The following is a 111,390-nucleotide window of genomic DNA, read 5'->3' as shown; positions in this document are numbered from 1 at the left end:
ATCGCGCGGTGGCGGGAATCCGGGCTGATCGATCCCGCCACGGCGGAGGCATTGACAAGCGACATCGCCGCCAACGAGCGGGCGTCACTGAGTTTCGGCTCCATCCTGGCTATGATGGCGGCGCTTTTGTTCGGCGCGGCGATCCTGATTTTCGTCGCCGCCAACTGGGAGGCCATCCCGCGCCTCGTTCGCGTGGCGGCCCTGTTTGCGGTCATCCTCGCAGGCTATGTCGGCGGAGCGGTGCTGAAGGCGCGCGACCATGCCGCGATCGGCGAGGCGCTGTGGATCGTCGCCGTCGCCGCCTTCGGCGGCTCGATCGCACTCGTTGGCCAGATGTATCACCTCTCGGGCGACGAGGCCTCGGCGCTGTTGACATGGTGCGCCGGCACGGCGCTGGCGGCGGTGGCGCTGCGTTCCAACCCGCTGACCGTGGCGGCGGTCGGCATCGCCGACGCCTGGCTGGTCCTCAAGGGGTTCGGCTTCTACTGGCGCGCGGAGATCCCACATCTCTTCATCGTCATGGCGGTCGTGCTGTTCGCCATTTCGTTCTGGACGCGCAGCCAGGCCGCGCGCCACCTCATCATTCTGTCTGTCATTCTCTATCTGGTTCTGTTGGCGACCGATCGCGACACGCTGCCGGTGGCGGTTTCGCTCGCCGTCGTATCGGCGCTGCTGTTTGCCGCTTCGGTCTTTACCGGCGATCCGATCGACAGGATCCTTCAGCTCGGCGGCCGGCTGCCCTTGCACGCCTTGTTCGGCTTCCTCACCGGCATGGCGATCGTCCAGTTCGAGCTGGCGGATGAAAGCACCTACAACGGCGGTTTCGCCATCGCCTCGATCATGGCGCTTGCCGGCATCGTGGCGGCGATCATGCTGGCCGGCCGCGAGAGCAGGGGGCTGCGCTGGCTGGCCTATGCCGGCTTCGCCTTCGAACTCGCCATCATCTATGGCGTCACTTTGCGGTCGATGCTCGATACGGCCGGATTCTTCCTGGCCGCGGCCGTGCTGCTCGGCATCCTGGCGCTGATCATCATCCGCATCGAGAAGCGCATGAGGGCGCCCGCCAAGGCAGGAGCAACGGCATGACCGGCAAGAAACTGATCATCGCGGCGTTGGTGCTGGCGCTTGTCCAGATCGGCTTTCTCAGTTGGATCATCGCCGACCGCGCCGCGATCCTGCGCAACGGCAAGGAAGTGCTTCTGAAAGTCGAGCCCGTCGATCCGCGCGATCTCATGCGCGGCGACTACCTCTCGCTCAACAACAACATTTCGCGAATCCCGGTGAAGCTGATCGCCGACATTCCGCAAGGCGCGTTTTCCAGCGACGACGGTTCGATCGCGGTGCGATTGAAGAAGGGCGCGGATGGTTACTGGCAGCCGACGGCGGCCTGGTTCGGCACAGCGCCGGCCCCGGCGGGCGCGGACGAGGCGGATATCGTCGGACATGTCGCCGCGGGCTGGGATCTTCGCAGCCCCGACATGACGATCGCGCCGGACTATGGGATCGATCGCTTCTATGTGCCGGAAGGCGAAGGCATGGCGATCCAGAACGACATGCGCGTGCGGCCGTTCGGCATCAAGCTCGCGCTCGCGGCCGACGGCACGGCGCAGATCAAGGCGCTGATGGATGGCGACAAGACGCTGTTCGAGGAGCCGCTTTATTAGCGCCTTGGGTTGGCACTGACAGCGCCGGTCCTCCTTCGCCAAGGCTTCGGAGGACACCTTCGGCTCTTCGAGCCCCAGGTGGCGGCCTGCCATCCGAAGCTCGAAGAGCGAAGGATGGTGCGGATGAAGGGACTCGAACCCCCACGCCTTTCGGCACTGGAACCTAAATCCAGGGCGTCTACCAATTCCGCCACATCCGCTTTCCCCGGCAATCCCATGTAGCCATCATTCTGTCAATGTCGGCGCCCAAGTCATGCTATCCGTTGAAGCGCGCCGCATCGAAATGGATTCAGGTGACGCGCTTAAGTCTTTTGATGCATGCCGTTCGCCCAAAACCGCCGCACACTTTTGGGCGGCGTGCATTGAAGCGAAGATGGTTGAAAATTAGCCTAGCCTGTGACAAAAGGCGTGTCGAATGTGACGGAATGTGAATTTCCGCCTCTGCAAGATGCGAAAAGTTATAGGAAAAACAAGAACTTATTCGCATTTGGCAAGGCGCAGTTCAGGAAGATTTGAACCGCATTAGCGGTCAAATCGCCAGGTTCCGTCCCAAAAGCCATTTCCGGCAAGATCATACCGGCAGGCTGTAAACGGCTAAGAACCGTTTGGCAGTCTCATTGTTGAAAACAAAGGTTCTAGGATGCAGGTCACCGAAACGCTTAACTCCGGTCTCAAGCGCGAGATCAAGATCACCGTGCCGGCCGGTGACATGGAAGCCAAGCTGATGGCGCGGCTGACCGACGCCCGCGACAAGGTGCGCATCAACGGCTTCCGCCCGGGCAAGGTGCCGGTTCAGCACTTGCGCAAGATGTACGGCAAGTCGTTCATGGCCGAGGTCGTCAACGAGATCCTCAACGACTCAACCCGTTCGATCATCTCGGGGCGCGGTGAAAAGGCCGCCATGCAGCCCGAAGTGATCATGACCGAGGACGAGAAGGAGGCCGAGAAGATCCTGGCTGGCGGCACCGATTTCGAATTCAGCCTCAACTATGAAGTCATCCCGCCGATCGAGATCAAGGATTTCTCCGACATCAAGGTGACGCGTCAGGTCTATGACGTGCCGGAATCGGAAGTCGACGACCAGGTCAAGCGCGTTGCGGAATCGGCGCGCAGCTACGAACCGAAGACCGGCAAGGCCGCCGAGGGCGACCGGGTCAGCATCGATTATGTCGGCAAGATCGGAGGCGAGGCTTTCGCCGGCGGCGCCGGCACCGACCAGCCGCTGGTGCTCGGCTCCAAGGAGTTCATCCCGGGTTTCGAGGACCAGCTGATCGGCGCGAAGGCCGGCGACGAGAAACAGGTCACCGTCACGTTCCCGGAAAACTACCAGGCGGCGCATCTGGCCGGCAAGGAAGCCACCTTCGACGTCACCGTCAAGGAAGTGTCGGCGCCCGGCGCGCTTGAGGTCAATGACGAGACGGCCAAGAATCTCGGCCTGGAATCGCTCGAGCGCCTGCGCGAGATCGTGCGCGGCCAGATCGAGAACCAGTTCGGCTCGATGACCCGCCAGAAGGTGAAGCGCCAGCTGCTCGACCAGCTCGACGCGTCCTATTCGTTCGAAGCGCCCTCCAAGCTCGTCGAGGCCGAGTTCAACAACATCTGGGCCCAGGTCAACCGCGACCTCGAAGCCGCCGGCCGGACCTTCGCCGACGAGGAGACGACGGAAGAAGAGGCGCGCGCCGAATATATGCGCCTTGCCGAACGCCGCGTGCGCCTTGGCCTCGTGCTCGCCGAGATCGGCGAGAAGGCCGGCGTCACCGTGTCGGACGAGGAACTGCAGCGCGGCCTGTTCGAGCAGGTGCGCCGCTTCCCGGCCAACCAGCAGCAGGAAGCCTTCGAGTATTATCGCAGCAACCCGGAAGCCATCAACGCGCTGCGCGCGCCGATGTTCGAGGAGAAGGTGGTCGACTATCTGCTCGGCCAGATTTCGGTCGACGACGTCAAGGTGGGCAAGGACGAGCTGATGGCCGACGACGAGGAGGCCGAGACCGCGACCAAGGCGAAGCCGGCCAAGAAGGCCTCTTCGAAGAAGGCCGAGGCAAAGGCGGGCGAAGCCGCCGACGAGGCGGACGAGCCGAAGAAGAAGGCCGCGCCGAAGAAGAAAGCCGCCAAGGAAGCCGAGTAACAGGTTTCAATGCCGAGATTTCGAAAGGCCGCCTCCGGGCGGCCTTTTTCATTGTGATGTGTTCCATTGTGGCGGCGCGGCAACACAGACAACTTGTCTTGATAGTCTGCCGCTGGCGATACGGACCGTTGAACATTATCTGCGCTTCGTCGCATTCGCGGGTGTTTGGAGGCATTGGTGAGGCTGGGGTTCATGATGAGAGACGTGGTCGTCGCCGCGGCGCTCTTGTTTGCCGCGTCCGCCGGTATCGCCCGAGCCGAGCCGGATCTCGGCAACTGGAGCGTTGGCGCCGGCGACGACGGCCAGATCACGGCATCGCTGCATGCCAGCAACAAGCTGATCACCGGCGGCGGGGCCTTGGGTTACAGCCCGGTGCTGATTTTGGCTTGCCGGTCCGATGGCGAACCACGCTGGAGCGAGCGGCTCCAGCTCAACGATGCCGTCTCCGCCAGCCGCAAGATCACCATCTCCGTCGTGGTCGACGGCGGCGGCAAAACCGATGAAAGCTGGTCGGTCGGCGCGCGCGGCAGAACGCTGGTCAGGGACGGGGACGACGGCATCAGGCGTCTGGCTTCAGCGAACCGGCTGACGCTGTCGTGGCGCTTCGGTCTCCTGTCGGGACGCGGCGAGGCCGATTTCGAACTCGCGGGCCTCTCCGAAGCGATCGGACAGATCGCGGCAAGCTGCAAAACCGATCCGCCCTGATCCCACCGCTTAGAACAGGCTTTCCAGTTCTGCGGCCGTCACCACCCGCCCGAACACCTTGCCGATGATGGCGAGCGTGGCGTTGTGGGAGGCCTCGTCCAGCCCGCCATTGGCATCGCTGACGAAAGCCACCTTGTAGTCGCGCATGAAGGCGCTGCGGGCCGTCGATTCGCAGCAGATGCTGGTCACCGTGCCGATGATGATGACGGTATCGACCTGGCCGGCGCCGCGGATGTTGCGCAGCACCGTTTCCAATTGGGTGTTGTGGAACGCGTCATAGCGGTGCTTCTTGATGATCACCTCGCCCGGCAAGGGAGCGAGTTCCGCCACGATCCCGGTGCCGGCGCTGCCTTCCCGCATGCCTTTGGCCTTCAGCCTTGGCTGGTAGGCGGTCTCGAGCGGGGAGATGTTGAAATGGTCGCTGAGCACATGCTGCGTGTAGACCACCGGGACACCAGTCGCGCGGCACAGTTCGACCACCTGCCGCATAATGGGAATGCGATGCCGCGCCATCGCGACTTCCATCACCGCGCCTTCATCGACGAAGTCGCCCTGCATGTCGATGACCAGCAGGGCGGCGCGTTCTTTGTCGAACGGCCAAGGTTCACTGCCGTGCTGAGACATGTCGGTCCTTCCTATTTTTCTTCAGATCAGCAGCAGGCCCTTCATCGAGGCGTTGCCCTTGCGGCCGATGATGATGTGATCGTGCACGGCGATGCCGAGCGGCTTGGCCGTATCGATGATCTGCTTGGTCATCTCGATGTCCGCGCGCGACGGCGTCGGGTCGCCGGAAGGGTGATTGTGGACCAGGATGACGGCGCTGGCGGAGAGTTCGAGCGCCCGCTTCACCACCTCGCGCGGATAGACCGGCGTATGGTCGACGGTTCCGGTCTGCTGCACCTCGTCGGCGATCAGCCCGTTCTTCTTGTCGAGGAACAGGATGCGGAACTGTTCGCGGGGCTCGAAGGCCATGGCCGAACGGCAATAGTCGAGCAATTGCGTCCAGTTGGACAGGACTTCGCGGCCGCGCACCTCGCCGCGCGCCATGCGCTGGGCGGTGGCGGCGATGACTTTTAGATCGGTCGCGACGGTCGGCCCGATGCCCTTGACTTCTTCAAGCAAGGGCGCCGGCGCGCCGAGCACTTCTGCCAGCGAGCCGAAGCGGGCGATCAGCGCCTTGGCGATAGGCTTGGTGTCGACGCGCGGGATCAGCCGGAAGAGCAGCAGTTCGAGCAGTTCATAGTCGGGCAGGGCGTCCGGACCGCCGGCGACGAAGCGATCGCGCAGACGGTCGCGATGGCCGTGATAATGGGGCTTTTCTGCTGCCGTGGCCTTTTTCGGCGCCGTCTTGGGCGGCTCGATCCAGCCTTCGGAAAAGAATGCCCGCTCGTCCTCGACTTTCCCCATGCTCGCCCGCTCCCCCTCGGGCTTCGGCTGAAACCTAAAGCAATTCCAGGAAAAGTGTGAAGCGGTTTTCCGTTCGGAATTGCGTGAAACAAGAGGATAGAGCGGTTCCATCGTTTCCATGAAACGATGGAACCGCTCTAACCCGGCAGGCCGGGGCGGTCGAGCTTTTTCGGCGACAGCGTGAAGATCTCGCAGCCGGTGTCGGTGACGCCGATCGTGTGCTCGTATTGCGCCGACAGCGAGCGGTCGCGCGTGACCGCCGTCCAGCCGTCCGACAGCACCTTCACATGCGGGCGGCCGAGATTGATCATCGGCTCGACCGTAAAAATCATGCCCGGCCGCATTTCGACGCCTTCATTGACGGTGCCGTAATGCAGGATGTTCGGCGCGTCGTGGAAAAGCCGGCCGACGCCATGGCCGCAGAAATCGCGCACCACCGAGCAGCGCTCGGCCTCGGCATAGGTCTGGATCGCGGCGCCGATGGCGCCGGTGCGGGCGCCGGGCTTGATCGCGGTTATGCCGCGCATCAGGCACTCATAAGTCACCTCGAGCAGGCGCTCGGCGGCGCGCTTGATCGTGCCCACCGGATACATGCGCGAGGAATCGCCGTGCCAGCCGTCAAGGATATAGGTGACGTCGATGTTGACGATGTCGCCTTCCTTCAGCGGCTTGTTGTCGGGAATGCCATGGCAGACGACATGGTTGATCGAGGTGCAGGACGACTTGGTGTAGCCGCGATAATTGAGCGTCGCCGGCAGCGCGCCATGGTCCATGCCGAATTCGAAGACGAAGCGGTCGACCGCTTCCGTCGTCACGCCAGGCTTCACCATCAGTACAAGCTCGTCAAGGCAGCGCGCGGTGAGGTCGCAGGCCTTGCGCATACCGGCAAAACCTTCCTCGCCATAGAGGCGAATCTGGCCGGTATTTCGAAGGGGGGCCGTGGAGGCGTCGAGATAGGTAACCATTTTTGTCCGTTTGCCGGCGTTGGCTCCAAAGGAGCCGAACGCGAAATCTGCTCCAGATTTGGCACCGGAAGCCGCAAGGTTCAAGGACGAAGTGCGGTTGCGGCGTCCATCGCCAAGGAAAACGCGGCCTTCGCTCGGCGCCTAGAAGCCGGCGATCAACCGCAGCATCGTCGTCTTGCCGCAGCCGGAAGGGCCGAGCAGCGCCGTGAAAGATCCCCGCGGAAAGGCCAGCGAAACGCCGTCCAGCGCGGTGGCATCGCCATAGCGCTTGACCAGAGACTCGACCCGGATTTCGCTCATATTTTCGCCCGCGGCAGCTGTGATGGCCGGCAATACGGTGGAAGTCCGGCATTGGCAATGCAGGAGCCGGTATCGATCCGGACTGACGCCGGTCCGCCGCACCGGCGAACCGATTCTTCACCGCACTGAGGTCACATTTGCGAGTCAGAAGGCCGCAAAAGCAACTTTTCACATCGAGCGGCGTTGCTCAGGGCGGCGCCAGTTCGGGAGACAGGGAATGGACAGATTGCAATTCGAGGTGCCGGTGCGCATCACGCCCGCGCCCGGCCTGCCGGTCGAGGAAATCTACAGCGTCGAGCAGGCGCTCGACTTCCTGCAGGATTGGCCAAAGCGCCGGCAGGGCAAGGTCTTCGAAGCCGCGTTCAACGCCTGTTTCGGCGCGACGGTCGACGTGGCCAGCGCCGAGGAAGCCTGCCGCGCATTCGCTGCTTTCTGCCGCGTCAGCGGATTGCTGGCGAGGGACGCGATGTTTCCCGGCAGGCGGGGCAGCGGGACAGGGACGTATCGCGAGACGCGCGCTTAAAGCGCGGCGCGCTTTGAGCCTTGCAACTGGTTCAGCCGCCGAACGACACGCCACGATAGCGCATCCCCACCTGCACGCCGCGCACGATCACGCGCGACAGGATTTCCATGTCCAGCGGCATTTGCGGACGCCACACGTCGAGGAGGAGAGCGACGCGGGGCTGATCCGAGTTGTTCATAACCTCGTGCTCGAACGTATCGTCCCATAGCATGCACTCGCCGTCGGCGATGCGCCGTTCCTCGTGATCGATCATCATGATCGTTGCCGGACGGCCGTCCGGCTGTTTCGGGATGACCAGGCCAAGATGGAACCGCATGATGCCGCGGAAAGGTCCGCGGTGCGCCGGGATGTGCTTGCGCGGGGCCAGGAATGAGACAGCCGCCGATTTGACCTCTGGGCACTCCGCAAGCAGCCGGCTCAGGACCGGCATGCGCGCGAGGTTTTCCGGGACCGTCATGTCATAGGCCTTGAGCACGAACATGCGCCAGTCGAGACCGTCATTGGCCGAGATATCGGCCTGCTCCGGCATGATGTCGTGGAAGCGCGGCGCGTTGTTCAGCTTCGCCGCCAGCGCCTCGTCGCGGATATCCCGCCAGGCGGCGGTGAACTTCGCGGCATTGGGAAAATGCGTGCCGGCCTCAAGAATGGCCGGTGCATCTATGCGCTTCTCATAGATACGGCGGACCAGATTGGTTCCCAGATCGTAGGCGCCTGACATCTCATTACCTCAACGACGCTGTTATATAGTGGGATATTGCTTGCGGGCATGGCTCACGGGAATTTGTTCGGGCCGTTCGTGACGGATAGACAGCGCGGCTCACCGGTCATTGCGTCTTCGATGCCAGCCGCGGACCGGTGCGGACATCGATGATTTCGGGCCTGGCAGTGTCGACCGCGCCGTTCCAGCCGCCGCCGAGCGCCTTGTTGAGGGCGATATAATCGGTGGCGATCGAGACGCGGCTTTGCAGGACGGAGTCGTCGGCGGAATAGGCCGACCGCTGGGCATCGAGCACATCGAGAAGGCTGGTCTCTCCAGCCTTGTACAGCGTTCCTTCAAGCCGCGCGGCATCGCCATAGGACTTCGCGGAGGAGGCGAGCTTGCCATTTCTGATGCGCTCCTGCGACAGCGAAACCGTGGCGTTTTCGACGTCTTCCAGAGCCGTCAGCACGGCGGCCTTGTAGCTGACGAAATACTGATCGCGTTGGGCTTTGGCGACGTCCACGGCCGCCTGCAGCTGGCCGGCGTTGAACAATGGCACGCTGAGCGTGGGGCCAAAGGACCAGCCGATGGTGGAGTTCTTGCCGAGATCGCCGAGCTTGAGGGCCGTGGTGCTGATGTCGCCGGTCAGGCTGACGCTCGGATAACGCGCCGCCTCGGCTTGGCCGATCTTGGCGGTGTACTGCGCATATTGCCGCTCGGCCAAGCGCACGTCCGGACGGGTGAGCAGGATGTCGGCCGGGATACCGGTCGGGATCGGCAGGCGCGGCGCCGGGATCGGTGCTGCGCGCTTCAAACGCTCGGTGAGCGCCGCCGGCGGCCGCCCGGTCAGCACGGAAAGGCGATGCACAGCCTCCGCATAGCTCGCTTCCAGGCTCGGAACGCCGGCTTCCGTGCCGCTGGCCTGTCCATCCGCCTTGGCGACGTCCGCCGCGGTCGCCGAGCCGGCCAGAGCCATCGTGCGGGTGAGCTGGGCGGTTTGCCGCTGCGACGCTGCAGAGCGCCGGGCTAGCGCTATGCGGGCCTGATAGCCGCGTGCCTGGACGTAGTTCGAGGTCACGTCGCCAATCAGCGTGAGAAGGGTTGAACGCAGTTCTTCTTCGGAGGCGTCCAGTCCGTAGCTCGCCGCCTCGACGCCCCTGCGGTTGGCGCCGAAGAGGTCGAGTTCCCAGCTGGAATCGAAGCCTGCCTGGTACTGGCTGTAGGTCTCGCTGGCCGTCGTTCCCGCGCTGGCTGCGGAGACCCGGTTGCGGGTGGCCGAGGCCGAACCGTCGGCGGATGGAAGCAATGTGCCTACCGACTGGCGGTAGCTCGCCCGCGCCTCGCGGATCTTGGCCTTGGCGGTGGCGACATCGAGATTGCCGGCAACCGCTTCGTCGACAAGCGCGTTCAACTCGGGGTCGCGCAGGCGCTGCCACCATTTCGACAATTGCGCTGGCTTGGCCGGGTTCGCCGCTTTCTGCCCGCTCCAGCTCGCCGGCATTGCCAGCAGAGGCTTCTGGTAATCCGGACCGACGACGCATCCCGAGAGCAGGGCAGCGGCAAACGCGGGCAAAAAGAGCCCCTTCGCGGTCGCGAAACCGCGTTCAAAATCAAACATTTGAGAGAAGCCTTTATTCCTGGGTGGCTGTGGCTTGTGTCCCGCCGGTATCCTGCTTGGCCGCCTTGCCTCTGAAGATGCGGCGCACCGTGACGAACAAGAGCGGCACGAGGAAGACGCCGATCACGGTCGCCGCGATCATGCCGCCCATGACGCCGATGCCGACCGAGTTCTGCGCGCCGGAGCCGGCGCCGCTGGCGATCGCAAGCGGCGTGACACCGAGGATGAAGGCCAGCGACGTCATCAGGATCGGCCGCAGGCGTTGTCGCGCCGCCTCGAGCGTCGCCTCGACCAATCCCATTCCGGCCGACTGCCGCTCGATGGCGAACTCGACGATGAGGATGGCGTTCTTGGCGGCAAGGCCGATCGTGGTCAGCAGCCCGACCTTGAAATAGACGTCGTTGGTCTGCCCGAACAGGCTTGCCGCCGCCAGCGCGCCGAAGATACCGATCGGCACCGACAGCATGACGGCGAACGGGATCGACCAGCTCTCGTAAAGCGCGGCAAGGCAGAGGAAGACGACCAGCGCCGAAATCGCGTAGAGCGACATCGCCTGGTTGCCGGAGAGCCTCTCCTGGTGCGACAGCCCGGTCCATTCATGCGAATATCCGGCGGGCAGTTGCGCGACCAGCCTGTCGATCTCGTCCATCGCCGCGCCGGAGCTTTGGCCCGCCGCCGCCGCGCCCTGGATCTCCACCGCCGCCGAGCCGTTGTAGCGTTCGAGGCGGGGCGATCCATAGGTCCAGTGGCTGGAGGCGAAGGCCGAGAACGGCACCATGGCGCCGCCGGAGTTGCGGACCTGCCATTTGTCGAGGTCTTCCGGCTGCATGCGGAAGTCCGGGTCCGATTGCAGATAGACCGGCTTCACCCGGCCGCGATCGATGAAGTCGTTGACGTAGTCGCTGCCCCAGGCGGTCGACAGCGTGTTGTTGATGTCGGCGAGGCTGATGCCCAGCGCGCTCGCTTTTTCCTGGTCGATATCGACCGAGAATTGCGGCTGATCCTCCTGACCGTTGGGGCGGGTGTTGGCGAGCAGCGTGCTCTTCGCGGCCAGGCCCAGCAGCTGGTTGCGCGTCTGGATCAGTGCTTCATGGCCGGCACCGTTGACGTCCTGCAGGTAGAAATCGAAGCCGTTGGTGTTGCCGAAACCCTGGATGGCGGGCGGGGCGAGCGCGAAGACCTGCGCGTCCCTGATCTTGGAGAAGGCGCCCATGGCGCGGCCGGCGACCGCCGATGCGGCGAGAGCCGGCGTCTTGCGCTGGTCGAAGTCCTTCAGCCGCACGAAGGCGATGCCGACATTCTGTCCGGCGCCGCCGAAGCCGAAGCCGGAAGCGGTGAACACGCCTTCGACCGCGTCCTTCTCCTCGTTCAAATAATGGTTGGTCACCTCAGCCAGCACGCGCTCGGTGCGATCCTGCGTCGCGCCGACCGGCAGCGATGCGCTGGTGATCAGGATGCCCTGATCCTCGTCCGGCAGGAACGAGCTCGGCAGCCGGGCGAACATCCAGCCCATGGCGATGACGATGGCCAGGAACACGGCAAGGAAGCGCCATGACCGGTTGATGATGCCGTGCGAGCCGTCGCGGTAGGCGATCGTGCCGCGATCGAAGACGCGGTTGAACCAGCCGAACGGACCTTTCTGCGTCGCGTGGTTCTTGGCCGGGCGCAGGATCGTGGCGCATAGCGCCGGCGTCAGCACCAGCGCGACCAGCACCGAGAGCACCATGGCCGAGACGATGGTGACGGAGAATTGCCGGTAGATGATGCCGGTGGAGCCGCCGAAGAAGGCCATCGGCACGAACACGGCCGACAGCACGGTGGCGATGCCGATCAGCGCGCCGGTGATCTCGTGCATCGATTTGCGCGTCGCCTCTTTCGGCGGCAGGCCTTCCTCTTGCATCACGCGCTCGACATTCTCGACCACGACGATGGCGTCGTCGACGAGCAGGCCGATGGCCAAAACCATGGCGAACATGGTGAGCGTGTTGATCGAATAGCCGAAGAAGGAGAGCACGCCGAATGTGCCGAGCAGCACCACCGGCACGGCGATCGTCGGGATGATGGTGGCACGCAGGTTCTGCAGGAAAAGCAGCATCACCAGGAAAACCAGCACGATCGCTTCGGCGAGTGTCTTCACCACTTCCTCGATCGACAGGCGCACGAAGGGCGAGGTGTCGTACGGGTAGACGACCTCGACGCCTTGCGGGAAGGTCGAGCTCAGGCGATTGATCGTCGCGCGCACCGCCTCGGCGGTGCTGATGGCGTTGGCGCCGGTCGCCAGGTTGACGGCGACGCCGGCGGCAGGCTTGCCGTTGTAATGGGCCTGCGTGGTGTAGCTTTCGGCGCCGATCTCGACCTTGGCGACGTCGTTCAGCCGAACCAGCGAGCCGTCGGTATTGCTCTTGAGGATGATGTTGCGGAACTGTTCGGCGGTTTGCAGCCGGCTCTTGGCCGTCACCGTGGCGTTGAGCTGCTGGCCCTTGCGCGCCGGCAAGCCGCCGAGCTGGCCCGCCGAAACCTGCGTGTTCTGCGCCTCGATGGCGGTGGCGACATCGTTCGGCATCAGCGCATATTGCGCTAATTTGTCGGGGTCGAGCCAGATGCGCATGGCATAGCCGGAGCCGAAGAGCTGCGTCGAGCCGACGCCTTCGACGCGCTTCAGGGTGTCGTTGACAGTGCTGTCGACATAATCGGCAAGGTCGGTCGAGTTCATCTTGCCGTCGCTGGAGACGAAGCCGATGACCATCAGGAAGCCGGTCGAGGATTTGGAGACGGTGATGCCGTTGCTCTGGACGACCTGCGGCAACTGCGACTGCACCAGCTGCAGCTTGTTCTGCGTCTGAACCTGGGCCGTATCCGCGTTGGCGGCGCTGGTGAAGGTCAGCGTGATCGAGGCCTGGCCGGTCGAGGTCGACGTCGCCGTCATGTAATCGAGATTATCGATGCCGGTCATGCCCTGCTCGATGACCTTGGTCACCGAGTTCTCGACGGTCTGGGCATCGGCGCCGGGATAGGTGGCGCTGATATTGACGGTTGTCGGCGCGATCTGCGGATATTGCGAGATCGGCAGCGATTGCAGCGCCAGCAGGCCGCCCAGCATGATCACGATGGCGATCACCCAGGCGAAGATCGGCCGGTTGATGAAGAAACCCGACATCGCTTTAGTTCCCGGTTGCGCCGGAGGCCGGCTTTGCGGCGCCGGCGGCATTGCCGCCGGCGGGTGCGGCTGAGGCGGAGCCCTGCTCGCGGTCCTTGATCTCGCCGGTCGTTTCGTCGATCGTCACTTCGACTGCCGTCGCGTCGCCGCCGGCGCGCACCAGCTGCAGGCCCTCGACAATGACGCGGTCGCCGTCGCCGACGCCGGAATCCACCAGCCAGTTGTTGCCGACGCTGTTGCGCACGCCCAGCGTACGCTGCTCGACCTTGCCCTGGGCATTGACCACCATGGCCGTGGCCTGGCCCTTGGGATCACGGGTCACGCCGCGCTGCGGAACCAGGAAACTGTTTTGGGCGACGCCTTCCTCGACGATGGCGCGCACATACATGCCGGGCAGCAGCAGGCGGTCGGGATTGGGAAACTGGGCCCTGAGCGCGAACGTGCCGGTCGACTGGTCGACATTGGCGCCGGCGAATTCCATCTTGCCATCCTGGGCGTAGATGGTGCCGTTGTCGAGCTTCAGCTTGACGCTGACATTGGCCCCGCTGAACTTCAGCCGGCCTTCGTTGATCGCCTGGCGCAGATTGAGCAGGTTGGTGCTCGACTGCGTGACGTCGACATTGATCGGGTCGAGCGAGCGAATGGTGGTCAGCACCGTTTCCTGGTTGGCCGTGACCAGCGCGCCCGGCGTCAATGACGATTTGTCGATCCGGCCGGCGATTGGCGCGGTGATCGAGGTGCGGTTGAGGCTGATCTTCGCGGTCTCGACGCTGGCCTTGGCCGATGCGACGTCGGCCTGGGCCTGCGCCAGCGTCGCGGCGGCATCGTCGTAATCCTGCTTCGAGACCACATTCTGCTTCAGCAGCCCGGAATAACGGTCGAATTTGGCCTGAGCGGTGGGCACGGCGGCTTCGGCCTTCTGCTGGGTGGCGACGGCGCTGTCATAGGCGGCCTGGTAGCTCGCCGGGTCGATGAGGTAGAGCGGCTGTCCCGCCACCACCTCAGCGCCCTCCTGGAACAGGCGCTGCTGGATGATGCCGTCGACCTGCGGGCGAACCTCGGCGATGAGAGAGGCGGCCGTGCGGCCCGGCAATTCGGCGGTGATCGCCACCGATTGCGGATGCAGCGTGACGACGCCGACCTCGGGTCGCCCGACGCCGCCCATGCCGGCCGGCACCTGGCTCTTTTCCTGCGAGCAGGCCGCCAGAAGAAGCACGGTGCACAGAATTCCCGCCCACAAGCGGCGCGGCCTCGCCAGCAACAGAGGGCGATCAGGCTGGATATGCATTGGCTGGATCTTTCGCTGGAGTTGCGGTTCCCGCTTGGCCGGTCGCGCCGGGCGCTTCGACCAACAGCTTGCCGAGATGGCGGGCGAGGAAGCCCTGGATGTCGTCCATGAAGGTGTAGACTACCAGCAGGTAGACGAGGCTGAGCACGGTCGAGGAGATGAGCCCGCCGATCACGGCGATCGCCATCGGCGCCCGGGTCTCGGCGTCGGCGCCGATGCCAAGCGCGATCGGCAGCATGCCGGCGCCCATGGCGATCGATGTCACGACGATGGGCCGGGCTCGCTTGCGGGCGGCGTCGAGCAGTGCCTCGAAGCGGCTCATGTCATGCTCCTTCTCGGCGACCAGGGCATATTCGACGAGCAGGATCGAGTTCTTGGCCGCGATGCCCATGAGCATCAGTATGCCGATCAACGGCCAGATGCCAAGTGCCTTGCCCGTGACGAGCAGGAAGCCGAATGCGCCGCCGACCGACAGCGGCAGTGCCACCATCGACCAGGAGGAGATGGCGTTCATCGCGTCTGCTCCGCCGCGCTTGCGGCATCGGCAGCCGTTGCTTCGCGGGCGGCGACGCGCACGAGATTGCCGTCATTGAGGAAGCCGGCGCCGGCGACGGTGCCGGTCGCGCTGACCGACGACGTGACCGCCTCGGGATGGACCCGCTCCACCGAAACGGTGAGCGTGGCAGCCTGAGCAGGCGCGGCTTTCCCGACGTCCGGCTCCGGCGCGCCGCGGCCATAGGCCTTCAGCATCGCGGCGGCACCGGCCGCGACCAGCACGGCGACGAGGAGAAGATGGCTTTTACGCAATTTTCTGGTCATGATTTTCGGTGTTCGAAGGCGAGATCGGAAGCGACAGACGGTAAGCGGCGAAGCTCAGCCGGATCGCCTCCTGCAGCGCCCGCTTCGACAGGACCCGCTGCCTGGCGCCGGCGCCGGGACGGATCGTCAGGGGCGAGCCCAGGGAGGCAAGCAGCCGCAGCATCATCAGGGCTTCCCACATCATAATGCGCTCCATGCGAGCTGGCGGTCGCGCGGACGCGTCCGCCAGCTCGCAGAAAGTACCGGCCGGCCCTTGAACGGGTGGTCAGGGGGACCGGCCGGCGCAGCCGGTCAGAGTTGCTCGCCATTCCGGGGTGGGGGTGGAGGGAGCTGTCCGCCGTGATCGGGCAGACTTCCGGGGCCGGCCGCATCCGGCGGATCACCCCATGGACCGGGGGGCGGGCCGTGAGGCCGATCCGCCGAAGCGAGGATTTCAAGCTGTTCGGGTGTCAGCTTGGAGCGGAGCGCGGCGATCGCGTCCTTCAGCTTGGCCGCCGAAGCGGCGCGTGTCGTGACATCGTCGGCCAGCTTTTCCTGGAACGCGAAGGGATCGCGGGCAGCACCTGGCGCAGGTCTGTCGGGACTTGTGCCGCCCAGGCCGAAGTCCGGTCGTGCCGGCGGCGCCAGCACCGCCTGCAGCGCGCTGGTGTAATCGCGCCAGGCGTCGAGCTGCTCGGAGCGGATGCCGATGCGGGTCTCGAGCAACGAAAGGTGCGCCGCGAGCATTTCGGGCGGCGGTCCCATGCGACGAGGGCCGAAATCCTCCGGTCCATGCCGCATCGCCCAGCGCTGTCCGTGCCAGCGCATCGGGCCTGGGCCCGCATCGTCCTGCCGGTCGATGGCCGGCGGCTGGTCGCCCGGCGCGCCGGGCTCGGGCTGGGCGGCCAGCACCGGGTGGATCGCCGCGACCGAGAACAGGCCGAGCGCCAAAAGTCTGCTTCGCATGACGTTATCCTTTTCTGCATGCTTCGGATGCAGGCAGGATAGGAAGCGACTTTTGCCGCTTCGCGTCGGCGTGTTGCCGAAGGTTTCCGCAAAAAGGAGATTTGTTTCCGAACGTTTCCGGCGCCTTGCGGGAAACATTCGGTTGCAATTTTTCGTGCCGTTGGCGCGCGGCACTTCCTATAATCAGGGACAAGCAGTGACAAACGGCGGCGATAAACGGGCAAGGTGAAACGGGCCGGGAATGCAGGTACAACCCCACATCCTTGTCGTCGACGACGACCGCGAGATCCGCACGCTGCTCGGGCGCTATCTGGACGGCCAAGGCTTTCGCGTCTCGGTGGCGGCGGACAGGCGCGAGTGCGAGCAGAAGCTGGGCGCCGGCCAATTCGATCTTGTCGTGCTCGACGTCATGCTGCCCGATGGCTCGGGTCTCGACATCTGCAGGAGCCTGCGTGACCGCAAGCCACACATCCCGGTCATCCTGCTGACGGCGCTGAAAGAGGATGTCGACCGCATCATCGGGCTGGAGCTCGGCGCCGACGACTATCTCGGCAAGCCGTTCAACCCGCGCGAGCTATCGGCCCGCATCCGCGCCGTGCTGAGGCGCGCGGCTCCGGAAGAGGCGGCGCCGCCAAAAGTGCGCATCTATCATTTCGCCGGCTACCGGCTGGAGCCGGACACACGCAAGGTGATCGATGCCGAAGGCGTCGCGGTCGACCTTACCGGCGCCGAGTTCGACCTGCTGCAGGTTTTCCTCGACCGTCCGGGGCGGCTTTTGTCGCGCGACCAGCTCCTCGACCTGACGCAGGGCCGCGAGCGCGATCCGCTGGAGCGCTCCGTCGACGTGCTGGTGAGCCGGCTGCGCAAGAAATTTGCCGAAGCGGGGGAGGGGTCGCTATTCAAGACGGTGCGCAACGGCGGCTATCAGCTGACCGCGCGCGTCGAGACGACGGAGCACCGCGCCCCGACGACGGAGGCGGGCACATGACCTCGCTGCGCCGGCGGCTGATCATCCTTCTCGTCGTTTCGATCCTCGGTGTCGTGGGTCTCGCGACATTCGTCGCCGTCAAGGTGCTCGGCGGTCCGTCGCCCGAGCTGATCATGGGTCCGCTGGCCCACCAGATCCAGTATATGGTTCAATTGGCTCCCGGCCACGCGCAGACCGCGCGCGACGCGCCGATCACCGTCAGCGGCGGTCCGGCCCCCGGTATCGAGGACCGCAAGCACACGCGCGTGCTGAACGAGATCCTGCAGCATGACGGCGTCGATGTTTCGGCTGTCGTCACCCGTAACGTCGGCGGGCCCGGCATGGTCGCCTCTGTCGCTCTGCCTGGCAATCGCTGGATGATCGTCGACGTTCCCGATTTCGGGCCGCCGCGCGATGTCTGGTACGGGCTGGCGGGCTGGATGGCGCTGATCGTGCTCGGCGCCACGCCGGTGTCGATCTACTTTACCGGTGTGCTGGTGCGGCCGCTGGAGATGCTGGAAGCGGCCGTCAGCAAGATCGGATCGGACGGGGTGCTGACGGCTGTGCCGGAGAAAGGACCCGCCGAGGTCAGGGCGACGGCGCGTGCGCTCAACGAACTGTCGGAGAGGCTCAAGACCGCGATGGAAAGCCGCATGCGCCTTGTCGCGGCCGCGGGTCATGACCTGCGCACGCCGATGACCAGGATGCGGCTCAGGGCCGAGTTCCTCGACGAAGACCGCGAAAAATGGCTGAGCGATCTCGAAGAGCTCGACCGCATCGCCGACAGCGCCATCCGCCTGGTGCGCGAGGAGGTGAACCAGGACGCGGTCGAGCCGGTGGAACTGGACAGGCTGGTCCGCGATATCGAGGTCGAGATGGTCTCGCTTGGCCATGCGGTGGCGATCGACCACCTTGATCACGTATCGGTCAAAGCCGGCGCGCTTGGCTTGCGCCGGGCGCTGCGCAACCTGATCGTCAACGCCGCCACGCACGGCAAGAGCTGCAGCATCGCGCTCGCGGGGCGGGGCGGCCAAGCGGCTCTCACCATCGCCGACCGCGGCCCCGGCATTCCGCCGGACCTGTTGAACAAGGCCTTCGAGCCGTTCTTCCGGGTCGATCCGGCGCGCACGCAATTCATTCCGGGCGCGGGGCTGGGGCTTGCGATCGCGAAGGAGATCATCGAACGCTATGGCGGGACGATCCGGCTGGAGAACAGGCCGGGAGGCGGGTTGCTGCAGACGGTGGTGTTCGCGGCGGTCTAGCGTTTCGACAGCCCTTCGTCCCTGCGCTGTTCGACGCGATGTCGGCTTTGCTCGCCGCATCGTGATAGCGCAACCGTTGCGGAACGGCGTCGCCGGATGCGAATTTGGCGATACGATGTTTTGCGAGGATGCTACCATGCCCATACGCAAGATTGCGTTCTGCGCGGCAGCGATGGTCGTTGCGGCTACACATTTCGCCGACGCCCGGCCCGACACACGCAAGATGACCTGCGCGCAGACCCAGGCGCTGATCCAGAGCCAGCATGCGGCGGTGCTGAGCACCGGAGCGAACACCTATGATCGCTACGTCCGCCAGTTCGGCAATGAGTGCGATGCTCCTTACGTGCCGATGGTCGACTATGTCCCGGCGAGCGACGGTCGGTGCATGGTTTATCGGTGCGAAGAGCCGGCGCCCATGGTTCCGGATTGATCGGCGGCCAGCGCCGCTTTCCCGGCTTTGGCCGAATCCCGGACATTGTCCGACGCGGTCTATTTGAGCTTTTGGATTTCCGGTGCCGGCGTCTGGTCGGTCGCCGGAGCCGGCGTGCAATCCGGGCCCTTGCAGTCGAGGACCGGATCCTCGGCCGGGGGCAGGCAATTCTGCCCCTCGCAATGGATTGCCGGCGACGGTTGCGTCGTTACCTTGCTATTCGGCTGGACAGGTTGATCGTCGGCGCGAACAGGCGAAGCGCCTGCCAGGCCAATCATCGCCGCGCACGGCAGCGCTATCCGAAGCAAGTTCATTCTTGCCTCCACGGTTGGGAGCGAGGAGAAGCTACACCTTCGGTTGGGAGCCTACACCCTGTCAGCCGTGAATGGCGTTAACGGCGGGTTTCTGCCCCCGAGAGCCCATTGTCGCGCCCGACTGCCGCAATGAACCAGACCTGGCCGCGCTTCATGACGCCTCCTCTCAGTTGCCAATCCGAAGCGAACAAGACATCCAAGGCCTGTTCCGTCGACAGGGTGTACAATGGGCATCTCTCGGCCATCTGTACGTGCAATTTCACTCTGCAAGCGGAACGAGAGTGCGGGTTAACCAGTTAGCTCGATATGCCTACCAAGGTCAAAGAACCGCAGCCGAAGTCCGACCAGAAAAAGGGCCCTGTTCCCGATCAGGAAGGATCACCAGAGCCTGAACATGTCGATAAGCCACCGCGAGACGTGCGAGAGGCACCGGCACCAAATCCCAACGGCGACAAGAAATCCTGATGAATTGCGCAAGTGAAACGATGGCCCGGCTGCTATGTGGCCAGGCCCTTGCCAACCCAACCACGGATGTAACCCAGAAGCGTTTCGCTGCTTCATCAATTGCATGAAGGTCTGATCCGGAGTGAAATTTCCAGCCGCGCCGCTTCCGGTGAGGCTATCCAAAGGCTCATCGAAGCGATCGCACACAGGAAATGAAACTGCCAATTTGGCTGATGAGCGGATCGGTCGGGAGCTTCTGCCTCAGATAATTCTCAAGCGTCAGGCCCCGATCGCCGCTCGACGGTCCTCATATGTGCTTGAAAGCTGGTACGCCCAAGGGGAATCGAACCCCTGTTACCGCCGTGAAAGGGCGGTGTCCTAACCGCTAGACGATGGGCGCGCTCAGACGAAGCGGCTTATAATTGCGTTGTTGCCAACCGGCAACCCATCCGCAGCCAGATGCGACAACTTTTTTCGAAAGCGGGAAAGGCGCTCTTTCGGCGAGCCAAGGTGCGTTTCGCGGCCTCGCTTGGTGGCGCACCCTTGGAGATTAGCCGGGACATCCCTCGCGGTCGTCATTCTGTGGCGGAGCAAGGGGCGCAGCGAGGACCATGGAATCCCTTCCGTGGTGCATGAGTGCTGCAACGGTGCAAGAACCCTCACTGCTGCATCCCGCGGCCAAGGTGACGGAATGGATCCTCGGGTCTGCGCGTCCGCTTCGCCCGTGGATGACGAAGTTCCGAAGGCTTTGGCCAATCGCGAACGTCCCGACGGATGAAAACAAACGTGGCGCGCTGATCGGCTCTCAACCCGCCAAACCGGCTATGCGAGCCGGACCAAGCCGAAAGTATCAGCCGTCCTCGCCACCGCCGCTGCGGCGACGGCAGCGCCAGTTCCAGTCGCGCTCGGGCCCGACGTCGACATGGACGGATTCGGTGTGGCAGTAGGTGCCGACGCCGCCGCGGCCCGGCATCGTGCGGACGTAGTTCGCCAACTCCCACTTCGAGACGCCCGGCACCTGGATGTCGGCGGCGGCGCAATACATGTGCAGCGAGTTCTTGGCACCGTTGGCGCGGCGGTTGCGCGAGGGATCGCGATAGCCGGAGGTGACGATCATCTTGCGGCCGAAATGGCCCTCGATCGTCTTCAGCACTCGCACCAGCGAAGGCTTGAGGCAGGCGACGTCGACGCTTTCGTTCTGCTTCAAAAGACCGTTGGGCGCGAGTCTCGCCATGCCGGCGGCCGACGCCACTTGGTAGGAACCGCCGCCGCCCTCGTCCTCATTGAGATCGACGTCGCTCTCGTCGTCGATGCCGGACTTGCGCTTGATCTCGAACAGCGCCGTCTGGCGCACGCCGGGGAGAGCGTCGGCGCCGGTGATGTGATTGGCCGGGTCGTCGAGCGAGGCCAGTTGCACCGACTTCTCGGCCGGGGTCGCCGAGGCCAGCGTCACGATCGGCTTGGCCGGCGGCGGCGTGGTCTTGGCCTGCGCCGCCGGCTGGTCGCCGGAGCGCGCGTTGTTGATCAGGGGGGCGGGCGCGGCCGAAGCTGGCGTCGTGCTGAACAGCGAGGCGAACAGGCTCTTCTTCGGCGCGGCGATCGGCGGCTGCGCCGACTCGCCGGCGGTCACATAGACGCCGTTGCTCATGGCTTGCGTGGTCGCCTGCGCCTTCGACGCGACGGCGGCGGCATCGCCGGCGGCGACCTGCTGGGCGACGGCTTGCGTCTGGTCCGCCGTTTGCGCCTGCTGAACCAGCGGTTGCGGCGTGCTTCCGGCAATGGCCTGGGCGCCGGCAGGGATGGCGATGGGGAAGGTGCCGTCCGGCCGCGTCTCCGGCACATAGGCGACCTTCTCGGGCAGGGGCGTATCGTCCTCGCTCATCACGGTCGAGGCCGCCTCGGCGGTCGCCGATGCCGGCAACGACGAATCGGCCGAAGCCGCTGTCTTGGCGCTGGATGACGCGGTCATTTCGGTCGCGGTCGAATTGTAGGCGGGCGAAACGACCGACATCGTCGGGTCGCCGGTCGACGTGCAGGAGGCCAGCAGCACGGAGAAAAGTGCCGCCGCGATGCTGCGACTTTCCCCTCGTGCAAGACGCCAACCTGCTGATTTCAAAATAAATTCCCCCTCGGTATCCGGTCGGTTCGCTATCGCCGCGCTACTCCAGAACCGCGCCGCGATAACCCTCCTGTTCCCAACCGGAAACGGGATGTGTGTCGAATCTGCAAGCCTCGGAATTATTCGGCGTCGAACGCTGATTTGAGGCCGCCGAACGATTGACGCCACCATTTCGCCCTGTTTTGGCGGGGCGTCAACTCACCAGACATTACAGTCTGTTACACGCGCACCTTGACATAGGTGCCCGGCGCATCTCCCAAGGTTTTCATGCGCTTGCCTGGTTTTCGGGCGGGTACGCGGATGTCGTCCTGGTTCTCGATCCAGTGTTGCCAATGCGTCCACCAGGAACCGGGATGCTCGTGCGCCGCGGCGAGCCACGCGTTGAAGTCACCTACCGGCCTGCCGCCGGTCCAGTACTGGTATTTCCTGGCGGCGGGCGGATTGACGACGCCGGCGATGTGGCCGGAACCCGCCATCACATACTCGACGTCGCCGCCGAAAAACTGTGATCCCAGGAACACCGAAAGCGCCGGCGCGATGTGGTCTTCTTTCGTGGCCAGGTTGTAGACGGGAATCGTGATGTCGGCCAGCGAGACCATGCGCCCCGCAAGCTCCATCACGCCGCGCGACAGATTGTTCTCGAGATAGCAATTGCGCAGATAAAACGAGTGGTTGGCCGCCGCCATGCGCGTGGAATCGGAATTCCAGTAGAGCAGGTCGAAGGGCAGGGGCTCCTTGCCGCGCATGTAGTTGTTGACGACGTAGGGCCAGATCAGGTCGCCCGAGCGCAGCATGTTGAAGGCGGTCGCCATCTTGGTGCCTTCCAGATAGCCCTTTTCGCTCATCGAGCGCTCGACGGCTGCGACCTGGTCCTCGTCCACGAACACCTTGAGGTCGCCGGCATGGGTGAAGTCGACCTGCGTGGTGAAGAAGGTGGCCGATTTGATGCGGTGGTCACCCTCTTGCGCCAACAGGGCAAGCGCGGCGCCGAGCAGCGTGCCGCCGACGCAGTAGCCGATCGCGTTGACCTCTTTTTCGCCCGTTGCCTTCTCCACCATGTCGAGGCCGAATTGCAGGCCTTCGCGGATATAGGCCTCCCAGCCCTTGGCGCCGTGGCGTTCGTCGGGATTGATCCAGGAGATGACGAAGACGGTGTGGCCCTGCTCGATCGCCCAGCGTATGAAGGATTTCTGCGGGTTGAGGTCGAGGATATAGAATTTGTTGATCCATGGCGGGCAGATCAGCAGCGGCCGTTTCAGCACGGTCTCCGTCACCGGGTCGTATTGGATGATCTCGGCGACGTCGCTGCGGCCGACGACCTTGCCGGGCGTCGTGGCGATGTTCTTGCCGATTTCGAAGGGCGTGTAATCCGCCTGGCGCAGCCTCAGGTCGCCCCGGCCTGCGGCGATGTCCTCGGCCAGCATCTTCATGCCGCGCACGAGGTTCTCGCCGTTCGAGGCGACGGTCTCGCGGAACAGCTCCGGATTGGTCAAGATGAAGTTCGATGGCGCGATCGCGTTCGACACCTGCTTGACGTAGAAGCTCGCCTTGTGGCGGGTGTGCTCGTCCAGGCCCTCGGCATGCTCGACAAGCTCGTTCGCCCAGTGCGAGGTGACGAGATAGGCCTGCTTGAGGAAATCGAAGAAGGCGTTGCGGCCCCATTCCGGGTCCTGGAAGCGCTTGTCGCCGCGTTCGGGCTGAACCGCGTCCTGCGGCGCCTCGGCGTTGAGGTTGACTTTCTGGATGGCGTTCGCCCAGACGGTCATATAGCCGGCGAAGAGTCGCGTCTGCGCTTCGAGCGCGCGTTGCGGATCGCCCAGCCAGTATTCCGAGAGCTTGGAGAAGGTCTTGACCATGTCGACGACCGGTTCGGCGACATGGTCGCGCACTTGGCCCTTCTCGCGCGGTTCGGCCCAGGCGGAAGCCGCCTTGCCGGCCTGCTCGATCATGCGCGCCATGTTCAGGGCGAAGCGCTCGGGATCCTTCACCAGATATTGCTCGATGGCCGAAGGTCCGCCATTTTCCGCTTTGTCCGAATCGTCAGGTTTGGACATGGTTCGCGGGGTTCCTCCCGGAGCGTTTTCTTGACATAGTACCATGGGACATCTGACTGGGTCCAATTCGCTGTAACCCGGCTGCCAGGAAAACAATATGACGATTAATGTTGGCCGGACTTTTTTTCTCGACGCGGGTTCGATTTGCCGCATGGCGGTCGCGGCAGGGCTGGTCGGCGTGCTGCTGCCCGCCGGCGGCTGCACGAGCACTAGCACGAACAATGCGCCGACGGCCTTGACCGAAGGCCCGAAGGACACCGGCTCCTATCCGAACCTCAATGTCCCGCCGCCGGTCGCCGCCAAGCAACTCACCAAGGAAGAGACCGCCGCGAACCTCGCCCAGCTCAAGGCCAAGGAGCAGGCGCAGATCGCCAAGGGCAGCGGCGTCAAGGCACCGGCGAATGCGGCGGCGCTCAGCACCTTGGCTAAAACGCATGGCGGCGACACGCTGAAGCAGATCGAGGGCAAATGCGACCCTGCTCTCGACCCTAGTTGCAATTAGGTTTATATCGCGCGCCGAAAGCGCCCCTTTGATCGTCTGGAACCGCCATGGAAGAATTTCACAAGGTCCGCCGGCTTCCGCCCTACGTGTTCGAGCAGGTCAATCGGCTGAAGGCCAGCGCCCGTTCGCGCGGCGCCGACATCATCGACCTTGGCATGGGCAATCCGGATCTGCCGACGCCGAAAGCCATCGTCGACAAATTGTGCGAAGTGGTGCGCGATCCGCGCACGCATCGCTATTCGTCGTCGCGCGGCATTCCCGGCCTGCGCCGCGCCCAGGCGAATTATTATCAGCGCCGCTTCGGCGTGAAGCTCAACCCCGACACGCAAGTGGTGGCGACGCTTGGTTCGAAGGAGGGCTTCGCCAACATGGCGCAGGCGATCACTGCGCCCGGCGACGTCATCTTGTGCCCCAATCCGACCTATCCGATCCATGCCTTCGGCTTCATCATGTCGGGCGGCGTCATCCGCTCGCTTCAGGTAGAGCCCGATGACGGCTTCATCCCGGCGGTCGAGCGCGGCATCCGCCATTCGATCCCGAAGCCGCTGGCGCTGATCCTCAACTATCCGTCGAACCCGACGGCGCTGGTCGCGACGCTCGATTTCTACAAGGACGTGGTCGCTTTCGCGAAGAAGAACGACATCATCATCTTGTCGGATCTGGCCTATTCGGAAATCTATTTCGACGGCAATCCGCCGCCGTCGGTGCTGCAGGTGCCGGGCGCGATGGATGTCTGCGTCGAGTTCACCTCGATGTCGAAGACCTTTTCCATGCCTGGGTGGCGCATGGGTTTCGCGGTCGGCAACGAGCGGCTGATTTCGGCGCTGACCCGGGTGAAGTCCTATCTCGACTATGGCGCGTTCACACCGATCCAGGTAGCGGCGGCGCATGCGCTGAACGGCGACGGCGCCGACATCGAGGAGGTGCGCGAGGTCTACCACAAGCGGCGCGACGTGATGGTCGATTCCTTCGGCCGCGCCGGCTGGACCATTCCCGCGCCCGCGGCCTCGATGTTCGCCTGGGCGCCTATCCCGGAGCCGTTCCGCCATCTCGGCTCGCTGGAATTCTCCAAGCTGCTCATCGAGCATGCGGATGTCGCGGTGGCGCCGGGTGTCGGCTTCGGCGAGCATGGCGACGACTATGTGCGCGTGGCGCTGGTCGAGAACGAGCACCGTATCCGCCAGGCAGCGCGCAACATCAAGAAGTTCCTCGCGACCACCGCCAAGCAGCCCAACAATGTGGTGCCTTTAGCCGCTCGTCGTTGAGTTGCCTGACATTTTTTGCACCTGACATTTTTTGCAAGTTGAGGGGCGTCGCCGGACATGGCTGAAGCGTTGCGTGTTGGAATTGCCGGCCTTGGCACGGTGGGCGCCTCGGTGGCGCGCGTACTGCGCGACAAGGCGGCCGAGCTCGCCCGGCAGTGCGGTCGCGACATCGTCGTGACCGCCGTTTCGGCCCGCGACCCGAAACGCGACCGCGGCATCGATCTGAGCGCCGCGAAATGGTTCGACGATCCGGTCAAGATGGCCGAGAGGGCCGATATCGACGTCTTCGTCGAACTGATCGGCGGCGACGAGGGACCGGCGCGGCTGTCGGTGAAGGCAGGGCTCGAGGCCGGGCGCCATGTCGTGACCGCCAACAAGGCGCTGCTTGCCAAGCATGGCGTGGCGCTTGCCGAGATCGCCGAGAAGAAGGGCGTGCTGCTCAACTACGAGGCGGCGGTGGCCGGCGGCATCCCGGTCATCAAGACGATGCGAGAGGCGATGGCGGGCAACGCGGTGACCCGTGTCTTCGGCATCCTCAACGGCACCTGCAACTACATCCTGACCCGCATGGAAGCCGAAGGCATCGCCTTCGACGCCTGCCTGAGGGACGCGCAGCGGCTCGGCTATGCCGAGGCCGATCCGACCTTCGATATCGAAGGCCATGACACGGCGCACAAGCTGTCGATCCTGACCAGCCTTGCCTTCGGCACCAGGATCGCCGCCGCCGACATCTATATGGAAGGCATCTCCAACATCACCCAGGCCGATATCCGCGCGGCGGGCGATCTCGGCTACCGCATCAAGCTGCTCGGCGTCGCGCAGCGCACCGACAGCGGTATAGAGCAGCGCGTGCACCCGACGATGGTGCCGACGGCGTCGGTCATCGCGCAGGTGCATGGCGTCACCAACGCGGTGGCGATCGAAACCGATATCCTGGGCGAGCTCTTGCTCTCGGGTCCGGGCGCGGGCGGCAATGCCACCGCTTCGGCGGTCGTCGGCGACATCGCCGACATCGCCAAGAGCCGGCCGGGCTTCCAGCACGGCCCGGTCTTCGGCTGGCCGGCGAAGGAGCTGAAGCCCTACAAGAAGGCGCGGATGCGCAGCCATGCCGGCGGCTATTTCATCCGGCTGACCGTGCATGACCGCACCGGCGTCTTCGCGGCCATCGCCAAACGCATGGCCGACAACGACATCTCGCTGGAATCGATCGTCCAGCAGGCGGCCGGCCCGGAAACGCAGGCGCAGAAGACCGTCATCCTCGTTACCCACGAGACGACGGAAGCGGCGGTGCGCAAGGCCGTGGAAGGCATCACCAAAGACGGTCATCTGACCGACAAGCCGCAGGTGATCCGCATCGAGCGGGCGGAATAGCCAAGTCCGATTCCGTCTTCAATCGATTGATTTTGCTGTCATTTCAAAAATTGACGGGGCAAGTCTTGCCGTTGTCATGGAGCTTTGCCAGAAGAAGCGCGCCCTTGGCGGGAGGCGGAGCAAGTCCGGTGCTCAACGGCGCTGGAATTGCTCGCAGCAACAATTAGAGCGGTTCAGAATTGTACCGGTCTCATGTCAACGAGGAATGCCCATCCATGAACATGGCCCAGAACATCGTCGCCGGTCTCGATCGGATCCTTACCATGGAAGTCGTGCGCGTCACCGAGCGGGCGGCGGTCGCGGCGGCAAGGCTGCGCGGGCGCGGTGACGAGAAGGCCGCCGACCAGGTGGCGGTCGACGCCATGCGCCAGGAGCTCAACCGGCTGGCCATCAAGGGCACGGTGGTGATCGGCGAAGGCGAGCGCGACGAGGCGCCGATGCTCTATATCGGCGAGGAGGTCGGCACCGGCAAAGGTCCGGCCGTCGATATCGCGCTCGATCCGCTCGAAGGCACGACGATTTGCGCCAAGAACCTGCCCAATGCGCTTGCCGTCATCGCCATCGCGGAAAAGGGCAGCCTGCTGTTCGCACCCGACGTCTACATGGACAAGATCGCCATCGGGCCCGGTTATCCGGACGGCCTCATCGACATCGACGTGCCGCCGGCCGAGAACCTCGCCCGGCTGGCCAAGGCCAAGGGCGTGGCGGTGCCGGACATCACCGCCTGCATCCTCGACCGGCCGCGCCATGCCAGACTGATCGACGCAGTGCGCGCCACGGGCGCGGCGATCCGGCTGATCGGCGACGGCGATGTCGCCGGCGTCATCCACACCACCGATCCAGACGAGACCGGCATCGACATCTATCTCGGCACCGGCGGTGCGCCGGAAGGCGTGCTGGCGGCGGCCGCACTTCGCTGCACCGGCGGACAGATGCAGGGCCGGCTGATCCTCGACACGCCGCAGAAGGTGGCGCGAGCCGAGAAGATGGGCATTTCAGACCCGAAGCGGGTCTATCGCGTCCAGGACATGGCGCGCGGCGATGTGCTCTTCGCCGCGACCGGCGTCACCGACGGCAACCTGCTCGACGGGGTGAAGTTCGGCCGCACCTTCATCACCACGCACACCATCGTGCTGCGCTCGTCCTCGCGCACGGTGCGCGAGATCAAGGCCAGGCATCAGGATCTGGATAAGTTCTGATCTCGCTTAGCCCGAGCGCTTTCCGCAATTCGGGGAAAACGTTCCACACCTTTCCCCGGATTGCCCGCTTCCCCGCAATTGCTCTGGACGTCGCATGTTGATATCTGCGCAGCAATGATGTGCAGACGGCGCGTCGCATGACCGGCGAGAAACGGTTCTTCCTCGATGTCAGGCAATCGGCGACCGGTGTTTCCTGGGAACACCGGCTGACCGAGCGGCAGGACATGGCCGCGCTCGCGATCGCGCAAGGCCATGGCGTGCCGGATATTGTGGCGCGGGTGCTTGCCGGGCGCGGCGTCAGCGTGGAGCAGACCGAGCGTTTCCTCGATCCGACCATTCGCGAGCTTCTGCCGAACCCGGCATCGCTGACCGATATGGAGAAAGCGGCGGCGCGGCTGGCCGATGCGATCGTCGCCCGCGAGAAAGTGGCGATCTTCGGCGACTACGACGTTGACGGCGCCGCGTCGTCGGCGCTCATCAAGCGCTTTCTCACGCATTTTTCGGTGTCGTCGGAAATCTACATCCCGGACCGCATCTTCGAGGGCTACGGACCCAATCCGGAAGCGATGCGGGAGCTGATCTCGCGCGGCGCGAAGCTGATCGTCACCGTCGACTGCGGCACCAACAGCGCGACCTCGATCGACGCGGCCAGCGAGGCCGGCGCCGATGTCGTGGTGCTCGACCATCATCAGGTCGGCGGCCCGCTGCCGGCCGCGGACGCCGTGGTCAACCCTAATCGCGAGGACGACCTGTCGGGGCAGGGACATCTGTGCGCCGCCGGCGTCGTCTTCCTGTGTCTTGTCCAGACGGCGAAGGTGCTGCGCGCGAGGCTACCGGACGCCGCGCCGGTCGATCTGCTCGCAATGCTCGACCTGGTGGCGCTGGCGACGGTCTGCGACGTGGTGCCGCTCACCGGGGTCAACCGCGCCTTCGTGGTCAAGGGGCTGCAGGTGGCGCGCCAGCAGAAGAACGAGGGGCTGGCGGCGCTGGCGCGGGTTTCACGCATCGGCGAGCCGATCAACACTTTCCATCTGTCCTTCCTGATCGGCCCGCGCATCAATGCCGGCGGCCGCATCGGCGATGCCGCGCTCGGCAGCCGGCTTTTGGCCACCGACGATCCCGTCGAGGCGACAGGGATTGCCGAGACGCTGGACCGGCTGAACCAGGAACGGCAGCAAATGGAGCAGGAGATGCTGGCGCAGGCGCGCGCCGAGGCCGATGCAGAGCTTGCCGGCGGCAACGGCCCGGCAGTCATCGTCACCGCCAGCAACACCTGGCATCCGGGCATCGTCGGGCTGATCGCTTCTCGGCTCAAGGATTATGCGCGCCGGCCGGCCTTTGCCATCGCCTTCAATTCGACCGGCATCGGCACGGGCTCCGGCCGTTCGGTGACCGGCTTCGATCTCGGCCGGTTGGTCCGCGAGGCGGCCGAGGCCGGGCTGATCGTCAAGGGCGGCGGCCACGCGATGGCGGCGGGCATCACCGTCGAGCGCGCCAAGCTAGGCGAATTGCGCGCCTTCTTCGAGGAGCGCGCCGCGGCCGACGTGTTCCGGCTGCAGAACGAGGAGAGCCTGGCGATCGACGGCGCCTTGGCCGCCGAGGGCGCCACCATCGCGCTGCTCGACGCGCTGGAGAAAGCCGGGCCGTTTGGCGCCGGACACATCGCGCCGGTGTTCGTGCTGCCGCGCCATCGGCTGGCCGACGCGCGCGCGATCGGCACCAACCACATCCGCGCGGACCTGCAGTCGCAAAGCGGCGGCAAAATCCAGGCCATGGCGTTCCGTGCCGTCGACACCGCGCTCGGCGAATTCCTGTTCAAAAACAGGGGCAGGACCGTGCATATCGCCGGTTCGCTCTCGGGCAATTACTGGAACGGCAACCGCACGGTGCAGTTTCGCATCAGCGATGCGGCGCTGGCTTAACGACGCGATAGGGGGAATTCAGACCAGAACGGTCTGCAGCCGGGTCAGTTCGTTGATCTGGGACTTCGTCGCCTGGTAGCCGAGGCTGATCGCCTCGTCGGCGCGATGGAATTCCGTCAGGCCGATATGGCTGAGCTTGGGCTGCAGCGACATATCCGGCGGATCGCCCGCGAGCCTGGCCCGCGAAATCCGGTCCTGGATGATGTTGAAGGCCTCTACCATGACGCCAGTGATACCAAGGCGGGTCTGGTGTGATTGGGGATTGACCTGGCCGGGGCGCGGCGCGTCGTTCTCGACAAGCAGTTCGCCGGCGCTGTGCTTGATGACGGCGGCGCGGCCGAACAGGTCGTAATGCAGGTTTACGGCCACGACGAGCGGCTGCTCATAGGCGCGGCAGACCGAGACCGGCACCGGATTGACTAGCGCGCCGTCGACCAGCATGCGGCCGTTGCAGGCCACCGGCTCGAAGACGCCCGGCAGCGCATAGGAGGCGCGCATGGCGGTGACGAGCGAACCGCTCGACAGCCAGATCTCATGACCGGTGCGGATTTCAGACGCGACGGCAACGAAAGGTTTCGACAAGTCCTCGAAACGGGCGCCGTCGAGGTGCTCGCGCAGGCGCTGATCGAGCCTCATGCCGCCGAACAGGCCGCTGCCGCGAAGATTGAGATCGAGAAGGCCGAAAATGCGCCGCTTGGTCAGGCTTCTGGCGAATTCTTCCAGTTCGTCGAGCTTGCCGGCAAGGTAGCAGCCGCCTACCAGCGCCCCGATCGAGGTGCCGGCGATCATCGATACTTCGATGCCGGCCTCGTCAAGCGCGCGCAGCACGCCGATATGGGCCCAGCCGCGCGCGCATCCGCCGCCGAGCGCCAGCGAGATACCGGCTTTCCTGCCTGGCTTCGGGTCAGACGCCCCGCCGGACGATGCGGGGCCGTTGGCCTCCCGAACGTCAGGTCTGCTGCGCAATGACGCCCATTCGAGCATCACGATCTCCCTTGTCCCATATTCCTTCTACCGCAAGGATATTTGAGAATAGTGAATATGGGTGGTTTTTGAATATTGAATGGTTCACACCGGCTTCCGATACGTCTGGTCCGCATCGAACAGCGGTCTGCTGCCGTCGTCGACAAGCGTCGCCTTGCCGTCGTTGAGCCCCACCGTCCGATAAAAGCATGAACGCCTTCCGGTGTGACAGGTTGCGTCGTGGCCCAACACTTTGACGCGCAACCATATCGCGTCCTGGTCACAATCCGTGCGCATCTCGACGACGTGCTGGAAATTGCCGGAGGTTTCGCCCTTCTTCCACAGCGCGTTGCGCGAGCGCGACCAGTAATGGGCAATGCCGGTCTCCAGCGTAAGCGCCAGCGCCTCGGCATTCATATGCGCGACCATCAACAGCATGCCGTCGCCGGCGTCGGTGACGACGACGGTGACGAGGCCCGCCGCATCGAAGCGCGGAGAAAGGATAGTGCCTTCCTCCAGCGCTTTCTTGTCTGACGAAGCTTTTGGGAATTCGACTGCCGACATCGCCGGTCCTTGTATGTTCGGGCCGGCAAGGGCCGGCAAATCAGCCGGCGCGCACCATGGTGACGAAGCGGACCTGCTCCTCGGGCGTATCCTTGAAGACGCCGGTGAAGGTCGAGGTCAGCGTGGTCGAGCCCTGCTTGCGGATGCCGCGCATGGCCATGCACATATGCTCGGCTTCGAGCATGACGGCGACGCCGCGCGGGTTGAGAACATCCTGGATGACGCCGGCGATCTGCGCCGTCATCGCTTCCTGGGTCTGCAGGCGATGCGCGAAGATGTCGACGACGCGCGCGATCTTCGACAGGCCCACGACCTTGCCGTCCGGCAGATAGCCGACATGCGCCTTGCCGATGATCGGCACCATGTGGTGCTCGCAATGCGAATGGAACTTTATGTCCCTGACAATGACGAGATCGTCATAGCCGGCGACTTCCTCGAAGGTGCGGCCAAGCTCGTCGGCCGGGCACATGTCATAGCCGTTGAACATTTCGCGGAAGGCTTTGGTGACACGCTTGGGCGTGTCGATCAGGCCTTCGCGGTCCGGATTGTCGCCGGTCCAACGCAAAAGCGTACGCACGGCGGCTTCGACCTCGGCCTCGCTCGGCCTGTCGGTGACCGGCTTGTCCAAATACTCGGAGGGGGGCATGATTTTCTTGATGACGGCATCCATAAAGGCGTCTCCCGTAGTCCCACTCAAAGGTGGGACGAGTTGAACGGACCACGACCTTTTGGGTGAAAATCGCCCATTTCCATCCCGCAAGCGGCGTGAACATATGGACAGGGACAGCGGCTTGTCGTCGCCTTGTCGATGCCCGACTGCGATTATTATATATGGTTCTGGCGGCGCGAAAGGAAGACGCGACAGCGGCAAAGCCTGTTCGCTGGGCGGCGACGGATTGGAAAAATATGATCGACGACGTCTACAATGCGAAAATTCTCGGTTTCGCCGGGAACATAGGGCGGATCGGCCGGCTCGACGATGCCGACGCGACAGCCAGGGCGCATTCCAAATTGTGCGGCTCGACCGTCACCGTCGACCTCAAGATGGACGGCGACGTGGTGACGGATTTCGCCCATGACGTGAAGGCCTGTGCACTCGGCCAGGCCTCATCGTCCATCATGGCTCAGCATGTGGTCGGCGCCCGCGCCGACGAACTGCGCGCAGTGCGCGAAACCATGCTGAAGATGCTCAAGGAGAATGGGGCACCGCCCGATGGCCGTTTCGCCGACCTCAAATATCTGGAGCCGGTGCGCGACTACAAGGCGCGCCATGCCTCGACCATGCTGACCTTCGACGCGGTGGTCGATGCGATCGGCCAGATCGAGAAGAAGCGCGCCGGACAGGCGGCTTGAGGTTGGGAATTCAGCTTTCGCGAGGGGTGGGCGTGCGAGCTTCCGTTTTTGCATTGAGCTTTGCTATTTTACTTGCGTTGAGCGGCGGCGTGAGCCGGGCTGACGTGGCGCTCCAGCGGGATATCGGCGCCTATTTGATGAGAGCTATCCAAGTCTGTTGGATCCCGCCGGCCGGTACCCACGGCGTTGCGCGCGTCAAGATCAGCCTGAACAAGGACGGCTCGCTCGCCGGCCCACCAAGGATACTTAGTCCCGTGACACCATCGCCGGACGAGGTTGCCGAGGCTGCTGTTCGGGCGATCAGGCGTTGCGCGCCATTTCCCGGGCTGACATCCTACGCGGACCACTACGATCTGTGGCGCGATGTCGTTCTCACATTCAACCCGGCAGAGGACACGTCACAGAAGCCCCTGGGCATCGATGCCAAGGATCTCGAAAAACTTCTGGAAAAATATAGCAAGAAGCCGGATTAACCGGAGCAGCGCGCGCGCCTCAGATGTTCGCTTCCTGCGCCTGCCTGCTTTTGGCGAATTCGATTCTCACCCAGTCGGCAAAAGCCTTGGCGGGTTCCGGCAGACTCCGCAAGCTCCTGGCCACCAGCCAGTAGGCGCCGGAAGCGACATCGATATCGAACGGCTTGATCAAAGTGCCTGCCGCGAGTTCCTCGCCGACCAGCAAGAGATCGCCGAGCGCCACGCCATGGCCGAGCAGCGCAGCCTGTTTCGAAAGCGAGATGTCGGCCAGCATCGGGCCACGCGCGGGGACCGCATCGGCGGGCACGCCGGCTGCCTGGAACCAGCGCGCCCAACCTTGGCGGTTTTCCTCGTGCAGCAGCGTGTAGTGGCGAAAGTCGATCGGCTTCTCCAGGGGAGGGCCGGATGCCAACAACCCCGGCGACAGAACCGGTGAATCGACGGTCGAGACCAGGCGCTCGGCCTCGCTGCGCGGCCATGACGTGGCGTGCGCGCTGAAACGCAAGGCGAGTTCGGGCTGATCGCTGCGGAACTCGATCGGCCGTGGGTCGACTTCGAGGGACACATCGATATCGGGCCGCAATTGGCGGAAGCGATTGAGCCGCGGCACCAGCCACACGGCGGCAAGCGACGGTTCGACGCTTACACGGACGACGGCTTGCGCCGGCGAGGCCGTAAGCTCCGAAAGCACCCGGTCGATGTCGTCGAAGCTCCTGACCAATCGGTCGAGCAGCCGTTGCCCCGCATCCGTCAGTTCGACGCGGCGATGGAGGCGCAGAAACAGCGGTCTGCCCAGGAAGGTCTCGAGCTCGCGGATCTGACGGCTGATCGCGGCCTGCGAGACATAAAGCTCTTCGGCCGCCCGGCTGAAGCTCAAATGCCGGCCGGCCGTCTCAAAACTCCTGAGCGCCGTCAGCGGCAGCCGTCCTCGCTTCATTCGCATAACCTCAAGTTATCCGATGAGGAAATTATACTCGTTTGAGAGGGAAGGCCAGCGGCAGTCTAATCGGTGCTCAAAGGAGCGCTGCCATGAACCAGTTCCTGACCATTTTGAACGACGTCATGCGGATCGCCACCTTTCAATGGCACGGCGAAGCCTTGCGAGGAGGCGGCTGCGAGGAACGTCGGAATGCACCCTGCCGCCACGTGCCGCCCGCCAATAGGTATCCCACCCGGCGCTCCCGGCTTTGACGGCAAAGCATTGCGTTTCAGCGCCGAAGGTCACATCTATCGCGCAGTGAAACAGGCCTGCGGAGACAGATGGGCGACCATCACGGATATACGCACGGCGCCCGGCCGATCCGGCGCGGGCGCAACTGGCCGGGGCCTTGGCGCAAAACGCCCGGGCGCATCCTGGGGACGTCGCTCGTGCGCCTCTATCAACTGACGCTCTCGGGCTTTGTCGGCAACAGCTGCCGGCACCTGCCGACCTGCTCCGAATATGCGCATGAGGCGATCGCTCGCCATGGCCTTTGGGCCGGTGGCTGGATGGGCTTGTTCCGCGTCCTGCGCTGCGGTCCGTTCGGAACGCACGGCATCGACCGCGTGCCGGAGACGCTTGCCCGGCGCTATGTCTGGTTCATGCCCTGGCGCTACTGGCGGATCGGCAAGAAACGCGGCGAAACCAACAGCTGAGGCTTGTCCCGAAACGGGTGGCGGCGCCCGCTGGCCGAAGCGACACTGGAGCCCTCCAAGATGCGAGGTTTCCCGATGATGTCTCTGTTCCTGGCCATTCACGCCCATGCCGCCAAGCGGGGCGATGGGCTGCGGCCCGAATTCCTCGGGCTGATGCCGCAGCCACGCGATATGCCGAAAGCCGTGAATGAAAATCCAGTCAGCTCTGCCGATGAGCCAAATGGCGCTTTGAAGGCCGATCCGCAGCCGGGCAAGACAGTTCGTAGGCCTGTCATCGTCTAAGCTTTGTTTACCGTCCGGTAGGGTTAACGCGAAGCTGCACGAACACTGCGAATTTGAGACAAAATCGAGACATGTCGTCTCGCTAAGCCGCTTCCGCAATCTCATTCCGGAGTGACTTCGCCATGCGCCAGATGGACCGCTATCCCTTCATTTTCGCCATCGTCCTCTTCCTTCTGGCATGGATGCTCGGCTTGCCGGTGCGGGCGCAATCGGCGCCGCTCGACGATATCCACTGCACGCTGGTCCAGGATTCGCGGAGCGGCGAAACGCTTTACCAGGACGGCGTCTGCGACAAGCGCGTCAGCCCGGCGTCGACGTTCAAGGTGCCGCTCGCGCTGATCGGCTACGATTCCGGCATCCTGAGCGATCAGCACACGCCGAGCTGGGACTACAAGCCGGAATTCAAGGCGGCGAAGCGTGACCAGAAGACCGTCGATCCGACGATCTGGGAGCGCGACTCCATCGTCTGGTACTCTCGCGAGATCACGCGGCGTCTCGGCGCCGAGAAGTTCTCCTTCTATGTGTCGAAATTCGGCTATGGCAACAAGGACGTCTCGGGCGATGCGGGCAAGGACAATGGGCTGACGCAATCCTGGATAAATTCCTCGCTCGAGATATCGCCGGTCGAACAGACGGCTTTCCTGCGCCAACTGCTCGCAGGCAAGATGCCGGTGTCGGCCAAGGCGCATGAGATGACCAGGGCGATCCTTCCGACCTTCGCAGCAGGGGATTGGACCGTGCAAGGCAAGACCGGCAGCACCAGGCTCGGCCAGGACGGCAAGCGCTCGCTCGGCTGGTTCGTCGGCTGGGCCGAGAAGAATGGCCGCCGCATCGTCTTTGCCCGGCTGGTCGTCGATGCCAAACGGACCGATAAGCCGAAAGGCCTCGCGACGCGGGCGGCGTTCCTGAAGGATTTGCCGCAACTGGTGAAATGAGGCTCGCCCGACGTAAAGTTAAGAGAAGGCGATCCGACAGGCGGACCAGTCGCGGCTGATCGGACGGTGGACCAGGCACGCTCAAGCGATCGCGCTCAGATCAGCGTGCGGACGTGGGCTTCGCGGCCATAAATCGAGACCAATGCGAGAATGACGAGCCCCAGGGCGGCTTGCACCGTGGAAGGCGCGAGGCCGAGGCCGATTAGAAATGTGTTGAGCTCGATCAGGACTGCCGAGCCGGCAATCGTGCCGATCAGGCTGCCGCGCCCGCCGACGAGCGCGGTGCCGCCGATCACCACCGCGGCAATGGTCTGGAACAGGTAAGGTTGGCCGACGTCGCCATAGGCCGAGCCGGTGAAGCCGAGCAGGAGGATGCCCGCGAGCGCGGCGAACAGGGCGCTCAGCGCGTAGCTGACGATAACGATCCGATGCGGGTCGATCAGCGCCAGCGGCGCCGCGGTCGGGTTGCTGCCAAGTGCATAGACCTGCCGGCCGAACGGCGTGCGAACAAGCATCACATGGACAAAGATCGCCAGCACCGCGAAGCACGGCACGACCCATGGCACAGGCAGCCGGCCGATGGTTCCACCGATCGACACGAACTCGCTTAGATAGGCCGGAGCCGAACCGGTGGGCAGCCCACCGGTCCACATCAGCACGATCCCCTGTACCGTGGTGCCGACGCCGAGCGTTACGATCAACGGGTGGATCCTGAGGAAAGAGGAAAGCGTGCCGTTGAGGGCTCCGATCGCCATCGACAGCAGCGCCACGACGAGGCAGACCAGCCAGAACGCCATCCCGTCGCCATAGAGCGAGGCGGCAACGACATTGGCGAAGCCGATGACGAAGGGGATCGACAGGTCGATTCCGCCAAGCAGGACCACCAGTGTCTGGCCGATGGACGCCACGGCTATGAATGTCGCCAGAACGAGCATCGAGCGGATGGCGAACGGTGCGCCGAAGCCCTCGATCGCCAGCGAGCCGAGGACGAGCAGCACCAGAGCCATACCGATGGCGCCCAGGGTGCGGCTTGTGTTGGCGCCGAGGCCGGGAAGGACGTTCATCTCGATCCTCCAGCGATGCGGCCGGTCAGCGCGTTCAGCGACACGGATGCGACCAGGATGACGCCGTAGAGGGTGTGCAGCAGGAAACTCGAGACGTTGAAATAGGTGAGCGTGCTCTGCAGCAGGAAAATCACCGCCGCGCCCAGCGCCGCGGCAGCGAAGCCGCCGCGCCCTCCTGCGAGGCTCACGCCGCCGAGCGCCACCCCGGAGATGGCGACCAGCGTGAAGGTCGGGCCGACATTGGGGTCGGCCGAGCCGAGCAGCGCGCTGAGCAAAAGCCCCCCGGCGCCGGCAAAAAGGCCGCCGAGCGTGTAGGCGAAGACACGCACGCCGGTCACGGGGACGCCGGCGGTGAAGCAGGCACGGTCATCGCTGCCGCACGCCATCAGCCAATCATAGACGGTCAGGCGTTTCGCCAGCAGCCAGATTGCCGCCATGCCGGCGAGCGGAACTATGGAGTAGGGGCCGGCAAGGGCCTTCAGCCAGCCGGGCGCGGTGCCCTCCGGCGCTGGCAGAAAGGTCAGCGTCACGCCGCTGAGCACCAGATAGGTGCCGAGCGTGGCCACGATCGGCTGGATGCGCAGCACCGCGGAGAGCAGCCCGTTGAACAGCCCGACAAGCGCGCCGATCGCAAGGGCGACCGGCACCAGCACCCAGGGTTGGTCGATACCCAGATCGCCCGCCAGTACCTTGACCAGGATGATGTTGATGAACCCCATCAACGGACCGATCGACACGTCGATGCCGCCGCGCCCGGCCATGATCGCCGGCATGGAGGCGATGGCTGCCGCCAGCGTTGGGCCGGCCAGGCCGATGACGGTGCCCCAGGAGCCGGGCAGCATCCAGGCCCGATTCAGCCATAGGTCGACGATGAGCAGCGCGAGAAGGATAACCAAGGCCGGCACCGAGTCGCGGCGACCGGCCAGGAGCGCTCCGATGCCACGGGATCGCGTGGGCGCGTCGCCGGCAATTGGCACGGAGGCTGTCATGCGACGCGCCCGAACATTGCCGCGATCACGGTGCTGCTGTTCATATCTGCCCCCGAGAAGGTAGCGACGAGGCCCTGCTCTCGGAACACAAGAAGCCGATCGCAGAGGCGGAAGATCTCCTCGAGCTCCGAGGACAGCACGACGAGCGCCATGCCCTCCTGTCGCGCGAGATCGCGGAAGGCCTGGTAGAGCGTTTCACGGGTCCGCTGATCGACGCCGCGAGTGGGGTCGTTGAGGAGGAGAATCCTGGGTTCGCGCGCCAGCCAGCGCGCCAGCAGCACCTTTTGCTGGTTGCCGCCCGAAAGAGCGGTGATGGGCTTGTTGCCCCCGGGCGCCACGATCGACAGCCGCTCGCGGTAGCGTTCGAAGCGTTCGCGCCTGGCTCGCGTGCTGATCAATCCGAAGCGGCAATCGCGCCCCAACGTCGCCATGCTGAAATTGTCGAGGATCGACAGCGAGGGGAAGATGCCGTTGGCTCTGCGGTCGCGGGCAAGATAAGCGATGCCTAGCCGCGTCGCGTGGCGGAAATCGTCGATTTCGACATAGTCGGTTCTGCCATGACGGACGAGGACGCGACCGCCGACCGGCGCGCGCAAGCCGGCAAGCGTTTCGAGGAAAGCGTCCTGGCCATGCCCGTCGAGCCCGGCGAGGCCGACGATCTCACCCGCATGGATGAGTTCGTCCAGCCCGGGCGTATTGTGGGCAAGCGACACGCCTTCGACGCGCAGGGCCGGCTCAGAGGGCATGATCGAGCTCCCTGGCGGCGGCGGGCGCCATCAATTGCAGCAGCCGCTCGGCCGAAACCGACGCGGTTTCTAGCGTATCGACCAGTTGCCCATTGCGCAGCACGGTGACCCGATGGGCTAGACGCATCACCTCGTCCATCCGGTGCGAGATGAACAGCACCAGGCCGCCCGCCCGGGCATGGTCCTCGATCATCCCGAACACCGCGTTGCGGTCGCCGAGATCGAGTGCGGCGGTGACCTCGTCAAGCACAAGGACCTTCGGGCGGCGGACCAGAGCCCGCGCCAGCACGACCAATTGGCCCACCGCCAGCGACAGCGACCCGGCGGGCGCATCGAGATCGATCGGCAGGCTGGTGATCCGCGAGAGAGCCGAGGCGGCTATGCCGTGACGCGCTGAGCGGCTGGCGCGCCAGCCGAACGCCGAGCCGGTGCCGAGCACGATGTTGTCGGCGACGGAGCGTTCGGGGGCGAGCAGCACTTCCTGGAAAACGGTCGCCAGGCCGAGTTGCTGGATGCGCGCCGGATTGGAACCGGTGACCGGCCGGCCAAGCATCCGGATGCTCCCGGACGAGGGCGCGACGGTCCCCGAAAGCAATTTGACCAAGGTGCTCTTGCCGGAGCCGTTCTCACCCAGGATGGCGTGGACCGAGCCGGCCTGGAAGGCGAGATCGAGGTTCGACAGCGCCAGGGTCTCGCCATAGCGCTTCGACAGACCGCACGCTTCGAGCATCGGGGTGCGCTCGTCTGTCATCTCATTGGCCATCCGCGCCAATGCCATTGCTGCCGGCGCCGCAGATAAGCGTCGCGACCTTTGCGCGCGGCGGCAAACGAAGCCTGCCCGAGCGCAAGGCTGCGATGCCGGCCGCGCCGCTCAGGTCAGCCGCGATGCCGAATTCGAACCACAGCCAGCGCGCAGCCGCCTGCATATCCTCGTCGTTCACGAGGACGATCTCGTCGACATGATCGCGCACGATGCCGAAGATGCGCTCGTCCGTTCGCCCGCAAGCCATTGTGGCGATGCGGGTGGTGACGGCCGGCAAGGTGACCACATGACCGGCGGCAAGAGAGGCCTTGAGCGTCGGCGAACCGACGGGCTCGATGCCGACGATACGGATCGAAGGTTTCAGCGCCTTGAGCGCGACCGAAATACCGGAGATCAATCCGCCGCCTCCGATGGCGACCAGCACGACGTCGAGTTCCGGCAGCGCTTCGATGAGCTCAAGCCCGATCGTGCCCTGGCCGGCCACGACCTGGGGGTCGGCAAAGGGGTGGAAATAGGCCGCGCTGCGCTCCTTGGCGAACGCCAAGGCCGCGCGGTTGGTGGCATCCCAAATGGCGCCCTCGACGCGGACCTCGGCGCCCCACATACGGAGCTTTTCGATCTTCGCCTGCTCGGCCGTCTCCGGCACGAACACCGTCGCCCGCACTCCGGCGGTCGTTGCCGCCCGCGCGGTCGCAAGGCCATGATTGCCGCCCGAAGCGGTCACGATGCCGGCGGCGAGCGCTTGCCGAGGCGTGGTCAGCAGCCGGTTGGTCGCCCCTCTGGCCTTGAAGGAGCCGGTCGGCTGCAGCGACTCGAGCTTCATCCAGACTTCGGCATCCGCCAATGGCTGCCGAGTGACCGTCGCGTTCACGACCGGCGTGCTTCGGATGTATGGGGCGATGCGTTCGGCGGCCGCCCGCACATCGTCGAGGCCGATCACGGCAATTGCCCGCGATAAGGCGTCGCCACGACCATGCAGACGTTGCCGGGCCGGACCTGGCCCGGCTGGCGACGTACGTAAACGATGCCGTCGGCCCGGTAGCGGAGCGTTTCGGGGGCGCGACCGGGATTGGCAAGGAAATGAATGCGCCCGGCCGGCTCGCCGGCATGCACCTCCACGCCGTTGAGATGCAGGGGTTCGAACACGCCTGTCTCGGTGGCGAGCACATAGGCATCGGGAGTGACCTCATAGATATCAGGCCGCTTCAAGGAAGGCGGCCCATCCTTTCCGGGCGGCAGCACGCCAAAATGCGCCAGCAGGTTGCGCAGGCCTCGCCGGACGACCGCCAGCGCTTCGATGGATACCGCGCCGCCGCCGGCGAGCTCGGTGCCGACCACCGTCAATCCCGCGCGCACCGCCGTGGCCGTCGAGGTTCGTGGATCACCGCGATTGGAGATGACCACGACCATGGGCGCGCCGAACGCCACGACCGCGTCGATGTTGCGCTTGAAATGCGCTGGATCGGCGGCCGGCTCGATGGCGGCGCTTGGCACGTTGACCGATGACGATCCGCCGGAATGGAGGTCGACGAAGACGTCGGCCATCGGGAATAGGACATCGCTGATGAAGGCGGCGATCTGGGCGGTAATGGTGCCGCCGTGATCGCCCGGGAACACGCGATTGAGATTGAGGTCGTCGACCGGCGAGGTTCGGCGACCCGCCACGACCGCGGGCAGGTTGATCGCCGGCACGATGATCAGCCGGCCCGAGATCGAGGCCGGATCGAGATCGCGGATCATCTCGCCGAGCGCGATCGGCCCTTCGTACTCGTCGCCGTGGTTGCCACCCTGCAGCAGGATGGTCGGCCCTTTGCCGTTCTTGATGACGGTGAGCGGGATCGGCACGACGCCCCAGGCATCCTCATGAACGGAAAGCGGGAGGTTGACGAAGCCGATCTGCTTTCCGTCCTTTTCGAAATCGATATCCGTGCTGGCCGTGCTGACGAGCTTCATGATGGTTCTGCCAAAAATGTCTGGAAGTGAGGAAGGGCCCTCCTCGGAGGGCCCTTGTGAGGTCTTGACGGGAGTTATTGGGCGCAGGGATCCGGCGTCTTGGCGTAGTCGAATTCCGGCGTCGGCGCCGGCTTCTTGAAATACCCGTTCATCAGGTCTTCCGGCATCGGATCCTGTGGCGCGACCGGGAAGACCGACACGGCGTCGGCCGTCATGCATGAGCGGTACCATGAACCGAGGTCGCCGACCTTGACGTCGGGGATCGGAATTTCCATCAGGCTCACCTTGGGCTCCTGGCCCAGCAGCATCCGTACGCCGACGCGCACGGCGGTCTGCGCCGTCCATGATGGCAGCAGCGCACCGCCCGTGAACTTGAAGTCCGGATGCGCTTTCCAGTAGCCGAGGGCATCGCCCGAGATGCTGCCGGTGATGACTGGCGCCGGCCTGCCGGCCTGAGCGAAGGCCTCGGCCACCACGCGCGCTTCGCTGCCCGAGGTCCACACCGCGTCGATCGGACCCGGATTGGTTGCAAGCGCCTGCAGCACCACCGTCTTGGTCACCGCCGCGGTCCAGTTGCCGTTGACGTCGCGCACGACCTTCACGTCGGGCGATTCCGCGAACCCCTTGTCGGCTCCGACGCGCTGCTCGGCGACGAGCGGACTGCCGGCAATGCCCTCGACCCTCAGCACATTGCCCTTGCCGTTAAGCGCCGTGGTGATGTCCTTGGCCATGTCATAGCCGAACTTGATGTAGTTGGAATCGACGCTGACCGCGTAGGGCGTGGTGACGAGGCCCACCGAGACCACCGGAATGCCCGCCTTATAGGCCGCCTCGATGGCGTCGTTCAGCGCTGTAGACGATCCGGCCACGACAGTGATGACGCTGCATTTCTTGTCGATGAAGGCACGGAGCTGGGCGATCTGCTGGCTGGTGTCACCGTTCGAGTCCGAAAGCTCGAAGCTGCTGACGCTGCCGTCGGCCTGAAAAGCGCCGACGAGGCTCTTGAAGTGATTGGTCAGCGCCACTCGCCAGGGATTCCCCTGATACGATTCAGAATGGCACCATTTCCACGGCTTGGCCGGCATCGCGAAGCCGTCGAAGGCCGAAGGCTGCACATTCTGTTCAGCCCCGACATAGAGGCCGCGCAGATTGTCCGGCAGCGTGGCGAGCGCCGCCTTGCCGTCGGCAAGAGCGGCTGTCGGATTTGCCAGCCCGGCGAGTAGCAGAGCTGGGAGAAGTATGCGCACGGCATGCGTATCCATGGTTCGAGTTCCCCTGTTTTATTTCATATATGATAGCATATTTTAATAGGTAATAGAAACTTCGGGCGCTTGTCAATTGCCGCCGAGATCAGCAAATTCCTGCCGACCGGAACCAGCGGGACCAGAATCAGATGGGTGGGCCAAGAAAAAGCGACGTCGCCGCGCCGGCGGAAAAAACGCCCAGAGAGGGGCAGGCAGCCTATCTCGCGCCCGCGCTGGAGAAGGGCCTGGACGTGCTCGAGCTGCTTGCCCGGCAATCCGAAGGACTGACCCAGAGTCAGATCGCGCAGCAGCTCAGCCGTTCGCTGCAGGAAGTCTACCGTATGGTCGTCTCGCTGGAGCGCCGGGGCTATATCCGCCGCGGACCGCAGGACGAGGCCTTCAGGCTGTCGATGAAGCTCTACGACCTTGCGCTCGCTTTCCCGCCGATCGAGATGCTCACCACGGCGGCCAACCCGATCCTCTTGCGGCTCGCGGCCGAAACGCAGCAGTCGATCCTGCTGACGGTGCTGGAGGGGGCGTTCATTCGCACCATCGCCTACGCCGACAGTCCGGCACCGCTGGGCTTCCGGGTGCGGCTCGGCACATCGAGTCCGGCAGAGCATACCGCCTCGGGCCGGGTGATCCTCGCTTTCCAGCCGCCAACGATACGCGAGTGGAATTTCGACGCGCTGGCGGCCAACGGCATCGATCGGGCGGAATTGCGACGGGTGCGGCAGCGCATCGAAGCCATCGCCGCGCGGCACTACGAGCTGATCGCGGGTGAAAACATTGCCGGTATCACCGACGTGAGTTTCCCGATCCTCGACGGCCGGGGGCAGGCCTTGGCTGCGCTGACCATGCCATTCCTCCAGTCGGTGCGCGGGCGGGTGCCGATCCAACAGGCTGCCGCTTCGCAATTCAAGGCGGCCTGCGAGCTGTCGAACATCCTGGGCGGCACGCCGCCGGAGCCCGAATTCCCGCTATCGGACCCGTTGACCCGCGCCCCGCACCCCGAATGAGAGCGGCTTTACACGGGGCTCGACCCAGGCAAGGGCTCCGCCATGATAGGCCGCGATATACCCCCCGCTTTCGGTCCTCCTCCTCATAAAAGCGGCGGCAGGCGCAGGCCTTCCGACATTTCCTGACGGCCGCTCTTTACCTCGCGCGACACTGCCTCTAAAACCGCGCCGCTGCCGGACGCCTCCGGCTAACCCTCTGCTTGCCGCAACGCATCCGGCGGCATGCATTTCACCACCCGCGCTCGTTTGCGGGACTGGATAGGAGAACCCTGATGCCGAATTCCGTTTCCCTGACATTTCCCGATGGTTCCGTCCGCGAGTATGACGCGGCGCTGACCGGCGCGGGTCTTGCCGAATCGATCTCCAAGTCGCTGGCCAAGAAGGCTGTCGCCTACAGTCTCGACGGCACCGTTCGCGATCTTTCCGATCCGCTCGGCACGTCCGGCAAGGTCGAGATCATCACCCGCGAGGATCCGCGCGCGCTGGAACTCATCCGCCACGACACGGCCCATGTGCTGGCCGAGGCCGTGCAGGAGCTGTGGCCGGGAACGCAGGTGACCATCGGGCCGGTGATCGAGAACGGATTCTACTACGATTTCGCCCGCAACGAGCCGTTCACGCCCGACGATTTCCCGGCGATCGAAAAGAAGATGCGCGAGATCATCGCGCGCAACAAGCCTTTCACCAAGGAGGTCTGGTCGCGCGAGAAAGCGAAAAAGGTCTTCGCCGACAAGGGCGAGCGCTACAAGCTCGAGCTGATCGACGCCATTCCGGAAGACCAGGACCTCAAGATCTACGCCCAGGGCGACTGGTTCGACTTGTGCCGCGGTCCGCACATGGCCTCGACCGGGCAGATCGGCAATGCCTTCAAGCTGATGAAGGTGGCAGGCGCCTATTGGCGTGGTGACTCGAACAATCCGATGCTGACGCGCATCTACGGCACCGCCTTTGCCGACCAGGCGCAGCTCGAGGCCTACCAGACGCTGCTGGAAGAGGCGGAGAAGCGCGATCATCGCAAGCTCGGCCGCGAGATGGACCTGTTCCATTTCCAGGAAGAGGGGCCGGGCGTCGTCTTCTGGCACGCCAAGGGCTGGAAGATGGTGCAGAACCTGATCAACTACATGCGCCGCCGCCTCGACGAGCACGGCTATCAGGAGGTCAACGCGCCGCAGGTGCTGGACAAGAGCCTGTGGGAGACGTCGGGTCACTGGGGCTGGTATCGCGATGCGATGTTTAAGGTGACTGTCGCCGGCGACGACACCGACGACGACCGCGTCTTCGCGCTGAAGCCGATGAACTGTCCCGGTCACGTGCAGATCTTCAAGCACGGGTTGAAGTCTTACCGCGAACTGCCCGTCAAGCTTGCGGAGTTCGGCAATGTGCATCGCTACGAGCCGTCGGGCGCGCTGCACGGGCTGATGCGCGTACGCGGCTTCACCCAGGACGACGCGCATATCTTCTGCACCGAGGAGCAGCTCGCGGCCGAATGCCTGCGCATCAACGACCTGATCCTGTCGACCTATGCCGATTTCGGCTTCGACGAGGTCAGCGTGAAGTTGTCGACCCGGCCGGACAAGCGCGTCGGCACCGACGAGGCTTGGGACCATGCCGAGGCGATCATGAGCAATGTGCTGGAGACGATCCGCGCGCGCTCCGGCAACCGCATCAAGACCTCGATCAATCCGGGCGAGGGGGCTTTCTACGGGCCGAAGTTCGAGTATGTGCTGAAGGACGCCATAGGCCGCGAATGGCAATGCGGCACCACGCAGGTCGACTTCAACCTGCCGGAGCGCTTCGGCGCCTTCTATATCGGCTCGGACTCGGAGAAGAAGCAGCCGGTGATGGTGCATCGCGCGGTCTGCGGCTCGATGGAGCGGTTCCTCGGCATCCTGATCGAGAACTATTCCGGCCATTTCCCGCTGTGGTTCGCGCCGCTGCAGGTGGTGGTGGCGACGATCACCTCGGATGCGGACCAATACGCCATCAAGGTCGTCGAACGGCTGAAGGCGGCCGGGCTGTTGGCCGAGACCGACCTGCGCAACGAGAAGATCAACTACAAGGTGCGCGAACATTCCCTGGCCAAGGTCCCGGTCATCCTCGTCTGCGGCAAGCGCGAGGCGGAAGAGGAAACCGTCAATGTCCGCCGGCTGGGCTCCCGCGACCAGGAATCGCTGAAGCTCGACGAAGCGGTGAAGCAGCTTTCCGACGAGGCGGTCTCGCCTGACCGCAAGCGTCGCGCAGCCTGACCTACCAGCACTTCCTAGAATGGCGGTGGCGTCTCCACCGCCATTTTCATATGCCTGTCACGCCAGCCTTGTAACGAGCCGCCATGCTCAAGTTGAAACTGCCGGAAAGACGATTTCCCGAGCTTTCCTACGCCAACCCGCATCAACCGGTGCTGACGCGCTGGTTCATCCATTCGGTCGAGGGGCTGTCGGGTCGCGACCGCTTTGCGGCGCTCTACGACTTCTGGCGCCGCCAGGTGGTTCCCACCGGTGATCGGGTGTTCACCCGCATGCTGGAGCTGATCGATGTCAAGGTGCGCAACGCTGTGCAGTGGCCGCCGGCGGCGCTGCCCGATACGCCGCTGGTCATCGTCGCCAACCACCCCTTCGGCATCGGCGACGGCATTGCCGTGCTTTCGCTTGTCGAGCAGTTGGGCCGCCCGTTCCGGGTCATGATCCACAAGGACCTGCTCAGGATCCGCGAGATGGAGCCCTATTCGCTGCCGATCGATTTTTCCGAGACAAAGGAAGCGCTGAAGAACAATATGGCGGTGCGCCATGAGGCCGTGAGGCTGTTGAAGGAAGGTGTCACCATCGTGATCTTCCCCGCTGGCGGTGTCGCCACGGCGCCCAAGGTCTTCGGCCGCGCCATCGACCTGCCATGGAAGATGTTTCCGGCCAAGCTGGTTCAGGAGGCCAAGGCCTCTGTCATCCCGATGCACTTTTCCGGCCAGAACGGGCGTCTGTTCCACCTCGTCAGCGGTCCGATGAACATGGCCGAGCGCGACAACCGCGTGGCCAAGTTCATCGGCAAGGCATCGTTGACGCTGCGTCTTTCCCTGCTCATCCGCGAGTTCGCCCGCCTGTCAGGCAGGACAATCGAGGTGCGCATCGGCGATGTGCTGAGCTGGCGCGACCTCGAGCCGCTGCGCGAGCGCAAGGCGCTGCTCGATCGTCTCTACCGCTCGGTCTTCGACCTGGCGACGCCGGCTGCGCAACGCGGTCGTGTGCCGTTCCTGCCGAGGCGGACGCGCAAGGCCGCCTGAATGACAAGCTGCCGTCTTGGCGACATAGTCACCCTTGATGGCCTTATTTAGCTGTTGCTTGAGTAATTTATAGATACTTATACTGTGGCTCAATAGCCACAGTCACAAGTTGCGCGATTTGCTATCAAAGGCTGGGTGGGGAGCTGAGCCGATGAATATCGCCAACACTATTGTACTGACGGGACTGGTCCTGGGTGCCGCAGGAGTTGGTATCAACTCCGCAATGGCCGGCGATGCGGCCCCCTCCTGGGGTGGCGCCTATATCGGCGCCAATATCGGCTATGGCTGGGATTCGGGCGACTTGGGTTTATTATTGAAACCTGGGCCTGAACACGCACCGCCTGATTTTCCTATTGAAGACATTCAGGCGGTTGTAGACGCTCTAAACGAGGTCGGTGCGTTTCCAACGTCGATGTCGCCCTCCGCACGCGGCGTCGTTGGCGGCGGGCAGGTTGGCTATAACTGGCAGCTGCCTTCCAACTGGGTCGTCGGCATAGAGGCGGATATTCAGGCGTCGGGGATAAAGGGCTCGGAGACGCAACTAAGGAGCCCTCAGTTTTTTGATCAGACAGATACGACCGTCAGCAAGAAAGTTGACTGGTATGGCACCGTGCGCGCCCGCGCCGGCTATCTCGTCGATCCGCAATGGCTGGTCTACGCGACCGGCGGTTTGGCCTACGGCAAGACCAATATTGGCTTCAGCACGGTCAATTTACCTGCCATACCCGTGCAGAATCCCTGCTCCGAAGTTGATATTTGCGCAAACAGTTCGTCCGACAGCACCCGGTTGGGCTGGGCGTTGGGAGCGGGCGTCGAGACGATGCTGACGCCCAACTGGAGCGTCAAAGCCGAGTACCTCTATGTTGATCTCGGGCGTCGGTCTTTTACAGCTCCCGCGACTGCTCCGCTGGATTTCAAAGTGTCGGCTAAGTTCCACGAGCAGACCGTTCGCATCGGCCTGAACTACCACTTCAACTGAGAGCCGGACCCGGTCAGTCGGCGCCTTCCTCCGGATCGATGGCGGACGATTCATTGGCCACAACCTCGATTTCCTGGTTTTGGCCGGCAACCACCGTGAAATCCTTCTGATAGATGCGGTCGCGGTTCTTGGCGATGATGGTGTATTGGCCTTCGGCCAGCACCATCGAGGCGAAGGCGCCGACCGCTTCCTTGATCGGATCGCCGCTCTCGTTGAGCAGCGACCAGGATGTGTCGGCGATGGCTTCGCCGCCGGGCTCGCGCACCAGCTTCATCGTCATTTCGGCGGCTCGGTGCTCGACGGTTGCCTCCGTCAGCTTGCCGGCCTCGACACGGATGTCGGAGCGGATCACCGCGTTGACCGCGCCATAGGTGGAGACGACATGGTAGGTGCCGGCGTTCAGCCGCACCACGGTGTTGGGTGCGACTTCAGGGGCGATCAGCGCGCGGTCGCCATTGGCCGCGGCCTCGCCTTCATAGATCGAGAAGCGCAGTTTCTTCGACGGAATGGGCGCGCCGCCCGACGTCACCGCGTCGAGCTTCAGGCCGCCGGCGTCGAGCACGAGGCTTTCGCGCCTGGCCTCCTTGCCGACGGTGATGCGCTTGGTGGCGCCGGCGCGTCCGTAGGAGGCATGGACGAGATAACTGCCGGGATCGAGCTGGAACACGGCCGCGCCGCCATGCGCGGACGCCACCATCGGCAGCTTGCCGTCGCTGGCGGGTTCCGGCTTGAAGACGCGCCAGACGATGCCGCGGGTGATGTCGGCGCCCTTGTCGGTCAACTGTGCCGACAGCGTGATGGCGCCGCCGCTGCCGAGCGCCAGCGGAGCCTGGCTCTTCGGCGTCGCATAGCTCGAAATGCCTGGAAGTTTGATGTCGCCGACATCATTGGCGTTCTGGGCGAGCGCGAAGGAAACCGGCACCGCGAACAACGCAGCGACCAGTGCGATCACGAAAAGGCGCAGAGTCCCCTCAAACATGCTTGCGTTGAAGCCCAAGGCGGTGGCAATTTCAAGACCTAGAGCCGAATGATTTCAGGTCGAATTGACCTGAAATCTGAATCCGGGTCTAAGTCAAAGAAGTAGAGCATGATGTCGTCCGAAAACCGCTTCACACTTTTCGGCATCATGCTCTAGAAGCGCGTCGCCCGACGCGGCAGCTTCTTATCCGGCGCAAGACGCCATCGCCCGAGCCGCCCGACCTCCCGATGGCGTGCTTCAGCTCAAAATTGAATGCTATTGAATGCTTAGGAGACTTGCGCCCATGGTGTCGCCGATCATCGACTTCCTGCTCACCCGCAATTCCGCGCCGATCCCCGACCTCAAGGAGCCGGCGCCGAGCGACGCCGAGATCGCGACGATGATCGCGGCGGCCTCGCGCGTGCCCGACCATGGCAGGCTCGAGCCCTGGCGTTTCATCCTCTATCGCGGCGAGGCGCGCATCGAGGTCGGCAAGAAGCTGGCGGCGCTCGCCGAACAGCGCGAGGGGCCGTTGCTGGAAGGCCGACGCAACCAGGAACTGGCGCGCTTCTCGCGCGCGCCGCTGGTGATCGGCGTCGTGTCGGTGCCGAAGGAGAACCCGAAGATCCCACAATGGGAGATGTTCCTGTCGGGCGGCATGGCCGCCATGAACCTGATGATCGCGGCCAACGCGCTGGGCTATGGCACCAACATGATCAGCAACTGGTATTCCGACGTGGCCGAGGGCAGGGCGATCCTGGGGCTGTCGCCGCAGGAGCGCGTCATCGGCTTCGTCCATATCGGCTCCCATCAGGGGCCAACGCCGGAGCGACCGCGGCCCGATCCGGCAAAGCTCTACGGCGATTACACGGGACCATGGGCAGGGTGAACCGTCTATGGACGCCGCAAAGGGGCGCGGCCTGGCTCACGATTCTTCGAAGGCGGTGCGTCCGCGCCGACGGAAGGATTGGAGCGGCGCGCTGTCATGACAGCGCGCACGTAGCCGGGCTCTATGACGATTACGCCGCGAGCGTTCGCTACAAACTGATCCCGATGGTCTGGTAGCGGTCAGGCGGAACTGCCTGCCGCCCTGGAGCATTTCACCGTTTCCGTGAAACGGTGAAATGCTCTATCCCCTTGTTTTTACGCAATTCCGGACGGAAAACCGCTCACACTTTTCCTGGAATTGCCCTGGCGCGCGCCAGCAGCCGTTCGGCCAGCCGCAGGTGCGGCCGGTCGTACATCTTGCCGTCGATGCCGACGACGCCCGGATTTCCCGCCGCCGCAAAGGCGTCGACGATCGCCTGCGATCGCCCGACCGCTTCGGCGGACGGCGTGAAGGCGGCGTTGATGACCGGCACCTGCGCCGGATGGATCGCCATCTTGCCGGTGAAGCCGTCGCGCTCGGCCTCGCGGCATTCCTTCTCAAAGGCGGCCATGTCGCGGAAATCCGGAAAGACGGTGTCGATGGCGGCAACTTCGGCCGCGCCGGCCGCCAGAATGGTCATGGTGCGCGCCAGGCGAAACAGGTCGGTGTAACAGCCGTCCTCGTCGCGGGTCGAGCGCGCGCCGATCGCGGCCGACAAGTCCTCGGCGCCCCAGGTCAGCCCGGCGAGCCGCGCGCTCGTTCCGGCATAGCTTGCCGCCGCCAGCACGCCCGCCGCGGTCTCGGTGATGATCGGTACGATTCTTATGGCGCCGTCAGGCAGCCCGTTTTCGGCCTCATGCACCCGGAGCTTCGCCGCCAACTGCTGGACATCCTGCCCGCTGTTCGACTTGGGCAGCATGATGCCGTGGGGCTTCGCGGCGACGAGTGCCGCGAGATCGGCGTCGGCGAGGCCGGTCGACAGGTCATTAACCCGCACATAGATGGCGGAACCCGTCCGGTGTCTTTGACTCGAAATGAACCCGGCCGCGGTCGTGCGTGCCGCCCCCTTGTTCGCGGTGGCGACGGAATCCTCGAGATCGACAATGACCACGTCGGCGCCGGCGCCAAACCCTTTTTCCAGCTTCCGCTCGGAATCGCCGGGTACGAAAAGCAGCGAGCGCATCAGGCCGCCTTCTTCAGCATCATCGCCTGCCTTGTGCATTTGGCGACGAGAACGGCATTTTGATTGTAGGCGCGATGCTCGAACTCGACGATGCCGCGGTCGGGCTTCGACTTGGACTCGCGCACGGAGACGACCGTCGTCTCGACCCGGATGGTGTCGCCGTGAAAGACGGGATGCGGGAACACCGTCTCCTTCATGCCGAGATTGGCGACAGTGGTGCCGACTGTGATGTCGTTCACCGAAATACCGATCATCAGGCCGAGCGTGAACAGCGAATTCACCAGCGGCTTGCCCCATTCGGTCTTTGCGGCGAAGTCGAAATCGATGTGCAGGGGCTGCGGGTTCAGCGTCATCACCGAAAACAGCATGTTGTCGCTCTCGGTCACCGTCTTGCGCAGCGCGTGATGGAAAACGTGGCCGACGACAAACTCTTCCAGATAAAGCCCGGCCATGGTTCGACCTCCTCCAATGCACCTGCTTGATAGGCGTTGGCTGCGCCTCCATCAAGCCGGTTAAGAAACATGGTGAACCGTTCGTAAACCATTTCCAGCCTACCGTTGACAACGGGGCCGGGAACATTCCGGCATGGGCGTAGCTGGTCGGTATGGTTGTTTCGCACTTTCTAAAATGGATTGATACGGCAAGGGTTTCCGAGCGTGCCGCGGCCGCGAGCGCGCTGGCGCGTGCCTATATCAATTCCGATCTGCCATTCGAGGATCGCTGCGCCGCCGAGGCGGCGCTCACGCTGCTTCTGGACGACGCTTCCTCCAAGGTGCGCCAGGCGCTCGCCGAGGCACTGTCGATGAGCCACCACGCGCCGCCGCAGGTGATCAGTGCGTTGGCAGCCGACCAGCCGGAAGTCGCGGCGCTGGTTCTGGCGCGTTCGCCGCTGCTGACCGATGCCGATCTGGTCGAGCGCGTCGCCTGCGGCCAGAAGGCGACGCAGAAGCTGATCGCCAACCGTCCGGTCGTCTCGATGTCGCTGGCGGCGGCAATCGCCGAGATCGGCGAGCCGGAGGCCTGTGCCGCGCTGGTCGGCAACAGCGGCGCCGAGATTGCTTCGCTGAGCTTCCGCCGCATGGCCGAGCGGCACGGCCACCTGCCGCTGGTGCGCGAGGCGCTGATTGCCGATCGACGCTTGCCCGCCGATTGCCGGCACATGCTGCTGGTCAAGCTCGGCGAGACCCTGAAAGGTTCACCCCTGGTGCTGGCGATGATGGGTGCGGCACGCGCCGATCGCGTGATGCGCGACGCCTGCGTGAAAGCCTCGGTGACGCTGATCGAGGGAACGCGCCTGGAAGAACATGCCGCGCTGATCGAGCATCTGAGGCTGCGCGGCGACCTTACGGCAAGCTTCATCATCCGCACCATCGCGCATGGCAAGGTGGACTTCTTCGGCTCGACTCTGGTGGCTTTGGCCCAACAGTCCGAGCAGCGGGTGACAGCGCTTCTAGCCGGCGGGCACGACGTTGCACTGCAGGCGCTGTTCCGCAGCGCCGGACTTGCGCCGGCCACGCATGCCATCATCCTGCGCGCACTCAAGATCTGGCGCGAGGTCGCCAACGGCCGGCGTGTCGCCGGCGTACAGGAAGTGAGCTGGCTGATGCTGAGGGAACTCGGCGGCCAATCCGCCGAGGGCGATCTTGCCGGGCTGGTGAAGTCTATCCACCTCGACGCCTTGCGGGAAAATGCGCGCGGGCACGCGCTGGCCATCGCCGCGGCCTAGGGCATATTCAAGTCTCAGCCGAGTTCCTGGGCGAGGCCGATGAGAAGCCCTTCAGGCCCGCGGACGTAGCAGAGCCGATACGCGTCCCTGTACTGGACCACTTCGCCGACGAGCTCGGCGCCGCGCTTGCGGAGTCTCTCAAGGGTCTCGTCGACGTCGTCCACGGTGAACATGGCGCGGAGATAGCCCAGGGCGTTCACCGGAGCGTTGCGGTGATCCGCGACGACAGGCGGTGTGATGAAGCGGGACAGCTCGAGCCGGCTGTGGCCGTCCGGGGTGCGCATCATGGCAATCTCGACGTGCTGATCGCCCAGTCCGGTGACACGTCCGGCCCACTCTCCCTCGACAGTGGCCCGCCCCTCGAACTCGAGGCCGAGCTCGCGGAAGAATTCAATCGTCTCGTCGAGGTCCTCGACGACGATTCCTATGTTGTCCATCCGTTTGAGCGCCATGTGTCCAACCTAAAATGTCTCGACCAGCCTGACAAGAATCATTCCCGAACCGGTCTGACCTGAAACGCCGCACGCTCCGAATTGTTCAGGCGCGACCCTTCGCAAAGAAATCCGGATAATCTTCCATCGCTGCGGCGATGATGCGTAGCGAGGCGGCGATCTGCAGAATTTCGAGCCGATCGCTGCGTTGGGCGATGCTGGCCGCATATTGCCTCGCCACCGCGACGGTCGCGGTCTGCGGCTCGCCCGGCCGCCTAAACAGCAATTCGCCCGCCAGGCCGCGCAAGAAATTGCCGATGGACTCGACCGTTTCGTGCGGGACGGCGGAGTTCAGTTGCGCGTGGCGCAGCCGCAGCACTTCCAGCCCGACGGTTACGGCCGAAATGCTTCCGCCAAGAATGGGGTCGCCCTTGCGCCTCGTCTGCTGCACCTGTGGCATCAGCTGGTTGATCCGGTCATAGGCGAGGCTTTCGAAGGCCGAGCGCCGGGGAATGCGCTCATGCAGGCAAAGCCGCGCCAAATCCTCGCGCATCGCCTGCGAGATGCGCTCCACGGTGACCCAGGGGTCGGCGGGCAGCACGACGATGAAGACACCGATGGCAATCAGGATGCCGACCAGGATCGACGCCGAGCCGGCGAAGAACGGCCCGGGATCGTAGATCATCTGTTGATGCGGGCTGAGGAAGGCGAGGAAGTTGATGGCGAAGGCGGTGGCGACACCGACATGGCGGGGATTTGCCATGCCGAGCGCCGCGGGCACCAGGATCGGCACCACGAAGAGCGTGAACCAGCCGAAGCCCGGCAGCGCCGGCAGCGCGACCTGGCCGACCAGAAAGGCAAACGGCAGCGCGATCAGCGTTCCGGTGAAGAAACCCCAGGCGGACTGCACCGGATCCGGGCGTGCCGCGAACAGGCTGGAGACGACGGCGACGAGGATGACGGTGCCGGCTGCTTCCGACCATTTGGTCGTCAGCCAGAAGACCGCCACGAGCAACGTCGCGAGCGCCGCGCGCACCGCGTTGCGCCATGCGGCCTGGTAGTCGCGGTGGACGACCAGCGCCGGCTGGCCTCGCTCGCTCGATTTCCGGGAGACGGGCGAGCGGAGCGCGTCAAGACCGCGCATCACCTGCTTCAGCGCCTCGGCGAAATCGCCGGCAATGGTCAGGCGGGTAATGGTGCCGACCTTCTCTTCGGCGGTGTCGTTGGAGCCGTTATCGTTGGGCAGGTCGGGCATCTCCCTGGCCTTGCTTGCGATCGCATCGAGCCGCGCCACCCAGGGGCCGGTGTCGTCGAGCGCGCCGGGTGTCGCCGAAAGTTCTCCGACGAAGGCCTTCAATTCGCTGCGCATGGGAATGAGCGCCGCGTTCTTCGGCCTGCGGTGGCTGTGCAGCGCGCGCGCCGCCGAAAGCGCCCACAGAAGCTGACCGATCGTGCGCCGCACCGGGTGGGCGCGGGTGGCGAAGCTCGGCGCCTCCAGGCGCGCATAGGTGCGCATCTCGGCAAGCGTCTGGGCATCGGTGATCAGCTTGCGCTGGAGTGCGGCGAGGCTTGCCGGATCGCCGTTGGAAAAGGCGCCGCCGGCATATTCGGCGAGGTCGAGGATGCTGCGCTTCAACCTGGAAATGATGGCGTCGGCCGCGAGCTTCGGCAGGATCAGCCGGCTGGTGACGCCGGCGCAGACGATGCCGAGCGCGATCTCCGCGCAGCGGGCGATGGCGAGGTCGACGACAATATGCGGCTGTCCGAGGGCCGGCAGGCTGATGATCATCGCGGTATAGCCGGCAAGCGCGGCGCCATAGGCTTCCGGGTTGCGCAATAGCGACGAGACCAGCGTGCAGACGCCGATCCAGAGCGCCAGCACGCTCACCAACAGCCAGGGATTGGCACCGAACAGCGATGTGATGCCGACGGCCGCCAGGCCGCCGGCCAGCGTGCCAAGCAGCCGGTAGAAGCCCTTTGCCAGCACCATGCCGGCGACCGGCTGCGCGACGATGAACACCGTCATCATCGCCCATTGCGGATGGTCGAGCTTCAGCGCGTAGGCGACAAGCAGCGCGATCAGTCCGGCCGAAACCGTGCGCAGGGCAAAAATCCAGTCCGAACGGGTCGGCTGCGTCAAACCGCTTAAGGGCGTCTCGACAAGCTCTTTCAACCGCGTCCAGGTCACATCGGTTCTCCGCGCCGGAGACTGTTATGGACCGGCGGGCGATCAGATATCCAGCACATCCGCCTCTGCGAATTCGGCGCGCTCCTGGATGAAGCGGAAACGCGCCTCGGGCTTGGTGCCCATCAGCGCGTCGACGGCATCCTTGGTGGCCTGCTCGGCGTCGATCACGTCGACCCTCAAAAGCGTGCGCTTCCTCGGATCCATCGTGGTCTCCTTGAGCTGCGCGGCCATCATCTCGCCCAGGCCCTTGAAGCGGCCGATCTCGACCTTGCCGCGGCCGGTGAATTCGGTGCGCAGCAGTTCGTCCTTGTGCGCGTCGTCGCGGGCGTAGCCGACCTTGCCGCCCTGCCGGATCGAATAGAGCGGCGGCACGGCCATATAGAGATGGCCGCCGCGGATCAGGTTCGGCATCTCCTGATAGAAGAAGGTGATCAACAGCGAAGCGATGTGCGCGCCGTCGACATCGGCGTCGGTCATGATGATCACGCGGTCGTAGCGCAAATCCTCGTCGCGGTATTTCGAGCGCGTGCCGCAGCCGAGCGCCTGGATCAGGTCGGAAATCTGCTGGTTGGCGGCGAGCTTGTCGTTGCCGGCAGAGGCGACGTTGAGGATCTTGCCGCGCAGCGGCAGCACCGCCTGGCTGGCGCGGTCGCGCGCCTGCTTGGCCGAGCCGCCGGCCGAGTCGCCCTCGACGATGAAGATCTCGGCGCCGGCGGCGGCGTTCTGCGTGCAGTCGGCGAGCTTGCCCGGAAGGCGCAGCTTGCGCACCGCGCTCTTGCGCGAGACTTCCTTTTCCTGGCGGCGCCGCACGCGCTCGTCGGCGCGCGCGATCACCCACTCCAGAAGCTTCGAGGCTTCCTGGGGATTGTCTGCCAGCCAGTGGTCGAACGGGTCGCGAAGGGCGTTTTCGACGATGCGCATCGCCTCGATCGTCGCCAGCCTGTCCTTGGTCTGGCCGACGAATTCAGGCTCGCGGATGAACACCGACAGCATGCCGGCGGCCGAGATCATCACGTCGTCGGTGGTGATGATCGAGGCGCGCTTGTTGCCGATGAGGTCGGCGTAAGCGCGCAGTCCGCGCGTCAGCACGTTGCGGAAGCCGGCCTCATGCGTGCCGCCTTCGGGGGTCGGAATGGTGTTGCAATAGGAGTTGAGGAAACCGTCGCCGCCGAACCAGGTCACCGCCCATTCGAGCGAACCGTGGCCGCCCTGCTTGTCGCTCTTGCCGGCGAAGACCTCGCGCGTGACCTGGAATTCGTCGCCGAGCGTCGCCTTGAGATAGTCCTTCAGGCCGCCGGGGAAATGGAACTCGGCCTTGGGCGGCGTCTGGTCCTTTTCCTTGATCAGCGACGGATCGCAGGTCCAGCGGATCTCGACGCCGCCGAACAGATAGGCCTTCGAGCGCGTCATGCGGTAAAGCCGCGCCGGTTCGAAGGCGGCGCCCTTGCCGAAGATCTGCTCGTCGGGATGGAAGCGGGTCCTGGTGCCGCGGCGGTTGTGGACCTCGCCGAGATGCTCAAGACCGCTGACCGGGACGCCGCGCGAAAAACGCTGGCGGTAGAGCTGACGTCCGCGCGCGACCTCGACCTCGAGATGGTCGGACAACGCGTTGACGACCGAGACGCCGACGCCATGCAGGCCGCCGGAGGTCTCGTAGACCTTGGAGTCGAACTTGCCGCCCGAATGCAGCGTGGTCATGATGACTTCGAGCGCCGGCTTCTTGAATTTCGGATGCGGATCGACCGGGATGCCGCGGCCGTTGTCGGTGACGGTCAGGAAGCCGTCGGCGGAAAGCTCGACGTCGATGAAGGTGGCGTGACCGGCGACCGCCTCGTCCATCGAATTGTCGATGACCTCGGCGAACAGGTGATGCATCGCCTTGTCGTCGGTGCCGCCGATATACATGCCCGGACGGCGTCGCACCGGCTCGAGCCCTTCCAGCACCTCGATGTCGGCGGCGCTGTAGCCCTCGCTGCCGTCGCGGACGGCGGTCGAACGCTTCGCGGCCTGCACGAGCGGATCGGCCGGGCGTGACGGCGCGCGCACCGGCTGTGCCGGCTTTTCCATCTTGCCGAAGAGGTCGTTGCTGTCGTCCATGCTGGGCCTAGCGTCCGGTAATGCGAATCACGTCTCGATACTGCCACGCTTTTGGCGGGCGAACGAGTTCCTGTTCCGTTCAGGGATCAAACTGTCTCTTATTCCAAAACCATTCGATAACCAAGCCGGCCGAAATAGGGCGGCCGGCGTGCCCCGGTGTTCCCGATTCTTTAACATTAACGCCTAGCGTGAGGCCTAACCAACAAAAGACCACGGGCGTCAGGGGTTTCGTTGTGAGGGGCAGGGCCATAACCATGATCGGCATCGCCGCCGTGTTCGGCGCGATCTCGATCTTTGCGGCGGATTTCTGGGTCAAGAGCCAGGCGAAGGCGCAGCCCGAGGTCAAGGTCGTCTCCGTCATGGCGCCGCAGCAGCCCAAGGTCGAGTTCAAGACCATCGTGGTCGCAAGCGCGCCGCTGCGCTACGGCATGGAGCTCGGACGGCCGCTGCTCGCCGAGATTCCGTGGCCGCAGGATTCGCTGCCGCAAGGTGCTTTCCCGACGATCGACAAGCTGCTTGCGGACGGCAGCCGGGTCGTGCTGTCGCCGGTCGAGGTCAACGAACCGGTGCTGCTCACCAAGCTGTCGGGGCCGAATGGCCGCGCCACCCTTTCCAACATGCTGTCGCCGGGAATGCGGGCCGTCACCATCCGCACCGATGAGATCGCCGGTGTCGGCGGCTTCATCACGCCGGGAGACCGCGTGGACGTCGTGCTGACGCGCGACGCTGGCGATATCCAGGAAGTGTCCAAGAATGCGCAGGGCGCCGCCGGGTCGACCGTCACGTCCGAGATCGTCGTCTCCGACGCCAAGGTGCTTTCGGTCGGACAGGGCGCCGACGAGCGCAAGACCGAGCCGCAAATCGCCAATTCCGTGACCCTCGAAGTCACCAACGAAGGGGCGCAGAAAGTGGCGCTTGCCCGCACCGTCGGCACGCTGTCGTTGTCGCTGCGGTCGGCCGCCGACGCAACCGCCAGCAATGGCGGGCTTACGACCATCTCGTCCTTCGGCGGCTCGGTTGCCGCAAACGCGCAGGCGAGCACCGCCTCGCTCGTCAATGCGATGACGAAAGACCAGGGCGAGCCGAAACTAAAGACGGTGATCGTGACGCGTGGCGACAAGGTCGAGGAATACAAGGTTCCTTCACGGGAACCGCCGCAGGAACTGCAGCAATAGCCGGTGGGGACCGGCGGGGACGGGGCAAGATGTTCGGGTTTGATGCATTTCGGACGACCGGGGGATGGCGTCTTCTCGGCGCGATAGCGCTGGCGGCGGCAATGCTTGGCGTCGCCGCGCCGGCAAGGGCTGGCAATGACGTCGTCTATGTCTCGGCGAACAAGAACGCCTCGATCAAGGTGGCCAAGGGCAAGCCGAAGACGATCATGACGAGCGCCGCCTTCTACCAGATCGTCATCGGCGATCCGGAGATCGCCAACGTCAATCCGCTGACCGACAAGTCCTTCTACGTGCTCGGCAACAATCTGGGCACCACCGGCATCGCCCTGTTCGACCAGAACAAGCAGCTTGTCGGCACCATCGACATCGAGGTGACGCTGGACACCGACCAACTGGCCAGCACCATCCGCGCCAGCGTGCCCGACGCCAAGATCAAGGTCGGTTCGGCGAACGGCCGCGTCGTGCTGTCGGGCGAGGCCGACGATGCGGTCGCCGCCGACAAGGCCAGCAAGATCGCGTCGCGCTTTTCCGGCAACGAGGAAATCATCAACTCGGTCAACATCTCGTCCTCGCAGCAGGTGCAGCTCAACGTCCGCTTCGTCGAGATCAATCGCCAGGCCGGTCAGGATCTCGGCGCCAAATACGCCGCCAATTTCGCCTATGGCATCGGCAACCGCAAAGTCGTGCTGAACCCGGATGGGGGGAACCTGACGGCTGCCGGAACAGGCGAGATCATCGGCAGCCTGCTTTCGAACGGCGTTTCCATCGACATCGCCATCAAGGCGCTGGAGGAACGCGGCCTGGCGCGGCGGCTGGCGGAGCCGAACCTGATTGCACGTTCGGGCCAGACGGCGAGCTTCCTTGCCGGCGGCGAGTTCCCGATCCCGGTTTCCGAAGACAATGGCAAGATCAGCGTCACCTACAAGAAGTACGGCGTCGGCCTGGATTTCACGCCGACGGTGCTGAAGGACGGGCTGGTAAGCCTCGACATCGCGCCGGAAGTGTCCTCGATCGACCCGTCCGCTTCCATCCAGGTCAGCAGCGGCATTTCCATTCCGGCCTTCATCGTGCGCCGCGCAAGGACATCGGTCGACCTCAAGAACGGCCAGAGCTTCATGATCGCCGGCCTCCTGCAGTCGCAGAACGACATCACGACATCGCGGGTGCCGGGGATCGGCAGGCTGCCGGTGCTCGGTCCGCTGTTTTCCTCGAAATCCTATCAGCGGCGCGAGACCGACCTGGTCATCATCGTCACGCCTTATCTGGTCAAGCCGGTCGATCCCTCGAAGAAGATGGTCGAGCCGATCGACGGCACCCAGCCGGCAAGTCCCGCCGACTATTTCCTGAACAACACCGAGGAAGTGGACGCCTCGGCCTCGAAGCGTCCGGTGACGCTGGCGGACGGCAGCGCCGCCCGCCCGATGGCTGCCGCCACGTCCGGCCACTTCCTCGATCTGCCAAAGGACTAAGGCCATGCGCATCCCCGTTTGCATCGCTCTGCTCCTGGCCGGTTTCGCCGGCGGCTGCACCAGCGACGACTATGTCCGCACCGAAGGGGTGACGCCCGGAGTCGGCAACGCACAGGCGTCCAACACCGCCATGCAGATGGTCGATCCGTGGAAGTACGGCGTGCAGAATACCCGGCTTCTCGTGCCGGCCCGGCGTCCGGGTTCCGAGAGCACCGCCGTCGGTGCGAAGGCCGGCTCGGGGTCGGCGCCGACGACATCATCATCAACGACATCGGACTGACGGGCTGACGACGATGGCATCTGGTAGCAAGACCAAGAAGATCCTGCTCGTTTCGACGGACAGGACGTTCTTGCAAGACACACGGACGGCTTTCGCGGCCTCCGAGGTCATCGAGCTTTTGACGTTGGAAAAGAGCGTCAACGAGCTGCGCGGCGAGATCCTCGAGACGAACTTCGGCACGGTTATCGTCGACATGGATGCAGCCAAGCTCGAGGAAATCGAGTCGCTGCAGCGCGTCATGCGACGGCTGGAAGGCAGCGTTCCGGTGGTCGTCGTGACCCAGGAATTCAACGCGGCGGCGGTGCGTATCCTGGTGCAGCTCAAGGTCGCCGATTTCCTGGTCAAGCCGATCACCACGGCCGACCTGGTGCGTTCCGTCATCCGTGCGCTGCAAGGGCCGGGGCGGGAAGAGAACACCGAATCGCACATCTACACGTTCATGCCGGCCGCCGGCGGCGTCGGCACCACCACGCTCGCCTTGCAGACGGCGTTCCAACTGCATCATTCGGTGACGCGCGGCGCCTCGACATGCGTCGTCGACCTCAATTTCCAGCAAGGCGCCTGCGCCGAATATCTCGATCTCGAACCGCGCTTCGACATCACGGAAATCGAGAACCAGCCGGAGCGCCTCGACCGGCAATTGCTTGACGTGATGCTGTCCAAGCATGCGAGCGGGCTGTGCGTGCTTGCCGCTCCCACGCGCCCGTCGGACATGCGCTCGTTCAAGACCGATGTCGTGGTGCGCATGCTCGACCTCGTGGCGGCCTATTTCGACAATGTCGTCATCGACATGCCGCGCACATGGTTCCCCTGGACAGAGACGGTGCTGCTCGGCTCGAACAAGCTCTATATCGTCGCCGAGATGACGGTACCCTGCCTGCGCCATACGCAGCGTCTCATCCAGGCCGTCTATGAGACCGCCGGCAAGGAAGTGAAGCCCAACGTCATCGTCAACCGCTTCGAGCAGAAGATGTTCGACAGCGGCATCAAGCAGGCTGACGTCCAGGAGATACTCGGCGAGCATTTCGTCGGCGGCATTTCCAACAATTACCGGCTGGTGCGCGAGGCGGTCGACCGCGGCGTGCCGCTGCACGCCATCGATCCCAACGCCAATGTCGTCAACGACCTGAAGAAGATCATCCTGCCGGAGGAGGCCGTGCAGACGATGGCCAAGTCGAAGTCGCTGTTCGGCCTGGGCAAGGGCTTGCTGAAGAGGAAGGCAGGATGAACAGCCGCTTTTCCAACCTGCAGAGCCGCGACGTTCGTCCGCAGCGGGCGCCCGAACCCGCGTCGGTGACGCACAATGCAGTGATCATCCCGACGACCCGCAAGCCGGCGCCGCCGAAGCCTGAAGCAGCGCCTGCCAAGAGCGCCAACAAGGTGCTCGATGCGCGTGTGCGTATCCATCGCATGCTGCTCGAGGAGATCAACCTCGTGGCGCTGGAGCGGCTGCCCCGGGATGAAATGCGCCGGCAGGTGCATGAATTCGTCTCGGAAAAGACGCGCAACGAGCGGATGGCGATCAACAACGCCGAACTCGACGCCCTGGTCGACGACATCGTCGACGAGATGGTGGGCCTCGGCCCGCTGGAGCCGCTGCTCAAGGACCCCGAGATCAACGATATCCTGATCAACGGTCACCAGAACTGCTTTGTCGAAAGGCGCGGCAAGCTGCAGCAGGTCAACATCCCGTTCAAGGATGAGGCACATCTACTTCGAATCATTAATAAAATCGTCGCGGCGGTCGGCCGCCGCGTCGATGAATCGCAGCCGATGGTCGACGCCCGCATGCTCGACGGCTCACGCTTCAACGCGGCGATCCGCCCGGTCGGCGTCGACGGGCCGCTGGTGTCGATCCGCAAATTCTCCAAGAACAAGCTCGGCCTGCACAAGCTGGTCGAATTCGGCGCCATCACCCAGAACATGGCCGAGGTGCTGGCGGCGGCGGTGCATGCCCGCAAGACCACGATCATCTCAGGCGGCACCGGCACGGGCAAGACGACGATGCTCAACGCCTTGTCGGCCTTCATTCCGGAAGACGAGCGCCTGATCACCATCGAGGACGCGGCCGAGTTGCAACTGCAGCAGCCGCATGTCGCGCGCATGGAAACGCGTCCAGCCAATATCGAGGGCCACGGCGAATTGAAGCAGCGCGATCTGGTCAAGAACGCGCTGCGCATGCGCCCCGACCGCGTCATCCTCGGCGAGTGCCGCGGCGAGGAGGCCTTCGACATGCTGCAGGCGATGAACACCGGTCACGAAGGCTCGATGGCCACCATCCATGCCAACACGCCGCGCGATGCCATCTCGCGTCTGGAGCAGATGCTCGGGATGACCGGCATGCCGATGACCGTGCAGTCGATCCGCAGCCAGATCTCCAGCGCCATCGACATCATCGTCCAGCTGACGCGCCTGTCCGACGGCAAGCGCAAGGTGACCAGCGTCGCCGAAGTGACCGGCATGGAAGGCGACGTCATTCAGATGCAGGAGATCTTCCGCTTCGTGCGCACCGGCATGGAGGCGGACGGAAAGATCCTCGGCCACTTCGAAGCGACCGGCATCCGGCCACGCTTCCTCGAGGACTTGCGCAACATGGGCATCGAATTCCCGGGCAAGTATTTCGAACCCGGCCGGCCGCAGGACTAGGCCGGTGTTCGAGGGATTCAGCCCGGTCTATGTCGTCTACGCCGCGGCGGCGCTCACCGGCATCATGATCGCCGAGGGCCTTTATTTGCTCTATGCCGGGCGCAGCGACAAGCGCACGGCCATCAACCGGCGTATGAAGCTCGCGGAGAACAAGATCAGCCAGGAGCAGGTGCTGATCCAGCTGCGCAAGGAACGCGGGATCGACGGCGGCGGCTCCATCTTTTCCCTCGACCGCTTCCGCGCCCTGCGCACGCAGTCCGGCATGACCACGCCGCTGCCGAAATTCCTGACGATCACCTCGGGCGTGGCCGCGGCGCTGGCGCTTGTCGGCATCTGGAAGGGCCTGCCGCTCCTTTTCGGCCTCATCCTGTTTGTCTTGCTGTTGCCGGTGCTGCCGGTAATGGCCATGCGCTTCCTGCGCAAGCGCCGGCACAAGCGGTTCGGCATGCAACTGCCCGAGGCGCTGGAGCTGATCACGCGCGGCCTGAAGGCCGGCCATCCTGTGCCGGTGGCGGTTGCCATGGTGTCGCGCGAAATGGCCGATCCGATCGGCACCGAGTTCGGCGTCGTCGCCGACGAGGTGACCTATGGCTCCGACCTGGTCTCGGCGCTGAACAACCTTTTCGACCGGGTGGGGCATGAGGACCTGCCGCTGTTCGTCACGGCGGTGTCGATCCAGAGCAGTTCAGGCGGCAATCTGCGCGAGATCCTCGACGGCCTGTCGGCGACGATCCGCGACCGCGGCAAGCTGCGCCGCAAGGTGCGCGCCATTTCGACGGAAGGGCGTATGTCGGCTTACATCCTGACCGCGGTCCCCGTGCTTCTGTTTACTGCCATCATGGTGCTGATGCCGCAATTCTACCAGGATGTCTGGGACGTGCCGAAGACCTGGTACATGCTGGGCGGCTCCGTTTTCTGGCTGCTGCTTGGCAACGCCATCATGTTCAAGATGTCGAATTTCAGGTTCTGAGATGGAAGACGTCATCCGCTTCCTCGCTTCGCTCGCGCCGACCTCACCGATGCCGGTCGCCGTGCTGCTCCTCGTGCTGGGCGGCGGCGCCGTCGCCTGGCCGCTGGTGCTCGCCAAGGGCGATCGCGGCGACGTCAAGCGCCGGCTGAAGGTGGAGATTTCGCAGCCGGCCGAGCAGGCGGAGCCCGCGCCTAAGAAGAGCACCAACGCCGTGCGCGAGAAGGCGGTGAAACGGGCGCAGGAGTTCTATGCCAAGAGCGATCCGGAAAATGTCGCGCGGCTGCGCCTGAAGCTCATCCAGGCCGGCTACATGGAGCCGCGCGCCGTCGGCATGTTCTTCCTGATCCGTTTCGCCGCGCTCGTCGGCGCGGCGCTCGGCGCATTCCTGGTCAACCACTGGGCTGCCAGTGCCGAGTCGACCATGACCAGCCGCTGGACCTTCATCATCCTGTCGGGTGCCGGCGGCTATTTCCTGCCTGGTCTGGTGCTGGCGCAGAAGGTTCGGGAAAAGATGCGCGAATACCGCAACGGCTTTCCCGATTTCATGGATTTGATGATCGTCTGCTCCGATGCCGGCATGAGCATGGAGGCCGGCATCGAGCGGGTCTCCAGGGAGCTTGCCAGGACCTACCCGTCGCTCAGCCAGAACCTGATCCTGGTGTCGCTGGAGTTGCGGGCCGGGCGCAGCCTCGACGACGCCCTGAAGGCGCTTGCCGACCGCCTCAGCCTCGACGAGGTTCGCTCCTTCGCGACGCTGCTGCAGCAATCCAAGGAACTCGGCACCAGCCTGTCGGGCTCGCTGCGCGTCTTTTCCGACGAAATGCGGCACAAGCGCATGTCGCTGGCCGAGGAGAAGGCGCATGCCCTGCCGGCCAAGATGTCGGTCCCGGTGACGGTTTGCATCCTTCCGGTGGTGCTGATGATCGCCATCATACCGATCGTCGTGAAGCTGACCGCGCACTAAGGATGCAGGTGAGGCCGGCCTGCAAATGGCGGCCTCCTGCGCTTCCGTACTTCAAGTACGCTCGCTGTGGCCTTCGCTGGCCGAAGCCCTCATAAGTATCTCCGCTCCATGAAGGCCACGGCCGGAGTAGGCCGGTTCTCGGAACCCGTCGCTCTCGGCCCGGCCCGACCTGAATCCGGGCAGCCGTGGTTAACGCATCCTCTGCGGGCAACCAAAATTTAGCTGCATTTCGGCACCGAAGCTTAATCGCTCTTCTGTATGGTTTTTCCTGAAGAACGACCCGGCAAATCGGGCGATGGGGCAGGGGCATGCGTCAGAGACTTCCCAGGGCAGCGGCAGCGTTGGCGGCCGTCTTGATGATTACCGGCTGCACGACGAACAACAATGTCGACACGACCAAGACCACGGCGATCCAGCCGGTGGCCAAGGATGTGAGCGCCAACGACCTCGTTGAAGGCAAGGCTCAGTTCCGCGAGGCGAATTTTGGCCTTGCCGAACAGCATTTCCGCAAGGCGGTCGAACTCAAATCCGACAATGCCGAGGCCTGGATGGGGCTTGCCGCATCCTATGACGAGCTTGGCCGCTTCGACTTCGCCGATCGCGCCTATATGCAGCTGTTGAAGGTCGCCGGGCGCAAGCCGCAGATCGTCAACAATATGGGTTATTCGCAGCTTCTGCGCGGCAACAAGAAGAAGGCGCGCGCGCTGCTGCTCGAAGCCAAGGCCGGCATGGCCGACCAGACGGTGGTCAACGCCAATCTGGCGCTGCTCGACAAGGGCTGATCCGTCTGCGGGTTCCCGTTTCCCGTGTATCCTCACGGGATTTCGCCTCACATGTCGACGCTTTGTAAACCCTGTGTCGAGGTAGCGTTGGGCATCGCCCGAAAACGGTTTGCGCCAGCCGCAGTCAGCCTACATTGGGGGACGGGCACCGGTTAGACGCTAGAGGCAGTTCTTCACGGATGTTGGATTTCAGTTCGCTCCTGCTCGCGGCGGCGCTGTCGGGCACATGCCTCAGCATTACCATGTTTGCCATCTGGCTCACCACGCCGCGGGCGCGCTTCGTGCTCACGGTCGCCTGCGGCACCCTGGTGCTCGTCGCCCATGTCGTCGCGTTCTGGCGCTATGCCAAGGATGCCGATCCCTGGCTGTGCCAGGTCGTGCTGGCGCTGTTGACCCTGGGTTTCCTGATCATCTGCCTGTCGGCCATGCAGTATCTCGGCTTTCGCGACTATCGCCGCGCCATCGTGCCGGCACTGGCCGCGATGGCGGCCTGCGCGCTGGTCACCTATCTCGGCTTCGACGGCATCGGCTTCCAGATCACCTATGCGGCCGTGACGGCGCTGCTCGCGGCGATCGGGGCGATGTTCTGGATGAAGGGGGATCACGACCGGCGAATCCTTCTGGTCGTCTCCTTCCTCAGCGGAGCCTGCGGTCTGTCCTTCGCGCTGTGCGGCCTGGTGTTGCTGGTCCAGGGGCAATGGGTCCTCGGCGCCGCGCCCGACAATTGGGCGGAACGGCTGAATTCCGTCGTCGCGGTCGCCTGCATGACCGGCCTCGGCGCGCTGACGCTTTCGCTGCACCACCTGCAGGCGCAGATCGAGCTCAAGGCCGAAACGATGACCGATCCGTTGACCGGCCTGATGAACCGCAGGGCGCTCAACGAGCTTTACGGCGATCGCAGCTTCGGTCCGTTCATGGCGATCGCGATGTTCGATCTCGACCATTTCAAGATGACCAACGACGTCTTCGGTCATCCCGTCGGCGATCAGGTGCTTTGCCGCTTCGCGGCGGTGATCAAAAAATACGGCAGGGCAGGTGTCGACGCATTCCGGCTGGGCGGCGAGGAATTCGCGCTCGTCATGGCGCGCGTGACACCGGAAAAGGCGCATGACATGGCCAGCCGTATCGGCGTCGCTTTCGGCACCGAGATCGTTGCGACCCATCGCGGCCCGCTGCGCAGCAGCGTCAGCGGCGGCGTGGGATTCGGCTCGACCGCCGGTCGCCCCCTCGACGAGGTGCTGGCGCAAGCGGACGCCGCGCTTTATGCGGCCAAGCGTGCAGGACGCAATCGCGTCATCGCTCAGACCGAATTGGGCCAGCCCGATGTGGGGCCGGCCCTGAAAACCGCCTGAGCAAAACCTGGCTGCTATTCCGCGGCGCCGAGATATTCCGACAGCGGTGGGCACGAGCAGACCAGGTTGCGGTCGCCGGCGACATTGTCGATGCGCGAGACCGGCGGCCAGTATTTCGCCGACAGATCGGCGTCGCCCGCCGGATAGGCCGCCTCCAGCCGCGAATAGGGATGCTTCCACTCACCGGCAAGCGCTTCCGCCGCGGTGTGCGGGGCGTTGACCAGCGGGTTGTCGCTGGACGGCCACTCGCCCTTCGCCACTTTCGCCGCCTCGCCTGCGATGGCGATCATCGCCTCGCAAAAACGGTCGAGCTCACGCTTGGGCTCGGACTCGGTCGGCTCGACCATCAGCGTGCCGGCAACCGGGAACGACATGGTCGGCGCATGGAAGCCGTAGTCGATTAGGCGCTTGGCGATGTCGTCGACGCTGACGCCGGCGCTTTCCTTGAGCACGCGCGTGTCGAGGATGCATTCATGCGCGATGCGATCGCTCCTGCCTTTGTAGAGCAGCGGGTAGTGCGGCGCGAGCCGCGTCGCCACGTAGTTGGCGGAAACGATCGCCGTCTCGGTCGCCTGCTTCAGGCCGGAGCCGCCCATCATACGGATGTACATCCACGTGATCGGTAGGATCGACGCACTGCCGAAGGGCGCGGCGGCAACGGCATGCGCCGAGCCTTCGGTGACATGGCCAGGCAAATAGGGTTTCAGATGCGCCCTGACGCCGATCGGGCCGACGCCCGGGCCGCCGCCGCCATGCGGGATGCAGAAGGTCTTGTGCAGGTTCATGTGGCAGACGTCGGCGCCGATGTCGCCGGGGCGGGCGAGGCCGACCAGGGCGTTGAGGTTGGCGCCGTCGAAATAGACCTGGCCGCCATGCTCGTGGATCAGTGCGCAGAGATGGCGCGCCCCTTCCTCGTAGACGCCATGCGTCGAAGGGTAGGTGAACATCAGCGCCGCGAGGTTCTTGGAATGCTCGTTGGCCTTGGCGCGCAGATCGTCCATGTCGATGTTGCCGTCGTCCAGGCAACGCACGACGACGACGCTCATGCCGGCCATCGCGGCGCTCGCCGGATTGGTGCCGTGCGCGGAGGACGGGATCAGGCAAACGGTGCGGTGGCCGTCGCCGCGCGCGCGGTGATAGGCGCGGATGGCGAGCAGGCCGGCATATTCGCCCTGGCTGCCGGCATTGGGCTGCAGGCTGACGGCGTCGAAACCGGTGATTTCCGACAGCCAGGTCTCCAGATCGCCGACCATCTTGCGATAGCCCTCGGAATGGCCGGCCGGCGCGAAAGGATGCAGATTGGCGACGCTCGGCCAACTCACAGGCATCATCTCGGCGGCGGCGTTGAGCTTCATGGTGCAGGATCCGAGCGGGATCATGGTGCGATCGAGCGCGAGGTCCTTGTCGGCCAGCCTGCGCAGGAAGCGCATCATCTCGGTTTCGGAACGGTTGTCGTGAAAGACCGGCTGGGTGAGGAATTCCTTGCCGCGCGGCTTGCCAGGCATGGAGCTGCCTTCCGTCGCGCCGGGCTTGGCCCCGAACAGGGCGGCGATCGCCTCGAGGTCGGCTTCCGTGGAAGTCTCGTCGAAGGCGACACTGACGCAGTCGGCATCGATGACGCGCAACAGCCGGCCGGTCTTCTCGGCTGCAGCGGCTATTGCCGCGGCCTTGCCCTTCATTTCCGCCGTCACTGTGTCGAAGCGGCTTGTGCCAAGCACAGCAACGCCCGCAGCCTTGAGACCCAAGGCGAGGCGGCCGGCCAACCCGTGGATCTGACCGGCAATCGCCTGCAGGCCGGTAGGACCGTGCCAGATCGCATAGGCCGTCGCCATATTGGCCAACAGCGCCTGCGCGGTGCAGATGTTGGAGGTCGCCTTGTCGCGGCGGATGTGCTGCTCGCGCGTCTGCAGCGCCAACCGGTAGCCCGGGCGGCCCATGGTGTCCGTCGACTGGCCGACGAGGCGGCCGGGCATCAGGCGGGTCAGCTTGTCGGAAACGGCGCAATAGGCGGCATGCGGGCCGCCAAAGCCCATCGGCACGCCGAAACGCTGCATCGGACCGACGGCGATGTCGGCGCCAAGCTTCGCCGGCGCGTCCGTCAGCGTGAGCGCCAGCGGGTCGGCGATGAAGACGACGAGCGCGCCGGCGGCACGGGCTTTCTCGATCACCGCCTTGTGGTCGCCGTAGACGCCGAATGTGTCCGGCCAGGATACGAGCAGGGCGGCGGTGTTGTCGTCGATCGTCTCGCCATCGACCTCGATGCCGAGCGGTTCGGCGCGGGTGCGCACGACGTCCAGCGTCTGCGGATGCGGCGTGCCGGCAAGCGCCACCTTGGTTCGCTTGTCGCGGTGGTGGCGCAGCGCGATGCCGACGGCTTCGGCGACGGCGGTGGCTTCGTCGAGCAGCGAGGCGGACGCCACCGGCAGGCCGGTCAGTTCCGTCACCAATGTCTGGAAGTTGAACAGCATTTCCAGCCGGCCTTGGCTGATCTCGGCCTGGTAGGGGGTGTAGGCCGTGTACCAGGCCGGGTTCTCGAACAGGTTGCGCTGGATGACCGGCGGCACGAAGACGCCATGATAGCCGGCGCCGATGAAGCTTTTCAGCACCGTGTTCTTCGCCATGATCGCAGACAGTTCGGCCAGGGCTTCCGCCTCGCTGGCCGGAGCGGGCAGGTTGAGCGGCTGGTCGAGGCGGATCGATCTCGGCACGGCCTGGCTGATCAACGTTTCGACGGACGGAACGCCGAGCACGGCAAGCATGGCTCTGACATCGTTGACGCCCGGGCCGATATGGCGGGCCGAGAAGGGAGTAAGCGCTGCGGTCATGTCTGTATGTCCTGATATCAGCCGATATGGGCTTTGTAGCCGGCCTCATCCATGAGGCTGTCGAGCTGGCTTTCGTTGGCGAGCTTCATCTTCCAGAGCCAGCCGTCGCCGGTCGCGGCCGAGTTGACCAGCGAGGGATCGGCCGACAGCGAGGCGTTGGCCTCGGTGATCTCGCCGTCGACCGGTGCGTAGACGTCCGACGCCGCCTTGACGGATTCGACGACCACGGCGGTGTCGCCCTTGGCGAGCTTGCGGCCGATTTCCGGCAACTCGACGAAAACGAGATCGCCGAGCTGTTCCTGCGCATAGTCGGTGATGCCGACAGTGGCGACGCCGCTTTCGACGCGCAGCCACTCATGGTCTTCGGTGAAATAGGTCTTTGCCATTGGGTCTTATCCTTTACGGTAGCGATGCGGGGTGAAGGGCAGGGACGCGACGTCGACCGGGATTTTCGTCCCGCGGACGTCGGCGAAAAGTTTCGTGCCGGGCTTGGCCAGCGGGGTGTTGACGTAGCCCATGGCGACGGGGTGCCCGGTCGAAGGGCCGAAGCCGCCCGAGGTGACGTGGCCGGCCGGATTGCCGTCGGCGTCGATGAGCGCCGCGCCGGCGCGCACCGGCTGACGCCCGTCCGGCTTCAGGCCGACGCGCTTCCGCGACGGTCCACGCTCGATGACAGAGCGCAGCGTGTCGGCGCCGATGAAATGACCCGAGGCCCGAACCTCCTTGGGAATCGCCCACATCAGTCCGGCGCTTGCCGGGTCGATCTCCGGCGTCAGGTCCTGGCCGTGCAGGCAAAGCCCGGCCTCGAGCCGCAGGCTGTCGCGGGCGGCAAGGCCGATCCACTGCACGCGCTCGTCTTCCAGGAGTCTGGCGACAAGATCGCGGGCATCCCTCTCCGGCAGGCCGATCTCGAAACCGTCCTCACCGGTGTAGCCGGAACGGCTCATGAACCAGTTTTGCCTGGGCTCGACCCCGTGCATGAAGAGCAGCGAGCCGGTTTCGATGCCGGCCCGCGCGAGGGCTGCCCAGGCGTCCGGTCCCTGGATCGCCAGGAAGACGCGGTCAAGCGGCTCGACCTTGGCGTCGAAATCGGCGGAGAGGTCGCGCAGATGCTTCTCGTCCTCGACGGCGTTGCCGGCGTTGGCCACCACCATGAACCGGTCATCGCCCAAGCGCGTCACGATCAGGTCGTCGATGATGCCTGCCGCCTCGTTGAGGAAGAAAGTGTATTTGGACTGCGAGATGTCCAGCGCGCCGGCATCGAGCGGGCAGGCGCGGTTCAACAATGCGATGGCTCCCGGACCGGCGACCTCGAACAGCTTCATATGCGAGATGTCGAACAGGCCGGCATGGTCGCGTGAGTGAAGATGCTCCTTCATCACGCCGGGCGGGTAGGTGAGCGGCATCGACCAGCCGGCGAAGGCGCCGAAACGCGCGCCAGCGGCCTGATGCAAATCCTCAAGGGGTAGATGTCTGGTGTCGTCGCCTGTCATGTCTTCTCCAGAGTCGCACGCAATCGACCGCCGGTGGCGGCCTAATTCGTGCCCCTCTGTCTGAAGCCTGAGAGACTCGCGCCCCGTAACTCTGTCGGCAGCGCTTACACCTTCGGCGCGGGACGAATCCCGACTTTCCAGAGTTGTCTTTCCCGTCCACGGTTCTTTTGCCTGAGAGATTTCGGGCGATTTCCCCTTCGGCGACAGCTTGCGCTGCTCTCTCCCGCAAACAGGTAGGACTCAGTCGCCTGAGCCCCCGACGCGCCATCCATAGCCCGTCGGCGACACCTTGTCACCTCCCAGCGACATTTAAAGCGCGCTCTGCTCTTCGGCGACATGCATTGGCCGAGAAGGCTTCGCTAACCACGCCGTTTGCCGGTTTCTCAAGACAATGCTGATAAAGCTCGGTGGGGTAATGCACTGAGTTCGCCGGCAACGGGCGACGGGCAGGGACGGCAAATGGGCGAATTGATCATGAGCGCTCCGGTGGCGGGGCTGACCTCGAAGAACAAGATCGCGGCCGAAGACGTGACGATGCTGCGGCGCGAGGTTTTCGCGGATGGCGTGGTGAGTCGCGGCGAGGCGGAGGCGCTGTTCGCGCTCGACCAGACGGCGCGCGACAAATGCCGCGAATGGGCGCCGTTCTTTGTCGAGGCGGTGACCGACTATATCGTCCATCAAGAAAAGCCGGAAGGCTATATCTCCGAGCAGAATGCCGACTGGCTGGTCCGCACGATCTCGCGCGACGGCATGGTCGACGGCCACACCGAGCTGGAGCTGCTGGTGCATGTGCTGGAGGAAGCGAAATCCTCGCCCGGCCAGCTCTCGGCCTATGCGCTGGAACAGGTTGCGCATGCGGTAATCGACGGCAAAGGCCCGTTGATGCTCGGCGGCGATCTCGTGCCCGGGCTGATCGCCAAGGCCGAGGTCGATCTGTTGCGGCGCATCCTCTATGCCTATGGCGGCGACGGCAACATCGCCATCAGCAAGGCCGAGGCGGAGGTCCTGTTCAGGATCAACGACCGGACCGCGGCCGCCGAAAACGATCCGTCCTGGAACGACCTCTTCGTCAAGGCGATCGCCAACTATGTCATGTGCTCGACCGGCTACGAGCCACCGACGCGGGAAGTGGCGCTGCGCCACGAGACCTTCCTCGACGAGGCAGGCCCGACGCTTGGCGGTTTCTTCAGCCGGATGGTCTCGGGTGGATTCGCCGCGATCCTCGAAGCCTACCATTCGCCCGGCGATATCGAGGCGGAATGGGAAGCCAGGAACCGGGCCACAGAAGCGCTTGCCCGCCGCGCCGAGACGATCGATGCGGGCGAGGCCGAATGGCTGGCCGCGCGCGTCGGCGGCGGCCAGCGGCCGCTGCGCGACAACGAGCGCGCGCTGCTGACGCTGATCAGGCATGCTTCGCCGGAAATCCATCCGGCGCTGAAGCCGCTGCTTGAGAAAGTGGCCTGACCTACTGCTTCGGCTTGGTCTGTTCCGGCTTGGCCTGGTCCGCTTTGGCCTTGTCCGGCTTGGCCGAGGTATCGAAGCGTGACAGCCATTTGAAGCCGCCGAACCAGTAGCGGCGGACACCGGCGATGGTGCCGTCGGCTGTGCGCGCGCCGATCCAGTTGTTGACGTACTGGATGAGGCGGATGTCGTCGGGGCGCATCGCGAAGGCTTCCGGCGTGCGCAGAAGCGGGCCGCCGACCAGCCTGAATTTCGCATCGTAGAGCCTCGCCGCCATCTGCGGAGTCGGCGAGGTGGCGACCATCGCCTGCGCGTCGCCGCCGATGATCGCGGCAAAGACATCGGCGGTGTTGTCGAAGGACAGGATGTTCGCCTTCGGAAAGGCTTCCCTAGCGGCTGCCTCGTCCGTGGAGTTGGACAGCACGGCGATCTTATATCCGGGCGCCGCCAGCGCCCTTCCAGGCCTTTTGCCGAGGCTGGCGATCGAGGCCACCATGCGGATGTCGGCGGTGCCGGTCGGATTGGAGAACACAATTTCGCGGGCGCGCTCCGGCGTGCTGGCATAGCCAGCCGCAACCAGATCGAAGTCGCCTTTGAGCAGCCGCGCCTTCAAGTCGTTCCACGGCACTTCGACCAATTTCAGGTCGACGCCGAGATCGGACGCCAGGGCGCTGGTGAGGTCGACATCATAGCCCGCGAATTTGCCGTCCGCGTTCTTGAGGACCCATGGCGGGTTGAGCGCCACTCCGACCGTCAGTGTCTTCTGGTCGATGACGCGCTTGAGGCTGTCGTCGGCGCGAGCCGGCAATAACGCCAGCCAGGCAGAGAGAACAAGTATGATCGCCGCGATCGTTTTGTTAGCGCGCATGAATATATCCTCGCTGCAACCCGTCTGGTTGTAAGACTTACACAGAGGTGCCATTCTGTCGATAGCGAACCCAATTGGAGACTTGCGATGTCGGCGCGAATGGCGGTTACCGGTTCGATGGTGTTGCTGGCCAGCTTCCTGGGCAATCCGGCGAAGCTGTCGCTGCTGCCCGATGCCGCGCAGGCCGCGGGCCCGATGCGCCTGGTCTGCTCGAGTTCCAATTACCGCTACTCCTATTGCGGGGTCGACACCCGTGGCGGCGTGCAATTGACCGGCCGGCTATCGAAGTCGCGTTGCCAATTCGGCACGAGCTGGGGTTATGACGGCGGCGGCATCTGGGTGGACAAGGGCTGTTCGGCGCAATTCCTGGTCGCCGGCTCCGGCCGCAGGCCGTCTCCGGGCGATGCGGCGGCGGCCATCATCGTTGGCGGCATTGTCGGTGCCATCCTCGACGACAATGACAGGCACGGCCGCCATTCGGACAATTACTATCCGAGGCCGAAGCCGCGCCGCGACGATCGATGGATCGACCCGACGCCGCAATTCGACAGGGACGGCAATGCCAATTTCGATACCCACGGCAACTATCAGGGATGCCACGGCATGGGCTGCATGGTGGACAATCCGGGTGAGATGGGAGATGCGCCGCCCGAGCCCGGTCAAACCACGTTCGACAGTTCGGACGATTGATCGCGTCGCAAAGCTGCGCACGCTGAACGCCCCGCTCGTCCGGCCGCTGCTTAGCGGGAACCGATCGTCTTGCAAAGGATGATGTTGGAATGGCCTTCGGGCCACCCTGTCAATTCAGCCATGCGCTCGAAGCCGGCCTTTTCGTACAAGCCCGGTGCCTGGAAGTCGTGGGTCGAAACCCATATCCGCAGCGAGCCGCGCGCGGCAGCCTCCGCGACGAAGGCATCGAGCAGCTTCCTGCCGTGGCCGAGGCCCCGATAGGCCTCGTCGACCCACATCAGCGTGAGCTCGGCGATGCCGGCCCAGGAATAGCCCGCGGCGGCTCCGACGACGCGCCCTTGCTCATCCCGCAGTGCAAGGACGAGGGCGCGGTCGTCGCCACGACCGGTCAGCCGCCGGTTGTCGTTGTCGAGACGCTGCTCGATCGCGTCGAGCCCGGCTGCCGCAAGATCGTGCTCGGCCTGCAGGCGAGGACCATCAAATCCCGCCATACCAGTCGTAGCCATTGTCCTCCCAGTAGCCGCCGCGGCCGCCGCCGACATTGGCAAAACTGTCGACCAGCTCGATCTTGTAGATGTATTTGGGCATCTTGTAGCCGAGCTGGCGCTCGACCCGCACGCGAAGCGGCGCGCCGTTCTCGACCGGCAAGGGCTTGCCGTTCAGGCCATAGGCCAGAATCGTCTGTGGATGGCGGGCGTCGATCAGGTCGATGGTGCCGTAATATTTGATGTTGCCGGACAGGCTTTGCTCGATCGTGTCGAGGCAGTGGAACATGACATAGCGGGCCTGCGGCTTGACCACCGCCTGGTCCAGCACCAGCGACAGCGGCGTGCCGGTCCATTTGGCGATGCAGCTCCAGCCTTCGACGCAGTCGTGGCGCGTGATCTGGGTGCGGCTCGGCATGTTCTGGAGTTGCTCGCGGGTCAGCGACAGCGGTTTTTCGACCAGGCCTGAAACCTCCAGGCGCCAGTCCGCGAAATTGTTGGCGAGCAGACCCTTGTAGGTGTCGTCATCGGGCGCCGTGATGCCATTCGGCCGTTGCGGCTGGCGCATATCGGCCTCGGTGAATTCCGGCGCCAGCGCGTCGCGGCCGGCAAGCAGGCGCTGCGCGCGCCAGGTCAGGCCGTTGGCGTTTTCGAGGAAGCTGCGCAGGCCGCCGCCGATGCCGAGGCCGCTGTCGAAGGCATCGCAACCCGACAGCGCGATGCCGGACAGGCCGAGGCTGCTGGCGGTCAGGAATTTACGGCGACTGATCTGGAATTTAGCCATGTCAGGCGCTCCTCTCGGTGGGCTGGTCGTGCTTCGCCTGGGGGTCGGTGCGGTACCAGCCGGTGATGATCGAGCGCAGTTCGTTGATCGGGCCGGCGGCGAGGATCATCAGGATATGGATGACGAAGAAGCCGACCAAAAGCACCATGACGGTGAAATGGATGGTCCGCGCCGTCTGCCTGCCGCCGAGTATCTCATTCAGCCAGGGCAACACCGAATTCATGCTCGGCGACATGGCCAGGCCGGTGACGATCATCAGCGGCAGCAGCACGAACAGCACGCCGCCATAGGCCATTTTCTGCAGCGTGTTGTATTCGCGCGTATGGTGGAACTTCAGCTTGGCATGGTCGACGATGTCGCGCGGCAGCTTGCGAAGGTCCGACACGCGAGGGGCGAGATCGCGGCGGATATGGCCGTTGATCAGGCCGGCGATCAGCCAGACGAGCAGCGTCGTGGTCAGGATCCAGGCGAAGAAGAAATGCACGACGCGGGCGGTGCCGAGATCGTAATAGGAGGGAATCGTCGCCCAGGCCGGGAAGGCGCGCGGCGTCTCTTGTCCCGGCGGCCCGGACCAGCCGAGCACGCCTGTGGTGTCGAAGCGATGGCCGAAGATTTCGGTGAAACCGCGCGGTCCGTTCGCGGTGTTCTCGGCGCCGATCTGGAGGATGGTGTTGTGGAACTCGAAGCCGGACTGCTTGCCGACATAGAGCTGCGGCCGCGCATTGAAGATCTGCAGACCGGAAAGCAGCATGAAGAACAGCGAGAAAGCCCAGAGCCAATGGGTAAGGCGGGTCCAGCCCGACTGCCGGTAAATGAGCGGCCCATTTTTCGGCGCAGGTTTATCGGCCTCTGCTACCGGCTCGTTCCTGGCAATGGCTTCCATCTTCGTCTCCGGCCCTGCATCGCTCACCGCTTACCGGCTTGCGTTCTTCCTCCCAATACGCCGTCAGGCAAAGCGTTGTTTCATGCGATCACGGATTTATTACGGAGAACCCAGGCTGACCGCCAGATTGACCGCCGCGGCAACGATCACCGTGTTGAAGAAAAAAGTCAGGACCGAATGGACGAGCACGACTAGCCGCATCCGCGAGGTGGTGATGGCCGTGTCCGCCGTCTGCGCCGTCATACCGATGACCGTCGCGAAATACAGGAAGTCCCAGCCTTCCGGTCTTTTGCCGCCTGGAAAATCGAGGCCGCCGACCGGCAGCTTCTTCCGGGTTTTCTCGTCGAGTTCGTCGCCATCCTTCCAATAGACATGCGCATAGTGCAGCGACGCCATGGCATGGATGGTGAACCAGCCGAGCGGGATCGACAGCATGGCGAAGCCGAGCTGCACGGGATGCGCGGCATCCTTCTGGTTGATGAGCAGGAACAGCGACACGATGGCCGCGCCGACGACAAAGAGCGTGACGGCGAAGATCAGAAGGACGGGCAGATCGGTCGAGCGCGCGTTCTTGCTGAGATAGCGCCCGGTAAGGCTGGGCATCAGGGCCAGCACCAGGGCGATATAGCTGACGAAGAACACATTGGCGCCGATCGAGTAGGGCAGCGGCGCGCGCAGCAACAAGGCAAGAAGCAGCGCGACGATGCCGATGGCCGCAGCGAGGGCGAACTGCATGTGCCGATGCATCGGCGTGTTGAGATCCTCACCCATGGCCCGAGGCCCCTGAAGACGTTGGATCAGTCCGGTGTGACGGATTTCAAAGCCCGCCGCAAGATGCGGTCGAGCTCGCCGAGAAACTGCGAGCGGTCCTTCTGGGTGAAGGAGGCGTTGAAGCCCCGGCTCTCGCCGGTTTCGCGCAGATGCTGCTTGAGGTCGCGCATCGCCACCGCCATGCCGATGGTTTCCGGCGTGAAGGGGCGGCCGGTGGGGCCGAGCACATGCGCGCCGAGCGCCACCGTGCGCGCGGCAAGTGGAATGTCGGCCGTCACCACGACATCGTTGGCCTTGGCATTCTCGACGATCCAGTCGTCCGCCGCGTCCGCGCCCTTGGAGACGACGACGTTGCGGACCATCGGATCGCGCGACGGCCGCAGGCCGCCATTGGAGACATAGGTGACGACGACGCCATGGCGCTCCGCGACCTTCTCGACCTCGGCCTTGACCGGGCAGGCGTCGGCATCGACGTAGATAACGGGTGCGAGCATCGTTACTTCCAAACAAATATGGGGCCGGCGTGTCAGCCAGCCCCATGGCAGAAATCGCAGAATTTGTCAGGCCGCCAAGGCGCCCGACTTCTTGGCGGTCCAGGTGGCGATATAGTCCATCAGGCCGGGGTTGAGGCAGTCATAGGGTTCGAGCCCTATCGACTTCAGCTGGCCGCGGATGCCGTCCATGCGGTTCGGATCGACGCCGGATTCGATGATCGAGGAGACGAAGGCGGTGAAGCCCGGCGGCGACCAGCCATCCTCCTCGAAGCGTTCGGGATGGATGAAGGACAGGCCCTTGAAGGGATGGTCGCGCTCGACCGGGCCGTACATGTGGACGCCGCAGCCGGTGCAGGCATGGCGCTGGATCAGCGCTGCCGGGTCGACCACCTTCAGCTTGTCGCCGTTCTCCGTCACGGTGACATCGCCGCTGCCGGCAACGGCCACTACCGAGAAGATAGCGCCGTCCGGCTTCCAGCATTTGGTGCAGCCGCAGGCGTGGTTGTGGGCGATCTGGCCCTTGACCTTCACCTTCACCGGATTGCTGGTGCACAGGCAGACCAGCGTGCCGCCGGCGAAGCTTGCGCTTTCCCTGGGCAAGCCGTTGTCGATCGAGTGATGCAGTTTCTCGGCCATTTACACTTCCTCCCGTTTGACCACAGAAGTCGCGGGCGCTCGGCCGGCGGCCTAGTGGCTTTCCTCAGTAAACCACGACGCTCCGGATCGACTTGCCCTCATGCATGAGGTCGAAGCCCTTGTTGATGTCCTCGAGCTTCAGCGTATGGGTGATCATCGGATCGATCTGGATCTTCTTTTCCATGTACCAGTCGACGATTCTGGGCACGTCGGTGCGGCCGCGCGCGCCGCCGAAGGCGGTGCCCATCCAACTGCGCCCGGTGACCAGCTGGAACGGCCTGGTCGAGATCTCCTGGCCGGCGCCGGCAACGCCGATGACGACCGACTTGCCCCAGCCGCGATGCGAGGCCTCCAGCGCCTGGCGCATCACCTTGGTGTTGCCGGTGCAGTCGAAGGTGTAGTCGGCGCCGCCGATCTGGTCGGCGCCGCGCTTGGTCAGGTTGACCAGGTAAGGCACGACGTCGCCCTCGATCTCCTTCGGATTGACGAAATGCGTCATGCCGAACTTCTCGCCCCAGGGCTTCTTGTCGTTGTTCAAATCGACGCCGATGATCATGTCGGCGCCGGCAAGGCGAAGCCCCTGGATGACGTTCAAGCCGATGCCGCCGAGGCCGAAGACCACGGCGGTCGCACCCTGCTCGACCTTGGCGGTGTTGATCACGGCGCCGATGCCGGTCGTCACGCCGCAGCCGATGTAGCAGATCTTGTCGAAGGGGGCGTCGGGATTGACCTTGGCGACCGCGATTTCCGGCAGCACGGTGAAGTTGGAAAAGGTCGAGCAGCCCATGTAATGAAACAGCTTGTCCTTGCCCATCGAGAAGCGCGAGGTGCCGTCGGGCATCAATCCCTGGCCCTGCGTGGCGCGGATGGCGGTGCACAGATTGGTCTTGCGCGACAGGCACGACGGGCACTGCCGGCATTCGGGCGTATAGAGCGGGATGACATGGTCGCCCTTCCTGACCGAGGTCACGCCCTTGCCGACATCGACGACGACGCCGGCGCCCTCATGGCCGAGAATCGCCGGAAACAGGCCTTCCGGATCAGCGCCCGACAGCGTGAACTCGTCGGTATGGCAGATGCCGGTCGCCTTGACCTCGACCAGCACCTCGCCGTCGCGCGGCCCTTCGAGGTCCACCTCCATGATCTCAAGCGGCTTTCCGGCGGCAACGGCAACGGCGGCACGCGTTTTCATGAGGCACTTCTCCCAAGGCAGTCTGTAAGTTTTAGCTAACGGCAAGCTGTCCGTGGCGAATGGCAGCCTGCCATCCGTTCGGCGTCACGGGCAAGCTTAGCGAGTTCCGCGCTGGCGGCCAACGTCTGTTGCGACGTTTTTCGGCGCGGTTTCCGCAATCGGCGCCAGCCGTGGGAGGTGGCCCGCGGGCACTTGAGGCGCGCCGGAATTGTCCATAGAACTGGACCGCTTCGCCGGAGGGACGACATCCGAATGTTCAAGAAAATCCTGATCGCCAATCGCGGCGAGATCGCCTGCCGTGTGATCAAGACGGCGCGAAAGATGGGGATCGCCACCGTCGCGGTCTATTCGGATGCCGACCGCGATGCCGTGCATGTCGAAATGGCCGACGAAGCGGTGCATATCGGACCTTCGCCGGCGGCACAGAGCTATCTGGTCCCTGAGAAGATCATCGCTGCCTGTAAGGAGACCGGCGCGGAAGCCGTGCATCCGGGTTATGGCTTCCTGTCCGAGCGTGCCTCTTTCTGCGAGGCGCTGGAGAAGGAAGGCATCGTCTTCATCGGGCCGAAGCCCAAGGCCATCAAGGCGATGGGCGACAAGATCGAATCGAAGAGGTTCGCCAGCGAGGCCAAGGTCTCGACCGTGCCTGGATGGCTGGGTGTCATCGAAGACGCCGACCATGCCGAACGGATCGCCGGCGAGATCGGCTATCCGGTCATGATCAAGGCCTCGGCCGGCGGTGGCGGCAAGGGCATGCGCATCGCCTGGAGCAAGGCGGAGGTGCGCGACAGTTTCGACCGGGCGCGTTCGGAAGCGAAAAGCTCCTTTGGCGACGACCGCGTCTTCATCGAGAAGTTCGTCGTCGACCCGCGCCATATCGAGATCCAGGTGCTGGCCGACGCGCATGGCACCGCGCTCTATCTCGGCGAGCGCGAATGCTCGATCCAGCGCCGCAACCAGAAAGTGGTCGAAGAGGCGCCGTCGCCATTCCTCGATGCCAAGACCAGAAAGGCGATGGGGGAGCAGGCGGTGGCGCTGGCCAGGGCCGTCGACTACCAGAGCGCCGGCACGGTCGAGTTCATCGTCGACAAGGATAAGAAGTTCTATTTCCTTGAAATGAATACGCGATTGCAGGTCGAGCACCCGGTGACCGAGCTTGTGACCGGCATCGACCTGGTCGAACAGATGATCCGCGTCGCCGCCGGCGAGAAGCTCGGCATCAAACAGGGCGACGTGAAGCTCAACGGCTGGGCGGTGGAAAGCCGTCTTTACGCTGAGGATCCTTTCCGCAACTTCCTGCCCTCGATCGGCCGGCTGACCCGTTACCGGCCGCCGGCGGAGGGCACGTTCGGCGATGTCGTGGTCCGCAACGATACCGGCGTCGCCGAAGGGTCGGAAATCTCGATGTTCTACGACCCCATGGTGGCCAAGCTCTGCACCTGGGCGCCGACCAGGCTTGAGGCGATCGACGCGATGTCGGAGGCGCTGGACAGTTTCGTCGTCGACGGCATCGAGCACAACATCCCGTTCCTTTCGGCGCTGATGCAGCACCCGCGCTGGCGCGAGGGGAGGCTGTCGACCGGCTTCATCGCGGAGGAATATCCGGACGGCTTCGCGCCGGTCGAGCCGGATGGCGGGGAGAGGGCGGTGTTCGCCGCCGTTGCAACCGCGATCGAACTGCTGCGCCGCGACCGGCTCGATCGCCTGGGCGGCCGGCTGGCGCCGCATTCCGGCCATCTCAAGCGCGATTGGGTGGCGAAGATCGACGCTGACTATCTTCCGGTCGAAATCGTCGACGGCATGGTTTCCATCCCGATGGAGGTCGATCTGTCGATCGATGGCGGCAGGCCGCTGACCGTCGCTTCGGACTGGCGGCCGGGCGACGCGATCTGGCGGGGCACGGTTGGCGGCAAGAACATCGCCGCCCAGATCCGCCCGATGCTGAACGGTTTGCGCATCGCCTGGAAAGGCATGTCGGTGACGGCTCAAGCCATGCTGCCGCGCACCGCGGAGCTCGAAAGGCTGATGCCGGAAAAGCTGCCCCCCGACACCTCGAAGATGCTGCTCTGCCCGATGCCTGGGCTCGTCGTCTCGATCGCCGTCGCCGAGGGCCAGGAGGTCAAGGCCGGCGAGACGCTGGCCGTGGTCGAGGCCATGAAAATGGAGAACGTGCTGCGCGCCGAACGCGACCTCACCATTGCCAAGCTCAACGCCAAGCCGGGCGACAGCCTGGCGGTCGATGCGGTGATCATGGAGTTCGCCTGAAACGAGGCGATACGGGGCCGCAAGCCTGTGGCCTGTGGGTCGATTGTGCTGGACTGGCATGGCCCCGTCCGGAACAATACATCTGCATGGACTTGAGTCTTTGGGACGGCGCGAAAAAATATGGCGGATGAACGACTTCCACGCGACCCGTTGCAGCGCGAAGCAGCCGTGAGGGCCGCGCGGCCGGAAGCGCCGGCGCGGACCTTCATCCATCTGCGCGTGCATTCGGCCTATTCGCTGCTGGAAGGCGCCTTGCAGCTTGGCGCGATCGTCGGCCATGCCGTCAAGGACGAGGCGCCGGCGATCGCGGTCACCGACACCAACAATTTGTTCGGGGCGCTCGAATTCGCCCAGAAGGCGGTCAAGGACGGCATCCAGCCGATTATCGGCTGCCAGGTCGATCTCACCTTTTCCGGCGAGGCGAGCGATAGCCAGCGAGACCGCCGCCGGCATGGACCGGAAATGTCACCTGTCGTGCTGATCGCCGCCAGCGAGGCTGGCTATGCCAATCTCGTGCGGCTGATCAGCAAGGTCTATCTGGAGACGCCGCCCGGCGAGCCGGTGCACCTGACCAGCACGATGCTGGAAGGCCGGTGCGACGGGCTGATCTGCCTCACCGGCGGGCCGCGCGGCCCGATCGGCACCGCTCTGAAGGCCGACCGGCGCGATCTTGCCGAACAGCGGCTGCTCTTCCTCAAAGGCCTGTTCGGCGACAGGCTCTATGTCGAGCTGGAGCGGGTCGCCGGCTATGACCGCATGGTCGAGAAGTCGACGGTCGACCTTGCCTATACGCATGAGCTGCCGCTGGTCGCCACCAACGAGGCGTTCTTCTTCAAGCGTGACGACTATGAGGCGCATGACGCTTTGATCGCCATCGCCGAGGGCTCGGTGGTGGCCGCCGACAACCGCCGGCGGCTCGCCGCGGACAATTTCCTGCGCAGCCAGGCCGATATGGCGCGGCTCTTCTCGGACCTGCCGGAAGCGATCGACAACACGGTCGAGATCGCCATGCGCTGTTCCTATTATCCGAAGAACCGCAGCCCGATCCTGCCGCGCTTCACCGGCGCCGACGCCGCAGACAAGGACGCGGCCGAGAAGGCGGAGGCGGCCGAGCTCGCCCGCCAGGCGCGCGAAGGGCTGGAGGCGCGGCTTGCCGCGCACGGGCCGACGCCCGGCTACACGGTCGAGCAATATCGCGAACGGCTCGAGTTCGAGCTTGGCATCATCGAGAAGATGAAGTTCCCGGGCTACTTCCTGATCGTTGCCGACTTCATCAAATGGGCGAAGGCGCAAGGCATTCCGGTCGGGCCGGGCCGCGGTTCGGGCGCCGGCTCGCTGGTCGCCTATTCAACCACCATCACCGACATCGACCCGCTGCGTTTCTCGCTGCTGTTCGAGCGCTTCCTCAATCCGGATCGCGTGTCGATGCCCGACTTCGACATCGACTTCTGCCAGGACCGGCGCGAGGAGGTGATCCGCTACGTCCAGCAGAAATACGGCCGCGACCAGGTCGGGCAGATCATCACCTTCGGTACGCTGCAGGCGCGCGCCGTGCTGCGCGACGTCGGCCGTGTGCTGCAGATGCCCTACGGCCAGGTCGACAAGCTCTCCAAGATGGTGCCGCAGAACCCCGCCAATCCGGTCAAGCTGGCGGATGCCATCGCCAACGAGCCGCGCTTTGCCGAGGAAGCGGAGAAGGAACCGATCGTGCAGACGCTGCTCGACACGGCGCAGAAGCTCGAAGGCCTCTACCGCCATGCTTCGACGCACGCGGCCGGCATCGTTATCGGCGATAGACCTTTGTCGGAACTGGTGCCGATGTATCGCGATCCGCGCTCGGACATGCCGGTCACCCAGTTCAACATGAAATATGTCGAGCAGGCCGGCCTGGTGAAGTTCGACTTCCTCGGCCTGAAGACGCTGACCGTGCTGGAGACCGCGGTGAAGCTGATCCGCCGGCGCGGCGTCGACATCGATCTGGCGACGATCCCGCTCGATGACCCAGACACCTACGCCATGCTGTCGCGCGGCGAGGTGGTCGGCGTGTTCCAGGTTGAAAGTGCGGGCATGCGCAAGGCGCTGATCGGCATGCGGCCCGACTGCATCGAGGACATCATCGCGCTGGTGGCGCTCTACCGCCCCGGCCCGATGGAGAACATCCCGACCTACAACGCCAGAAAGCATGGCGAGGAAGAGATGGCCTCGATTCATCCCAAGATCGACCATCTGGTGAAGGAGACCCAAGGGGTCATCGTCTATCAGGAACAGGTGATGCAGATCGCGCAGGAGCTGTCCGGCTATTCGCTCGGCGAAGCCGACCTGCTGCGCCGCGCCATGGGCAAGAAGATCCGCGCCGAGATGGACAAGCAGCGCGAGCGCTTCGTCTCGGGCGCGGTCGAGCGCGGCGTCAGCAAGCCGCAGGCCGACTTCATCTTCGACCTCTTGGCCAAGTTCGCCGACTACGGCTTCAACAAGTCGCATGCGGCGGCCTACGCGGTCGTTTCCTACCAGACCGCCTATCTCAAGGCGCATTACCCGGTCGAGTTCCTGGCGGCGTCGATGACGCTCGACATGAGCAACACCGACAAGCTGGCCGATTTCCGCCAGGACGCCATGCGCCTCGGCATCGAGGTGGTGGCGCCGTCGGTGATGTCGAGCTTCCGCCCCTTCGAGGTCGGCGAGAACAAGATCTTCTATTCGCTGGCGGCGCTCAAAGGCGTCGGCGATGCGGCGGTCGAGCACATCGTCGAGAAGCGTGGCCAAAAGCCGTTCAAGAACCTTGCCGATTTTTGCGAGCGCGTCGATCCGAAGATCGTCGGCAAGCGCGTTTTCGAAAGCCTGATCATGGCGGGCGCGCTCGATTGCTTCGGCCACGACCGCGCCCAGATGACGGCCGGAGTCGAGCGCATGATGGGCCTGGCCTCGCTGGCGCAGCAGAACGCCATTTCCGGCCAGGCCGACATTTTCGGCGCATCGCTTGGGAGCCAATCGCAGGCGCTCAACCTGCCCGCGACCGATCCGTGGCTTGCCGCGGACCGGCTGCACCGCGAGTTCCAGGTGGTGGGCTTCTACCTCTCGGCTCATCCGCTCGACGAGTACAAGGCGGCACTTCAGAAGATGCGGGTGCAGAACTGGGCGGAATTCTCGGCTGCGGTCAAACGCGGCGCAGCGGCCGGACGCCTCGCCGGCACGGTCACCTCCAAGCAGGAGCGCAAGACTCGCACCGGAAACAAGATGGGCGTGGTGCAGTTTTCCGACACGACGGGACAGTATGAGGCTGTGCTGTTTTCCGAAGGTCTGGCGCAGTATCGCGACATGCTGGAGCCCGGCAGTTCGGTGGTGATTATGGTTGCAGCCGAAGACAGGCCTGAGGGCGTAAACCTGCGCATCAACTCGGTGCAATCACTGGACGACGAAGCCAGCCGCATCCAGAAAGCGCTACGCATTTTTGTCAGAGACGATGGGCCATCATCGATCATTCAATCGCAGCTCAAACAGCGTGGCGACAGTCAAGTCAGCATCATCGTTCTCAAGGGAGAGGCGCAGGGCGAGGTTGAAATCGGCTTGGGTAATTATCGCGTCTCGCCGCAAATCGCTTCTGCCATGCGTGCGGTGCAGGGCGTGGTGGAAGTGGAGTTGGTCTAGCTCAGGGCGTTGCCGCCTCCGCCTCTGCCGCTTGCGGTGTCTTGCGCTGCAAATTGAGCAGATTGCCCATCAGGATCAGCGCCGCGCCGCCGGCGGTGAAGACGTCGATCTGCTCGTGATAGAGCAGCCAGCCGACCAGCGCCGACAGCGGCACGCGCAAAAAATCCATCGGCGAGATGATGGTGGCGTCGGCGTGGGTGAGAGCGCGCGCCAGGCAGAAATGCGACGACATACCGGTGAAGGCGATGATGAAGATCCAGGGCCAGAGGCCGGGCGAGGGGGTGTGCCAGCCATAGAGAGCGGGGATCAAGCCAACCACCGACTGGATGATCAGCATCCAGAAGATGATGCGCACCACGCTTTCGGTCTTGGTCATCGACTTGACCAGCACCATCGAGATGCCGAAGCAGGCCGCGGCGCCCAGGACGACGAGGTGGCCGGGGTCCATCGAACCGGCGCTTGGGCGCACGATGACGACCACGCCGATCAGACCAAGCACGATCGCCGTGAGCTTCGACCGGGACAGTTTTTCCCCCAGAAAGCTGACGGCGAGAATCGCCGTCCAGATCGGCGTGGTGAACTCGATCGAGATCAGCACGCCCAGCGGAATGAGCGTCAGCGCGTAGAGCCAGGCGGCCTGGCCGGTATAGTGGATGATGTTGCGGGCGATATGGGCGAACGGACGCTCGGTGCGCATCGCGGCAAAACCGCCGCTCATCATCACCAGCGGCAAAAGGATGAACAAGCCGATCACCGAGCGCAACTCCAGCACCTGGAAGACGTTGAGCTCGGCGGTCGTCTCGCGGCCGGCAACCGACATCGCCAGCATCGAGGCGATTGACAGAGCCATCCAGAACGCGGCTTTTGGGATCGAGGGAGCGGGCGCCATTTGGGGCCTATGTCGCAAGCCAGGTCCTGGGCCGCAACCGTTAGTGGCGTCATTCCACTGGGCCAGCCGGACTGGATGTCAAGAAACCGTCATCGCCGCGACGGAACCTGGCGCCTGGGCACCCGTTAAGTCCACGCTTTCCATCGGAAGGCTATGATCGCAGGAGGGACGTCTTGATGAAATCGACCGCTGCCTTGCTGGCCGCCGCCTGCCTTTTCTGCTCGACGGGCGCGCATGCAGACGAGGCGGCTTTCCTGCGCTCGCTGCAGGGAAAGTTCTCCGGCAAGGGAACGGTCAGGATCAGGACGAATACGCCGGTAATGAACATCAACTGCACCTTCACCTCGGACGCGACGGCGGACTCACTGTCGCTTGACGGCACCTGCCGCGCGCTGCTGATCATGTCGCGCGAAATCCGCGCCGACCTGAAGGTCAGCGGGGCGAGCTACACCGGCACCTATATCGGCTCGCGCAGCGGACCCGCCGGGCTCAGCGGAAGCCGCAAGGGCGATGCGATCAATCTCGACATCCATTGGGCGAAAATCGTCAATGGCGACCGCGACGCGGAACTGACGGTCGAGAAGATCGGGCCTGACAATATGCGCATGACGGTGACCGACATGGATCCGGCAACCGGCAAGATGGTGGTGACGAGCCGGATCGACCTCAAGCGGACCTGACCCCTCAATCCTCCAGCGGCTCGGGCGGATTGGCGGCGCGGCCCTTGCCGAATGTGTAGCCGGTCTCGACGGCTTTCCCGCCGAACTTGTCGCGCAGCGTGTCCATCGCGCCTTCGGCCAGCGCGCGCTTGCGCGACTGCATGTCGACCAGGTCCGGCGGATCGGCCTTTTCGTCGTCGGAGAGGTCGCTGACGCCGATGCCGAGCAGGCGGAATCTTGTGCCGTCGGCCTCGCGGCGCAACAGGTCGAGCCCGGTCTGGAAAATGCGGTCGGCCAGGCGCGTCGGGTCGCCGAGCTGACGGTTGCGGGTGCGGAGTTTGAAGTCCTGCGTCTTCAGCTTCAGCACCACGGTGCGCCCGGCAATGCCTGATTTCTTCAACCGCGCCGAGACCTTTTCCGACAGGCCGCGCAGCACCGGCACCAGTTCCGCCAAGGCGGCGATGTCGGTGTCGAAGGTGGTTTCGGCAGAGACGCTCTTGGCATCGCCGCCGGGGTCGACCGGGCGATCGTCCTCGCCGCGCGACAGGCGATAGAGCCGGTCGCCCATCACACCGTAGCGGCGCATCAGGTCGCCGCGCTCCATGCGCTGCAATTGCGCTATCATGCGGATGCCGTCGCGCTCCAGCGTCGCGGCAAGCGCCTTGCCGACGCCCCAGATCATCGTCACCGGCTGCGCGGCGAGGAAGCTTGGCGCCTCGGCTTCGCCGATCACCGAAAAACCGCGCGGCTTGCGGAAATCCGAGGCGATCTTGGCCAGGAACTTGCAGTAGGAGAGGCCGGCCGAAACGGTGATGCCGAGCTCCTTTTCCACCGTCTGCGCGAAGCGCGCCAGCACCAGCGCCGGCGGCATGCCGTGCAGCCGCTCGGTGCCAGCTAGGTCGAGAAAGGCCTCGTCGATCGACAGCGGCTCGACCTGCGGCGTCAGCGCCAGCATCAACGCGCGGACCTCGCGCCCAACGCCGACATATTTTTCCATGTCGGGCGGGATCACCACCGCTTCGGGGCACAGTTCGAGCGCCTTGAACATCGGCATGGCCGAGCGCACGCCTTGGATGCGAGCGATATAGCAGGCGGTGGAGACGACACCGCGCCGGCCGCCGCCGACGATCACCGGCCTGTCTTTCAGTGCCGGATTGTCGCGCTTTTCGATCGCCGCGTAGAAAGCGTCGCAGTCGATATGGGCGATCTTGAGCCGGTAGAGCTCGGCGTGGCGGACAAGGCGCGGACTGCCGCAACGATTGCAGCGACGCGTCTCCGAGCGCTGGAAAGCAAGGCAGTCACGGCAAAAACCGTGTTCGGGATTGTTGACAGGAGCCGCCATCGCTGCGAACATAAAGAGAACAGATGCAATGGTACGACAGCGCAAGGCTGGCAACAAGCTTGGCCTGGGGAGAACGCATGAGCACGACCATAGCACCGCTGACTCCTGAACGCTGGGCCGATTTCGAGGACCTGTTCGGCAAGCAGGGCGCCTGTTACGGCTGCTGGTGCACGCATTTCCGGCTGGCGCCGGCGCAACGGCGCGCCAGCGACAAGGAGCGCAACAAGGATCTCATCAAGGCGCGAATCGAAACGGGCCCACCGCCGGGGCTTCTGGCGCTCGAGGACGGCAAGGCCGTCGGCTGGATGCAGATCGGGCCGCGCGCCGACATACCCGAATGGAACAACCAGGGCAGGGGCTCGGCGCCTGTCGATCCGGCCGATGCCGGCGATCCGGACGTGTGGGCGATCTCGTGCTTCTTCATCCGCGTCAAGGCGAGGGGCCGAGGCACCACGCATCGCCTTGTCGAGGGCGGCATCGCCTTCGCGCGCGAGAACGGCGCGAGGCTGCTGGAAGCCTGCCCGATCGACCTGTCGCGCGATTCGCGCTCGATCGGGCTTTTCGTCGGCTCGTCGCGGGTGTTTGAGAAGGCCGGCTTCCAGAGGCTTGTCGAACGCAAGCCCGGCCGGCCGCTGATGCGGCTGGTGCTTTAGCCGGATGCGCTTTTGGCCTACAGTCGGCGTCTTGCGGCTGTAACGCTTCTTGCCTACCAGCAGCACAATCCTTCCGAGATCACGGAGAACCGACGTGAAGCGTATTTTGCCACTTGCCTTTGCCCTTGCGCTCGGCGCGCCGGCTTTTGCCCAGACTGTCGACAATCAAGGCGCCAAGGAGCTGTCCGACAATCTGGCGCGTTATTTCGGCAAGCAGGCGTTCGACAAGGGCGTGCTCAAGGTTTCGGTCGAGGGCGACGCCTACAAGATCGCGTTTGACGTCAAGTCGCTCGTCAATGCGCTGCCGGAGCAGAAGCTCCTCAAATTCGACATGGCGCCATATGCCTTGATGGTGAAGCCGCGCAGCGACGGGTCCTGGGACGTCTCGTCGAATTTCTCGCAGGGTGCGTCCTTCGAGTTCGATGGGCCGGAAGGCCGTCAGAGCATGGAGTTCACGATCAAGGACGGTAAGCTGACCAGCGTCTACGATCCGGCGCTTGCCGCCTTCACCAACGCCACCAGCTCGTTGGCCGGGATGACCATGACGTCCCGGGAAGCCAAGCAGCAGGCCGATATCTCGACCGGCGCCGGCATCGCCACCGTTACGGCGACCAAATCCGCCGATGGCGGCGTCGACTTCACGGCCACCCAGAAAGTTTCGGACTTCGTCGAGAAGATCAAGATCGACGATCCCAACAGCGGAATGAATTTCCCGCTCACCTTGAAAACGCCGGAACTTTCGGTGGATGCAAACGGCAAAGGCGTGCGGACGAAGCTACTGCTCGACCTGCTTGCCTTTGCCGTGGCCAACGAGGACGAAGCCAAACTCAAGGCGAGCCAGGCTGAGCTCAAATCGCTCATGCTGGCCGCGCTGCCCATCTGGGAAAGGGTCGACGGCAACTACGGCTTCAAGGATTTCGAGGTGGAGAGCCCTGTCGGCAAGTTCGGGGCCGCCCAATTCAGCACCGCATTCGGCATGGACGGCGTCTCCCAGAACGGCAAGGTCGACTACAAGATCAAGGCTGCCGGCCTGACAATTCCTCGGCAGAGCCTGCCGGAATGGACCGTCCCATTGCTGCCAACCGACATCGATCTGAACTTCGGCGGCGCCAATATCGATCTCGATACGATGGCGAAAAAGGCGATCGAAGCCTTTGATCTCAATAAGAATCCGCCGCTGTCGGATGAATTCGGCAAGGCTCTGGTCGCCGATTTCAAGGCCAAGAATCCGAAGGTCGTGATCGGGCACAGCACGGTGAAGAACGGCGATATCGAGGTCGCGCTGGAGGGTGAGATGATTTTTCCCGGCGAGAAGCCCGACGCGACCGTGACCATCGACGTCGCCGGCTACGACAAGATCGTCGATGCCCTGAAGCAAGCGGCCAAGAGCGATGAGCAGATGGCGCAAGCCTTCCCATTTGCGCTGGCCGTCAAGGGATTTGGCAAGACACTGCCGGATGGCCGCCTGGAGTGGGTGATCGACACGAAAGCCGACGGCTCGGTCAAGGTCAACGGCGCCATGCTGAAGGGGCCGGATGCCGCCCAGGACGACAGCGCGGGTCAGGACGACTCGGGTGGTGGCTCGAACGGAACCGACAATTCGAGTGGGGGCGACGATACGGATGGCGGCGACAATGGCGGGGCCGGAGCGAAGCTCCAGCCCTGATCGCTTGGGTTAAAGCCCGAGAGCACTGGCGATTTTTGGCGTCGCATCCCGCCAGTCCTCGACCGAGATGATGTCTTCCGGCGTTGGCGGCAAGAAGGCGCGCAGGGCGTTGTCGGCCATCAAATGGAAGAGGTGGGCATCCGCCACGGAATTGCGCGCCGAGACCAGGTTGGAAGGCTGGTCGTCGACGAAGGCGACGGGCCGGCCCCTGACGCCGCGCAGTTTCGCGATTGCCGGTCCCTTGGCCATTTCCGTCGTCAGCAGCGGATAATTGAGCCCCAGCGCATCGAGATGCGCGCGGCGCACAGCGCGGTGCTTGTGCGGCATGGCGGTCAGCATGACGATCTCGGCGCCTCGACCGAGCATCGCCAGCGCATCCGCGGCGCCGTCGGCGATGCTTTGCCAATCCGCCTGGGCGTCGAAGAAATCGCCGAGGAGCGCCGTCACTTCCGGCTGCTCGATCAGCCGCCCGCTCGCCGTCTCGGCGATGTTGCCGGTCAATCGGAAGGATGCGAGCGTCAGGCCAAAACCACGCGACTTCAGATAGTGCGGAAATGGCCGGATGAATTCCAGCACGACATCGTCGACGTCGAGCACCAGCAGCGGCCGGTCATCGGCGGCAAGCTCTTCGATCTGCCGCGCCGTCTCGGGATCGTCGCTCATGTCGAACGCTCGTGATCGTCGTTGCCGAGCGGGAGCGCGCGCAGCGCCTTGCCGACGGCCGCTGGCGGCGTGCCGGTCTCCTCGGCGAAGCGCAGCAGCGTCGGCTCGTGGGCGAGGATGAATTGTAGGACGCCGGCAAGGAAGCCGGGCTCCGCGGCGGCCCTCCGGATCGAGTTCGCCTCGATGCCGGTGATCGCCAGGAAGCGGGGCAGAAGTTCGGGATCGGCGGCGACGAAGCCCAGAGCCCTGACGGCAATGGTTTCCGCTTCCTCGCGCATTGACGCTGCGTTCGCCATCATTACCTTTGGAATGGTGGATTTTTTCGAGTCTCCTTCCGCAGTAACGGCAAGCGTCGCTAGCGGCAAGCCTCCGCTCTTTCCCATACAACGTCCGAAGGTGGAATTGGTGCAGCTTTCCAATCTCCGGTTTCCGTTTCGTCAATCATATTGGGCTAGAGTGGAAAAGGGTTGGGTGCGGTCCGAAGGGGACGCATTGCGACGGCCTTCGGTTTCGAGGGCGGTCGGGACGGGAAACTGATGGCTAAGAAGGTCATGATCGTCGAGGACAATGAGCTTAACATGAAGCTCTTTCGGGACCTCATCGAAGCCAGCGGTTACGAGACGGTTCGCACGCGTAACGGGCTGGAGGCGCTGGATCTCGCGCGCCAGCACCGGCCGGACCTGATCCTGATGGACATCCAGTTGCCCGAAGTCTCCGGCCTGGAAGTGACGAAGTGGCTGAAGGAAGATGACGAGTTGCATTCGATCCCGGTCATCGCCGTCACCGCCTTCGCCATGAAAGGCGATGAGGAGCGCATCCGCCAGGGCGGCTGCGAGGCCTATATCTCGAAGCCGATCTCGGTGCCGCGCTTCATCGAGACGATCAAATCCTATCTGGGCGACGCCTGATGCCCGAGACCAGCAGAGCCGGAGTTTGTTGAGATGACCGCGCGGATCCTCGTCGTCGACGATATCCCCGCCAATGTGCGGCTGCTGGAGGTTCGGCTGCTTGCCGAGTATTTCGAGGTGCTGACGGCCAGCAACGGCCTGGATGCGATCGAGACCTGCGAGAACGGCAAGGTCGATGTGGTGCTGCTCGATGTCATGATGCCGGACATGGACGGGTTCGAGGTCTGCAAGCGCCTGAAGAGCGACCCGGCGACCTCGCATATCCCCGTCGTCATGATCACCGCACTCGACCAGGTGTCGGACCGGGTGCGCGGCCTCGAGGCGGGCGCGGACGATTTCCTGACCAAGCCGGTCAACGACCTGCAACTGATGACGCGCGTGAAGAGCCTGGTCAGGCTGAAGTCGCTGACCGACGAATTGCGGCTGCGCGCCTCGACGACGCGCAATATCGGCATCGAAGAGCTTCTGAGCCGCGATTTCGCGACTGAGGACGCCAAGCCGAGGGTGCTGCTTGTCGACGAGCGCAAATCTTCCGTCGAACGCATCCAGAAGATGCTGCGCAACAGCGCCGAGCTGGATGTCGCGACCGATCCGAATGCCGGGTTCTTCCAGGCGGCCGAAACGGCGTATGAATGTGTGCTGGTGTCGACCGCCTTCTCGAATTTCGATGCGCTGAGGCTCTGCTCGCAGCTGCGTTCGCTCGACCGCACCCGCTTCCTGCCGATCATGCTGCTCGCCGACGAGGGTGAGGAGGGCCGCATCCTGCGCGGGCTGGAACTCGGCGTCAACGACTACCTGATCCGGCCGATCGACCAGCACGAGCTGACGGCGAGGCTGCGCACGCAGGTGCGGCGCAAGCGCTACAACGACCAATTGCGGGCCAGCGTCGCCCAGACGATCGAGATGGCGGTGATCGACGGGCTGACCGGGCTGCACAACCGGCGCTACCTCGACAGCCATCTGCAGACGCTGTTCGACCGCGCCGTGGCTCGGCGGCGGCCACTGTCGGTGATGATCACCGACCTCGATCGCTTCAAGTCGATCAACGACACTCATGGCCATGACGGCGGTGACGACGTGCTGCGCGAGTTCGCCCGGCGGCTGCGCAAGAATGTGCGCGGCATCGATCTCGCCTGCCGCTTCGGCGGCGAGGAATTCGTCGTGGTGATGCCGGACACCGATGGCGCGGTCGCCGAGAAGGTCGCCGAGCGCATCCGCGCCGAGATCGCGCAGGCGGCTTTCGCGATCGGCAACGACGGCAAGATGATCGAGGTCACGGTCAGCGTCGGGGTGTCGTCGGTCCTGAAAGGGACGGACAGCGTCGCCGCGCTGATGAAGCGCGCCGACCTGGCGCTCTACGAGGCCAAAAGCGGCGGCCGCAACCGGGTGGTCGCCAAGGCCGCCTAGGCTGTGTTGATATTCAGGTGATGCCGGCCTGCGAACGATGGTTTCCTGCGCTTCCGGTGCTCACGCAAGTACGCTCCGCTCCGGTTCTCGGAAACCAACGTTCTCGGCGCGGCCTGACCTGAATCTCAACACATCCCAAAAACGCGTCGCGATCTTTCACACCCAGCGCGCTGTCTTTGTCCCGAAACCGGTTTCCACTCTCGGGAGACATGCTCGGCAAAAAGGCGACGATTCGCGGCCGTCCCAACAGGGTTACGAATTTACCTTAACCCAAGCGATTCGCGAGCGGTGGTTAAGAAATGGTTGATTTTTATAAGGTCTTGCGCAAATCTGCGACGCATAGACAGAAGACGAGGCCGGCACGAGGGTAGACTAGCCGGCTCGATCCAAAAAATACCCCATGATGCTCAGGTCCGCCGCATCTCCTGGGTCCGTGGGGTCGGCCGGCCGGCGCTGGCGCATAGTGGCCTCCTCGTACCGCTGCCAAACGCCGACCGGCCCCCTTTTTCTCAAAGACCGACATCGGAAGCTTGCGCAGACAGTCGCGCAGGCTCCTCAGCCGTTCGGTCTTCCTTCTGCCGGGAAACCTTGTCGGACTTTTCCTGGAATTGCTCCAAAACAAAAACGCCGCCCGAAGGGCGGCGTTTTGATTTCTCGGGATAACCAAATTACTTGATCTTGGTTTCCTTGAACTCGACGTGCTTCTTGGCGACCGGGTCGTACTTGCGGAACGAGAGCTTGTCCGTCTTGGTACGGCTGTTCTTGCTGGTGACGTAGAAGAACCCGGTGTCGGCGGTCGACAGAAGCTTGATCTTGATGTTTGCGGCTTTGGCCATGATTTTCGTCCGTTAATGTTCGTGGAGTTTTGGCCGCTGGAGCACGGGGAAAACACCCGGACGCGGGAAACTTGGCGCGACACATAAAGAACGCGCCCGGAAAGTCAAGCCCGGGCGCCTTCCTTGCCCCATTTGGTCATGGCCGATCTCGCCGCTTCAGGCGTTCTCGCCGATCCGCTGAGCCGTTTTTTTCCAGTCGCCCGTGGTGTTCCACCAGCGGTTGGGATTGGCATGGTCGTCAAGACCCTTGGAACGGCTGGCGAGCAGCGGTTGGATGCGGATGACGGGCTCCTGATAGGAGTGAGCCTGGAATATCGCCTCGACGACACGAGCGGCGAGCGCCTGGTCGTCGGCGATCTCGAACGACACTTCAACGGTGCCGGGCCGCCGGCGCAATTCCGTCTCGGCGCCCGCGGCGGCGCCCTCGAGCGGCCGATAGCGCTCGACGCCTTGCGCCGACTGATAGGCGTTGCTGTCATATTTGCCCATGCGCAGCGGCGTGATCGCCACCACCGCCTCCATGATGCGCTCGACATCGGCGGCCGGCGCCTGGAATGTGACGAGCAGAAGCAGTTCCATCCTGAGGGACTTGGTTTCAAAGCCGCTGTCGATCATCGCAATTCTCCTACTTCGCGCTGGAGACAGGGTATAGCAGGGGTGCTGCTGACACGGTGATGTCAGGATGCCCGACGCTTCAGCGGCATTTGCCTACAGAATCTTGCGCACCAGCCTGACCAGGATCAGAGCCATGTAGGCAGCGAAGAAAAAGGCCAGCGACCAGCCGAAACCGGATGGGCCGAAGGCATCCATGCCGATGCCTATCGCCTGCGGACCCAGCACCATGCCGACGCCATAGCAAAGCACGAAGGCAGCATTGGCGGATGCCAGTTCATGGCCGGACAGCTGCGAGCCGAGATGGGCAAGGCCGATCGTGTACATGGCGGCGACGACTCCGCCCCAGACGAACAGCAGGGCTGCCATCAGATGCCAGTTCTGCGCGAAAAACGGCATGAAGACCGTGCCGATGAGGCCGACCGTGGCGCAGGCCAGCAGCAGGTAGCGTCGGTCGGAAACGCGGTCGCTGATCATGCCGATCGGGATCTGCAGAAGCACATTGCCGAGCCCGATCATTGTCAGGAGCAGCGCGGCGTCGGCTTCCGAATAGCCGATACGGCTGCCATAGACGGGGAAGAGCGAGAAACCGCCGGTCTCGACGGCGCCGAAAACAAGCACGGCGAAGGTCGCGGTCGGCACCAGCCAGATGTAGCGCAGGAAGTGGCTGGTCTCGCTGTCGGCGACGATGGTCGGACTCTCGTTGCGGGCCGCCAGCACCGGAATGGCGGCAAGCGTCACCAGCGCTATGGTGACGCCGAACGGCAGGAAGCCCGTGCTGCCGAGATGGGCGAACAGCCATGGTCCGGCGGCGAAGCCGAGCGACAGCACGGTGGCGTAGATGCCAAGCACAAGGCCGCGCCGGTTCTGCGGGGCGGAGATGCTGATCCAGAATTCCGACAGGATGAACAGCACCGTCAGCGAGATATGCAGGGCGACGCGGAGCGGAAACCACATCCAGAAATCCGGCGCGAAATGGAAGCCGACAAAGGCGAGCGCGCCGATGGCGATCATCAACAGCATGGTCCAGGCGACGCCGAGCCGCATGGCAAGCGGGGTGGCGAGCGGCGCGCCGGCAATCGAGGCGAGACCGGCGACGGCCGTGTTGAGGCCGATCATCGAAGCGGAATGGCCGCGACTTTCCAGAATGACGCTGAGCAGCGGCATGCCGAGGCCGATGGCGATGCCGACAACGCTGATCGAGGAGATCGCCGCGATCATCGGCAGCCAGTGTACGCGTTCGTCGCCCTGTTCTTGGGTATCGACCGTCATGGGATCAAAATGCTCTGCTTCTAAAGGACTTCGCGGACAAAGCGGTTGCGGACGAGCCGGAAGAACGGCACGGCGCCCCCCGGCCGCAGCAAGGGATCGTCGGCAAGCCGACCTTCCAGTTCTTTCAGGATCATGCCGGTAATGTCGGGGATGTCGGCCTTGCGGGCATCGGCGAGCGGCAGCCAGATGAGTTCTTCGAGCTCGTTGGTCGGGCCGCCGCCGGGCAACTCCACGGCAACGTCGTGGCGCCAGGCGCTGAAGAAACGCGTATCGAAACGGCGCACGCGATTGGGCGGGGTGATGGCGCGCGCAATGAAGCGGAGCACGTCCAGCGAGGGGACCACGCCATGTTCGGCGAAACCCTGCCAGTCGCGCTTCGCGGTCGAGAAGGCGCCCTTGCGGCCGATCAGCAGGCCGGCTTCCTCATAGGTCTCGCGAATCGCCGACAGGGCGATTGCCCGCGCCCGCGCCGCGCTGGCGCGGCCAGGGCCTGAGACCAACCTACTCTCTTCTTCATCGGGCAGAGGGGCGGCGACGGGAATGCGGCTGTCGGCGGGATCGGTGCGGCCGCCGGGGAAGACGAATTTCCCGGGCATGAAGGCGTGCCCGGCATGGCGCCGGCCCATCAGCACCAGAACGTCCTTGCCCCGGCGATCGAGCAGAATGAGGGTTGCGGCATCACGTGGACGCAACGCCCGGCCGTTGCGCACGGCCAGGCCCTTATCGAGCTTGTCGACATCCGCCTTGGTCATTCCTTCCATGCGCTCGACCTAGCGGAAAGTTCTCGAATGCGAAAGTGGCCTTAGCAATTGGCGTGTTGCACCAGCCGGATGACGGGGCCATTGCCGAGAACAGGCAATTCCACCGGCGGCGGCAGCGATCAAGCTCCGATGCGGCACCGATGGAACGTTACTCGGCGACAAGAGCCGCCCAAAAACCGGTGAAATCGAGTCCAAGCGGAAGAAGGCCTTGATCGAAGCGACTGTCGCTTCGGTAAAAGTAGACCGCACCGTCTCGCGTCTGGGTGTCCACAAAGAAATAATCGCCGCCGCCATCGATGGCGAAAGGAAAGAATCGGGCGGCGATCACCGCCTTTTCCGTAACCAAGCGTCGGTAACTTTGAACCGCGGTCCCGCGCGATTCGGCCGCAAGGGGCAAGAATTCGGACACCACCGTATCGAGTTCATCGTTTTGAAAGACGTAAGGGTCCGGCTCGCCACCGTTGGACTTGGCATAAAGTTCGCGAGCCGGGGCGGGGAGCACGAGCCCGCAAGCTTTCTCGCATTGGGCGATCATGTCGCCAGTCAACGGATGCTCGGAATTCAGAAATCTCATACGTCAGACCAGGTTGCGGCCTAAGCCTTGGGACGCGGCTCGAATTCGTCTTTCTCGTCGCCGAAGCCGTGCATATAAAGCGCCCATTGCAGGCCGATGACGGCGCCCTTGACCGGTTGCAGCAGCACGAGCGCCAAAATGATGGTCAACGGCACCCAGATCAGCGCGTGCTGCCAGGTCGAGAGCGTGGTGGCGGCCTCCACCGCCATGAACGAGCCAAGCACGATATGGCCAACGATGACGATGACCAGATAGGCAGGCAGGTCGTCGGCGCGATGGTGGTGCAGCTCTTCGCCGCAGACCTCGCACGTGTCCACGGGCTTCACGAAAGCGCGGAACAGCTTTCCCTTGCCGCAACGCGGGCAACGGCCGAGCATGCCGCGCTTGATCGCCGTCCACAGCGGACGCGCGACGCGGCCGGAATGATGCTCGCCGCCGAAAACCTGTTCTTCCACCTGGAAATTGCCTGGCATCATCGTCTCCTGCCGCGCGGTCCGACGCGCGATTGCGACGCGCGGGCGCGGCCTTTGGCCTTGTGGAACGACCGCTTGGAGCCTGGCAGCGGCTTCGGGTCGGTCAGCATCTCGAAACGCATCGCGCCGGCCATCGGCGCGACCTCGACCAGCCGGACTTCGACGCGGTCGGCGAGCTGATAGCCCTTGCCGGTGCGTTCCCCGAACAGCGATCGGGCGGTTTCGTCGTAGATATAGTAGTCGCCGCCCAGAGTTGACACCGGAATAAAGCCGTCGGCGCCATACTGCGGCAATTGGACAAAGAGCCCCGCCTTGGTGACGCCGGAGATGCGCGCATCGAACGTGTCGTTGACGCGCTCGGCGAGATAGGCGGCGATCAGCCGGTCGACCGTGTCGCGCTCGGCGGCCATGGCGCGGCGTTCAGTGGCCGAGATCAGCGCGGCGACCTCTTCCAACCTGTCCGCCTCCTGCTGCGTCAGGCCGCCGGGACCCAGACCAAGCGCCGCGATCAATCCGCGGTGCACGATCAGATCGGCATAGCGGCGGATCGGCGAGGTGAAATGCGCGTAGCGCCTGAGGTTGAGGCCGAAATGGCCGATATTCTTCGGCGAATACTCGGCCTGGCTCTGCGAGCGCAGCACCACTTCGTTGACCAGCGCCTCGTTGTCGGCGCCGCGCACCCGCTCCAGGATGCCGTTGAATTGGCTAGGCCGCATCTGCGCGCCGCGCGCCAGGGACAGGCTGAGCGTCTGCAGGAACTCGCGCAGCGCTTCCTGCTTGGCGAGCGACGGCGCGTCATGGATGCGATAGACGAGCGGCTCTTTCCTGCCCTCCAATGTCTCCGCGGCGGCAACATTGGCCTGGATCATGAACTCTTCGATCAGCTTATGCGCATCGAGTCGCTCCGGCACGACGACGCGGTCGACCGTGCCGTCGGGCTTCAGCAGGATCTTGCGCTCCGGCAGGTCGAGTTCCAACGGCTGGCGGGCGTCGCGGCCGTGCTTCAGCACCGCATAGGCATCCCAGAGCGGCTTCAAGACACCATCGAGGATCGGCCGCGTCTTGTCGTCGGGCACCCCGTCGATCGCAGCCTGCGCCTGCGGGTAGGAGAGCTTGGCGGCCGACTTCATCATGACGCGGTGGAAGGAGTGCCTGAGCTTGCGGCCTTCCGAGGAGAAGGTCATGCGCACGGCGATGGCCGGCCTGTCCTCGCCTTCGCGCAGTGAGCAGAGATCGTTGGAGATGCGTTCGGGCAGCATCGGCACGACGCGGTCCGGAAAATAGACCGAATTGCCGCGCTTCAAGGCTTCGCGGTCGAGCGGCGTGCCATAGCGCACATAGGTGGCGACATCGGCGATCGCCACGGTGACGACGACGCCTCCGGGATTCTTCTCGTCCGCATCGGGCGTGGCGAAGACGGCGTCGTCATGGTCCTTTGCGTCGGCCGGGTCGATGGTGACCAGCGGCAGGTCGCGCCAATCCTCGCGGTGATCGAGCGTCGCCGGCTTCACTGCTTCGGCCTCGGCAATCACGTCCGCCGCAAAGACATGGGGAATGTCGTGGGCGTGGATGGCGATCATCGAAACAGCCTTCTCGCTGCTCAGCGATCCCAGCACCGCCAGCACTTTCGCCCTGGGCAGTCCGTAACGGGATGCCCGCGCCGGCTCGACCTCGACCAGGTCGCCGTTTTTGGCGCCGTTCTGGAATTCCTTGTCGACGATCAGTTCCGGCTGACGCCGTTCGACGGGCTCGATGCGCAACGTGCCATCCTTCAGGACGCGGAAGACGCCGAGCACCGCATCGCTGCGCTTCTCGAAGACCTTCATCACCCGCCCGGTATAGGCGGGGCCTGACGGATCGTCGGTCGGGAAGGTCTTGGCAAGCACGCGGTCGCCGATGCCGGGTACCGGGCCGGCGGCGCCGCGCGAAATGCGAATGGCGATGACAGGCGGCGAGCCGTTGCCGGTGTATTCGTTCGGATGCGCCAGAAGCACGCCGTCGTCGTCGCGGCCGAAAATGTCGAGCACGGCGACGTGCGGCACGGCGCCCGCCCGGGTGAGGCGCTTGCGCTCTTTGTTAAGGAGGCCCTCGTCCTGCAGGTCGCGCAACAGGTCTTTCAGCCAGATGCGGTCCTCGCCACGCAGCGCGAAGGCCTTGGCGATCTCGCGCTTGCCGGAGCGGTCGGGATTTTCGGCGATGTAGCGCAGGATTTCGTCGCGAGAAGGTCGATAGTCGTCTTTGACCTTGGCCCTCGTGTCGGCGTGGCGCGGATCGCCGTGGCTTCTTCCGGAGATCCTGCGCGCCACGTTCCGCTATCCCTTCTTCGCCGCCCTGCGGAAGGGCTTTTTACCGCCTCCGCCCTTGGCCTCTCTTTCGGCAATCAGGGCGAGCGCTTCTTCCATCGTCACCGATTGCGGATCCTTGCCCTTGGGCAGCGTCGCATTGACCTTGCCGTAGTTGACATAGGGCCCGTATTTGCCGTCGCGCACGACGATCTTGCCGCCGCCGTCGGGATGGTCGCCAAGCTCCTTGAGCGCCGCGGCGGTGCCGCCATTGCGGCCGCCCTTGCCCTTCTGCTGCTTCTCGGCAATCACCGAGACGGCGCGGTTGAGGCCGATCGAGAACACGTCCTCGATGCTTTCCAGATTGGCATAGGTGCCGTCATGCAGCACGAACGGGCCGTAGCGTCCGAGACCGGCCGAGATCATCTTGCCGGATTCGGGATGTTTTCCGACGTCACGCGGCAGGGCCAGCAGCGCCAGCGCCTTTTCGTGGTCGATCGACTCGGGCGTCCAGCCCTTGGGCAGGCTCGAGCGCTTGGCCTCCTTGCCTTCGCCACGCTGGATATAGGGGCCGAAACGGCCGCTCCTCAGCGTGATTTCCTCGGCGGTGTAAGGATCCTTGCCGAGCAGCTTGATGCCGTCGTCGCCATTGCCGTTCTCGCCATTGGGGTTGGCGGCGTCGCCGAGCTGGCGGGTGTAGGAACATTCCGGATAGTTCGAGCAGCCGACGAAGGCGCCGAACTTGCCGAGCTTCAGCGAGAGGTTGCCTGAGCCGCATTTCGGGCAAATGCGCGGGTTGGAGCCGTCCTCGCGTTCCGGGAAGACAAGCGGCGCCAGTTCTTCGTTGAGCGCATCGAGCACGTCCGTGACGCGCAGTTCCTTGATGTCGTCGACGGCGCCGGAGAAATCCTTCCAGAAATCGCGCAGCACATCCTTCCAGGCGAGCTTGCCGTCGGAAATCTCATCGAGCTTTTCCTCGAGCGAAGCGGTGAAATCATACTCGACATAACGCTCGAAGAAGCTTTCGAGGAAGGCCGAGAGCAGCCGGCCCTTGGCCTGCGGCACCAGCCGGCGCCGGTCGATGGTGACGTAATCGCGATCCTCGAGCGTCTTCAGGATCGCCGTGTAGGTCGACGGCCGGCCAATGCCCAGCTCTTCCAGCTTCTTGATCAGCGACGCCTCGGAATAGCGCGGCGGCGGTTCGGTGGTGTGCTGGGTGGCGTTGATCGCCTGGCGGGCGAGCTGCTCGCCGGAGCGGATCTCGGGCAGGCGGCGGCTCTCCTCGTCCTCCGCGTCCTCGTCCTTCTGGTCGGTATAGGCGGCGATGAAGCCGTCAAAACGGATAACCGAGCCGACGGCGCGAAGCTCGGCAGTGCGAGCGCCGTTGACCGCCTCGATCTCGACCGTGGTGCGTTCGATCTCGGCCGGCTGCATCTGGCTGGCGATGGCGCGCTTCCAGATCAGCTCATAGAGGCGCGCCTGGTCGGCGTCGAGATACTGCCTGACCGATTGAGGCGTGCGGTTGAAATCGGTCGGGCGGATCGCCTCGTGCGCTTCCTGGGCATTCTTGGCCTTGGTGGTATAGTAACGCGGCTTTTCCGGCAGGTATTTTGCGCCGAACTCGCTGACGATCGCGCTGCGGGCAGCCTCGATCGCCTCGGGCGCCATCTGCACGCCGTCGGTTCGCATATAGGTGATGAGGCCGGCGGTCTCGCCGCCGACATCCATGCCTTCGTAGAGCTTTTGCGCCACCTGCATGGTGCGCGTGGCCGAGAAGCCGAGCCCGGAGGAGGCGGCCTGCTGCAGCGTCGAGGTGGTGAAGGGCGGGCCGGGATTGCGCTTGGTGGGCTTGGCCTCGACCGACAATGCCTTGAAGGTCGCGCCTTCCAGCATCGCCTTGATGTCGTCGGCCTGAGCCTTGTTGGCGATGTCGAGCTTCTGCAGCTTCTTGCCGGCAAAGGCGGTCAGCCGCGCTTCGAAACTGTCGTTGCGCGGGGTGCCTAGGATCGCGGCGATCTGCCAGTATTCCTCGCGGATGAAGCGCTCGATCTCGGATTCACGGTCGCAGACCAGGCGCAACGCCACCGACTGGACGCGGCCGGCCGAGCGAGCGCCCGGCAGCTTGCGCCACAGCACCGGCGAGAGCGTGAAGCCGACGAGATAATCGAGCGCACGGCGGGCGAGATAGGCGTCGACCAGCGGCGCATCGATCTGACGCGGATTGGCCATGGCATCCAGCACCGAGGCCTTTGTGATGGCGTTGAAGACGACGCGGCTCACCGGCTTGTCCTTCAGCGCGCGCTTCTGCTTCAGGACTTCCAGCACATGCCAGGAAATCGCCTCGCCCTCGCGATCCGGGTCGGTGGCGAGGATCAGCCCGTCGGCATCCTTGACCGCCTTGGCGATCTCGGCGAGGCGCTTGCCCGACGCAGTGTCGACCGACCAGGACATGGCGAAGTCCTCGTCAGGGCGGACCGAGCCGTCCTTGGCCGGCAGATCGCGGACATGGCCGAAGGAGGCCAGGACCTTATAGTTCTTGCCGAGATATTTGTTGATTGTCTTCGCCTTGGCCGGCGATTCGACGACGACGACGTCCATGAGGTCTCTTAATCAGCTGTGAGGTGGCGGAAGAACTCCGCGATGCACGACGAAATCCCACTCTTTTCGTCGCTCACATGGCCGCGCTTTTGCAATCGGTCAAGGGGAGGCGGGCAATTTGGGAAGCGGCCGCCGGCAATACACTCTTAGAGTGTATGGCAAAGATCACATTTTTGGGGATGGGCGCATGCGCGCCTCATATCACGCCGGGACGGCCTGCCGGCCAGTCGAGTCGAGAGACAGTGGCGAGGCGCTGCCCCGCCCGGAAAGATCGCTGGCCGCCAAATCAAACCAATTCGGCAGCCAGGCAGTCTTCCGCATGCCAGCGGTGGGAGAAACTCAATCTGCCTTGACGACGTGCCAGGCGCCGGCAACGCCTTCGCCGGTCATGTCGCCGGTCTTCTTGTCCTTGACGAAGGTATAGACCGGCTTGCCGTCGTAGGCCCACATCTTGCTGCCGTCGGTGCGGTCGACGATCGTCCATTCATCGTCGGCCTTGGCGCCGGCCTCGGCCTTCAGCGGCGGCCAGTTGGCGGCGCATTTGTCGTAGCAGCTGGATTTGCCCTTCTTGTCCTTGTCGAACGTATAAAGTGTCATGCCTTTGGCGTCGGTATAGATCTTCTTGCCGCCGACTTCAGCTTCCTTCCATGCTTCGGCGGCATGGGACGCTGCGGTGCCGAGCAGAAGGAGGGCGGCAAACCCGAGTGCGATCGATTTCATGACAATCTCCCTGAGAACGAGCGCGCGGCAATCGCGCGCTCGTTCCGACAACGCATTGGCGCGGCGGTTTCTTCCTTGGCGAAACGGCGGCGAGCCACACAATGGTGATTGGCGAAGAGCCTTCCGCATCGCTATATCGGCGCCAAGCACAATCGGGGCGGATGAAATGGCATTGGACATCGGCTATGTCAGCGCGGTCGGAGCAGGGGCGATCTCGTTCCTGTCGCCTTGCGTGCTGCCGCTGGTGCCGCCCTATCTCTGCTACATGGCCGGGGTTTCGGTCGACGATTTCCGCGGCAACCAAAGCGTAACGGCAAAGGAAGGCGCCCGTGGCGCGCTGCTCTACGCTTCGCTCGCCTTCGTGCTCGGCTTTTCCACCGTCTTCGTCGCGCTTGGGGCCGGCGCCTCGACCATCGGCCGCCTGCTGCGCGTCTGGCAGGAGCCGCTGGCGATGGCGGCGGGCGTGCTGATCATCATCATGGGCCTCAACTTCCTCGGCATCCTGCGCATTCCGCTCCTGTCGCGCGAGGCGCGCTTCCAGTCGCAGGGCAAGCCTGCCAGCATGATCGCGGCCTATGTCATGGGGCTCGCCTTCGCCTTCGGCTGGACGCCTTGCATCGGCCCGGTGCTGGGGCCGATCCTGACTTTAGCCGGCGGGCGCGAGACCGTGGGCGAGGGCGCGCTGCTGCTTGCCGCCTATTCGCTCGGCCTCGGCATCCCGTTCCTGATCGCGGCGCTGTTTTCCGGTGCCTTCATGCGTTTCCTCGGCACATTCCGCGTCCATCTCGGCCGTGTGGAAAAGGCGATCGGCGCGCTGCTGGTGGTCGCGGGCGTGTTCTTCCTGACCGGCGGCGTGCAGAGCGCGTCGTATTGGCTGCTGGAGAATTTTCCGGTGCTGGGACGGCTGGGGTAGCGGTTCGGCGCCCGTTTTGTGAGTCGTCAGAAATGAGGCTCGACACGCTGGAACACGCAAATGGCCTTGAACCCGTCAGCAAGCGGCCGGACGAGGACAGCGGTGGGGCGCTGGTCCCTGTTGGAAGGTTGGGCCAGCAAGTAAAGCCGTCCATCGATCCGCTGCGTATCGAAGTGCACGTAGCGCCGGCTTACATTTGGGTAGAGGCGGGGGAGTTGGCCTGATATAACGCTCCATCCCGAGGGCAATTCGTCCGAAAACGTGTCGCCGTCGTCGAGCATACTCTCTTTCAGGACCGTCGACGGATCAGCTGCGAGCGGCGCCAATAGCATGACATCGCCGTCGAAATAATGATTGGTTCCGCTCCAGCGCACAAGCTTGCGACGCACGCCGGGCGAGACCTCGATCGTCGCCACCTTGATGTTGAGATTTTGCTGCGCGGTGTCCATGGGAAAGACGTTGGCGTTGTCGTTAGTGGAGGTGCTGACGTTCTCAAACCCTTCCTGTCGAAGACGCAGGAATTTTCGACAAAGACGCGGCTCAGTCGTTCCATGCGCCAGCAATATGGTGCCAATTGGTGGCCGGCGACCCGGCGGCGCATATTCGACGCGATCGATCTTGTACCGGTTCAGTTGGAAAGGCTCGTCCAGGCAGACAATGGGTCCCTTGTCCGGCGCCTCGTCTCCGACGACATGGCAATAGCTAAGCCGATCCGGCCTGATCACCATCCCGATCAGCCAGCGCTTTTGGTCCGTCGCGTAGCCAGGCTTCCACTCTTTGCGCGAAAAAATCTTTCGCTTCGCAATCCAAAGGCTGAAGAAGGCTGGCGGATCGGCGCCGCCCTGACCATACCCAAAAGCCTGGTCTTGCCCATCACGGAGGCGGATCGTCCAGCCATTGACCATGGTGCAATTCGATCGACCCGTGGCAGGCGTCGCCGATAATCCCTGATCGACGCTGGTGGGCAGTCGGCGATACCCGACCGGATCTTCGTCCATCGTCAGCGTAAAGCGGATCAGCGCGACGTTACGGCCCGGTTGGCAAACAACCTCGGCATGCGGAGTAGTGTAGTCGGCCCGAGCCGGGCCCGGACAGATCGATATCAAAATGAAAAATATAAACACGGCGAAAGCTTCGAAGCTGTGGCTCGACATTTGAAGCCTTTCTTTCAGTGCACGCCGGCGCCATGATACCCCAGATCGGAACGATGCCGAAAAACTGACGTTACCGAATCGCAAGCACAACATCGATAGCGAGGCTATAATGGTAGCCAAGGCGGACGTGCAAAAGTTCTTCAAGACCTACGAGAAGGTCTACAACGACGCGATCGCCGGCAATGTCGACATGGACGATTTTGGAGCGATGTATTCGACCGGATTTGTCTCGGTCACCCCGGCCGGCGTCATGGTCGGCGAGAACGGCAAGAAATTTCAAGATACGATGAGGAAGGGTTTTGAAGCCTATCGGGCGATGGGCAGCAAGACGATGACCTGCAAGGATGTCTCGGTAACAGCCATCGATCAGGGCCGTTGCGTGGCCAAGGTAGAATGGTCGGGCGAATACGAACGCAAGGACAAAAGGCTCGTGACCATCGATTTCGAAGTCGATTATCTCGTCGAAAGGCGCGAAGGCAGCCTGAAGGTGTTTGGCTGGATCGCCGGCGACGAGCAGGCGGAATTCAAGAAGCACGGGCTGTTGTAAGCCCTGTCCGTCGGATTTGGTCGTGGACCCGCTGATTAGGAGTCAGCTGCTCCGCCGTCTCACCGGAATTTAACCGCATTGGTGCAGCATCGCCCGGCTGCTAGCATGCGTTGATCCAAGTCCTTCAAAATGGTCACCCCTACATGAGCCAGAGATCCTGCCTGTCCGTCATCCTCGCCGCCGGCGAGGGCACGCGCATGAAAAGCGCCACGCCCAAGGTGCTGCACGCCATTGCCGGCCTGCCGATGGTGGCGCACGTCGTGAAGGCCGCCGAGGCTGCCGGTGCAACCGGCCTGGCGCTGGTGATCGGCCACGGCGCCGACGAGATGCGCAAGGCGGCACAGAAATTCGCGCCGAAGGCTGACACTTTCGTGCAAGAGAAGCGGCTCGGCACCGCGCATGCCGTTCTTGCCGCTCGCGAAGCGATATCAAAGGGTTATGACGATATTCTGGTGATGTTCGGCGACACGCCGCTGATCGATGCGAGGGCGCTGGCAGCTGCGCGGCAGAAGCTGGCGGAGGGTGCCGCCGTCGCCGTCATCGGCTTTCGTCCGCCAAGCCCGACCGGCTACGGCCGTTTGATTGAAAAGGGCGGCAAGCTCGTCGCCATCCGCGAGGAGAAGGACTGTTCCGAGGCGGAAAAGAAGATCGGCTTCTGCAATGCCGGCATGATGGCGGTGGCGGGCAAGCATACGCTGCGGCTGCTCGACAAGGTCGGCAACAAGAACGCCAAGGGCGAGTTCTACCTCACCGACATCGTCGAGATCGCCAGCGCGGAAGGCCTCGATGTGGTGGCGACGGAAGCCAGCTTCGAAAGCGCGCTAGGCATCAACAACCGGGCCGAGCTTGCCGAGGCGGAATCGATCTGGCAGGCGCGCCGGCGGCGCGAGGCCATGCTTTCCGGCGTTACGCTGATCGCGCCCGAAACTGTCTATTTCTCGCACGATACCGAAATCGGCGCCGACACGATCGTCGAGCCGAATGTCTGGTTCGGCCCGGGCGTCAGGATCGCGTCGGGCGCCAAGATCCATGCCTTCAGCCATATCGAGGGCGCGACCATCGCCTCGAACTGCGATGTCGGGCCGTTTGCGCGGCTCAGGCCCGGCGCCGATCTTCGAAACAAGGCAAAGGTCGGTAATTTCTGCGAGGTCAAGCAGGCGACGATCGAGGAGGGCGCCAAGGTCAACCACCTGACCTATATCGGCGACGCGCGCGTGGGTGCCGCGGCCAATATCGGCGCGGGCACCATCACCTGCAATTATGACGGCTACTCGAAATTCTTCACCGACATCGGCGAGGGGGCCTTTGTCGGCTCGAATTCCTCGCTGGTGGCGCCTGTCACGATCGGCAAGGGCGGCTATATCGCCTCTGGCAGCGTGATCACCGAGAGCGTGCCGGACGACGCGCTGGCCTTCGGCCGCGCCCGCCAGAAGACGATCCCCGGCAAGGGCAAGGAGCTGCGCGAGCGCTTCGCCTCGGCCGCCGCGGCGAGGAAGAAGGCGGCGGAATGATTTTCAGCGCTTCCTTGCGGAGGCGTTGCAACTCGGTCAGATATGAACGAGTGGAAACCAGGGCCCTGAAAACCCGAGCGGTTCAGGCAACCGGATTGCAAGCGCAGTCTGGCATTGTGCCCTGGCAAAAAACCGTTCCGCTGACACGGAACGAAACGCAAAGTGACTTTCGCGGCAAACCGGCAGTCCCTAGATAACGCCGGGTTTTCCGCTCGGAATCGGGGGCAATCGCCATGTGCGGTATCGTTGGAATCGTCGGCCGAAGCCAAGTCGCGCCGCTCATCGTCGATGCGCTGAAGCGGCTTGAATATCGCGGCTACGACTCGGCTGGTGTCGCCACCATCGAGAACGGCGAGCTCGGCCGCCGCCGCGCCGAAGGCAAACTCATCAACCTCGAACGCCGATTGAAGGACGAACCGCTCGACGGCACGATCGGCATCGGCCACACGCGCTGGGCAACGCATGGCGTCCCCAACGAGACCAACGCGCATCCGCATTTTTCCAACGGCGTCGCCATCGTGCACAACGGCATCATCGAGAATTTCGCCGAGCTGCGCGACGAACTCACTCGCGACGGCTACAGCTTCGCCTCGCAGACCGACACGGAGGTCGTCGCGCATCTGGTGGCGCGCGAGCTCGCCAAGGGGCTGAAGCCGGTGGAAGCCGCGTATGCGGCGCTGAAGCGGCTCTCCGGCGCTTTCGCGCTGGCGATCATGTTCAAGGGCGACGAGGACCTGATCGTCGGCGCCCGCAATGGTCCGCCTCTGGCCGTCGGCCATGGCGATGGCGAGATGTTTTTGGGCTCGGACGCGATCGCGCTGGCGCCCTTCACCAACTCGATCACCTATCTCGAAGACGGCGACTGGGCGGTGGTGCGCCGTGAAGGCGTTGCGATCTACGACATCGACGGCAACAAGGTCGACCGCAAGCGCCAGCAGTCGCTCTCGACCAGCTTCATGGTCGACAAGGGTAACCGCCGCCATTTCATGGAAAAGGAAATTCATGAGCAGCCGGAGGTCATCTCGCATACGCTGGCGCATTACGTCGATTTCGTCTCCGGCGTCTCCAAGCCGCTCGACCTGCCCTTCGATTTCGCCAGGATCGGCCGGCTGGCGATCTCGGCCTGCGGTACCGCCTATCTCGCCGGGCTGATCAGCAAATACTGGTTCGAGCGTTATGCGCGGCTGCCGGTCGACATCGACGTCGCCTCGGAGTTCCGCTACCGCGAGATGCCGCTTTCGGCCAACGACGCGGCCTTCTTCATCTCGCAATCGGGCGAGACGGCCGACACGCTGGCCTCGCTGCGCTATTGCCGTCGGGCCGGCATGAAGATCGGCGCCGTGGTCAATGTGCGCGAATCGACCATGGCGCGTGAATCCGACGTCGTGCTGCCGACGCTTGCCGGGCCGGAAATCGGTGTCGCCTCGACCAAGGCTTTCACCTGTCAGCTATCCGTGTTGGCTGCGCTGGCGGTCCGCGCGGGCGTGGCGCGCGGCACGATCTCGCGCGACGAGGAGAAGCGCCTTGTGCGCGAGCTTTCCGAGGCACCGCGCTTCGCCACCCAGGTGCTGAAGCTCGACGAGCAGATCGAACGCATCTCGCGCGAGCTCTCGCGCTACAAGGACGTGCTCTATCTCGGCCGCGACACCAATTTCCCGCTGGCGATGGAAGGAGCGCTGAAGCTCAAGGAGATTTCCTACATCCACGCCGAAGGCTATGCCGGCGGCGAGCTGAAGCACGGGCCGATCGCGCTGATCGACGAGAACATGCCGGTAATCGTCATCGCCCCGCATGACCGCATCTTCGAAAAGACGGTCTCGAACATGCAGGAAGTGGCGGCGCGGGGCGGCAAGATCATCCTGATCACCGACAAAAAGGGCGCGGCGCAGGCGGGCATCAAGACGATGGAGACGATCATCCTGCCCGATGTGCCGGAGATCATCTCGCCGATCATCTATGCGCTGCCGATCCAGATGCTGGCCTATTTCACCGCCGTCTTCATGGGCACCGACGTCGACCAGCCGCGCAATCTGGCGAAGTCGGTGACGGTGGAGTAGGTTTCGCGACCGTTGCAAGTTGCGGATGACGCCAACGGCCCCGAAGGAAAGGATGTTTCGGCTAATCGCGAACGGAAGCAGCTTCCGTTTGGAACATAAAGAGCTGTGATCTTGGCTCTGTATCATAGCATGGTACATGTCGCGAGGAGGGCCGCCCGGCTAACCTTTGAGGACACTGGGTTATGCTCAAGTTTGCTCGTCCCATCCACCCCGGAGAATTCCTGCGCGAGGAGTATATGGTGCCGCTCGGGATGAGTGCCGGCGTGCTTGCGAAGAAGCTTAATCTTCCGCGCACCCGGATCGAGAGCGTCGTCAAGGAGGAGGTCGGTCTTACTCCGGATACGGCGCTTCGCCTCGCCAGGTCCTTCAACACCACGCCCGAGTTCTGGATGAACTTCCAGAAGGCCTACGAGTTGGAGATCGAAGCGAGCAAAATAGCATCGGAACTCGAGAAGATCGTGCCGCTGGATACAGCGGCATGACCAGCGCTCTTTAAAAACTTCGCAGTTCCAAAGCGGCTCGCGGTTCACTAATCTCAGCGTTGCAACCTGCGCCGCGGTGAACCCATGTCCGACGCCCTGAAGACCTCTGGCATGACCCGGCTGAGGAACTATTTCCTGACCGGCTTCGTGGTCTGCGCGCCGCTGGCGATCACGGCCTACATCGCCTGGTCGCTCATCGGCTGGGTCGATTCCTGGGTGAAGCCCTACATTCCGGTCCGCTACAATCCCGACACCTATCTGCCGTTCCCGGTTCCGGGCTTCGGGTTGATCGTGGCGCTTGTGCTGATCACGCTGATTGGTTTCCTGACGGCGAATATCGTCGGCCGCGCTATCGTCAATTTCGGCGAACGGCTGCTTGGCCGCATGCCGCTGGTGCGCGGCATCTATGGCTCGCTGAAGCAGATATTCGAGACGGTGCTGTCGAACAAGGGCGACATGTTCCGTCAGGTCGGGCTGGTCGAATATCCGCGCAAGGGCGTGTGGTCGCTGGTCTTCGTCGCCAGCGAGAAGG

The 111,390-nt window shown here is 64.1% G+C and carries 105 protein-coding genes, 2 tRNA genes and 1 riboswitch (2 of these 108 running past the window's edge); of the genes, 49 read left to right on the top strand and 58 right to left on the bottom strand.

What is annotated here, in order from left to right; translation table 11 throughout:
* Positions 1–1,086: the 3' portion of a DUF2157 domain-containing protein gene (locus tag FJ957_RS09475; protein WP_140830696.1), read on the top strand. It extends 33 nt beyond the left edge of the window; the window shows 1,086 of its 1,119 coding nt (coding positions 34–1,119); its start codon lies beyond the left edge, outside the window; it ends in the stop codon at positions 1,084–1,086.
* Complete coding sequence (locus FJ957_RS09470) at positions 1,083–1,664, top strand: GDYXXLXY domain-containing protein (protein WP_140830694.1); 582 nt, start codon at positions 1,083–1,085, stop codon at positions 1,662–1,664. Before FJ957_RS09475 ends, FJ957_RS09470 begins: the two co-directional genes overlap by 4 nt.
* A 115-nt stretch (positions 1,665–1,779) precedes the next feature.
* Here the strand turns inward: FJ957_RS09470 and FJ957_RS09465 are convergent.
* Positions 1,780–1,864, bottom strand: a tRNA-Leu gene (locus FJ957_RS09465).
* Positions 1,865–2,304: 440 nt separating this feature from the next.
* Here FJ957_RS09465 and tig point away from each other — a divergent pair.
* Together tig and FJ957_RS09455 are read left to right on the top strand one after the other, a co-directional pair.
* Positions 2,305–3,789: a trigger factor gene (gene tig / locus FJ957_RS09460; protein WP_140830692.1), complete on the top strand. Its 1,485-nt coding sequence runs from the start codon at positions 2,305–2,307 to the stop codon at positions 3,787–3,789.
* A gap of 195 nt (positions 3,790–3,984) precedes the next feature.
* On the top strand, positions 3,985–4,494 hold the full coding sequence (locus tag FJ957_RS09455; protein ID WP_246685802.1) for a type VI secretion protein: 510 nt from the start codon (positions 3,985–3,987) through the stop codon (positions 4,492–4,494).
* A 9-nt stretch (positions 4,495–4,503) separates the two neighbouring features.
* On the opposite strand, the gene FJ957_RS09450 is transcribed toward FJ957_RS09455, so the two are convergent.
* The 4 genes from FJ957_RS09450 to FJ957_RS09435 form a co-directional block, all read right to left on the bottom strand.
* The gene (locus FJ957_RS09450) at positions 4,504–5,118 is read right to left on the bottom strand and encodes an isochorismatase family cysteine hydrolase (RefSeq protein ID WP_140830689.1); all 615 of its coding nucleotides are present in this window, start codon (positions 5,116–5,118) and stop codon (positions 4,504–4,506) included.
* Between the two features lie 21 nt (positions 5,119–5,139).
* A complete protein-coding gene (gene radC, locus FJ957_RS09445) occupies positions 5,140–5,901 on the bottom strand; it encodes a DNA repair protein RadC (protein ID WP_140830687.1) in 762 nt (253 codons plus the stop codon).
* Positions 5,902–6,038: 137 nt separating this feature from the next.
* Positions 6,039–6,866, bottom strand: coding sequence for a type I methionyl aminopeptidase (gene map, locus FJ957_RS09440; protein ID WP_140830685.1), 828 nt, complete (start codon positions 6,864–6,866; stop codon positions 6,039–6,041).
* A gap of 141 nt (positions 6,867–7,007) precedes the next feature.
* On the bottom strand, positions 7,008–7,166 hold the full coding sequence (locus FJ957_RS09435) for an ATP-binding cassette domain-containing protein (protein WP_140830684.1): 159 nt from the start codon (positions 7,164–7,166) through the stop codon (positions 7,008–7,010).
* A 217-nt stretch (positions 7,167–7,383) separates the two neighbouring features.
* Here FJ957_RS09435 and FJ957_RS09430 point away from each other — a divergent pair, with 217 nt between their 5' ends.
* On the top strand, positions 7,384–7,689 hold the full coding sequence (locus FJ957_RS09430) for a DUF982 domain-containing protein (RefSeq protein WP_140830682.1): 306 nt from the start codon (positions 7,384–7,386) through the stop codon (positions 7,687–7,689).
* Between the two features lie 31 nt (positions 7,690–7,720).
* On the opposite strand, the gene FJ957_RS09425 is transcribed toward FJ957_RS09430, so the two are convergent.
* The 8 genes from FJ957_RS09425 to FJ957_RS09390 form a co-directional block, all read right to left on the bottom strand.
* A complete protein-coding gene (locus FJ957_RS09425; protein WP_140830681.1) occupies positions 7,721–8,407 on the bottom strand; it encodes an aspartyl/asparaginyl beta-hydroxylase domain-containing protein in 687 nt (228 codons plus the stop codon).
* A 106-nt stretch (positions 8,408–8,513) separates the two neighbouring features.
* A complete protein-coding gene (locus FJ957_RS09420; protein ID WP_140830679.1) occupies positions 8,514–10,007 on the bottom strand; it encodes an efflux transporter outer membrane subunit in 1,494 nt (497 codons plus the stop codon).
* A 13-nt stretch (positions 10,008–10,020) separates the two neighbouring features.
* A complete protein-coding gene (locus tag FJ957_RS09415; protein WP_140830677.1) occupies positions 10,021–13,164 on the bottom strand; it encodes an efflux RND transporter permease subunit in 3,144 nt (1,047 codons plus the stop codon).
* A 4-nt stretch (positions 13,165–13,168) separates the two neighbouring features.
* On the bottom strand, positions 13,169–14,452 hold the full coding sequence (locus FJ957_RS09410) for an efflux RND transporter periplasmic adaptor subunit (protein WP_140830676.1): 1,284 nt from the start codon (positions 14,450–14,452) through the stop codon (positions 13,169–13,171).
* Complete coding sequence (locus FJ957_RS09405; protein WP_246685791.1) at positions 14,436–14,966, bottom strand: efflux RND transporter permease subunit; 531 nt, start codon at positions 14,964–14,966, stop codon at positions 14,436–14,438. The genes FJ957_RS09410 and FJ957_RS09405 overlap by 17 nt, the downstream gene beginning before the upstream one ends.
* Entirely contained in the window at positions 14,963–15,271 is a 309-nt protein-coding gene (locus FJ957_RS09400; RefSeq protein ID WP_140830674.1) for a hypothetical protein, read from the bottom strand. Before FJ957_RS09400 ends, FJ957_RS09405 begins: the two co-directional genes overlap by 4 nt.
* Positions 15,252–15,455 carry a hypothetical protein gene (locus FJ957_RS09395; RefSeq protein WP_246685790.1) on the bottom strand — a complete coding sequence of 68 codons (204 nt, stop codon included), beginning with the start codon at positions 15,453–15,455 and terminating at the stop codon, positions 15,252–15,254. Before FJ957_RS09395 ends, FJ957_RS09400 begins: the two co-directional genes overlap by 20 nt.
* Before the next feature lie 107 nt (positions 15,456–15,562).
* Positions 15,563–16,216, bottom strand: a complete 654-nt coding sequence (locus FJ957_RS09390) for a hypothetical protein (RefSeq protein WP_140830672.1) — start codon at positions 16,214–16,216, stop codon at positions 15,563–15,565.
* Between the two features lie 241 nt (positions 16,217–16,457).
* On the opposite strand from FJ957_RS09390, the gene FJ957_RS09385 reads away from it, so the two are divergent.
* From FJ957_RS09385 to FJ957_RS09375, 3 genes are all read left to right on the top strand, one after another.
* A complete protein-coding gene (locus FJ957_RS09385; RefSeq protein WP_140830671.1) occupies positions 16,458–17,204 on the top strand; it encodes a response regulator in 747 nt (248 codons plus the stop codon).
* Positions 17,201–18,445, top strand: coding sequence for an ATP-binding protein (locus FJ957_RS09380; protein ID WP_140830669.1), 1,245 nt, complete (start codon positions 17,201–17,203; stop codon positions 18,443–18,445). Before FJ957_RS09385 ends, FJ957_RS09380 begins: the two co-directional genes overlap by 4 nt.
* A gap of 136 nt (positions 18,446–18,581) precedes the next feature.
* Positions 18,582–18,875, top strand: a complete 294-nt coding sequence (locus FJ957_RS09375) for a hypothetical protein (RefSeq protein ID WP_140830667.1) — start codon at positions 18,582–18,584, stop codon at positions 18,873–18,875.
* Between the two features lie 1,083 nt (positions 18,876–19,958).
* On the opposite strand, the gene FJ957_RS09370 is transcribed toward FJ957_RS09375, so the two are convergent.
* From FJ957_RS09370 to phaC, 3 genes are all read right to left on the bottom strand, one after another.
* A tRNA-Glu gene (locus tag FJ957_RS09370) sits at positions 19,959–20,033 on the bottom strand.
* Between the two features lie 450 nt (positions 20,034–20,483).
* A complete protein-coding gene (locus FJ957_RS09365; RefSeq protein WP_246685801.1) occupies positions 20,484–21,644 on the bottom strand; it encodes a YcbK family protein in 1,161 nt (386 codons plus the stop codon).
* 326 nt (positions 21,645–21,970) lie between these two features.
* A complete protein-coding gene (gene phaC, locus FJ957_RS09360) occupies positions 21,971–23,806 on the bottom strand; it encodes a class I poly(R)-hydroxyalkanoic acid synthase (RefSeq protein ID WP_140830664.1) in 1,836 nt (611 codons plus the stop codon).
* 97 nt (positions 23,807–23,903) lie between these two features.
* Here phaC and FJ957_RS09355 point away from each other — a divergent pair, with 97 nt between their 5' ends.
* The 5 genes from FJ957_RS09355 to recJ all read left to right on the top strand — a co-directional run bounded on the left by FJ957_RS09355 (position 23,904) and on the right by recJ (position 30,065).
* Complete coding sequence (locus FJ957_RS09355) at positions 23,904–24,308, top strand: hypothetical protein (RefSeq protein WP_181177376.1); 405 nt, start codon at positions 23,904–23,906, stop codon at positions 24,306–24,308.
* Positions 24,309–24,355: 47 nt separating this feature from the next.
* On the top strand, positions 24,356–25,573 hold the full coding sequence (locus tag FJ957_RS09350) for an LL-diaminopimelate aminotransferase (protein ID WP_140830662.1): 1,218 nt from the start codon (positions 24,356–24,358) through the stop codon (positions 25,571–25,573).
* A gap of 57 nt (positions 25,574–25,630) precedes the next feature.
* A complete protein-coding gene (locus FJ957_RS09345) occupies positions 25,631–26,944 on the top strand; it encodes a homoserine dehydrogenase (protein WP_140830660.1) in 1,314 nt (437 codons plus the stop codon).
* A 215-nt stretch (positions 26,945–27,159) separates the two neighbouring features.
* A complete protein-coding gene (gene glpX / locus FJ957_RS09340) occupies positions 27,160–28,143 on the top strand; it encodes a class II fructose-bisphosphatase (protein ID WP_140830658.1) in 984 nt (327 codons plus the stop codon).
* A gap of 137 nt (positions 28,144–28,280) precedes the next feature.
* Entirely contained in the window at positions 28,281–30,065 is a 1,785-nt protein-coding gene (gene recJ, locus FJ957_RS09335; protein WP_140830657.1) for a single-stranded-DNA-specific exonuclease RecJ, read from the top strand.
* Between the two features lie 18 nt (positions 30,066–30,083).
* On the opposite strand, the gene FJ957_RS09330 is transcribed toward recJ, so the two are convergent.
* The 3 genes from FJ957_RS09330 to folE all read right to left on the bottom strand — a co-directional run bounded on the left by FJ957_RS09330 (position 30,084) and on the right by folE (position 32,262).
* Complete coding sequence (locus tag FJ957_RS09330; protein WP_140830655.1) at positions 30,084–31,049, bottom strand: patatin family protein; 966 nt, start codon at positions 31,047–31,049, stop codon at positions 30,084–30,086.
* A gap of 84 nt (positions 31,050–31,133) precedes the next feature.
* Positions 31,134–31,592, bottom strand: coding sequence for a phosphoribosyl-AMP cyclohydrolase (hisI, locus tag FJ957_RS09325; RefSeq protein WP_140830654.1), 459 nt, complete (start codon positions 31,590–31,592; stop codon positions 31,134–31,136).
* 40 nt (positions 31,593–31,632) lie between these two features.
* Positions 31,633–32,262, bottom strand: coding sequence for a GTP cyclohydrolase I FolE (gene folE / locus FJ957_RS09320; protein ID WP_140648134.1), 630 nt, complete (start codon positions 32,260–32,262; stop codon positions 31,633–31,635).
* 236 nt (positions 32,263–32,498) lie between these two features.
* Between folE and FJ957_RS09315 the strand changes: the two genes are divergently transcribed.
* Together FJ957_RS09315 and FJ957_RS09310 are read left to right on the top strand one after the other, a co-directional pair.
* On the top strand, positions 32,499–32,945 hold the full coding sequence (locus FJ957_RS09315) for an iron-sulfur cluster assembly scaffold protein (protein ID WP_140707979.1): 447 nt from the start codon (positions 32,499–32,501) through the stop codon (positions 32,943–32,945).
* A gap of 32 nt (positions 32,946–32,977) precedes the next feature.
* Complete coding sequence (locus FJ957_RS09310) at positions 32,978–33,418, top strand: cell envelope integrity protein TolA (RefSeq protein ID WP_140830652.1); 441 nt, start codon at positions 32,978–32,980, stop codon at positions 33,416–33,418.
* Between the two features lie 19 nt (positions 33,419–33,437).
* Here FJ957_RS09310 and FJ957_RS09305 read toward each other — a convergent pair whose 3' ends face one another.
* A complete protein-coding gene (locus tag FJ957_RS09305; RefSeq protein ID WP_140830651.1) occupies positions 33,438–34,355 on the bottom strand; it encodes a LysR substrate-binding domain-containing protein in 918 nt (305 codons plus the stop codon).
* A 92-nt stretch (positions 34,356–34,447) separates the two neighbouring features.
* Here FJ957_RS09305 and FJ957_RS09300 point away from each other — a divergent pair, with 92 nt between their 5' ends.
* The 4 genes from FJ957_RS09300 to blaOXA all read left to right on the top strand — a co-directional run bounded on the left by FJ957_RS09300 (position 34,448) and on the right by blaOXA (position 36,270).
* The gene (locus tag FJ957_RS09300) at positions 34,448–34,609 is read left to right on the top strand and encodes a hypothetical protein (protein WP_246685789.1); all 162 of its coding nucleotides are present in this window, start codon (positions 34,448–34,450) and stop codon (positions 34,607–34,609) included.
* Between the two features lie 69 nt (positions 34,610–34,678).
* Positions 34,679–35,053, top strand: coding sequence for a membrane protein insertion efficiency factor YidD (yidD, locus tag FJ957_RS09295; protein ID WP_140830647.1), 375 nt, complete (start codon positions 34,679–34,681; stop codon positions 35,051–35,053).
* A 75-nt stretch (positions 35,054–35,128) separates the two neighbouring features.
* Positions 35,129–35,335: a hypothetical protein gene (locus tag FJ957_RS09290; protein WP_140830645.1), complete on the top strand. Its 207-nt coding sequence runs from the start codon at positions 35,129–35,131 to the stop codon at positions 35,333–35,335.
* A gap of 122 nt (positions 35,336–35,457) precedes the next feature.
* Positions 35,458–36,270 (top strand): class D beta-lactamase, encoded by an 813-nt coding sequence (gene blaOXA / locus FJ957_RS09285; RefSeq protein WP_140830644.1) that lies wholly within the window; start codon positions 35,458–35,460, stop codon positions 36,268–36,270.
* Between the two features lie 95 nt (positions 36,271–36,365).
* Here blaOXA and FJ957_RS09280 read toward each other — a convergent pair whose 3' ends face one another.
* The 7 genes from FJ957_RS09280 to FJ957_RS09250 all read right to left on the bottom strand — a co-directional run bounded on the left by FJ957_RS09280 (position 36,366) and on the right by FJ957_RS09250 (position 43,047).
* Positions 36,366–37,334, bottom strand: coding sequence for an ABC transporter permease (locus tag FJ957_RS09280; protein ID WP_140830642.1), 969 nt, complete (start codon positions 37,332–37,334; stop codon positions 36,366–36,368).
* A complete protein-coding gene (locus FJ957_RS09275; protein WP_140830641.1) occupies positions 37,331–38,323 on the bottom strand; it encodes an ABC transporter permease in 993 nt (330 codons plus the stop codon). The genes FJ957_RS09280 and FJ957_RS09275 overlap by 4 nt, the downstream gene beginning before the upstream one ends.
* The gene (locus FJ957_RS09270; protein WP_140830639.1) at positions 38,320–39,069 is read right to left on the bottom strand and encodes an ATP-binding cassette domain-containing protein; all 750 of its coding nucleotides are present in this window, start codon (positions 39,067–39,069) and stop codon (positions 38,320–38,322) included. The genes FJ957_RS09275 and FJ957_RS09270 overlap by 4 nt, the downstream gene beginning before the upstream one ends.
* Positions 39,059–39,820 carry an ATP-binding cassette domain-containing protein gene (locus tag FJ957_RS09265; protein ID WP_246685788.1) on the bottom strand — a complete coding sequence of 254 codons (762 nt, stop codon included), beginning with the start codon at positions 39,818–39,820 and terminating at the stop codon, positions 39,059–39,061. Before FJ957_RS09265 ends, FJ957_RS09270 begins: the two co-directional genes overlap by 11 nt.
* A gap of 1 nt (position 39,821) precedes the next feature.
* Positions 39,822–40,772 carry a threonine/serine dehydratase gene (locus tag FJ957_RS09260; protein ID WP_140830637.1) on the bottom strand — a complete coding sequence of 317 codons (951 nt, stop codon included), beginning with the start codon at positions 40,770–40,772 and terminating at the stop codon, positions 39,822–39,824.
* A complete protein-coding gene (locus FJ957_RS09255) occupies positions 40,769–41,785 on the bottom strand; it encodes a succinylglutamate desuccinylase/aspartoacylase family protein (RefSeq protein ID WP_140830636.1) in 1,017 nt (338 codons plus the stop codon). Before FJ957_RS09255 ends, FJ957_RS09260 begins: the two co-directional genes overlap by 4 nt.
* 74 nt (positions 41,786–41,859) lie before the next feature.
* Positions 41,860–43,047, bottom strand: coding sequence for a substrate-binding domain-containing protein (locus FJ957_RS09250; protein ID WP_140830634.1), 1,188 nt, complete (start codon positions 43,045–43,047; stop codon positions 41,860–41,862).
* 131 nt (positions 43,048–43,178) lie between these two features.
* Here FJ957_RS09250 and FJ957_RS09245 point away from each other — a divergent pair, with 131 nt between their 5' ends.
* The 4 genes from FJ957_RS09245 (at position 43,179) to FJ957_RS09230 (ending at position 48,298) form a co-directional block, all read left to right on the top strand.
* Positions 43,179–44,048: an IclR family transcriptional regulator gene (locus FJ957_RS09245; RefSeq protein ID WP_140830632.1), complete on the top strand. Its 870-nt coding sequence runs from the start codon at positions 43,179–43,181 to the stop codon at positions 44,046–44,048.
* 272 nt (positions 44,049–44,320) lie between these two features.
* Positions 44,321–46,294: a threonine--tRNA ligase gene (gene thrS / locus FJ957_RS09240; protein ID WP_140830630.1), complete on the top strand. Its 1,974-nt coding sequence runs from the start codon at positions 44,321–44,323 to the stop codon at positions 46,292–46,294.
* A gap of 83 nt (positions 46,295–46,377) precedes the next feature.
* On the top strand, positions 46,378–47,319 hold the full coding sequence (locus FJ957_RS09235) for a GNAT family N-acetyltransferase (protein WP_140830628.1): 942 nt from the start codon (positions 46,378–46,380) through the stop codon (positions 47,317–47,319).
* Between the two features lie 151 nt (positions 47,320–47,470).
* The gene (locus tag FJ957_RS09230; protein ID WP_140830626.1) at positions 47,471–48,298 is read left to right on the top strand and encodes an outer membrane protein; all 828 of its coding nucleotides are present in this window, start codon (positions 47,471–47,473) and stop codon (positions 48,296–48,298) included.
* Positions 48,299–48,311: 13 nt separating this feature from the next.
* Here the strand turns inward: FJ957_RS09230 and FJ957_RS09225 are convergent, their stop codons facing one another.
* The gene (locus FJ957_RS09225; RefSeq protein WP_140830623.1) at positions 48,312–49,277 is read right to left on the bottom strand and encodes a hypothetical protein; all 966 of its coding nucleotides are present in this window, start codon (positions 49,275–49,277) and stop codon (positions 48,312–48,314) included.
* Positions 49,278–49,560: 283 nt separating this feature from the next.
* Between FJ957_RS09225 and FJ957_RS09220 the strand changes: the two genes are divergently transcribed.
* Positions 49,561–50,145: a nitroreductase gene (locus FJ957_RS09220; protein ID WP_140830620.1), complete on the top strand. Its 585-nt coding sequence runs from the start codon at positions 49,561–49,563 to the stop codon at positions 50,143–50,145.
* 280 nt (positions 50,146–50,425) lie between these two features.
* Here the strand turns inward: FJ957_RS09220 and FJ957_RS09215 are convergent, their stop codons facing one another.
* Together FJ957_RS09215 and FJ957_RS09210 are read right to left on the bottom strand one after the other, a co-directional pair.
* Positions 50,426–51,307: a CoA ester lyase gene (locus FJ957_RS09215; protein WP_140830618.1), complete on the bottom strand. Its 882-nt coding sequence runs from the start codon at positions 51,305–51,307 to the stop codon at positions 50,426–50,428.
* Entirely contained in the window at positions 51,307–51,759 is a 453-nt protein-coding gene (locus tag FJ957_RS09210; protein WP_140830616.1) for a MaoC family dehydratase, read from the bottom strand. Before FJ957_RS09210 ends, FJ957_RS09215 begins: the two co-directional genes overlap by 1 nt.
* Positions 51,760–51,911: 152 nt before the next feature.
* Here FJ957_RS09210 and FJ957_RS09205 point away from each other — a divergent pair, with 152 nt between their 5' ends.
* Positions 51,912–53,033: a DUF2336 domain-containing protein gene (locus tag FJ957_RS09205; RefSeq protein WP_140830614.1), complete on the top strand. Its 1,122-nt coding sequence runs from the start codon at positions 51,912–51,914 to the stop codon at positions 53,031–53,033.
* A 14-nt stretch (positions 53,034–53,047) separates the two neighbouring features.
* On the opposite strand, the gene FJ957_RS09200 is transcribed toward FJ957_RS09205, so the two are convergent.
* The 3 genes from FJ957_RS09200 to parE form a co-directional block, all read right to left on the bottom strand.
* The gene (locus FJ957_RS09200; RefSeq protein WP_140830612.1) at positions 53,048–53,485 is read right to left on the bottom strand and encodes a VOC family protein; all 438 of its coding nucleotides are present in this window, start codon (positions 53,483–53,485) and stop codon (positions 53,048–53,050) included.
* An 85-nt stretch (positions 53,486–53,570) separates the two neighbouring features.
* Positions 53,571–55,652, bottom strand: coding sequence for an FUSC family protein (locus FJ957_RS09195; protein WP_140830611.1), 2,082 nt, complete (start codon positions 55,650–55,652; stop codon positions 53,571–53,573).
* A gap of 42 nt (positions 55,653–55,694) precedes the next feature.
* Positions 55,695–57,749, bottom strand: a complete 2,055-nt coding sequence (parE, locus tag FJ957_RS09190; protein ID WP_140830609.1) for a DNA topoisomerase IV subunit B — start codon at positions 57,747–57,749, stop codon at positions 55,695–55,697.
* Positions 57,750–58,003: 254 nt separating this feature from the next.
* On the opposite strand from parE, the gene cpaB reads away from it, so the two are divergent.
* From cpaB to FJ957_RS09145, 9 genes are all read left to right on the top strand, one after another.
* Entirely contained in the window at positions 58,004–58,924 is a 921-nt protein-coding gene (gene cpaB, locus FJ957_RS09185; protein ID WP_140830607.1) for a Flp pilus assembly protein CpaB, read from the top strand.
* A 101-nt stretch (positions 58,925–59,025) separates the two neighbouring features.
* Positions 59,026–60,393: a type II and III secretion system protein family protein gene (locus FJ957_RS09180; RefSeq protein ID WP_246685787.1), complete on the top strand. Its 1,368-nt coding sequence runs from the start codon at positions 59,026–59,028 to the stop codon at positions 60,391–60,393.
* 4 nt (positions 60,394–60,397) lie between these two features.
* Positions 60,398–60,673 (top strand): hypothetical protein, encoded by a 276-nt coding sequence (locus FJ957_RS09175; RefSeq protein ID WP_140830604.1) that lies wholly within the window; start codon positions 60,398–60,400, stop codon positions 60,671–60,673.
* A gap of 13 nt (positions 60,674–60,686) precedes the next feature.
* The gene (locus FJ957_RS09170) at positions 60,687–61,901 is read left to right on the top strand and encodes a response regulator/pilus assembly protein (RefSeq protein WP_140830602.1); all 1,215 of its coding nucleotides are present in this window, start codon (positions 60,687–60,689) and stop codon (positions 61,899–61,901) included.
* Positions 61,898–63,319: a CpaF family protein gene (locus FJ957_RS09165; protein WP_140830601.1), complete on the top strand. Its 1,422-nt coding sequence runs from the start codon at positions 61,898–61,900 to the stop codon at positions 63,317–63,319. The genes FJ957_RS09170 and FJ957_RS09165 overlap by 4 nt, the downstream gene beginning before the upstream one ends.
* 4 nt (positions 63,320–63,323) lie before the next feature.
* Entirely contained in the window at positions 63,324–64,289 is a 966-nt protein-coding gene (locus FJ957_RS09160; protein ID WP_140830599.1) for a type II secretion system F family protein, read from the top strand.
* Between the two features lies 1 nt (position 64,290).
* Positions 64,291–65,253, top strand: coding sequence for a type II secretion system F family protein (locus tag FJ957_RS09155; RefSeq protein WP_140830597.1), 963 nt, complete (start codon positions 64,291–64,293; stop codon positions 65,251–65,253).
* Positions 65,254–65,561: 308 nt separating this feature from the next.
* Complete coding sequence (locus FJ957_RS09150; protein WP_140542191.1) at positions 65,562–66,035, top strand: hypothetical protein; 474 nt, start codon at positions 65,562–65,564, stop codon at positions 66,033–66,035.
* Positions 66,036–66,214: 179 nt separating this feature from the next.
* On the top strand, positions 66,215–67,387 hold the full coding sequence (locus FJ957_RS09145) for a GGDEF domain-containing protein (RefSeq protein WP_140830596.1): 1,173 nt from the start codon (positions 66,215–66,217) through the stop codon (positions 67,385–67,387).
* A 14-nt stretch (positions 67,388–67,401) separates the two neighbouring features.
* Here FJ957_RS09145 and gcvP read toward each other — a convergent pair whose 3' ends face one another.
* From gcvP to gcvT, 3 genes are read right to left on the bottom strand one after another with little or no spacing between them, the layout of a single operon-like run.
* Positions 67,402–70,212, bottom strand: coding sequence for an aminomethyl-transferring glycine dehydrogenase (gene gcvP / locus FJ957_RS09140; protein WP_140830594.1), 2,811 nt, complete (start codon positions 70,210–70,212; stop codon positions 67,402–67,404).
* Between the two features lie 17 nt (positions 70,213–70,229).
* A complete protein-coding gene (gcvH, locus tag FJ957_RS09135) occupies positions 70,230–70,598 on the bottom strand; it encodes a glycine cleavage system protein GcvH (protein WP_140830592.1) in 369 nt (122 codons plus the stop codon).
* Positions 70,599–70,604: 6 nt separating this feature from the next.
* Positions 70,605–71,705 (bottom strand): glycine cleavage system aminomethyltransferase GcvT, encoded by a 1,101-nt coding sequence (gene gcvT / locus FJ957_RS09130; protein ID WP_140830590.1) that lies wholly within the window; start codon positions 71,703–71,705, stop codon positions 70,605–70,607.
* A 149-nt stretch (positions 71,706–71,854) separates the two neighbouring features.
* A riboswitch (glycine riboswitch) is annotated at positions 71,855–71,941 on the bottom strand.
* A 223-nt stretch (positions 71,942–72,164) separates the two neighbouring features.
* Between gcvT and FJ957_RS09125 the strand changes: the two genes are divergently transcribed.
* Positions 72,165–73,169, top strand: coding sequence for a hypothetical protein (locus FJ957_RS09125; protein ID WP_140830589.1), 1,005 nt, complete (start codon positions 72,165–72,167; stop codon positions 73,167–73,169).
* Position 73,170: 1 nt separating this feature from the next.
* Here FJ957_RS09125 and FJ957_RS09120 read toward each other — a convergent pair whose 3' ends face one another.
* Complete coding sequence (locus FJ957_RS09120) at positions 73,171–74,034, bottom strand: transporter substrate-binding domain-containing protein (RefSeq protein ID WP_181180531.1); 864 nt, start codon at positions 74,032–74,034, stop codon at positions 73,171–73,173.
* An 87-nt stretch (positions 74,035–74,121) separates the two neighbouring features.
* On the opposite strand from FJ957_RS09120, the gene FJ957_RS32065 reads away from it, so the two are divergent.
* Complete coding sequence (locus FJ957_RS32065) at positions 74,122–74,724, top strand: DUF3011 domain-containing protein (protein ID WP_140830585.1); 603 nt, start codon at positions 74,122–74,124, stop codon at positions 74,722–74,724.
* Positions 74,725–74,774: 50 nt separating this feature from the next.
* On the opposite strand, the gene FJ957_RS09110 is transcribed toward FJ957_RS32065, so the two are convergent.
* The 7 genes from FJ957_RS09110 to FJ957_RS09080 all read right to left on the bottom strand — a co-directional run bounded on the left by FJ957_RS09110 (position 74,775) and on the right by FJ957_RS09080 (position 79,969).
* Positions 74,775–75,230 (bottom strand): GNAT family N-acetyltransferase, encoded by a 456-nt coding sequence (locus FJ957_RS09110; protein WP_246685786.1) that lies wholly within the window; start codon positions 75,228–75,230, stop codon positions 74,775–74,777.
* Positions 75,202–75,993, bottom strand: coding sequence for a molybdopterin-binding protein (locus tag FJ957_RS09105; protein WP_140830584.1), 792 nt, complete (start codon positions 75,991–75,993; stop codon positions 75,202–75,204). The genes FJ957_RS09110 and FJ957_RS09105 overlap by 29 nt, the downstream gene beginning before the upstream one ends.
* A gap of 1 nt (position 75,994) precedes the next feature.
* The gene (locus tag FJ957_RS09100; protein ID WP_140830582.1) at positions 75,995–76,876 is read right to left on the bottom strand and encodes a cytochrome b/b6 domain-containing protein; all 882 of its coding nucleotides are present in this window, start codon (positions 76,874–76,876) and stop codon (positions 75,995–75,997) included.
* A gap of 99 nt (positions 76,877–76,975) precedes the next feature.
* A complete protein-coding gene (locus FJ957_RS09095; protein ID WP_140830581.1) occupies positions 76,976–77,647 on the bottom strand; it encodes a DUF1345 domain-containing protein in 672 nt (223 codons plus the stop codon).
* Positions 77,648–77,673: 26 nt separating this feature from the next.
* Positions 77,674–78,141: a YaiI/YqxD family protein gene (locus tag FJ957_RS09090; RefSeq protein WP_140830579.1), complete on the bottom strand. Its 468-nt coding sequence runs from the start codon at positions 78,139–78,141 to the stop codon at positions 77,674–77,676.
* A gap of 66 nt (positions 78,142–78,207) precedes the next feature.
* On the bottom strand, positions 78,208–78,777 hold the full coding sequence (gfa, locus tag FJ957_RS09085) for an S-(hydroxymethyl)glutathione synthase (protein ID WP_140830578.1): 570 nt from the start codon (positions 78,775–78,777) through the stop codon (positions 78,208–78,210).
* Positions 78,778–78,841: 64 nt separating this feature from the next.
* Positions 78,842–79,969 carry an S-(hydroxymethyl)glutathione dehydrogenase/class III alcohol dehydrogenase gene (locus FJ957_RS09080; protein ID WP_140830576.1) on the bottom strand — a complete coding sequence of 376 codons (1,128 nt, stop codon included), beginning with the start codon at positions 79,967–79,969 and terminating at the stop codon, positions 78,842–78,844.
* 252 nt (positions 79,970–80,221) lie between these two features.
* On the opposite strand from FJ957_RS09080, the gene FJ957_RS09075 reads away from it, so the two are divergent.
* Both FJ957_RS09075 and dnaE read left to right on the top strand, forming a co-directional pair.
* Positions 80,222–82,234, top strand: a complete 2,013-nt coding sequence (locus FJ957_RS09075) for an acetyl/propionyl/methylcrotonyl-CoA carboxylase subunit alpha (protein ID WP_140830575.1) — start codon at positions 80,222–80,224, stop codon at positions 82,232–82,234.
* A gap of 120 nt (positions 82,235–82,354) precedes the next feature.
* Positions 82,355–85,879, top strand: coding sequence for a DNA polymerase III subunit alpha (gene dnaE / locus FJ957_RS09070; RefSeq protein ID WP_140830573.1), 3,525 nt, complete (start codon positions 82,355–82,357; stop codon positions 85,877–85,879).
* Position 85,880: 1 nt separating this feature from the next.
* Here the strand turns inward: dnaE and FJ957_RS09065 are convergent, their stop codons facing one another.
* On the bottom strand, positions 85,881–86,768 hold the full coding sequence (locus FJ957_RS09065; protein ID WP_140830572.1) for a DMT family transporter: 888 nt from the start codon (positions 86,766–86,768) through the stop codon (positions 85,881–85,883).
* 176 nt (positions 86,769–86,944) lie between these two features.
* Between FJ957_RS09065 and FJ957_RS09060 the strand changes: the two genes are divergently transcribed.
* Positions 86,945–87,448, top strand: a complete 504-nt coding sequence (locus FJ957_RS09060; protein WP_140830570.1) for a hypothetical protein — start codon at positions 86,945–86,947, stop codon at positions 87,446–87,448.
* Positions 87,449–87,452: 4 nt separating this feature from the next.
* Here the strand turns inward: FJ957_RS09060 and FJ957_RS09055 are convergent, their stop codons facing one another.
* Positions 87,453–88,781 carry a DNA polymerase IV gene (locus FJ957_RS09055; RefSeq protein ID WP_140830568.1) on the bottom strand — a complete coding sequence of 443 codons (1,329 nt, stop codon included), beginning with the start codon at positions 88,779–88,781 and terminating at the stop codon, positions 87,453–87,455.
* Between the two features lie 65 nt (positions 88,782–88,846).
* On the opposite strand from FJ957_RS09055, the gene FJ957_RS09050 reads away from it, so the two are divergent.
* Positions 88,847–89,422, top strand: a complete 576-nt coding sequence (locus FJ957_RS09050; RefSeq protein ID WP_140830567.1) for a GNAT family N-acetyltransferase — start codon at positions 88,847–88,849, stop codon at positions 89,420–89,422.
* Positions 89,423–89,516: 94 nt separating this feature from the next.
* Complete coding sequence (locus FJ957_RS09045) at positions 89,517–91,088, top strand: hypothetical protein (RefSeq protein ID WP_140830565.1); 1,572 nt, start codon at positions 89,517–89,519, stop codon at positions 91,086–91,088.
* A gap of 9 nt (positions 91,089–91,097) precedes the next feature.
* Here the strand turns inward: FJ957_RS09045 and FJ957_RS09040 are convergent, their stop codons facing one another.
* Together FJ957_RS09040 and FJ957_RS09035 are read right to left on the bottom strand one after the other, a co-directional pair.
* Positions 91,098–91,751 (bottom strand): hypothetical protein, encoded by a 654-nt coding sequence (locus FJ957_RS09040; RefSeq protein ID WP_140830563.1) that lies wholly within the window; start codon positions 91,749–91,751, stop codon positions 91,098–91,100.
* Positions 91,748–92,047 (bottom strand): DUF3572 domain-containing protein, encoded by a 300-nt coding sequence (locus FJ957_RS09035; RefSeq protein WP_140830562.1) that lies wholly within the window; start codon positions 92,045–92,047, stop codon positions 91,748–91,750. Before FJ957_RS09035 ends, FJ957_RS09040 begins: the two co-directional genes overlap by 4 nt.
* A gap of 240 nt (positions 92,048–92,287) precedes the next feature.
* Here FJ957_RS09035 and FJ957_RS09030 point away from each other — a divergent pair, with 240 nt between their 5' ends.
* A complete protein-coding gene (locus tag FJ957_RS09030; RefSeq protein ID WP_027166515.1) occupies positions 92,288–92,659 on the top strand; it encodes a response regulator in 372 nt (123 codons plus the stop codon).
* A gap of 33 nt (positions 92,660–92,692) precedes the next feature.
* Positions 92,693–94,066: a PleD family two-component system response regulator gene (locus FJ957_RS09025; RefSeq protein ID WP_140830560.1), complete on the top strand. Its 1,374-nt coding sequence runs from the start codon at positions 92,693–92,695 to the stop codon at positions 94,064–94,066.
* A 668-nt stretch (positions 94,067–94,734) separates the two neighbouring features.
* On the opposite strand, the gene rpmG is transcribed toward FJ957_RS09025, so the two are convergent.
* The 9 genes from rpmG to FJ957_RS08975 all read right to left on the bottom strand — a co-directional run bounded on the left by rpmG (position 94,735) and on the right by FJ957_RS08975 (position 104,194).
* Positions 94,735–94,902 (bottom strand): 50S ribosomal protein L33, encoded by a 168-nt coding sequence (gene rpmG, locus FJ957_RS09015; protein WP_006201775.1) that lies wholly within the window; start codon positions 94,900–94,902, stop codon positions 94,735–94,737.
* Positions 94,903–95,058: 156 nt separating this feature from the next.
* On the bottom strand, positions 95,059–95,517 hold the full coding sequence (locus FJ957_RS09010) for a hypothetical protein (protein ID WP_140830558.1): 459 nt from the start codon (positions 95,515–95,517) through the stop codon (positions 95,059–95,061).
* Between the two features lie 93 nt (positions 95,518–95,610).
* A complete protein-coding gene (locus FJ957_RS09005; protein ID WP_140830557.1) occupies positions 95,611–96,786 on the bottom strand; it encodes an MFS transporter in 1,176 nt (391 codons plus the stop codon).
* A gap of 20 nt (positions 96,787–96,806) precedes the next feature.
* On the bottom strand, positions 96,807–97,547 hold the full coding sequence (locus tag FJ957_RS09000) for an NUDIX hydrolase (RefSeq protein ID WP_140830555.1): 741 nt from the start codon (positions 97,545–97,547) through the stop codon (positions 96,807–96,809).
* Between the two features lie 148 nt (positions 97,548–97,695).
* A complete protein-coding gene (locus tag FJ957_RS08995; protein ID WP_181180530.1) occupies positions 97,696–98,094 on the bottom strand; it encodes an SMI1/KNR4 family protein in 399 nt (132 codons plus the stop codon).
* Positions 98,095–98,141: 47 nt separating this feature from the next.
* Positions 98,142–98,594, bottom strand: a complete 453-nt coding sequence (locus FJ957_RS08990) for a DUF983 domain-containing protein (protein ID WP_140830552.1) — start codon at positions 98,592–98,594, stop codon at positions 98,142–98,144.
* On the bottom strand, positions 98,594–100,900 hold the full coding sequence (rnr, locus tag FJ957_RS08985; protein WP_140830550.1) for a ribonuclease R: 2,307 nt from the start codon (positions 100,898–100,900) through the stop codon (positions 98,594–98,596). Before rnr ends, FJ957_RS08990 begins: the two co-directional genes overlap by 1 nt.
* A gap of 6 nt (positions 100,901–100,906) precedes the next feature.
* Positions 100,907–103,474 carry a type I DNA topoisomerase gene (gene topA / locus FJ957_RS08980; RefSeq protein WP_140830549.1) on the bottom strand — a complete coding sequence of 856 codons (2,568 nt, stop codon included), beginning with the start codon at positions 103,472–103,474 and terminating at the stop codon, positions 100,907–100,909.
* A 339-nt stretch (positions 103,475–103,813) separates the two neighbouring features.
* The gene (locus tag FJ957_RS08975) at positions 103,814–104,194 is read right to left on the bottom strand and encodes a hypothetical protein (RefSeq protein WP_140830547.1); all 381 of its coding nucleotides are present in this window, start codon (positions 104,192–104,194) and stop codon (positions 103,814–103,816) included.
* Between the two features lie 166 nt (positions 104,195–104,360).
* On the opposite strand from FJ957_RS08975, the gene FJ957_RS08970 reads away from it, so the two are divergent.
* Positions 104,361–105,107: a cytochrome c biogenesis CcdA family protein gene (locus tag FJ957_RS08970; protein ID WP_140830546.1), complete on the top strand. Its 747-nt coding sequence runs from the start codon at positions 104,361–104,363 to the stop codon at positions 105,105–105,107.
* A 26-nt stretch (positions 105,108–105,133) separates the two neighbouring features.
* On the opposite strand, the gene FJ957_RS08965 is transcribed toward FJ957_RS08970, so the two are convergent.
* Positions 105,134–106,261 (bottom strand): hypothetical protein, encoded by a 1,128-nt coding sequence (locus FJ957_RS08965; protein WP_140830544.1) that lies wholly within the window; start codon positions 106,259–106,261, stop codon positions 105,134–105,136.
* A 109-nt stretch (positions 106,262–106,370) separates the two neighbouring features.
* On the opposite strand from FJ957_RS08965, the gene FJ957_RS08960 reads away from it, so the two are divergent.
* The 5 genes from FJ957_RS08960 to FJ957_RS08940 all read left to right on the top strand — a co-directional run.
* Positions 106,371–106,808, top strand: coding sequence for a nuclear transport factor 2 family protein (locus FJ957_RS08960; RefSeq protein ID WP_140830542.1), 438 nt, complete (start codon positions 106,371–106,373; stop codon positions 106,806–106,808).
* Positions 106,809–106,951: 143 nt separating this feature from the next.
* On the top strand, positions 106,952–108,319 hold the full coding sequence (glmU, locus tag FJ957_RS08955) for a bifunctional UDP-N-acetylglucosamine diphosphorylase/glucosamine-1-phosphate N-acetyltransferase GlmU (RefSeq protein ID WP_140830540.1): 1,368 nt from the start codon (positions 106,952–106,954) through the stop codon (positions 108,317–108,319).
* A 233-nt stretch (positions 108,320–108,552) separates the two neighbouring features.
* Entirely contained in the window at positions 108,553–110,376 is a 1,824-nt protein-coding gene (gene glmS / locus FJ957_RS08950; protein ID WP_140830539.1) for a glutamine--fructose-6-phosphate transaminase (isomerizing), read from the top strand.
* Positions 110,377–110,558: 182 nt separating this feature from the next.
* On the top strand, positions 110,559–110,858 hold the full coding sequence (locus FJ957_RS08945) for a HigA family addiction module antitoxin (RefSeq protein WP_140830537.1): 300 nt from the start codon (positions 110,559–110,561) through the stop codon (positions 110,856–110,858).
* An 84-nt stretch (positions 110,859–110,942) separates the two neighbouring features.
* On the top strand, positions 110,943–111,390 hold the 5' portion of the coding sequence (locus FJ957_RS08940) for a DUF502 domain-containing protein (RefSeq protein ID WP_140830535.1). Its footprint extends 308 nt past the window's final position; 448 of the gene's 756 nt are visible here — the first part of the coding sequence; it begins with the start codon at positions 110,943–110,945; its stop codon lies beyond the right edge, outside the window.

The organism is Mesorhizobium sp. B2-4-6 (assembly GCF_006442775.1).
Taxonomy (GTDB): Bacteria; Pseudomonadota; Alphaproteobacteria; order Rhizobiales; family Rhizobiaceae; genus Mesorhizobium.
This window is presented reverse-complemented; position numbering and strand designations above follow the sequence as displayed.

Bases quoted from the DNA above. Each gene is read 5' to 3' on its own strand.
- yidD (WP_140830647.1), top strand. From the start codon at position 34,679: ATGGGCGACCATCACGGATATACGCACGGCGCCCGGCCGATCCGGCGC.
- FJ957_RS09090 (WP_140830579.1), bottom strand. From the start codon at position 78,141: ATGCTCGCACCCGTTATCTACGTCGATGCCGACGCCTGCCCGGTCAAG.
- FJ957_RS09165 (WP_140830601.1), top strand. From the start codon at position 61,898: ATGAACAGCCGCTTTTCCAACCTGCAGAGCCGCGACGTTCGTCCGCAG.
- FJ957_RS09250 (WP_140830634.1), bottom strand. From the start codon at position 43,047: ATGGATACGCATGCCGTGCGCATACTTCTCCCAGCTCTGCTACTCGCC.
- FJ957_RS09420 (WP_140830679.1), bottom strand. From the start codon at position 10,007: ATGTTTGATTTTGAACGCGGTTTCGCGACCGCGAAGGGGCTCTTTTTG.
- FJ957_RS09345 (WP_140830660.1), top strand. From the start codon at position 25,631: ATGGCTGAAGCGTTGCGTGTTGGAATTGCCGGCCTTGGCACGGTGGGC.
- FJ957_RS09030 (WP_027166515.1), top strand. From the start codon at position 92,288: ATGGCTAAGAAGGTCATGATCGTCGAGGACAATGAGCTTAACATGAAG.
- FJ957_RS09010 (WP_140830558.1), bottom strand. From the start codon at position 95,517: ATGATCGACAGCGGCTTTGAAACCAAGTCCCTCAGGATGGAACTGCTT.
- FJ957_RS09040 (WP_140830563.1), bottom strand. From the start codon at position 91,751: ATGAGCGACGATCCCGAGACGGCGCGGCAGATCGAAGAGCTTGCCGCC.
- FJ957_RS09410 (WP_140830676.1), bottom strand. From the start codon at position 14,452: ATGCATATCCAGCCTGATCGCCCTCTGTTGCTGGCGAGGCCGCGCCGC.
- glmS (WP_140830539.1), top strand. From the start codon at position 108,553: ATGTGCGGTATCGTTGGAATCGTCGGCCGAAGCCAAGTCGCGCCGCTC.
- FJ957_RS09155 (WP_140830597.1), top strand. From the start codon at position 64,291: ATGGAAGACGTCATCCGCTTCCTCGCTTCGCTCGCGCCGACCTCACCG.
- radC (WP_140830687.1), bottom strand. From the start codon at position 5,901: ATGGGGAAAGTCGAGGACGAGCGGGCATTCTTTTCCGAAGGCTGGATC.
- FJ957_RS09395 (WP_246685790.1), bottom strand. From the start codon at position 15,455: ATGATGTGGGAAGCCCTGATGATGCTGCGGCTGCTTGCCTCCCTGGGC.
- rpmG (WP_006201775.1), bottom strand. From the start codon at position 94,902: ATGGCCAAAGCCGCAAACATCAAGATCAAGCTTCTGTCGACCGCCGAC.
- dnaE (WP_140830573.1), top strand. From the start codon at position 82,355: ATGGCGGATGAACGACTTCCACGCGACCCGTTGCAGCGCGAAGCAGCC.
- FJ957_RS09050 (WP_140830567.1), top strand. From the start codon at position 88,847: ATGAGCACGACCATAGCACCGCTGACTCCTGAACGCTGGGCCGATTTC.
- folE (WP_140648134.1), bottom strand. From the start codon at position 32,262: ATGGATGCCGTCATCAAGAAAATCATGCCCCCCTCCGAGTATTTGGAC.
- recJ (WP_140830657.1), top strand. From the start codon at position 28,281: ATGACCGGCGAGAAACGGTTCTTCCTCGATGTCAGGCAATCGGCGACC.
- FJ957_RS09225 (WP_140830623.1), bottom strand. From the start codon at position 49,277: ATGTTTGAGGGGACTCTGCGCCTTTTCGTGATCGCACTGGTCGCTGCG.
- FJ957_RS09000 (WP_140830555.1), bottom strand. From the start codon at position 97,547: ATGGAAGGAATGACCAAGGCGGATGTCGACAAGCTCGATAAGGGCCTG.
- FJ957_RS09055 (WP_140830568.1), bottom strand. From the start codon at position 88,781: ATGTTCGCAGCGATGGCGGCTCCTGTCAACAATCCCGAACACGGTTTT.
- FJ957_RS09430 (WP_140830682.1), top strand. From the start codon at position 7,384: ATGGACAGATTGCAATTCGAGGTGCCGGTGCGCATCACGCCCGCGCCC.
- FJ957_RS09290 (WP_140830645.1), top strand. From the start codon at position 35,129: ATGATGTCTCTGTTCCTGGCCATTCACGCCCATGCCGCCAAGCGGGGC.
- FJ957_RS09170 (WP_140830602.1), top strand. From the start codon at position 60,687: ATGGCATCTGGTAGCAAGACCAAGAAGATCCTGCTCGTTTCGACGGAC.
- FJ957_RS08970 (WP_140830546.1), top strand. From the start codon at position 104,361: ATGGCATTGGACATCGGCTATGTCAGCGCGGTCGGAGCAGGGGCGATC.
- FJ957_RS09280 (WP_140830642.1), bottom strand. From the start codon at position 37,334: ATGAACGTCCTTCCCGGCCTCGGCGCCAACACAAGCCGCACCCTGGGC.
- FJ957_RS08975 (WP_140830547.1), bottom strand. From the start codon at position 104,194: ATGAAATCGATCGCACTCGGGTTTGCCGCCCTCCTTCTGCTCGGCACC.
- FJ957_RS09350 (WP_140830662.1), top strand. From the start codon at position 24,356: ATGGAAGAATTTCACAAGGTCCGCCGGCTTCCGCCCTACGTGTTCGAG.
- FJ957_RS09025 (WP_140830560.1), top strand. From the start codon at position 92,693: ATGACCGCGCGGATCCTCGTCGTCGACGATATCCCCGCCAATGTGCGG.
- gcvH (WP_140830592.1), bottom strand. From the start codon at position 70,598: ATGGCAAAGACCTATTTCACCGAAGACCATGAGTGGCTGCGCGTCGAA.
- FJ957_RS09380 (WP_140830669.1), top strand. From the start codon at position 17,201: ATGACCTCGCTGCGCCGGCGGCTGATCATCCTTCTCGTCGTTTCGATC.
- FJ957_RS08965 (WP_140830544.1), bottom strand. From the start codon at position 106,261: ATGTCGAGCCACAGCTTCGAAGCTTTCGCCGTGTTTATATTTTTCATT.
- FJ957_RS09270 (WP_140830639.1), bottom strand. From the start codon at position 39,069: ATGCCCTCTGAGCCGGCCCTGCGCGTCGAAGGCGTGTCGCTTGCCCAC.
- FJ957_RS09180 (WP_246685787.1), top strand. From the start codon at position 59,026: ATGCTTGGCGTCGCCGCGCCGGCAAGGGCTGGCAATGACGTCGTCTAT.
- FJ957_RS09245 (WP_140830632.1), top strand. From the start codon at position 43,179: ATGGGTGGGCCAAGAAAAAGCGACGTCGCCGCGCCGGCGGAAAAAACG.
- FJ957_RS09205 (WP_140830614.1), top strand. From the start codon at position 51,912: ATGGTTGTTTCGCACTTTCTAAAATGGATTGATACGGCAAGGGTTTCC.
- FJ957_RS09315 (WP_140707979.1), top strand. From the start codon at position 32,499: ATGATCGACGACGTCTACAATGCGAAAATTCTCGGTTTCGCCGGGAAC.
- FJ957_RS09330 (WP_140830655.1), bottom strand. From the start codon at position 31,049: ATGCTCGAATGGGCGTCATTGCGCAGCAGACCTGACGTTCGGGAGGCC.
- FJ957_RS09035 (WP_140830562.1), bottom strand. From the start codon at position 92,047: ATGGCGAACGCAGCGTCAATGCGCGAGGAAGCGGAAACCATTGCCGTC.
- FJ957_RS09200 (WP_140830612.1), bottom strand. From the start codon at position 53,485: ATGGCGCTCAAACGGATGGACAACATAGGAATCGTCGTCGAGGACCTC.
- FJ957_RS09060 (WP_140830570.1), top strand. From the start codon at position 86,945: ATGAAATCGACCGCTGCCTTGCTGGCCGCCGCCTGCCTTTTCTGCTCG.
- FJ957_RS09470 (WP_140830694.1), top strand. From the start codon at position 1,083: ATGACCGGCAAGAAACTGATCATCGCGGCGTTGGTGCTGGCGCTTGTC.
- FJ957_RS09455 (WP_246685802.1), top strand. From the start codon at position 3,985: ATGAGAGACGTGGTCGTCGCCGCGGCGCTCTTGTTTGCCGCGTCCGCC.
- cpaB (WP_140830607.1), top strand. From the start codon at position 58,004: ATGATCGGCATCGCCGCCGTGTTCGGCGCGATCTCGATCTTTGCGGCG.
- FJ957_RS09075 (WP_140830575.1), top strand. From the start codon at position 80,222: ATGTTCAAGAAAATCCTGATCGCCAATCGCGGCGAGATCGCCTGCCGT.
- FJ957_RS09400 (WP_140830674.1), bottom strand. From the start codon at position 15,271: ATGACCAGAAAATTGCGTAAAAGCCATCTTCTCCTCGTCGCCGTGCTG.
- FJ957_RS09065 (WP_140830572.1), bottom strand. From the start codon at position 86,768: ATGGCGCCCGCTCCCTCGATCCCAAAAGCCGCGTTCTGGATGGCTCTG.
- hisI (WP_140830654.1), bottom strand. From the start codon at position 31,592: ATGTCGGCAGTCGAATTCCCAAAAGCTTCGTCAGACAAGAAAGCGCTG.
- blaOXA (WP_140830644.1), top strand. From the start codon at position 35,458: ATGCGCCAGATGGACCGCTATCCCTTCATTTTCGCCATCGTCCTCTTC.
- topA (WP_140830549.1), bottom strand. From the start codon at position 103,474: ATGGACGTCGTCGTCGTCGAATCGCCGGCCAAGGCGAAGACAATCAAC.
- glpX (WP_140830658.1), top strand. From the start codon at position 27,160: ATGAACATGGCCCAGAACATCGTCGCCGGTCTCGATCGGATCCTTACC.
- FJ957_RS09005 (WP_140830557.1), bottom strand. From the start codon at position 96,786: ATGACGGTCGATACCCAAGAACAGGGCGACGAACGCGTACACTGGCTG.
- FJ957_RS09305 (WP_140830651.1), bottom strand. From the start codon at position 34,355: ATGAAGCGAGGACGGCTGCCGCTGACGGCGCTCAGGAGTTTTGAGACG.
- FJ957_RS09095 (WP_140830581.1), bottom strand. From the start codon at position 77,647: ATGGGTGAGGATCTCAACACGCCGATGCATCGGCACATGCAGTTCGCC.
- FJ957_RS09110 (WP_246685786.1), bottom strand. From the start codon at position 75,230: ATGGCTACGACTGGTATGGCGGGATTTGATGGTCCTCGCCTGCAGGCC.
- FJ957_RS32065 (WP_140830585.1), top strand. From the start codon at position 74,122: ATGTCGGCGCGAATGGCGGTTACCGGTTCGATGGTGTTGCTGGCCAGC.
- FJ957_RS09220 (WP_140830620.1), top strand. From the start codon at position 49,561: ATGGTGTCGCCGATCATCGACTTCCTGCTCACCCGCAATTCCGCGCCG.
- FJ957_RS09175 (WP_140830604.1), top strand. From the start codon at position 60,398: ATGCGCATCCCCGTTTGCATCGCTCTGCTCCTGGCCGGTTTCGCCGGC.
- FJ957_RS09355 (WP_181177376.1), top strand. From the start codon at position 23,904: ATGACGATTAATGTTGGCCGGACTTTTTTTCTCGACGCGGGTTCGATT.
- FJ957_RS09100 (WP_140830582.1), bottom strand. From the start codon at position 76,876: ATGGAAGCCATTGCCAGGAACGAGCCGGTAGCAGAGGCCGATAAACCT.
- gcvT (WP_140830590.1), bottom strand. From the start codon at position 71,705: ATGACAGGCGACGACACCAGACATCTACCCCTTGAGGATTTGCATCAG.
- FJ957_RS08990 (WP_140830552.1), bottom strand. From the start codon at position 98,594: ATGCCAGGCAATTTCCAGGTGGAAGAACAGGTTTTCGGCGGCGAGCAT.
- FJ957_RS09415 (WP_140830677.1), bottom strand. From the start codon at position 13,164: ATGTCGGGTTTCTTCATCAACCGGCCGATCTTCGCCTGGGTGATCGCC.
- FJ957_RS09105 (WP_140830584.1), bottom strand. From the start codon at position 75,993: ATGGCTAAATTCCAGATCAGTCGCCGTAAATTCCTGACCGCCAGCAGC.
- FJ957_RS09365 (WP_246685801.1), bottom strand. From the start codon at position 21,644: ATGTCGGTCGTTTCGCCCGCCTACAATTCGACCGCGACCGAAATGACC.
- gcvP (WP_140830594.1), bottom strand. From the start codon at position 70,212: ATGACCGCAGCGCTTACTCCCTTCTCGGCCCGCCATATCGGCCCGGGC.
- phaC (WP_140830664.1), bottom strand. From the start codon at position 23,806: ATGTCCAAACCTGACGATTCGGACAAAGCGGAAAATGGCGGACCTTCG.
- map (WP_140830685.1), bottom strand. From the start codon at position 6,866: ATGGTTACCTATCTCGACGCCTCCACGGCCCCCCTTCGAAATACCGGC.
- FJ957_RS08945 (WP_140830537.1), top strand. From the start codon at position 110,559: ATGCTCAAGTTTGCTCGTCCCATCCACCCCGGAGAATTCCTGCGCGAG.
- FJ957_RS09230 (WP_140830626.1), top strand. From the start codon at position 47,471: ATGAATATCGCCAACACTATTGTACTGACGGGACTGGTCCTGGGTGCC.
- FJ957_RS09215 (WP_140830618.1), bottom strand. From the start codon at position 51,307: ATGCGCTCGCTGCTTTTCGTACCCGGCGATTCCGAGCGGAAGCTGGAA.
- FJ957_RS09425 (WP_140830681.1), bottom strand. From the start codon at position 8,407: ATGTCAGGCGCCTACGATCTGGGAACCAATCTGGTCCGCCGTATCTAT.
- FJ957_RS09080 (WP_140830576.1), bottom strand. From the start codon at position 79,969: ATGAAAACGCGTGCCGCCGTTGCCGTTGCCGCCGGAAAGCCGCTTGAG.
- FJ957_RS09210 (WP_140830616.1), bottom strand. From the start codon at position 51,759: ATGGCCGGGCTTTATCTGGAAGAGTTTGTCGTCGGCCACGTTTTCCAT.
- glmU (WP_140830540.1), top strand. From the start codon at position 106,952: ATGAGCCAGAGATCCTGCCTGTCCGTCATCCTCGCCGCCGGCGAGGGC.
- gfa (WP_140830578.1), bottom strand. From the start codon at position 78,777: ATGGCCGAGAAACTGCATCACTCGATCGACAACGGCTTGCCCAGGGAA.
- FJ957_RS09120 (WP_181180531.1), bottom strand. From the start codon at position 74,034: ATGCGCGCTAACAAAACGATCGCGGCGATCATACTTGTTCTCTCTGCC.
- FJ957_RS09375 (WP_140830667.1), top strand. From the start codon at position 18,582: ATGCCCATACGCAAGATTGCGTTCTGCGCGGCAGCGATGGTCGTTGCG.
- FJ957_RS09145 (WP_140830596.1), top strand. From the start codon at position 66,215: ATGTTGGATTTCAGTTCGCTCCTGCTCGCGGCGGCGCTGTCGGGCACA.
- FJ957_RS09450 (WP_140830689.1), bottom strand. From the start codon at position 5,118: ATGTCTCAGCACGGCAGTGAACCTTGGCCGTTCGACAAAGAACGCGCC.
- FJ957_RS09435 (WP_140830684.1), bottom strand. From the start codon at position 7,166: ATGAGCGAAATCCGGGTCGAGTCTCTGGTCAAGCGCTATGGCGATGCC.
- FJ957_RS09390 (WP_140830672.1), bottom strand. From the start codon at position 16,216: ATGCGAAGCAGACTTTTGGCGCTCGGCCTGTTCTCGGTCGCGGCGATC.
- FJ957_RS09405 (WP_246685791.1), bottom strand. From the start codon at position 14,966: ATGAACGCCATCTCCTCCTGGTCGATGGTGGCACTGCCGCTGTCGGTC.
- FJ957_RS09385 (WP_140830671.1), top strand. From the start codon at position 16,458: ATGCAGGTACAACCCCACATCCTTGTCGTCGACGACGACCGCGAGATC.
- FJ957_RS09125 (WP_140830589.1), top strand. From the start codon at position 72,165: ATGGGCGAATTGATCATGAGCGCTCCGGTGGCGGGGCTGACCTCGAAG.
- tig (WP_140830692.1), top strand. From the start codon at position 2,305: ATGCAGGTCACCGAAACGCTTAACTCCGGTCTCAAGCGCGAGATCAAG.
- FJ957_RS09255 (WP_140830636.1), bottom strand. From the start codon at position 41,785: ATGAAGCTCGTCAGCACGGCCAGCACGGATATCGATTTCGAAAAGGAC.
- parE (WP_140830609.1), bottom strand. From the start codon at position 57,749: ATGGACGACAGCAACGACCTCTTCGGCAAGATGGAAAAGCCGGCACAG.
- FJ957_RS09300 (WP_246685789.1), top strand. From the start codon at position 34,448: ATGAACCAGTTCCTGACCATTTTGAACGACGTCATGCGGATCGCCACC.
- thrS (WP_140830630.1), top strand. From the start codon at position 44,321: ATGCCGAATTCCGTTTCCCTGACATTTCCCGATGGTTCCGTCCGCGAG.
- FJ957_RS09275 (WP_140830641.1), bottom strand. From the start codon at position 38,323: ATGACAGCCTCCGTGCCAATTGCCGGCGACGCGCCCACGCGATCCCGT.
- FJ957_RS08960 (WP_140830542.1), top strand. From the start codon at position 106,371: ATGGTAGCCAAGGCGGACGTGCAAAAGTTCTTCAAGACCTACGAGAAG.
- FJ957_RS09150 (WP_140542191.1), top strand. From the start codon at position 65,562: ATGCGTCAGAGACTTCCCAGGGCAGCGGCAGCGTTGGCGGCCGTCTTG.
- FJ957_RS09265 (WP_246685788.1), bottom strand. From the start codon at position 39,820: ATGACAGACGAGCGCACCCCGATGCTCGAAGCGTGCGGTCTGTCGAAG.
- FJ957_RS09235 (WP_140830628.1), top strand. From the start codon at position 46,378: ATGCTCAAGTTGAAACTGCCGGAAAGACGATTTCCCGAGCTTTCCTAC.